Raw genomic sequence first — 115,343 nt, 5'->3', positions numbered from 1 at the left:
ATGAAGATGAAATCACTATTCCAGCGCGCATGAAAGAACTGAGGTATATGCGCAAGGTGAATGCCCTACCACGCCATATGATCATCAGTCGCTATGCAAATGAGCGTAAAGAAAAGTTCCTCGGTTTACTTCCTAAGTTCATTAATCGAGGTGATCAGGGTTTAGATAATGGATTAGGTTGGTTCGTCCAAGGCTTCATAGAGGACTATGACGGTGAACTGCGACCACAATCCTACGAAGAGACCATGTTTTGCATGGGTTGCCACGCAGCCATCGGCACCACAATTGATAGTACGTTTAGTTATGCTCGTAAAGTTACAGGTAAGGCTGGATGGAAATACATTAACTTGAAAGACATGAACGATGCACCTTCCATCGCTGAGAATGGCGGTGAAATCTATAATTATTTGCAACGTGCGGGCGGCGGAAGTGAATTTCGAGAAAACCCTGAAATGAAAGCGAAATGGTTTAACGAGGATGGTTCTGTTAAGGATTCTGTAAAATCTAAGGATGTGTATACCTTAATTGCGCCTTCTCGCGAACGCACAATGAAACTTAACAAAGCCTATAGTCATATTGTACGTCACCAAAGCTTCAAAGATGGTCGTGACGCAACATGGAAACCAGTAAAGAATGTATTTAAATCAATTGATGACTCCGTCGCTCCTCTGAAATCTAAGTATCGGTATTATGATTGGGATATACGCTTAGACTGGAACTAGTTTAATCCTCAGGCATCCCTAAAATTCAAGTACTAACTTCATCCGACTGTCACCGAACAGTCGGATTTCTGAAATATAATCGTCAGACAACCGTCATCTAACTTCCGCTAAATCGCAATATTTAATCCTTACTGTAAACCCGTCTATCGACATCTCTATAAAATAACATTCCTTAAGGATGACATAATGAATAAAAAAGTATTGTCTGTTGCCATCGCCTCCGCGGTTATGCTGACAGCTTGTGGAAGCGATGATGATGCGAGCAACAATCCAAAACGCTTAGCAACACTGCCTCTAGGTTCAGAACTCACTGGCATGTTCGTTAGCGATTCCGGTGATTTTTTCTTTAATGTTCAGCACCCAAGCAATTCATTACCCGGGGATGAAAGTAAAGCTGCTGTTGGTGTTTGGGTTGGTGTTGATATGAACAACCTAGACAAAGACTTGGAATTGAAAAACGTACCGGAATTAGATAGCGCTGAGGCTAAAACGACTGTCGTTGCCAAAGGTGAATATCAAGTTCTTGGACGTGAAGGTGATAACTTCTCTGGCGATCTGCCTTTTGGCCTTGGCAATATCACCAATGCCGCAGAAGATGCTGACATCAAACAATCAAACGACCCTGATTTTAACGCATTTATCGCTACAAAAGGTGATGGATCAGAAGGTTATTTGTTCACGGCTTGGGAAGACCGCCCTGGTGGTATGAGCCGTATTAAGCTGAGTAAAAATGAAGATGGTAGCTGGAACACAGATGCCGCTATGAATATTGACTTTAGCAACGTCAACGGCACTATGATCAACTGTTTCGGTACCCTCTCGCCATGGAATACACCGCTAACATCTGAAGAAAATTACGAAGCTGAGAACACAGCAAATTGGAATAATGCCAATTACGAGAATGGCTATCCAAGTTATTCCGACGTACAAAATATTCAAACCTATTTAGGTGGCACATATCCAAACCCATATGATTATGGATACATTGTAGAAGTGACTGAAGCCACAACAGCGTCACCGGTTCCGGTCAAGCACTTTACAACTGGCCGTTCTGCTCACGAGAACCCAGTTATCATGCCTGACAATATGACTGTTTACTTAACTGATGACGGATCAGATAAAGCCTTTTACAAGTTAGTCACTGATAATCCAAACGACTTAAGCTCGGGTACACTTTATGCGGCTAAATTGACTCAGGATGAAAACGAAACTGACAGTGCCAAGGCAGGTTTTGATATTGAATGGATCGAACTGGCCAGTGCAAATAATGCTGAGATAGAGCAATGGATCCGTGAATATGATGGCATTGATGAAGCTGACTATGTAGAGGGTGAAAACGACTACATTAGCGAAGCAGACATCACAGCATGGGCCAATGGAGAAGCAGCTGATGATCGCGTGGCATTCCTAGAAACATTGAAAGCCGCAAAAGCAAAAGGCGCTACGGTTGAGTTCACTAAAATGGAAGGTATCAACATTAACTACAATGGACTTAAAGACGGTTCTGTACCTTACATGTATGTAGCCATGTCTGACGTAAAATCCACTATGGCTGATACTGAAGGCGACATTCAAGTTACTGAAAATCGCTGCGGTATTGTTTATCGCTTTGTATTGGACGAAAACTACAACGCTACGCGTATGGAGCCTGTAGTTTCTGGTGGTCCATATGATTCCGAAGCTGCTGCCAATGCTTGCTCTGTGAATGGAATCGCCAATCCTGACAATATTGTTGTATTAAATGATGGTCGTGTATTAATTGGTGAAGATACCAGTAAACATGAAAACAATATGCTTTGGGTTTATACCCCAGAAGCGAATAACTAATTGATATGAGCTTGTCGTAAACCACAAGGCCCAGCTTGCTGATGCAAGCTGGGCCTTTTTTTATTTATATCTTTAATCAACAAGTTGTGTTGAAAGTTATGACCTCATCCAGTTGTGATATTTCTCAACCCACTTTAATACTTTTTCAGGTTTGTTAGATTGTTTCCATTGGCCAGCAGCAAACTTATTAGCCTCGGACCAAACTGGATAAGCATGAATGGTTCCTAAAATCTTATTCAAGCCGATACCGTACTTCATAGCCAATACAAATTCTGTTAGCAACTCACCTGCATGGGAACCCACTATGGTCACGCCTAAGATTTTATCCTTGCCCGGTGGCGTCAATACCTTAACGAAACCAGTTGCCTCAGACTCGGCCAAGGCGCGGTCTAAATCATCGATACCATAACGAGTTACTTCAAAGTCAATTCCTTGTTCTATCGCTTCTGATTCACTGAGGCCTACTCGCGCTATTTCCGGGTCAAGATAGGTCACCCATGGAATCACACGATAATCGACTTTGAACTTTTTCAGTTGCCCAAATAGACCATTTACCGCCGCATACCAAGCTTGGTGCGACGCTGTATGGGTGAATTGATAGGGTCCTGCCACATCACCTGCCGCATAGATATTTGGGTAAAGTGTTTGTAAATATTCATTGGTTATGACCGTACGATCAGTTTCAATACCTAGCTCTTCTAACCCATAACCTTTTAGCCTTGCAGTACGCCCCACCGCACAAATAAGCTCATCAAAATAGACTCTCTTTTCTTCACCATCATGTTCTAGCACAATGTACTTGTCGCCATGCTCAATACCACAGTGAATTGCCTTATGTTTGATTAATACTGTTACACCATCGGACTCCAATTTTTCTTTAGCATACTCTGAAACGTCTAGGTCTTCTTTGGCAATGATACGCTCCCCCATTTCCACTTGGGACACATCAGATCCTAATCGCGCAAACGCTTGACTTAACTCCGAACCAATTGGTCCTCCACCAAGTACCACGATACGTTTTGGAAGCTCATCGTATTCGGCAAATCTATCCCACAAGGTATCACTGGTGACATAATTAACGTCGTCTATCCCATCTAACGGTGGAACAAAAGGTTCTGCACCTGCTGCAATCACAATGCTACGACTGGTTAGTGTTTGAACGGAACCGTCGTGAAGCTTGACCTCCACCGTCCAAGGATCAATTAAACGACCATAGCCTTGCAGTACTTCCACCCCTAAGCCCTCATAGCGCTCAACACTATCATGTGGCTCGATACTCTTTATGACGTTATGGATACGCTCCATCACCTTCTTAAAACTAAATTGAGGTTCCTGATCATTCAAACCATATTGGCTGGCGTGACGCATTTGCTTCGCCACTTTCGCGGTTTTAATCAGCGCTTTACTGGGGACACAACCATAATTCAAACAATCACCGCCCATTTTGTTTGCTTCTATCAGTGTTACTTTGGCTTTTACTGCAGCCGCTATGTAGGCACTGACTAAACCACCAGCACCAGCACCAATAACAATTAAATTTCGGTCAAAGGATTTAGGCTTTTTCCAATTCTTATAGACTCGACGCGCTTTGATAATCGAAATAAGTTTTTTGGCTAACAGAGGGAATATCCCCAACAATGCAAACGAAAGAATTAGATCAGGGGATAAGATGCCGGATAGTGAATCAATTTGTGCCAACTGTGTACCCGCATTCACATATACGATTGTTCCTGCAAACATACCCACTTGCGATACCCAATAAAACGTCCATGCCTTAATTGGGGTCAAGCCCATAACCAGGTTGATTAAGAAGAACGGGAAAATAGGAACCAGTCGAAGCGTAAAGAGATAAAACGCACCTTCTTTTTTAATACCTTCATTGATGGCCTTTAAGCGATCACCAAAGCGCTGCTGAACCGTATCATGCAGCAAGTAACGAGAAACAAGAAACGCCAATGTTGCGCCAATACTGCTCGCAAAGGAAACCAATAGTAGACCCCAAGCCAGACCGAAAATGGCGCCAGCAGCAAGTGTCATAACGGCTGCTCCGGGTAAAGATAATGCGGTCACAGCAACATAAATGACAAAGAAAGCGGCCCCGACTATTACAGGGGATTGCTCAAGCCATTGGTTAAATTGTCCCAAACCTCCTTTGAGAGCCTCTAGTGTAAGCCATTGATGAAGATCAAGCGCGAAAAAGGCTATCACTGTTGTGAAAATGGCACATAGTAGAATCAGTCTTTTCATGGAAAACCCATTATTTGAAGTATTTATATCAGTCGCGGATCTGCTGCAAATCTTACAGTATTAGTAATAAATTGCCTGTTAATACGTCATTCATCGAGCGCTAGATTGCAATCAATAGATTGATTATTAATTGGACTTAATCATTTTAAGCTAATGCTTTGGTACCAAGTTATAATCTCGGAATCTAGCCACTCTTATAAAAAGCGAATAAACTTTTGGTCCCGAACAACCCACGGAAGGTTTTAATGCATGAAACAATTGCTTTTATTAACGCTTTTTAGCGTCTTAATTTCTGGCTGCGGAAGCAGTGAAGATAAAACACCTGAGCCAATATTAGATCCGCCCATACCCGATTACCAACCTAGTCCGAATAACATCTCCTCGATATCTCTACTGGATGCTACCGGTCAACCGCTTGAACAAGCAATGGTTGAAATCAGTGAGTACTCTGAATCTGCATCGGAAGTCTCTGGTAAATCTCTTGCCCGAAATATAAACCAAACAAGCTATACCGACGCGAATGGCAAGCTCCAAGTTAATGAGTTAGAGCCTGGTCGTTACATCCTTTCCATCTCTATAGCTGGCGCAACAGTCGAAAGCATTCTTGAGATAAGGCAGGAAAACACAGCTTCAAACGCAGCTGTAACGGCACCAGTGAGCATTACAAAAGATAGCGAAGGCACAATAACAAACGCCGTTAGCCTTTTGGGAGAAGGCATTTTCGCGTCCTTTAGCGGTATCATTTATGGACCTGACGGAGTGCTTGCGGATGCTCAAATAGAGGTATCCGGTGGAGAGGAGACCAATGGTGCTATCTCTATAAGCAAGACGAATTCTGATGGCGAATTTACACTGGTCATCAATGTATCCATCAATAAACTAAATGCGCTCAAAAACGCTCGCATTCGAGTTGTAAAAGAAGGCTACACCACAAAGTGGGTTGATCATGATATTTCTGAATTCGCAAATGCTTCCATTGCGTCATCCATTAGTGGTATGAATTACAAATTGGATCTTAGCGATAAAACCGATCTCGTCGTTTACTCAGAGGACTTTGAGCAACAGGGATCGGATGCAGAATGTGGTTTTTGGAACGTCATCGAGTTTCAACCGCTAGACTACGAATTTGATGACTTACCTCCAATTGATGGCATTGAAACTCAAGAAACCTATCAAGCAATGGCCATTGAAAGCGAAATAACACCAATCCCCGAAGAGCTTACCAACCTCTGGCACCTGCATGAACAAGGGTTGGACATCCAAAATCAAGCTTGGATCGATAATCTTGTTCAACTAGCACCAGACGATACTTCTAATGGTGTAGTGCCAAACCCTAAAGACAACTATGCCTGCTGGTATGGTCAAGGATCAGGGAACAACTTGGGAGCAGGTAATTTTCTTGGAGATTTTGGAAGTGGCAATGGAGGTGCTGAACTCGATGGGGGAGAATCGGACATGCCCAATGCAGGCGCTCTTATATCGCCTGTCATTGACTTAGGCACAGAGACCTCCCCTCTTGCATTAAGCTTTGATACTTGGTGGGAAATTGAGTCCGTCAATCCAAATGATCAAGGTTTTGATTTGATGATTGTTTCGGTGTCTTCCGATAACGGAAATACATGGCAAAATATTGCTCGATTAAACCCACTTACCGATCCAATTACTTCAGATGGAGTCAATCGCGCACCGATACCATACTCAAACCGGGGCTACAACAAAGCGCCAACTTGGACTTCACAAGAGCCAATTAGTCTTTCCGAGTTTGCAGGAGAGCAAATCAAAATTCGTCTTGCATTTTCTACACAAGATGGACTCTATAATGGTTTTAGAGGCTGGCTAGTAGACAACATCCGAATCACGAAAGAGGAAGGAACCTTCCCCAGATACAATGGCTCGGTTGACTTTAACGACCTAGTATCAGACAGTACAGCCAGCATCAATATAGAAACGTTGGATGTTTTCTTCTCTGGAAACGTGACTAGTAATGATCCCGTTGAAGTAGGAATACAATCTGTAGATAGCAATGGTAATACCAACCTTCTTGTCTCTGAAATCGTATCTCAGGGTGGATCATTTGAACTTTCAGCCGATATATTCCCTGATAGCACGGATGATCTAGAACTGCATGCGATTGTCATGATAAACGGTAAAATCATCGCAACTGAATTTATCGCTACCGTCCCGCAAAGTGAGATACCCCAATAAACTCAGTTAATAAAACGCCGCGCTTAGGAGCGCGGTGTTTTATTATTCTGGCTTAACGAACTTAAGTGTCATACGATCGCTTTCACCAATGGATTGATACTTCTCTTTATCTTCCTCACCTAATCGCAAATTGGGTGGTAATGTCCAAACACCCTTAGGGTGATCCGCGGTATCAGCAGGATTGGCATTCAATTCAGATGCTTCAAGCAATTTAAAACCCGCTCTTTCTGCCATAGCAATCACATAGCTTTGATGCATATAGCCTGAAGCATTCATGGCTTCAGCTGGCATGTCTTCTGGTAACCGGTGATCGACCACGCCTAACAATCCGCCGGGCTTAAGGGTTTTATAAAACGCCTTGAACGCTGCAAGCACTTTCTCATCACCACCGCCTCGCATATACCAGTTATGCACATTACGAAAAGTGAGAACCCGATCGGCACTGCCTGCCGGAGCGATATCAACCTGCTCAGGTGGATGAAAAGTTGTTACCGTCACATTGCCATAGACATCAGCCAGTTCTTGCAGGTCTTGCTCAAATGATCGGCGTGAGCGCTTAAAAAACTCCACGGACGAGTCCTTATCAAAATGAGCTGCGTAAAGCTGACCTTTGTCTTTAAGGTAAGGCGCTAAAATTCGCGTGTACCAACCACCACCGGGCCAAATTTCAACAACGGTGTGATTCGGCTGAACATCAAAAAACTCTAATGTCACGTTTGGCTTGCGATACTGATCCCGGACTTGATCACTAGTGCGATGGTCTGAACTCATTATCGTTTCAAAACTCACATCCGATTCTGAACACGCAATCAAAGTTATACTCAAGAGTGCGATGGCGATTTTTCTGGCATTCATTGTTTTGGCCTCGTTTTAAATCGTGTTTACCGTACTGCTTTTGTTTCCATACTAGCTGATATATTTTCTACGATCTAATCCTGAGTATATTTGATCAAGGGAAAAGCCTCGGCGCTGCATATAACCCATTAGCTTGTTTTTGTCTTTGGGGTCCGCTAAGTCGAGGTTGCGAGATTTTTTTTCAATTTGCTGGTCAACGGTGGCTATCCAATCCAGTTCATTGGCAAGCTCATCAAAGGCTAATTCCATGAGGGATTCGCTGACCCCTTTTTGTTTGAGTTCCATACGAATGCGGATGGGGCCATAGCCACTTAAGGCTTTACTACGAACATACATGGTGGCAAAACGCTGATCGCTTTGCAGGCCATTTTCCACCATCCAATCTAACGCGTTATAAACTAATGTTTCATCGCTGCTCAATGGCAGTAGTTTCTTTTCTAGCTCAGCAAAACTGTATTCACGACGGGCCAACAACTCTACTGCTTTGCGTCTAAGTTCTGATTCATTCAGCTCTTTTGGAGCAGCCATAGATTTCTTGGACTTTCTGTGGCGCTCGTCTAGCCAATCATCATCCATCATTAATAATTAGATCCATGTATTTACTTAATTATGAACATATGCGCTCTTTGCCATCCATGATAACCGCTATACGATGCACAAGGATGTGCAAGTGTCGAAAAGAGGCAGGAGCCGGTTTGACCCGTTCTTCCTGAACATATGCGCTCTTTGCCATCCATGGCATCGCGCTATACCGTTCATCCTGAACATAAAAAAAGCCAACTTAGAATCTCCAAGTTGGCTTTTTTCTACTGAAAAAGACTATGCTTCTTCTTTCGCTTTAGTCTTTTTTGCGGGTTTCGCCTCTGCAGCAGGCGCTTCCGCTTGTGCTTCCGCTTCCGCTTTTTCTTCTGCTGGCTTAGCAACCACTAACAGTTGATCACGGATTTGCTTTTCAAGTTCTTTACTAACTTCTGGGTTCTCCTGAAGATAGACACAAGCATTGGCTTTACCCTGACCAATCTTATCGCCCTTGTAAGCGTACCAAGCACCAGACTTATCCACTAAACCAAGCTTCACACCCAAATCAATGATTTCCGCCTGACGGTTGATACCTTGGTTATACATGATTTGGAATTCCGCTTGTTTAAACGGTGGAGCAACCTTGTTTTTCACTACTTTAACGCGAGTTTCGTTACCTACCACTTCGTCACCGTTCTTAACAGCACCTGTGCGACGAATATCCAAGCGGACAGAAGAGTAGAACTTAAGTGCGTTACCACCGGTTGTGGTTTCAGGGTTACCAAACATCACACCAATCTTCATACGAATCTGGTTAATGAAGATCACCATACAGTTAGCATTTTTTACATTCGCCGTTAGTTTACGTAACGCTTGTGACATAAGACGAGCCTGCAAGCCTACGTGGGAGTCACCCATGTCACCTTCAATTTCTGCTTTTGGTGTTAACGCTGCCACAGAGTCAACAACAATCAGATCCACCGCATTGGAGCGCACTAGGCTATCAACAATCTCTAGAGCTTGTTCACCAGTATCCGGTTGAGATACCAACAGGCTATCAAGATCCACACCCAGCTTTTCCGCATAAGAAGGATCTAAGGCATGCTCCGCATCAACGATCGCAACCGTTTTACCATCCTTTTGCGCTTCTGCCATGGCGGACAAACACATGGTGGTTTTACCAGAAGACTCAGGACCATAAATCTCAACGATACGACCAAATGGCAAGCCGCCTATACCTAGAGCAATGTCCAATGATAGTGAACCGGTTGATACAGAAGGAATCGCCTCACGGGGTTGCTCGCCCATTTTCATGATGGCGCCTTTACCGAATTGACGTTCAATCTGACTAAGAGCCGCGTCTAGGGCTTTTTGGCGATTCTGGTCCATTAACGTTCACCTTTTTATACTGTTCAACTTGTGTGGGAGTTGTGCGCTGTATGCTATGAATCGGACTGGCTCATACAGCAAACACTGTAAATTTAACCAGTATTAAAACACAGTTCTTTTTTAACGCAAAGGACTAATTTATAACCTTTTCTTTTAAGGCTTCATCAATCATCATTTGCAGCGCATGGGCACAGGCTGCTTGGCGAACTTGATGACGATCGCCATCAAAGTATTGAGTCTCAGCCCTGCTACCATGGGGGCTCGAGACGGAAAAGCACACCATGCCAACGGGTTTTTCTGCACTGCCACCACCTGGGCCAGCGACGCCAGAAATACTCACCGCAAGGTTTGCATTGCTATTTTTTACCGCTCCTTCGGCCATTTCTAGAGCAGTTTCCTCGCTTACAGCTCCATATGTATCCAGTGTTTTGGCGAGAACATTTAACTCTGTCATTTTGGCTTCATTACTATAGGTCACGAACCCTCGGTCAAACCATTGAGAGCTACCCGCCATTTCAGTAATGCATGCACTGACTAAACCGCCGGTACAAGACTCAGCGGTTGCGATCATGAGCTGCTTGCTTAGGCACAACTGAGCAAGTTGCGCCACATGGTTTTGTTGCCAATCCACTAGGTTTGATGCTCCAAGTTACTTCGAAAGCGCTTCAAAGAAGTTTTTGATTCGATCCGCATTAGCGCCTAAATCGCTTTTACCTACACGGCTTTTACTGCGCATATCAATGCGAGTACCGCTTTCGGTTCTGCTAATACGAATCGCAATATCATCCTTAAATCCAAACAATAAGCTGGTGGCAACGGCTTCTACTGTATAAGGAAGGGTCTCTTTGTGTTTCGCAACCAGCTCCCATCCTTCTACTTGCACTTGCTTTTCAACCATTGCAAAGGCTTCATCTGGATTCACATTCAAAAGTAGCGGTTTCAAATCTGGATAGCCTTGCATTTGCAGCTCCATAACCTCGCCACCAATGTACGTCACTGGATTCTCATCTGGCGTTCGTAGATCTGCCGCCGCAACTAATTCTGGCGGAGTGTCAAAATCAGTGGTGATGTCATGGATAAACGGACGAGATTGCCCCAAAGCAATGAAATTACCCAAAATCACCAATGGAGTAGCAGTGCATAACATTGTCAGAATCAATGACTTTGATTCCCCCTCTTTGGCACGAGACATTTTGAATACCGCCAGCACCAAAACAATAAAAGCCACAATGGCTGCGATGATCATAATGAGAAAGCTATTACGGAAATGCATCGCACCGGTACGTGCCAATAAAATCACGGCAGGAAAAATCGCCAGTGTAATCAAACTGGCTAGTAGTAACTTTTGTGCATTAATCTTGTTCAGCATCTGTGACTCCTTAAATTAAAAGTTGATACATCTACGGGCTTCTTCTGAATCTTGATCATAGTACCCGAAACACGCTTTTAAGGGAGGGCGACTTTGATTTGATTCATTGCGTCCCCAACAGGCGATACCTTGAGTTGTCTGTGCATCCATGCTCCCAGACTCGGCCTGAAAATAACCAGTATAATCCGCAATCATACACGTATGACCCACTCCTGCGTCGACGGTTTTAGGATTAAAGCCAGGTACATCGGTAAAAATGGAAGGAACACTCAGTAGATTTTCCTGCGCGTTATCCCTACCAAAGCAATCTAACTCAAATTGTTCACCACCTATATCATCAATGATACAAGCATGATTGGCACCGACACTGATGTGCACCGGATTAGTATAGGAATCCTGTAACTCTTTATCCCAATTGCCCGTGGCGCCCCAACAAACGACATCGTCCTGTAGTGTAATGGCACAGGCAAATTCTGATCCGACATCCAAATGTTTCACCATACCCAAATTAGCTGGAACCTCTGTCTGACCAAGACCATTGTCGCCCCAACAAGACACATAGCCGTCTCCATCAATGGCACAGCTGGTATCCCCACCCGCTGCAATCCATTTAGGCGCTGTTAAACTAGGAACATCTGTCTGTCCTTGTTCATTCTTACCCCAGCAATAAACTCCGTAATAATCCAAAGCACAGTTGTGATGATCGCCTGATGCAATCAAATAGGGTTTATCCACCCAGTGGCCTTGATACCCGTTCGTAAATGCAGGTTCCGGATCGGTATTTTCACCAAATTGATTACTACCATCACAGCGCACTGTGCGAGCATCCGTTGTTTCTATCGTACAGACATGGTCTGCACCGATGCTCAGTACATGATTTTGACCAGAAACATTGGTATTAACTTGAGCCCTCTGGTTGGCAGGAATAGAGCGCCCCCAACAATTTAAAAAGCTACTGGTATTGAATGCGTTGGCGGAAGCAAATCCACAGGTTCTTCCATCACCAGAGACTAAGCGGTAATCCTCAAAAATTCTTGAATTAAATTCTTCTAGTTTAGATGCTGTTCCATTAGGATTTTCCATGGTTGCATCACGAGAAAAGCTAAATCCGCTTTCCTCTTCCTCACATCCGATCAAAAGAAAAAAAGCACAGAAAAGCGACGGTAAACTAATTACGCGCATAAATGACCCTTGTATTATTATTTTTGTAAGGGCCGTATCTTATCCACGCTCATGAGAAGCGGCAATGCGAAATGGCAGGCTGAAACTGACTTTTACTGCGCTTTGTGTCCTAGTTCCAAGTCCGCCTCATAAAGATTCGTTAACGCTTGGTCGCCTCTAGGTCTTTTTGCGCCTCTTTCAGTTGATACTCTAAATCTGCAACCTTTTGTTTTAGCGCTTCTCTTTCTTGTTGAGCTTCGTCTAACAGGTTTTTTGCTGCTTTAAGATCTTCTGTATGGCTCTCGGCTTGGCGTTTCGCCGGCAAAGCAAAGAAGAAGTAAGCAAACACCAACCCGACAACAAAGGTGCCGACTGCAATCCACATCATTTTTTGTACCTCCTAATTCGTCAAAAAAACATCAGTAATGATTATCCCCAGTTTCTGTGGATAACTTTGTGAATAATGATTTGAAAAGTTCATCTAAGTGGCTCAATTCCTATAGGGTTTACAGATTGTACACTTTTTAACCTAAACAAATATTTCCTTTAAAAACAATAACTTACGTTATTTTTATAGTGATTTTTTGGGATTTATATCGTTTTGATTATTATATCAACAACCAAACTGTAAAATGTGTATAAACATTGACCCAAAAGGTCCATGTCAAGACTTTTATTAAAGTTCTCAACAATTTTTTAACCACCTTCTATGAAATGACGTTTTGGTGACTCCACAACGTTCGCTTCTGATATAGTGCCCATTCAGTCATATATCTAACTTTCGCATCAATATGCTATTTACCCTACTTGAGCGGGCCTTTAATGGTCTTGCATTTTATACTCGACTGCCCTGCCCGTCTTGGGTCCAATACGGAAATGAGCAACTTAATCGCGCCAGTGCCTTTTTTCCACTAATTGGTACGCTTTTAGGATGCCTAGTATTTGGCAGTTTTTACTTAAGCCATCAAATCTTCAACGTTCATATCAGTCTGCTGGTCGCAATCATCGCCAGTATTTTACTCACTGGAGCATTTCATGAAGATGGTTTCGCAGACCTCTGCGATGGATTTGGTGGAGGCTGGCATAAAGACGATGTTTTACGCATTATGAAGGATAGCCGTCTCGGTACCTATGGTGTAATCGGTTTAATCAGCATCCTATCCCTAAAATGGCTTGCTTTAACGTCCTTACCTATTTCGCAGCTGTTTGTTGCGCTTGTTATTGGGTATACCTTGAGTCGTGCTTTCGCAATTAGCCTCATTATGATTCTGCCATATGTACAAGATGACCAAGCCAGCAAAGCCAAGCCCATTGCCCAGCAATGGCATATCAGAGATATGTTATTCGCTTGGGGATCAACACTACTCGTTTGTAGTTTGCTTAACTGGCAACTGACATTAATCATGGTGACATTAGGCGGTGTACATTTATTATGGATTCGGCAATGGTTCAAGCACCGACTAGGCGGTTATACAGGCGACGCCTTGGGTGCCGCTCAGCAAATATTTGAGGTAAGTTTTTACCTAGCCATGTCTGCCTTTTTTGCAGCCTAATCAGGTACAATACGCCACTATTTTTTAAGACAGTCTGATTATGGAATTAACTCAATACCTTTCTCAGCTTGAAGGCCAATACCGCTTATTTGATGTGGGTCGCCGAATCAAAAAACTGGACAAGCACGAGTTTCAACAATTTGAACAGGGGCAGATCCCTTACCCTGCGCCTTATTTGCAGCATGCTTGGCTAGCCCTATTCATCAGCCACCCCAAACAAATTGAAAATGAAACCCTTATGTTTCTCAAATGGCCTTTGGATGAACAAGGTAAACTTATCCCCTACGTACGTGATGACTTGGTCAATCGCCTCATCACACTGAGTGAAAAACCTCTGCAAGCGGACTCAGAGATCGAAGATCCACTGAAAGACAATCCATTTGCCTTCAATCCGGACGAAATTCGATTAGCAAATCTCCATGCTTTAATACAGGCCAGCGCTCATCGCAAACCGTCCTCCCATTACGACGGAGTAAAACGCTATCTTCAAGCTGGCGCTATGAACTCAGAAAACTTAAAAGAATGGCAAAACTTAGGCGTGCAAGGAATTGCTGATGTAAGTGCTCGCTTGGATGATAATCAGGTTAGTTTAAAGGCTTGCCTGCCAAACTTGCCAGCTGAAGTATTACTGGCCTTTGCGCAGTGCTTGGAGCACCAAAAACCAAGCGTTGAAATTGCCGAGGCAGCGAAAGTACGCTTAGAAAAAGCACTTCGCGAAGATACTCAAAGCACCATAGTAGAAGCCTGCTTACGCATCATTGGCGCTACCCATAGTGACACCTTACGCATCGAGACCTGGCAGAGCTGGATGGACAGTGCCTATGCCACCGATGTGGCTTGTGTCTTAGCGTTTGCCACGCGTAATTACCAAGACCTTGCGTTCATGCCTCATCAGATCCGTCCATTTTTATTGAATTTAGCAGCGCTCAATGCAGGCGAAGATGGACGCGCCAACTTCACTAGTTTCATAAAAATAGTCGGGGATTTATTGTACTTGCCAGGTACTCGTAATCTTTTACTGAATGAACTGCGCAGTGAAGACCGCCCTGAAATACTCGGGCATGCCATGCAAGCACTTTTACAAAGCAAGCAACAGTCGTAACGAAGTTCTTATGTCTATTTGTCCTTGCCAAATGCAGAAGAGCAATCCTAAAAGCTATGCAGAGTGCTGCGAGCCTCTGCATAAAGGTAAAGCCGTTGCTCGTTCACCGGAACAACTGATGCGCTCGCGTTTTAGCGCATTTGTTTTGGGTCTAGGCAACTACTTGCGAGAGACATGGCACGAAACCACATGCCCTCCAGATTTGAGCATTGATCCCGATCCACAATGGCGTCGTCTCGACATCATCGATCATGGAAAAGACTGGGTGCACTTCATTGCTTATTTCGAAACAGCACCAAAGCAATATGGCTTTCTTAGAGAACGCAGTCGCTTTCTTCAGAAAAACGGACACTGGTTATATGTGGACGGCGATGTAGAACAAGGCAGCGTTCAACAGGAACGCAATGCCTTGTGTTTGTGTGGCAGTGGTAAAAAATTCAAAAAGTGCTGTGGCAATAGCTAAGTCATCGCCAACCAATCCCAAACGGTTTGCCCCGTGGCACTGTCCCAGCCTTTCAGCTTGTCTTTACTAATTATTTTATAGTCATCCAATTCTTCGTTTAACTTGATGTTACCCTTCGCCTTTACCGCATAACCAATAATCAACTGATTTTTCATCTCGAACATATAGTGTCCCACGAACACAGGATCATATGCATCGAGATTTAACTCCTCTTTCGTTTCACGTATAGCTGTTTCTTGTGGCGTTTCATAAGGGTCTACATAACCGGTGATGATGCTGTACTTGCCTTCAGGCCACGCAACATTATGCGCGAGCACAATCCCTTCATCGGTTTCTACAATGATAGCGGTTACTGGTGTTGGATTATTGAAATGTGCAAAACCACACTCGTCGGCACACGCTTTGATTAATAGTCCATCCACTTCTTTGATTTCTGTATTGCAACCGCAATTGGGGCAAAAATCGTAACTTGCAGCACTGTAAACCGACATTTAACGTTAACTCTTGTCTTGAATGATCAATTTCACTAATGTCTCATGACTGATATCGACACACAATAATAACGATATGAATCGAGCTTTAATCACAACGATTGCAGTGAGTTTTGCTATACACGTATTGCTTTATTGGTTGTTTATGGCCGATCTATCAGTATTCTTTAATACGCCTGCGCAGACGGAACAAGACCGTCGAATAGAAATCGCTCTGCAGCCGAGAATGGTACAAGAAAAAGACCAACCGCCCCCACCCCAGCATTTAGAAGACGATTTAAACAAAGCCAATAATCAAGATGGCACATTAGAAACAGCAACAAAAGCAGCATCCAGCGCGGCCAGTAGCAATTTAACTCAGGAAGAGCCGGAGCCTAAATCCACTCGATCCATTGAACAAGTGATTGCCGCAGCAAAACGAGGGCAAAAAATAGAATCCCTAGATTCGTCACAGGAACAGTCAAGATCAGAACAAGTGGACCTTCAATCGCAAGGCTTAGAATCACTCAGTGATCAGGATCTCGCCGACAACCGTGTGGACAGCCCGTTGAACTCAAATGAAGAAGAAAAAGCACGATGGTTTAATGAAGTCCTAAAGCGCATCACCGAGCAAGTCAATTACGTATGGGTCAAACCCAACAATATCGATCCTAGTGCGTGGGGTATTATTCGTATGGATATCAATAGCGAAGGTTACTTACGCAGTGCTTGGGTGCATCTACCCAGTGGCGATGCCCATTTGGATCAGAGTGCTCTACGTGCTATTCGCAGTGTCATGCGCTATCACATTCCGCAAAACCCAAGGTTAAGCCGCTATTACCGACACCTTGAGTTCCGCTACTCGGGTAAAGGTGGATAAAAACTCTGAAGGTTAATCGAGATCTTTGGCCTTACCCATGCCTCTTAAAATCATCCCCCAAGTCGTCATCGCCAGACCCAATATAGATAGTAGCATGGCCGAATTTACCCAAAATCCATGTCGTGACATAAAGGTCACCACGTCATGATTGTTCTTAAAGTCACACAACCCTTTTACATAATCCCAGCTACCCCCATCTTGGGCGCAACGAGCGGCATCTTGAGCCTCAATCATATACAAAGTAATCAGAACGATACTGGGTAACAGCAGTAAAATCATGCCCCAACGTAACATCAGCAGCTCCTTTTTAATGACATTTCAATATAACTAGCAAAAATAGACGAATCAGACCGTCTATACCATTGCATTATCCCACAGTACTGGGCAATAATGGCCACATAATACCGCTATAAAAACAAAAATTGAGTATTGCCTATGAAAGCCTTATTGAATGCGGCCTTAATAGTGGTGAGCTTGCTTGCTACCACCGTCTACGCCGAAAACCTCGACGAGCTACTGGCGAAGATTGATTCCGATATCGCCGCCAAACGATTGAGTTCTCCTGCCAGCAACAACGCCATTGATAAAATTTGGCAATTTAAAGCTCTAGCCCCCTATGATCAGCGCATTAATAGTCGTGTTTATCAAGTGGGCGAAGTCTATGTAGCATTGGCGAATTCCGCGATTAGTAAGAACGACCCAGACAAAGCTCAAGACTATCTCGATAAAGTTTGGTCTCTTGCTTACCTCACTCCTGGCTTGGAATCTGCGCAAGATAAAATCGATGCTATGGATAAGCGTTCCGCTAAAAAAGCCGTAGCCCAAAAAACAGCTCCTAAAAAAGACGACTCAAAAGCTCGCGAAGCAGCAGACCGCAAGGCACGTCAGCTAGCACAAGAAAAGGCCGCTCGCGAAAAAGCCGAACGAGAAGCTGCTGAGCGTCGCCGCAAGCAAGCAGAAGCCCGCGAACGAGCCCTAGCGCAAAAACGTCGTGAAGAAGAAGCCAAGCGTAAAGCGGCTGAAAAGTTAGCTATGCTAAAGCAGCAGCGAGAGCGTGCTACTGAGATTCGTGCTGGTGAAATTGATGTTGAAACCAAACCCATTGCCGAGTTTGCATTAAACCAAGCGCTTATTGATGGCCGCGAACGTGGTGAAATCCGCGATGAACTTGAGCCTATCTGCCAAGAAATTCTAGATAACCAAGCTTCTGTGGTGCTCAATACACGCTCATTACAAGATTATCGCTGGTTAACCGTACGTTTAACCTTGTGTGTGCGCCGCTTGGACAAGTCCTTCCGTCTACGTCATAGCTTCAACCAAGTGCCAGATACAGAACCTTATATTAGCTTACACCCAGGACGCAGCATGTCTCTATATAAAAAGACTCGCAGCTAATTTTAGAGTTTAATTCATAAAAAAGGCGCTGTTGTAAATCAGCGCCTTTTTTATGGCCAAATCACATTCACTGATTATTTGATTAGAAAACGATCGTCTTATTACCGTGACGCAATACACGATCCTCGAGATGCAATCTTACTCCTCGACTTAGAACCATTTTTTCCACATCCTTACCCAAGCGCACCATATCCTCCACCGTGTCTTTGTGACTAATGCGTACGACGTCTTGATCGATAATAGGACCAGCATCTAAGTCTTGAGTAACATAATGACATGTAGCCCCGATTAATTTCACGCCACGCTCAGCGGCTTGATGGTAGGGCTTGGCGCCGACAAAGGATGGTAAAAAGCTATGGTGAATATTAATGATTTGTCCTTCATATTTAGCACACACATCGGCAGGCAAAATTTGCATGTAGCGAGCTAATACAATAACGTCCGCCTGGTGCTCTTCAATGATAGCGCTAACCCGATCAAAATGTTCTTGCTTGTTTTCTTTATCAACAGGTACGTGGAAAAATGGTATGCCGTGCCACTCAACCAATGAGCGGAGATCATCGTGATTACTAATTACACACGGAATATCACAGTGTAATTCACCACTATGCCAACGATGCAATACATCTACTAGGCAATGACTTTCTTTACTCGCAAGCAACACCATTTTTTTAGGTGCCTCACTGGCCGCAATTGCCCAATCCATTTCAAATTCTTCAGCTATTGGAGCGAACTTTTCACGAAACTCATCTAGACCAAAGGGCAACGACTCAGCTTTAATGCAATGACGCATAAAGAACCAACCAGAAGTCGGATCAGCATAATGATTGGCTTCAACAATCCAACCTCCATAGCTGGAAACAAACTGGCCAACCTTTGCAACAATGCCCACACGATCGGGACATGAAATTATTAAACGATAACTGGGTTCCATAGCAATCCTAAAAACTGATTATCCAATTCCACTAAACCTTGAGGCGGGTGGATATTAAGCGCACAATATAGTGAATTTACTGTTAAAACAACAAACCCATGCGCATCATTATTCTATTTGCTTTGTCATTTATCTTTGGCTGCAGTCACACAGGGCCGATTCGACTTTATCCAGGAGAAACGCTCGATTCAAAGCAAGAAGCCATCCTAGTGTTACCAGAGGCTCTGGATCTCCTGAAAATAAACAACGAAAACATACCTGCCTCTACTTTTGCGTTTCGAACAAGCCAGTCTGAGTTGCGATTAGCCCCTGGTCCTAATCGTCTGACCATTCAGTATAGAACGCTGTGGGATGTGAGTTCTGACCAACATCAAATCGTAGAGTCGGGTCCCATCGAATTCGATGTAAACTTGAAAGGTAATCACACTTATCAGTTTAATTGGCAGACTCCCGCGTCATTGGAAAATGCAATTGAGTTTTCTAACAACCCTAAAATTCACATTGTAGGCGATCAACAGTCTTGGCTGGGCAACCACCAAGCAAAGCAGTCTGATCTGATATTGATCGCTGATCCTAGTACACACTCCAATAAGTCAGAGAACAACATTGCCTTAGACAAGTTGCAATATTGGTGGCAACGTGCAAGTCTGGATGAACGAGAAGCATTTCTAAAATCCATAAAAGCGGCTGATTAAGGCTATACTTAGTTTACGCTTCTCACAGGACTTAAGCCTATGCCGTTTATATTTATCGATAATGGCAGCCCAAGTATTCGCCAATATGACACCCCTAAAAACAAGGGCGTTAACCCTGTGGAAGCGAGCCAACGTACGCAAGCCGTTGGTCAAGAATCGCAAAACCCACAAAGACAGAAAGACGTAGCTCAATATAAACAAGCTGAGTCTCAACATCGCGAAGAACAACACCCAAAACCAGTCGAGCTTGCACGCGAAATCATGAGTCAACCCGTGGTGTATTTAAACCAAGAGACCTTAGATCTCGACGATGCCGAACAAACCTTACGTGAGAGAAAAATTAGTCACTTGCCCATTTGTCAAAATGGTAAATTGGTAGGTATTACCACAAACATTCAAATCTTACGCTACCGATTAAAATATGAAACGAACTGGTACCATACGAAAGTGTTTGCTGCCAAGCCGGACACAGACATTCATCAATGTGCTCATGTAATGTTCGACGAGCACATTGGTTGCCTTCCAATTGTCGACAATCAGCAAAATTTGGTAGGTCTTATTACACGCTCTGATCTTTTACGAGTCGCAAGTCAGTATGGCCCCCTTGAATTCTGGGCTTAAGACTCAACAATGATCAGTACACAGTTTACTCTTCAGTGCTAAACTAAAAATAAAACTCAGAGCAACTCTTATAAAAGGAAGTATTACTCTATGACAGTAAAGCATGCTCGCATTAGCCCCAAAAAAGCTCTACGCGTTTTATCCCGTCACGAAGTTAATCGATTAAAAGATGCGACTCAAAGTGGACTACATGAAGTATTTAAACGTTGTGCCTACGCCGTTTTAAATTGTGGCAGTCAAAGCGATGATTATGTTGCGGATCGTGATGATTATAATGAGTTCGACATTCAAATCATTCAGTTAGACCGAGGTATCGTTTTAGATCTGTTTAATGCACCTGACGATGCCTTTGTTGACGGTGAACTAATTTATGGTATTCGCGAACACTTATTTGCCGTGTTAAGAGACATTGTTTATACCCATGATGAGATAATCAACAATACAAAATTTATCACCAGTAACGAATCATCAGATCAAGAAGAAAGTGAACAGCTCACTAACATTGTCTTTCACATACTGCGAAACGCCAATGTCTTGCGCTATGGCGAAAGCAGCGGGTTAGTTATTTGCTGGGGCGGACATAGTATCAGTCGTGAAGAGTATGACTACAGCAAGCGTGTTGGCTATCAATTAGGGTTGCGCGGTATGGATGTGGGTACTGGTTGCGGACCGGGCGCAATGAAGGGACCAATGAAAGGCGCAACCATTGGTCATGCCAAACAACACAATAAAACTGGGCGTTACGTAGGTATTACTGAACCCGGAATCATTGCTGCCGAGTCCCCGAACCCGATAGTGAACGAACTTGTAATCCTACCAGATATTGAAAAACGCTTAGAAGCATTCGTTCGTTGCTGTCATGGTATTATTGTATTCCCGGGCGGAGCAGGAACTGCAGAAGAGATACAATACTTGTTAGGAATTTTGCTACACCCAAAAAATAAAGACATCCCCTTCCCTGTTATTTTCTCTGGCCCAGAATCTGCCCGCGAATACTTCACTCAGATTGATGCCTTTATTGGTACAACACTGGGTAAAGAAGCACAGGAAAAATATCAGATTATTATTGATGACCCTGCTCAAGTCTCGATTGAGATGAACAAAGGCATTCAAAAAGTCACTCAATTTCGTCGCGAGAACAGCGATGCTTTTTACTTTAATTGGATGTTAAATATCGATAAAGAGTTTCAAACGCCGTTTATTCCGACTCATGAAAATATGGGTAAGCTAAATTTAAATGAGCATCAGGAGCCCCATATTCTTGCGGCGAACTTGCGTCGCGCTTTTAGTGGCATTGTGGCAGGTAATGTAAAAGAAGAGGGTATTCTTGAGGTGCGAGCAAAAGGACCGTTTAAACTTCATGGTGATGCCAGCATTATCGAACCCATGGGCAAGCTACTGGAAAGCATGGTAAAACAACAACGCATGAAATTACCTGGTAGCCATTACGTGCCGTGTTATGAGATCGTTAGTTGAATTGTGAGTTGTGAGTTGTGAGTTGTGAGTTGTGAGTTGTGAATGAATGGCACCTGAGCGTTTAAGTCAAGAAAAATCATCACTTTTAGCTAACTGAGAATCAATCGCTCATAACTCATAACTCATAACTCATAACTCAACATTCACAACTAACTCTTAGATTTCTTTGAGCCGAAGCTCTTTAGGTAAACTAAAAGTAATATTCTCTTCACGCCCTTTTAATTCAACCGGCGCGGCCCCACCCAACTCCTGTACACGGGATACAACCTGCTGCACTAAAATCTCTGGAGCAGACGCACCTGCAGTAATGCCTACTTTGGTTTCATCATTGAACCAAGCAGCATCAATTTGCTCTGCGTTATCAATAAGGTAGGCCTGAGCGTTCATGCGCTCACCGAGTTCACGTAAGCGGTTTGAATTAGAACTGTTTGGGCTCCCTACGACCAAGATCAAATCACACTGACTGGCTAAATCTTTCACTGCATCCTGACGATTTTGCGTGGCATAGCAAATATCGTCGGTTTTAGGGCCATGGATGTTAGGAAATTTTTTGCGCAATGCCTTAATAACAATGGCGGTATCATCCATGGACAAAGTGGTTTGACTGACGTACGCAAGCGCATTAGGGTTATTAGGCTCTAATGCCTGAACGTCTGCTTCATCTTCAACCAAATATATTTCACCACCCGCCGAGTGATCATATTGGCCCATGGTCCCTTCTACTTCAGGATGGCCTTTGTGACCGATCAGAATGACTTCGCTACCTTTTTTCGCATAGCGAGTTACTTCCATGTGAACCTTTGTGACCAAAGGACAAGTTGCATCAAATACTTTCAGCCCACGATCAGCCGCTTCTTTCTGTACTGCCTTAGATACACCATGGGCAGAAAAGATAACAATACTGTCATCGGGCACTTCATGAAGTTCATCAACAAAAACCGCACCTCGATCACGCAAGTTATCAACGACAAACTTGTTATGCACAACCTCATGGCGTACGTAAATAGGAGGCTCAAAGATATCTAATGCACGATTCACGATATCGATTGCGCGGTCAACGCCAGCGCAAAAACCACGAGGATTGGCGAGGGTAATTTCCACCACTAACTCCTAATCGGCGTCTTTTACGTCGATGATTTCTACTTCAAATTTCAATGTACGACCAGCCAAAGGATGGTTGAAGTCAACGATGACAAGATTATCGTGCACTTCTTTAATCATTCCTGGTAATTCTGCTTGGTTGGCGTCAGCAAATGAGATCATCATGCCTGGCTCCAATTTCATGTCTGCAGGGAAATCACTGCGTTTCATGTGCTGTACATTGTTAGGGTTTGGCTGAGCAAACGCTTTCTCTGGCGGCACAGTAAACAATTCTTTATCACCGGCGCTTAAGCCGATCAACAAGGCTTCAAAGCTCTCAGGTAGATTTCCATCGCCCACGACCAAGGTCGCTGGGTCTTTATCAAAGGTAGAGTCAACAACTTGGTCATCTTCAAGTTTTAAGGAAAAGTGAAGCGTAACCTGCTTACCTTCTGTAATTTGCATATTCTGTCTCACTTACGTTTGTCTTGCTGAAAAAACAAGCTATCAATAATCAACATAATGGCACCAATAGTGATGGCGCTATCTGCGATATTGAAGGCTGGGAAGTAATGTTTATCCCAGTGTACGTGTATAAAGTCGATTACATGTCCATAGACAAGTCGGTCGTATAAGTTGCCGATGGCCCCACCAATCACTAAACATAGTGCGGCGCTGAGCCATTTCTCTTCTGGTTTTAATTTCATCAGCCAAATACATAAAACCGTACTCACACCGATAGCAATAATTGTGAAAAACCAACGCTGCCAACCACTGGCATCCGCTAGAAAACTGAACGCAGCCCCTTTGTTATACAGTAGCGTCAAATCGAACACCGGCAATACATAAACCGGTTGCGCGTAATCTAAAAAATGCAGCGCAGCTTGCTTACTTGCGAAGTCCAAAATCAGAGTCAGTGCAGCTAACCACAACCAAGTTAGCCGACTTACATCCAAGCCTGTGAATTGTTCACGAATCCAGTTTTTCATTAAGCGTAAGCCCTTTGCTCACCTTCACCTGCCACATTTTCAACACAGCGACCACACAAGCCTGGGTGTTCTGGGTTAGCACCTACATCTGGACGGTGATGCCAGCAGCGCTCACATTTTTCATCTTCTGAAGACACTACTTCAACACGAAGGCCTGTCACTTCTGTTTCTTGTCCTGCATTGGCATCAAAGTCTTTCACCTCAGCAGTTGAGGTAATCAAAACAAAGCGTAACTCGTCGCCTAAACGTTTTAAGTCCTCGGCCAATTCACCTTGAACATAAAGGTTCACTTTGGCGCTCAAGCTTGCCCCTACTTTTTTCTCGTTACGGGCTTGCTCTAACAACTTATTTACTTCGGTTTTCACTTCCATGATGCGACGCCAATAAGCATCGTCAAACTCTGTATTCGGTGCAGTGAATAGATCTTGATACCACTCGGTAAGTAGTACGCTCTTTTCACGCTCGCCGTTCACTGGCGCAGGCAACAATTCCCATGCTTCTTCTGCGGTGAAACTCAAGATTGGTGCCATCCAACGTGTCATCGCTTCTAACACATGATAAAGCGCTGTTTGTGCAGAACGTCGAGCCACTGAGTCAGCTTTCGTCGTGTATTGACGGTCTTTTATGACATCTAAGTAAAATGCACCTAACTCATTCACGCAGAAGTGATGAAGCTTCTGATAAATATTGATGAGCTGGTATTCGTTGTAATGGTGGATAATTTCTTCTTGCAATTGTTCCGCCTGATCCACAATCCACGCATCCAATGGCAACATTTTCTCAGGTGCCAATAGATCCGTTTTTGGATCAAAACCGCTGATGTTTGCTAACAAGAAACGCGTGGTATTACGAATACGACGATATGAATCTGCTGTACGCTTCAGGATCTCGTCACTCACGGTCATCTCACCGCTGTAATCCGTTGCTGCCACCCAAAGGCGAAGGATATCCGCACCCAATTTATTCACAACATCCTGCGGTGATACCACATTACCCAAAGATTTTGACATTTTCTTGCCTTCACCATCTACGGTAAAGCCATGGGTTAATACAGTTTTATACGGTGCTTTACCACGGGCGCCCACACTGGTCAGCATGGAGCTTTGGAACCAACCACGATGTTGATCCGAGCCTTCTAAATATAAATCTGCTGGCACTTGCAGCTCAGGATGTTCTTCCAATACCGCAGCATGAGTAACACCTGAATCGAACCATACGTCCAATGTATCGACGACTTTATCGTATTGGTCCGCTTCATCACCGAGTAATTCTTTGGCATCCAAATCAAACCAAGCGTCAATACCTTCTTGCTCAACTTTTTGTGCAACTTGTTCAATTAGGTTTTCACTATCAGGATGAACTTCGCCCGTCACCTTGTTTACAAATAATGCGATCGGTACACCCCAAGTACGTTGACGTGAAATACACCAATCTGGACGAGTACCCATCATGGCTTCAATACGAGCTTTACCCCAAGAAGGGCGCCAGTCGACTGTGTTTTCTACTTCGTGCATGGCCTGTTCGAGCAAACCATTTTGATCCATGCTGATAAACCATTGTGGAGTAGCACGGAAAATAATCGGAGTTTTATGACGCCAGCAATGAGGATAACTATGCGTAAAGTTTTGCTTCTTAAGTAACGCACCATGCTCATTTAAAATACCAAGCACACGGAAATTACCTTTATCCGAAACGCTTAAACCACTTAGTTCAAGCGCCTTTAATTCTGCTGAATCAATGAAGTTACCTTCGCTATCCACCAGCATAGAATCAGATTGAATGCCAAAAACATTGCAAACAACATAGTCGTCCGCACCGTGCATAGGTGCTGTGTGAACAGAACCGGTGCCGCTATCGGCGGTAACGTGTTCACCCGTGATAATGGGTACAAACTTGTCTTGGCCCTCAACCGTCATAAACGGATGCTTAACAGTAAACGGCGCACTCTCAGTTTGGCCTGCAACCCAACCAAAATCCGCGCCTTTGGCAAAACCAACTACCGCATAACCGTTCGCGTCGATTCCGTAGCGACCCATAGCATCTTTGACTAGATCACTGGCAAGAATCACAAGTTCATCCCTTTCTTTGAGATGCACAAGCGAATACTCTAATTCGGGATGAACGGATACCGCTTCGTTAGCCGGCAATGTCCATGGCGTTGTTGTCCAGATAACAATGCTTGCCGTCTTGCTGTCTATCTCAGACGCTTCACTTTCTAGTTTGAATTGTTTTAATAGCGATGATGTATCTTTAAAGCTAAACGTGACATCAATGGATACAGATTTTTTGTCTTGATACTCTACTTCTGCTTCGGCCAACGCAGAACCACAATCCATGCACCAATTAACCGGCTTGAAGCCATTCTTCATATGTCCGTTTTTTTGGATACGGCCCAATGTGCGAATGATGTCTGCCTCGAACTTGTAGTCCATGGTGAGATACGGTTTTTCCCAGTCACCTAGCACCAATAAGCGCTTAAAGTCGTTGCGCTGACCATCTACTTGAGTCATAGCATATTCACGACACTTTTGGCGGAACGTTTTCGCGTCAACGTCTTTACCCGCCTTACCGATTTGTTTTTCAACATTCAATTCGATAGGTAAACCATGACAATCCCAGCCAGGTACATAGGGTGCATCCTTCCCATTTAAGGTTTGCGCCTTGATGATGATGTCTTTCAATACTTTATTGACGCTATGACCGATGTGAATATCACCGTTAGCATATGGAGGGCCATCATGCAGAATGAATTTATCACGACCAGAACGGGCTTCACGAATGGCCTTATAAATATCCATTTCTTGCCATTTCTTTAAGGTCTCTGGCTCACGCTTAGCCAGATTGCCGCGCATTGGAAAATCGGTTTCCGGTAAATTCAGTGTATGTTTGTAGTCGGTCATGTTGGCTCTTACTGTTTGTTAAAATAGGCCTTGGCCAATTGTCTATCTTGTTCGATGGCCGCTTTTAAAGCATCAATGCCGTCAAAGCGTTTCTCATCACGAATTTTTTCACAAAAAATCACGTCTATCCTTTGACCATAAAGGTCGCCGGAAAAATCAAAAAGGTGTGCTTCTAAATTGGCTTTCACTCCGCCAACGGTTGGGCGTGTACCGATATTAGCTACACCCTTGAACTCACCTTGCTTGCAGATCACTTTCACTGCAAATACACCCCGTAACGGTGCTTTCTCTCGTTTGAGAATCACATTAGCCGTGGGCGTTCCTATAGTCCGTCCAAGCTTTTGCCCATGAGCTATACGCCCACTGATACTATAAGGACGCCCCAATAACTCGGCAGCGTCCAGCAAACGACCCTCTTCTAAAGCTTGGCGGACACGGGTACTGCTAACGCGATTACCCGATTGAGCAATGGTTTGAGTATCCTCAACGCTGAACCCATAACGTTCACCGGCCTCCTGCAAAAATGCGAAATCACCGGAACGGTCGCAACCAAAGCGGAAATCATCGCCTACGATTAATGCCTTCACATTGAGCGCATCAATCAGTACCTGTTGTACGAAGGCTTCCGCGGTGAGTTGTCGAAAACGTGGGTTGAACGCCATGCAGGCCAAGACATCGATATTTTGCCGCTGAAATAATTGTATCTTTTCTGCAAGATTGCAAAGCCGAGCCGGCGCACCATCGGGATCGAAAAATTCTTTCGGCTGCGGCTCGAATATCATGACCGCTGTCTGCAGGCTCAACTCTTCGCCTTTGGCTTTTACTTTATCCAGTAATGCTTGGTGGCCCAAGTGAACACCATCGAAATTACCAATGGTCAGCACACAGCCTTCTGAACCGGGTCTCGTATTGTGTAGTCCGCGATAAAACAGCATAACGTCTTCAGGATAAAAGGCCGCATTATAAGGGACTTTATCCACAGATGACAGAGGCCGAGCGCTAGCTCACGACATCCGTAAATGGCGTAAGCGCACACCACTGATAAGCAATGAGCCACCATAGACAGCTATTCCAGCCCCTACTAGCAACCCAGTCCACGCAATGCGCTGCCACTCTGTGAATTCCAGCCATTGTGCGGTATCTGGGTTTATCATCAGCAAGACCACCAACATGAGCGCATTGCCCAAGATTAGGCGAGCGATCCACAGCCACCAGCCCGGTTGCACCACATAATGACCGTCTTTGCGCAAGAACCAGAACAGCAGGCCCGCATTGAGGTAGGCCGACAACGTAGTTGCCATCGCCAAGCCAACATGGGCGAATGGAAAGATTAAAATGAGGTTAAGCACCATATTCACAATCATGGCGGCCATGGCGATTTTCACAGGCGTTTTAGTATTTTGACGGGCATAAAAACCAGGTGCCAAGACTTTGATCAACATAAATGCCAGCAAGCCAGCACCATAAGCCTGTAAGCTGAGCGCCATCTTTTCTACATCGAATGCGGTAATTTCACCTCGATAAAAGATCGTTGCCATTAATGGAACGGACAAGACCATTAAAGCCAAAGCAGCAGGGACACCGATCAACAACACCATTCTCACAGCCCAATCTAAGGTAGCCACAAAATGCTGTTTATCTTCGCTGGCATGACGCTGAGATAAGTTTGGCAAAATCACCACACCGATCGCAATGGCAAACACGCCGAGAGGCAATTGAGACAATCGATCTGAATAATATAGCCAACTCACGCTCCCCGGCTGTAAGAACGAAGCCAATAAAACATCTAGCAACAAATTTATCTGACTTACTGAAACCCCAAATAGCGCTGGTATCATGAGCTTCATAATGCGTTTGACACCGCTATCGGCAAAACCAGGTTTGGGCAACGCTAATAAACCTAACTTCATTACAAAGGGCAATTGAAAGGCTAGCTGAGTCACACCCGCGAGCAATACTCCCCATGCCAGCGCCATCAGTGGCTCATCAAACCACGGGGTGAAGTAATAGGTCGCCAATATCAAACAGATATTCAATAAAACGGGAGTAACGGCAGGAATAGCAAACTGCCCATACGTATTCAGCACACTGCCGTAAAACGCTGTCAGGCTAATCAGCAGCAAATAGGGAAAGGTGATTCTCAATAAATCGCTAGTGAGAGCGAACTTTTCCGCATCATTGGCAAAACCTGGTGCAAAAATCCATGTCAGTAATGGCGCTCCGGCCACAGCAACAACCGTCAAAGGCCCTAATATGGCAAGCAAAGTCCCCGAAACAGCAGAAACCAGAGACTTCACATCCTGATCTTTTACCTTGTACTCGCTGAGCACGGGGACAAACGCCACGCTGAATGCGCCCTCGGCGAATAGCCGACGAAAAAAATTGGGAATTTTAAACGCCACCAAAAAGGCATCCGCTCTGGCACCAAAATACGTGGCAATAAATACGTCCCTCACTAAGCCTAAAATGCGAGATAATAACGTCATGACACTCACGATGGAGCTAGAGCGCAGTAAACCACTAGCTTTCTTCGGGGACGACGGTTGGTTTTCTGATTTTTCAGGTGATGCAGGATCGGACATGAAGCTAATTACTTATGATTTTTCATTATGGGCGACATAGTAATGGGGATTCAGGCCTTAGGGAACCAATCAGCGCGCATAAATGCTATTTAACTGGGAAAAGGGTTTGACATATTGGCACTTACTCAGGATAATCTCGCACCCTGAAATTTAAGTTAATTTGATATTCGAAGGAGCCTGATAGTGGCAAATTCAGCTGGTTCACGCAAACGCGCTCGTCAGGCGGTTGGCCGTCGCGCTCATAACGCAAGCTTACGTTCTATGGTTCGTACTTACATCAAGAAAGTACGTGCAGCCATCGACACTAAGAACTACGACGACGCACAAGCTGCTCTAACCGTAGCGATTCCTTATGTTGACAAGATGGTTACAAAAGGCATCTTGCACAAAAACAAAGCGGCACGCATCAAGAGCCGTCTAAACGCATCTGTTGTAGCTCTTAAAGGCTAATTTCAGATTTGCGATCAAAAAAGCCAGCTTATGCTGGCTTTTTTTATGCCCAATCATCACCCCTCACTCTGCCCTAACCATTCAATCTACGCTGATATCCGCCTTATCTTCATGTCGGCGAAGCAAAATCCTGGTCTGTCTGGCACCAAGATCGTCAATTTTTCCACGCAAAAATCCGTCAAAACATTCACATTTATGGCGTGATTGAGCCAATTGTTATGGAATGTAATCACTTTATATTGTTTTGTATCCAGACACCGTTTGGACAAGGCAAGCCGTCTTTATTGGTCTAATGTAAAAGTTAGACCTGCTTAATGCAGCTCACCCTAGGCAAGGATGCAGGTCGATTCTCTGATGAAATAGAGGCAGTAATCGATCATGAAAATGTTCATAACTTGCATAGCATTCTGCGTTGCCAGCATCAGTCATGCTAGTGACTTCAGCATGAATCTTGATGAACAAATCTCACGTCTGTTCTTAAAAAACACCATCGGCTTGCGCTACGGCACCCCTGCAGAAGAGCAAATTGTTCCTATTAACACAAAAGAACTCTATTACCAGCGACGCCTGACACCCTTTAAAGGTAGCCTTGCTATACCGTTAGTAGAAGTCAGCGTTAGTCAATTGAATGTGGGAGAAGAAAAAGGCTATGTATATGGCTTTGGACCCGCGATGCACATCCCTATAGAAGGCAGTCAGGGCAAGCTCAATTTTACAGCTCATGCCAAAGTGCACTATCTGACACGTGATGACTACGGAAGAAAACGCTACGGCGGCCCAGTCCATTGGACTTACGCCTTTGGCATACAAACCAAAATCACTGGCAATACATTTGCCAGTTACTTATGGCAACACATGAGTAATGGCGATGTTTATGCGTACAACCCTGCGTTAGAAACCCACACTTTGTCTTTGGGTATCCATTTCTGAGCCTGAACCAGACTTCAGCAAACCCAATCGATACAACTCAGCGACCACTCGCTGAGTTGTCTTTTCAAACTCACAATAAAAACTACCGTTAATCTGACCATGATCCAGTAGATACGCTCGAAAGCGGTCGGCAAAGACCGGATCAGGGGCCTCTGGATAGCTCCAGAATTCGCGCAAAGTTTTTTGATCAGTTAGCCCTGGCATATCAAAAAAGGCACGTCCCATGACCTTTACCGGCGCGCCATGATAAAACGCTTGAAGCGCAGTGGTACTGTTGATAGTGATAACACCTAAAGTAGATTTTAATAGGGTCGGCAAATGCTGATCATGGATATAACGAACGTGTTTCGATATACCTAGACGCTTCGCCATATCTCGAATCAAACGACGGTAATTTACATATCCGCGATCCATCGGATGATGCTTGATAATCAAGTCTGCGTCAGGCTTGGCTTTAGCGTAGCTTTCCATTACCTCAACGATAAAGCCTTCCATTGAATCGTAATGACTGTGATAGCGTATTTGAGCGTCATTATGAACCTGAAGCGGAACAAGAAAACATGGGCGTTCATGGGTTAATTGCTGTGCTGATTTTTCGAACGCCTTATACATTAGTTTACGTACACCTGCCCGCACCCAACAAAAACCCTCATAAATAGGGCTAGTGCCACGGTGGTGTTTATAGCCAGCATATTTAAAATGTAAAAACCGACACGCCAAATAATATAAAATGGCGAACTCCAAACGCTTTAGGAAATTGGCAGGCACCACCTCTTCATCTTTAACTGTATGCACTGGCCGATATGCATCAACAGCACTATGACTAATAGGACTATGGGCGTTTACCCCACCTTTTTCTAGAGTAATGTAATTTGGTCTCAAATAGCCTTCTTCAAACGCCACATAAGCAAGGTTATTTTTAAGACAAATATGCTTTGCATCAATATGATATAAACGGCAGTCACCGTAAGCGATCACCAAACGAATACCATAGCGAGTTACAACTTCAGTCAAAAATTGAGGCCATTGTTCGGGGGATTGATTAAAATCGATGCAAGTAACCTTCCCCTTACATCTTTGATAGAATCGATCACCACCATTGAAACTGATGCGGTAAACACGATCGCCTTGCGCCGCAATTTCATGACTTAAATGACTAAAAAAGGGCCCTAGCGGACCTTGAAGCATTAATACTGCCACTAACTACCTGCTTCCATTTAAGGATTCTAATAAATACTTCGACTTACGAATTTGCCGCTTCCACCAACCGCTACTCAATGCTTGTCTGCTTCGTGCTTTTTGAGCATAGAGATCATTAATCACATTCTCTACAGTGGTGATAGTTCTGCTATTCCAATCCACATATCGCGGATACAAAACCAGTGCAATATAGACAAGTTCAAAAATCGTTCTGTGACGATTCCGACGCGGAAACTGGCAATAATCAGATGTTAATCCCCATCCGGCATAAAATGGCAAACCATAAGTCGTGACTTTTAGACCACTAATCAATGCCTCAAATCCAGCCAAAGAACAAATCGTACAAACACGATCAACTTGGGTAAACAAGGCTTGTATTGAGTAATCAGCAATATAGGCATCTGCTATTTTATTGATTTGTTCAACTGGTAACCCGCCCTCTCGAACGCCACTGTATATATCGGGGTGCTCCTTATAAACGAGAAAGGCATCGGGATAATCGTTACGTACACGCTGCAATAGTTGCAAGTTTGTATTGATTTCTTCAGCACCATACTTCATCGAAGCATCGAACTGATACTGCGCAGTTACCAAAATAATCTCTTTTGATCCGGCCTGTTCTCGCCATCCCTTAATACCATCTGAGGCACCTACGTTATACTTTGATACTTTAAGTGAACGCAACACTTCTATAATTTTTGTACCACGTACTTGCTCATAGTCGGTCAAATCATAGTTATTAAGTAATTCTTCCAATCTGCTTTGCTGTTTTCCATTGAAATAAATACCAAGATCATCAATGACAAGAGAGCTGGGTCTACGTAAATCTGCCCCCAATCCTACTGAACGAATAAAACCATCTTCAATGCGCCATGTGTTATTGAGCATGATATTGGAATGCTGCATCCCCCATGACACCGCTACATCATTTGAGTAATCGACTTTCCCGTTATCAGAGAAAATAACCGACTTAGCAGAATAAGAAACGAAGTCTTTCAAAAAACTTTTTTTCCACAAGCTCACTGGCTGAAACCAAGCATTAGCGGCTCGTAATTGCTGGACTTGTTTATGGGCTTGTATTAAGTCGAGAATATCTTCAAGTTCGCACTTTTCATTAGTATGGGGATTAATATATGTGGGGTACTCCACTAATGCTGCGTGAAACAGAGTATAGCGATCGACTCGTTTACGAACTGCCGGAATCGGCAAAGTCGCCATATCCATCGTTAGCCCTCGACCCGAATAGAAAGGCCAGCCAAATACAAAAACAGGAACATCATATAGCAAGGCTTCAAACCCTAGCTGAGAGCTCACCGTATAAACGCTATTCGCACCTAACAATAATTTATCTATCCGGATATCATCCGACAAAAAGTAAATATCCACATCATTGCTAACTTGATTGACCCACTCGGGCCGAATACATCCTTTTTTATTACCTAAAAGAACATCAGGATGCACCTTCACAAGAACACTACTTGACTCCGACTTTGCTCGCTCTACTGCTTGCTGAAGCATTCGATGAAAATCCTCGACGCATGCACCAGAAAACTCAATAGAGGCATCACCAAAGGTTTGGTCTACAACTAAGCAATAGTCACCGACCCTTAACACTTTTTTTAGGCTCTCATCTGCGACATCATCAATCTGCAACCGAGTATGGTTGTATTTACTGATACCCAGCTTTTTAATTTGCTCGACAGCGCGGGCAATACGAGGGACGTCCACTTTATGGGAAGACTGCAACAATGCATCCAAGCCTGAAGGCTGATTGGCATCATAATATATTCCCTGCTCATCTAAGATATAAGACGCTCTAACGTCTGAACGGGAATCAGCTGGATGATCCAACCAGGAAATAAAGCCATCCTCAATGGCTACATAAGCACAACCAGCCTCTTTAGCCCAGCTTCTGGCCTGCAATGCTGTATGCTTGTAGCCCCAACCAACTACCCTATCTGTAGACTTCAATTGATGTTTTGAACGAAGAACACGGACTGAGTCCGTGTTTAAAAGAGTTTTAACTTGCGGATTATTAGCAAGCGTCCTTGTGCTAGCGTAGGTTTTCATACCACCTAAACAACTTCCTTATTACGTAATGATGACTGGCTCAAAGGATTTAACCAAATCATCAACGGCTTTCATCTGTTCAAGATACGGCTCTAACTTATCTAATGGCAGTGCACACGGTCCGTCACACTTAGCTTCGTCCGGATTTGGATGTGCTTCCAGGAATAAACCAGCGATGCCTAATGCCATGCCAGAACGGGCAAGTTCAAACGCTTGAGCGCGACGACCATCCGCTGAATCAGAACGACCACCTGGACGCTGTAGCGCATGGGTGGCATCAAAAATGACGGGCGCCATGGTTTTCATTTCATCCATACCCAACATATCCACAACAAGGTTGTTATAACCAAAGCTAGACCCACGCTCACATAGCATGACGCGCTGATTACCAGCTTCTTCAAACTTTTTGATAATATGTCGCATCTCGTGAGGGGCAAGAAATTGGGGTTTCTTAACGTTGATGGCAGCTCCAGTTTTTGCCATAGCCACGACCAAGTCTGTTTGGCGCGCCAAAAAAGCAGGCAATTGGATCACATCCACTACCTCAGCGACCGGTGCCGCCTGATATGGCTCGTGAACATCTGTAATAATAGGTACACCAAAGGTATCTTTAATCTCTTGGAAGATCTTAAGGCCTTCATCCATGCCTGGGCCGCGATACGAATTGATAGACGAACGGTTCGCTTTATCGAAAGATGCCTTAAATACGTATGGAATACCAAGCTTTTCAGTGACCTTGACATATTCCTCACAAATAGACATGGCCAGATCACGGCTTTCCAAAACGTTCATGCCGCCAAAGAGCGTAAATGGAATGTTATTAGCGACATCTAAGCTCGCAACAGAAACCTTTTCAATCATCATCCTGCCTCATAATTTAGTGCCGCAAATATACCTGAAATTGGGAAAAACCACCATGAAGTGGATCAACCATTTTGTTATAGTGTGAACACTCTACTATAGGCAATCGAACATGGATTTAAGCGTCATATATCCGGTCCACATTAGCTTTCAAACACGATACATATTAAAGCGCTTGCAAGCATGCCTTACCAATACCAATGAAGGTTTGCCGGACGCCGAACATGTCATTATCTTATCAGGGAGAAATCGTTACGTTCGGAAAGCCCAAAAACTAGCCGAACAACTACCTTTTGCAATAAACATCATCATAGATAATGATCCAACACGTCCATATTCCCCGGGAATAGCCAGAAATAGAGCCGTACAGCACACCACAAAGAATAACCTTATATTTTGGGATATCGACTTACTGGGCAGCCCCCAACTGTTCCGTGCGATACCGAACCACCTTCAAGAAATCGAGAAAAACCCAAAGGCTTTTCACATGTACCCATGCATGTATCTTTGCAAAGAATACAGCAAACACTTCAAGGAAGACTTCGAGCGGCTTTGGGAGGATGCCACCAACCTAAGAGTGAATACCTTAGAACATTTTGCCATGGCTACCTCAACAATACTTTGCAACAAACAACACTTTCTCGACATAGGTGCATTTGATGAAGAGTTTATTGGGCACATGGGGGAAGACTTGGAGTTACTCAACCGCCTAAGTATTGCTTACGGAAAATACCCATTTGAGAAGGATCATACAGAGGACTGGCCATCTAAGGTACCTGCAGAGTTAAAGGGGTTTAGAAAACATTTTGCACTATGTGGATTAGATCATTTAAAAGAACAATTATTTACCTGTCATCTGAGTCACAGCACACGATTAGGCAGTCTTTATAAAAATTCCAATACCGAAAATAGAAACCTATTAATTGATAAAATTAAACAGAAAACAGAAGCTTCTTTTTTAGGATCAACCCCCTCATACTGGCCAAAATTTTTAACTGAAACACCAAATATAAAAAAAGGCTACCTTGAGGTAGCCTTTAGAAAGTGTAGGAAACTATTAAAAAAACCTAACCAGTTTTTTAAAGATATACATTAAGCTAGTTCGACTTCAGCAAGATCTTCAACCTCGTCTACTCGAATACCGTCATCACCTACCAAAGCAGGAAAGCCCGTCGATAACACCCGCCCATTACTGGGGTATTTTGAAAACAAATCCAACACATGTGACATAGGGTAATTTACCGAATGGCCAGAGGTAGGCAACAACTCATAATGTACATTAATACCCAACTCTAAACAGCGTGATACAAAATCAAAGCTATTTAACCTTACAAAATCTTTAAAGCCAAAACGCTGATCAACAATATGAAAGCGGGTTTTCATACCTTTAAATAAATAATCAACCCCGTGCTCATCCACCCCAGCCTCACCAAACACACTAAAATAACGAGCGATAGGGCTGTCAGCCAAAGGCTTAAGAGTATTGGAACTTAACACTGGCACATTCATATACACCGCTTGTGCATTCAATTTATTCGCCAAATACACACAAGCAATCCCTGACGAGCTAGAACCTGAGATATAAACCTCACCATTAAATAATCCTTTATTTTTATGGCTCTCAACTAATTCAACAATGGCATCTAATAAAGGCAGCTCTGGATAACCCGCTGCCCAAAATGAGCCTTCATTTTTATAACCGTAGCAGTCTATAGGGTGCAGCACATTCCACTCTTTATAGCGGGCTTTGGGCACAACCGTATTTGATCGCATGGCATGCAGGGTAAGAATAAGGGGAAAACTAGAAGCACTCTCTTCGGTAGCAGAAGCGGTTTGAAAATAATAAGGCAGGGTGAACCCCTGCTTCATTTTTATGGCAACATCTGGGTGCTCGAGCACACCAGAAAACTTGTCTAAGTTATGCATAATTAAATCCCTATAATTAAGCAATAATTGTGACGAACATCACATTTTTAATCAAGCACTTAATTTAAATCAACGCACTAAAAATAAAAGACTATTTATAAAAGGTTTAAGCTCAGTCTAATCATTTTAAGGAAACTTAAGTGAATCATTAATGATAAAGAAAATTAAAAGCAAACAACCTATCTTAACTAGATATAGCCTTCTCGAGCTTAATTGCTAATTCTGCATAATAACTTTCACCAAAATGGAAATAATCAACCCCCCATTTATGAGCAAAGTCAGACCAACGATAATTATAATCAACTTCAACTACTGTTAAATTATCATAGTTTGCTTCTACATAAGAGTAGAGTCGATTTAAGAAGTCATTATTTTTCTGCACTATCTTTTGCTTCGCAGCATCAAATAATTTAACTTCATTTTTATCATGGTCCATATATTTATCTGCCCAATATGCCTTGTGCAAAACAATTTTTTTACCTTTAATTATTTTTTTCAATTGATTAAAGCCTTCCTTCCAAAGCTCAAATGATACAGGATCATCTCTAGAGATCTCTTTAACACGACCTTCATCTAACTTGCTAAAATATTTTGCACCAGACAAATAGTTTGATTTTGTAACAACCGAATCACTAATTTTCAAAAGTGGAAATCTTTCATCAATAAAGTCCAAAATCAAACAATCAACATCTAAGCTAGAAATTTTCCCTTTAGATTGTTTAAGCACATCATATGCAAGCATTCTATTTTCAAATATACCTTTTCCTTCAACAATCAATTCATCTTCTTGCACAGAAATTGCATTAGAAAAAATACTTGCTAGCGAACTTCTTGCTATATAGTAACTTAGATCAATGCTCATTAAAGGAAAAGCATCTCTAGTTACACAACTACCCAATAAACCAACACAATACATAAATACCTCAATATTAATTATGTCGACAGCGGAATCCGTCTAATACATATGACTTCCAGCGTTCATAAAACTTAAAATAGAATTCATCATTAGTAATGCGATAAACTGCCATCAACAAATTCAAATGTGTATCGTGATAACCCCATCTTGCGATGTTCGGAAACTCACCACAAGTATAATGAGTTAAATCATAAGCTGAGCGATCTCCTAAATCATATAAAGGAAGCATTCTTTTTAACGTAACTAGACCAGACTCAAATAATTGTTTTGCCTTTAAGCTAGAACCAATAACGGAATAATCATAAAGCCCCAGCAAAGAAAAAATAAATCCATTTAAGACATAACTAGCTGGTTCTGTTGGGTACTCTTCATAAAATGAATACTTAGTATCCCACAGTCTAAGTATTCCACCATCCTCTACATTAACACTATAAATTGAAAGCGCCTTCTCACATGCGTCAAGATAAGCTTTGTCCTTAGATTCATTATACATCCTAATTAGAAATGAAATTGCAAGACCCTGACCTAAACCTGATGCCCAACCGCTTTCCATGACTTCAGTACGCCCTTTGTAAAAAAGATGATCAAACTTAGAATCCCAGACACCATCCTCTCTTTGTTCATCAACAAACCAATTTGCGATATGAACGGCTTTCTCCCAATACTCTTTTGGTTTATCTGGAATATTATTCAAGGGAAGTGTTATATCTACAGCCCCCCTTAATTTTATACTTTTTATCTCAATAGATTCAGCTAAACATAAATAGTCATCTAAAGAGAGATACTGAACTTCATTAACAATTTTACTTTCACCATTATAAACACAATAACTTTTCTTGGTATCGATTTCATCTTCTTCAAAATACATCCGAAAGTCACCTTGCGGCATTACTTCCAAGTTTTTAATTGAAGCCCGGCCTTCTAAGATCAATGAATACCCAGTATCTAACGTACCTTTAACACAAATTTGAACCTTACCGTTATTTGAAGAAACATTAATATCAGAATCAGGCCCCATATACTTTTTTAACTCTATATCATCTGAATTTATATATTTCCCAAAAAGTTCTAAACCATAGTGAGCAATTGTTATTGGATAATAATACTCTCCCCATCGAAAAGTATTTTTAGGAATACCACAATCATCGAGTTTAACGATCTCCCAGCTTTCAACAGAAAGCTTGCTAAAATTTAAATAATCTCCATCAACAAAGTAATCATTAACATTTAAATTTGTTTTGCTATATGTCAAATCAGTTCCATTAAGAATTAAACCAAATTTTTCCTTGATTGCTTTAAGTTCAATATAAATATCACCATCACACTCTATACAATCAATTTTTTTATTAAATAATTTCATTTACAATTAATTACCAATATTGGGGTCAATTAGCCTCATTTCTAAAGCCAGTATTGGCTTAAGAGATCTAGCATTTCTGATCATAGATGACGCAGCTAATGATCTTTTCAAAAACTCGGTATCACTACTATTAACCTGCCGAATTAACTTAGCAATACCCAAATAATCTTCACCTTCAGCGAGCATTCCACTTGACTCATTTACAAACTCAGGAATTGCAGCTACAGCGTTAGTTATTGGAACCAAACCTGATGCCATTGCCTCGTCACGAGAAACTCCCTGAGTATCCATTCGCGATGGACATAAAAATATTCCATACTCCTTATGCAACTCTGAGATTTCAATCTGATTCAGAAAACGTCTTTCAATTATTACATTGTTAAATTTACGCAATGGCTCCAAAGTTTCATCAAACAATGGGCCATCCCCAATAAATCGAAACTCCAGCTCATCAAAAATTGACTCTTTACTAAGCTCTAACACAGCTTTGACAGCAAGATCATTGGCGTAAACCTTTGAGGCATAGGGTCTAATCGAAAGTATTTTTTTCCGTTGCTCTACAGGTTTTTCTTTATAGGAAAATAGATCAGTATCAATAGGGTTTGGAATAATAGAGTATTGACTTTTGTCTAAATCAACACCAAGGTCTTCCATCGCTGTAGATGCTAGGTAATTAGACACAAATACCATATGAAGGTTTTTATACTTTTGATTCAATACTGAACGCCAAAAATCTTGCTTCTTATCACTTATAGATTTAGCTTTTTGTAGTTGCTCTTCAGTTTCATATAAAAAAGCCCTGCGCTCATATGATTGAATATCAGCCCCATGTACCCAAACCGTTATTCTTGTATTGTGGACATGCTCCTTGAGCACATTCCATATGTTTTCATCTAGGAAGTGGACCAATATATGCTTGTAAGAGTTTATTGATAAGCTATGGGCTAGATAATCTGCACCACCCGTGGTGACATCAATGCCTTGAAACTCATGAAATGAAACCTCATGCTCCGGCTTAAAACGCCATACATCCACCGCGCATCCATGATCTCTATAGGCTTTTGCACGACTATGCACAAATCCATTTTTATATAAGTCTTCGTAACTTGGGTAATTGTTAGTTATCAGAAGTACATCTGAGTTTTGAATAACATCTACGGGAGTAGAAGGTTTATGCTCAAGATATAACTTTTTAATAGTAGCTTCACCACCAGCATAAATCCGCAATCCGAATTTTATATTTTTAGTCCCTACAGGAACATCTATAAGGTTATTTTTATTAGAGGCTTTCACGACGTGGGATAATCGCTGTCCATTTTCATCCAGAAAAAAGAGAACGAACTGAATATTTAAGCCCACCTCAGTTTCTAAGAAAAGATTTAGCTTTCCGTTATTAGCACCAAGGTCTTCTGGTTGAACTATTTTATTAGCATACCAGTATTCGTGCTTACCATCAGACAGTCCAGAAGTGAATTTAACCCCATTTGACATATTGCTAGCTTCTACATTTGTTTGAGCAGGCTTTGGAATCATTAGCATTAGTTCTTTAGCTTCAATTACTTGAAGTGAACTTACTTCAGATTTCACTAACTTTGTTCTTTCAGCTATTTTACTTAACTCTTTAAAACTAGAACCAAGATCAATATCCTTCTCTAATAATGTAATGCCTTTAGAAGCTGCATTTGACTCTCCGTTCATACAATAGCTAAATTCATCTATTGAAAAACCTTCACAGAGATAATGGCGCGTATAAAGAGTTTGCACTACTTCACTTAAAGAAACTGATGTGAACAAACTAGCTTTTGCAATACTACACCTAGCGGGAAGATCTTTAGATAATTTATAAGATTCCCCCTCTGATTTAAGGCTGATTTCACCATCTTGATTTTTGTAATATGATGCCTTACCAATTACTTCTTCGTTAGTATAACGAGTTGCTAAAATCAGATCAGTTAAATAATATTCATCGTAAAAGTCATTCAAAGCAAAGGTTGCAACCCAATCAGTTTCTGGAATTTCTGCTCTTGCTTGTGATTTACTTGAAACAGGTAGAAACTGCACATTAGTATCAGTAGATTTAAATTCTTCTTCCAGTCCAGCTGGAATTAATACTTGAAGCTTTTTATTACTATAATCTTGCCTATCGTATTGTTCATACAAGGATTCAAACTCCTCCATCGTTTTCACATAAGAAAACACATGAACAACCGGCAATAGGTTTTCTAGCTTAGTATTGGAAAGCTTAGAATAAATGTATGCCAACCTATCTTGATAGGTATGCTCCGAGAGTACTTTTCTGAGAGCTAACAACTTAAACTTCTTCAAATCTAAGCCTGATTGAACCAATCTATTTAAATCTGATACTATTTTCTCACCTGAGTCAGATGTAAATACCAGATCACCAAAAAGATTCCTTAGACCTTTCGAGAAGTTACTGACCGTAATTGTATTGCTTGCAAGTAATTCAAATACACGGCGAGCAAACATCGATTGAGACTGTTTGATAGAGTTAAGATTGATTGCAAAGTTATAACCCTTATATGCCTTATCAATTTCCTCAAACGGCAGAGTACCTACGATATATGGGCTGTATTCTGACGGAAACATATATTCAGGGTTCTCTTTACCATAGTTTCGATCATAAATTTCCAATGGTTTAAAACTTGGAAAAGAAACTAAGAAGTTTCCTAAGTCCTTTGTCCTTTCCGGGTACTTTTTGTAATATGCGCCAGCGAAACAAAATGCGTCCTTTCTTTGATACTTTTCTATAGGATTGTTATTTTTTGGTTGTGCAGCAAATGGTAGAAAATAAACATTTTCATGTTGAAGAGCTGATTTATAACGTGAAACGCAGTCAATATCGGTAGTGAAAATGTGGTCAAACAATCGAGCGCTATTCAAGAATGTTTCATAGTGAACTGGATCTTCTTTATTCCAAAACAAACTCGCAACTTTATTATCTCTGCACCACTGTGCAATTTGGATGATTTCTTGGCTCATATGGCCGACTTTTGCGCCCCATAAATCCAACTTACCCCTCCAAGCTGATTCTATAAATACCACATCTGGTTTAAACGATTCGAGCTCTGCTTTCCAATTTTGAGGTGTCAGACCAAAAAGATTGCACTCAGGCAGAAATGAGTTAAAAGTAAATTCATCCATAACAGACGCAACTTTTAGTCCTTTTAGCTTGTCTACAAGACTAATATTTTGATCATCTTTTAATACAGTTGTTTTTCCTTCAACACTATTTTCAATAGCGTTTTTTTGCTCAATCACCCTCTTAATCTTTACGCGTTTTTCAGTTCGTTTTGACTTTGACTCAGACATAAGGGCATATAAATCTTTAGGAAGTGAGAAAAAGTTTTTCCAGCTTTTAAAAGCAAAAATCAAAATATAACCCAATCTAAAAGAAAGGGTATTCTTAACCTTAACTATATTAATTCTTGCTTCAGACAAGTCGGATCTTATTTTTTCAATTTCAATGTCTTTTTCTATAATTCTTTTTTTCAACGAAAATATATCGCCAGCTAAATTACTAGCCTTAACCTGATTTGATTTAGATTCTAGTTCGATTAGGGAGTTTTGACTTATTTCCTTTATCAGTCTATCTTGAAGCTTAACGGCCTCTTCTAACTCTTTTTTTAACTTATCACGCTCTAACTTAAGATCAGAATTTTGACCTGTAACGCCTCTATACTTCAGCTGAGCACTCTTTAGAGATTCTTTAGTTTTTATCAAGTCTTGTGACAACAAATTATATTGATACTCTATATCTTCATTAGTTTTGCTCGCTTCAAGTAAGTCATCAATTTTCTTTTGTAATTGCTTTCTTGTTAGACCTTGATAAGAGTCAGAATTCCTAATTCTGGAGACCATTACAACGACTTCCCTCCTGAATTTACAAAATCTAGTGTAGGAACACTAAAATACTCACCGGTAAACTCTTTATGCTTAACCAAAATGCCAACAACATTTGTTTCTTGTATGGCTTCTTCTAAAGAAACCAAATGTACATTTTCTAAACCCACTAACGATTTGGGCAACGCATCTACATTCGGCTCGACTGCCAATATATTATAGCCTTTGGCCGCTAGCTTTTCGGTGATTTGTAACGCAGGACTTTCACGTAAATCATCAATATCGGGTTTGAACGCTAACCCCAAACACGCAATGGTGGGGTTCTCAATGTCCTTTACAGCTTCTTCTATTTTTTCCACTACCCAATTTGGCTTATAGTCATTTGTTTTGCGTGCTTGATGGATTATTTTTGCATCCTCAGGGTTTTGATTGACAATAAACCATGGGTCTACTGCGATACAGTGACCACCAACACCTGCTCCAGGTTGGAGGATATTGACGCGAGGGTGGCGATTCGCTAGCTCGATTAATTCCCATACATCAATGCCTTGCTTATCACAGATAAGCGATAATTCATTTGCAAATGCGATTTGAACATCACGGCTTGCATTTTCTGTCAGCTTTGCCATCTCAGCAGTGCGGGCATTTGTCGCTATACACTCGCCTTTCACAAATGTTTTATAGAGCGCTGTAGCTCGCTCTGTACTGGCTTCGTCTAACCCGCCAATTACACGGTCGTTTTCTTCTAGTTCACGAATAACATGGCCCGGCAATACTCGCTCTGGACAATGGGCTATAAATATATCAACTTCGTTGTCTGCATTAACACCGGATACTTTTAGATCTGGACGAACTTCGGCGATCCAAGCCGCCATTTTTTCTGTCGCACCTACTGGAGAAGTAGATTCTAAAATAACCAAGTCGCCAGTTTTTAGTACTTTAGCAACGGCTTTAGAAGCAGCCTCTATGTAATCTAAATTGGGGGTGTGATCTTCGCCTTTAAAAGGGGTTGGTACTGCGATCAAAAATGCATCGGCCTCTTGTGGCTCTAAGTAGGCTTTTAGCAACCCTTTTTCCACATCCTGCTTGACCATATCCTCAAGACCAGGCTCGACGATATGGATTTTTCCCTCATTAATTGTATTAACGGCGTGCTCATTTACGTCGACACCAATCACTTCAATACCTTTGGAAGCGATGACTGCTGCGGTCGGCAAACCGATATAACCTAAACCAATTACGGATATTTTTTTGAACATGTTAAGCACCTACTACTTCTTGAGCTATTTCTTCGACATGAGTTTTTTCAACAAACAATGCATCTATTATATGTTTGCACGCATGGCCATCACCATATGGATTATGGGCGTAGGACATCTCTAAATAATCATCTTGATTGTCTAGTAGACGCGTAATCTCATTAACAATGACATCTTGATTTGTACCGACTAACTTTACAGTACCAGCTGTTACGGCTTCTGGTCGCTCGGTGGTATCACGCATAACCAATACAGGTTTACCCAATGACGGTGCTTCTTCTTGTATACCGCCGGAATCAGTCAGGATAATTGCAGCTTTTTTCATCAATGCAACAAAAGGCAGGTAGTCTAGTGGCTCAATTAAATGGACATTTTTCACACCTTTTAAAATACGATCTACTGGCTCTCGTACATTCGGGTTAAGATGAACAGGATAGACCACCTCTACATCATCCCTTTGGGCTAGCTCACGAATAGAATGGCAGATATTGTCAAAGCTTTGACCAAAGTTTTCACGACGATGACCTGTTACTAAGATCATTCGCTTAGAATTGTCTAACTTGGGTAATAATGATTCTACATGCTCATGCAGAGATTCATCTTGATCGATTTTCTTAGCCACCCACAACAAAGCGTCAATAACCGTATTACCTGTTATATGAATGTTGCTCTCGGCAATACCTTCGTTTACCAAGTTCGCTTTAGATACTTCTGTTGGGGCGAAGTGATGTTGCGCCAATGCACCTGTAAGCTTGCGGTTACCTTCTTCAGGCCACGGGCTATAAATATTTTGAGTTCGCAGCCCTGCCTCTACATGACCAACAGGTATTTTTTGGTAATAAGCGGCGAGTGTCGCAGCAAGAGTTGTAGCCGTATCCCCATGGACAAATATTGAATCCGGCTTAACTTCTGCAATCACATCCTTAAGCTTCGATAATATTGAAACTGTGACGTCAGTCAGGTCTTGGCCTTTCTTCATTATGTTAAGATCAAAGTCTGGTTTAATATCAAAGATATTAAGAACTTGATCAAGCATTTCGCGATGTTGTGCGGTCACACACACCACAGGCTCTATTCTTGGGTCTTTTTGCATGGCCAATACAAGCGGACACATCTTAATGGCTTCTGGTCTTGTGCCGAATACTAGTAGTACTTTCATATATTTAACTCCGTTTAAATATTACTTTTTAGTTTTTTCATAAATGCGCTTACAGAATATTTTTCTATTAAATATTGATAATCAACATTGGGTTTATCTTTATTTAAAGCGTCTTTTGCTTCTTGCGCATTGCTAACCTGAATTACAAACTCACTTAGAGCGCTCTTCTTTTTATAATTCGTTATATCGATGACTTTTTGGTTACAAGCAATCAACTCCAGCATTCGACGGCTAAACATAGTTCCCAATCCATCGATTGAATTCACATTTAAGTGCGCGGCCCCCGCTTGGTAGAACGGTTTTGATCTTTCATAATCAAACGACGGTTCAATTTTCAAGCCCTTATGTTTTTGCCAACCTGACTTGGCACCATCAAATCGGTCAAATATAACTACGCTTTTTTTACCTATACCTTCAATAGCCCAGTCCAAGCGTTCGGCCCTATCTGGGTATTCTTGCTCATAATACCCACCACAAAATAGTGTTTTCCCGTCAAATTGATGAGATACATCAGTCGGCTCGGGATTATGTAGTTCAGGCTGAAAGAAAAAACTCTGTTGCAGTACCTTTTTCGCGTCTGTCTCTTTTTGATAGCGAGGAACCATATTGCTATCTGTGGTCAGTACGACATCGAACTTCGACACTTGATGTTTAAATCTTTCAAAACAGACCGGGTCTTCTTTATTCCAGAAGACTGTAGGAATCCTTTTAATTCGACACAAAGTAGTTAGCCAATGCATATGATCAAGCGAACTGGTTACATCACCATAAGAGGCTACTTTTCGCTTCCATGAATTCTTATAGCCCAGCCACGCTGATTCAACCAATACAAGGTCTAAACCTTTTAGTAAAACCTGTAGTGGATACACCCTTTTTTCTAGGTTAACAACTTCAACTCCCTGTTCTAGCTCCAAACAGTATCGAGTAAATTCATCCGCAATCAAACCTATTCGCATACTAAAGCGCGACCACCACAGCTGCTGATACCGCTACTTGATATAGAATCTGTGTAATGTCTTTCGTTAACTGTAATGATTTCACATCAGGCTTTGCCAGTACGAATATCTCATCACCGGGTGCGATAACATCTTCGTCGGATAGATCAGAGTTCACGTCCACAAAAGAGCCATTTGGTTTCATTATTAAAATGTTGGCATCATCTATATCGGCAGTAGTACCTCCGGCTTTTCCGATATACTCTTCGACGTCCAGGTCTGCGTTGTAAGTAATCGCTGTTGGGAACAATACTTCCCCGTGGATCATGACCAAGCTGGTTTTGCTCGGTATGACGACTTTATCCCCTTGTTGGAGAATGACTTCGTTAGGATTATATCCGTCGGCCAATAGAACTTGCCCTCTTGGTTCGACTTGTTTGGCTTTATCAATCCATTTTAGAATCGTCTCGGCTTCTGCAGCTCTCAGTTTTGCTGCTTCTGTGGTTTCTGATCGAGCGGTTAAGACGCTTTGCTCTAATGATTGTAACGATGCCATTAGCATGTCTTTTTGTCGCTTCGCGACAGACTCTCTATATAATTGAATTGCGTTTTTGTTGGATAACGCAGAGTATTCAACCTTGCCCAATAAATCGGCTAGAGTCGCCCCCCAAGGAACAACCATTTCGAATTCAGAGTCATGCTCACCAATCACTTCCACACTGATACTTTTTGCACGCAGTTGCGATGATACTTTCACACTTGAACCAGCCCGTAGCGTAACACCTGCAGTATCACCAATACGATATTGCTTTGCCTTTACCTCTTTCATTCCTTCGCTATTGTGAGGTTCCACTATGGTAATGTGTGTTGCTGAGTCTTTGATCGCAACCGCTGACAACACACTCTTTAAAGATGTTTGATTACCAATAACTTCGTATCGACCTTCAAAACCTACTTCACCCGTAATGGTAATATCACCAACCTTGGGTGAAACAAAGATAACATCACCATCTTGCAGCTGAATATTGGGTAATCGGCCTTGCTCAATAAACTGATATAAATCGATTTTGGTTTGTGTTTTCCCATTTCGCTTTACTTCAATATCGCGATAACTGCCCATCTGCTCTCGGATACCCCCTGCTTTATCAATAAAGGCGAGTATGGAATCAGCACTTTGTCCTTCATATAAACCAGGGTTATTCACCATACCACTAAGGAATACTTTAACGGTCTGGCTAGACATCAAGGTCACATAGGCTTCTACATTCGATTTATAAACACGTTTAATGGACTTTAAAACAACCTTGTTCAGATCCGCATTATTAACGCCTTGTACTTTCACCGGCCCTACTTTGGGAATGAATATATTGCCTTGTGCATCAACCTTGGTTTCATTCTGATAGTCAATTCCGCCCCATAGCTGCACTAGCAAGCTATCTCCTTGACTGATGCGATAAGCAGGGTTAATACCACTAAACGCTGTGCGAGCAAAAGCGCCGGTAAACAACCAGTTAGCAAAAACATCCCCTTTCGCCTGGCTTTGTATTGCGTTAGATTGATGAGATTCTTGATCTTTCTGGATATCAATTGCATGGGTTTGCGTAAAAACAAATAACCCTATAATTAACAAAATGTTACTTATGTATTTATTCATTAAACTGTTAATCCTTGTGTTCTTTAATAATCGTCCATACTAGGCGACCCAAAAAATAGATAAGCAATAGTGAAACAAACCAAGTGACGATGCTGTATATACGTCTTGGATATTTATCTTCTTGCGGTTGACGTGGGTGCTGTATGACCAGTAAGTGCTTTAACTTGCGATAAGCATCGGAACGAACTGTTTCCATACCGGAAAGTGCAGATTGATACATGGCGGCTGCAAGTTCAGTATTTAATTTAATTTCTTGATACTGTGCATTCACCTTATTCAATGAGACTTGATCTTCCGAAGTAAGCTTTGCTTTCTCTTCCGATAGCTGTTGCTTTAGTGAAGAGATTAAGTTCTTTTGACTTCTCACTTCTGCTGCGTCGTCATGCATGACACTCTGCATTTCCTTTAACTTTGCTTCCGCTTGTATTACTTCACTCTGCAGTGTGCCAATGGCAGTCAGAAGTGCGCTACCTTGTTGCTCTGGGCTATACAATTGATTACTGTTCTGGAAGGTAAGCAGGCGTTGCTGCTGAACTTTCATATTATTATGTAATCGCTCAACCTCTTTTTTTGCATAAATTAGCTGTTCTTGGGCCATTTTATCGCCAAGCGTATTAATAAAAGCTTCGCTTTGCTGTAGTACTTCCTGACCAAGCAGAAGGGCAAAATCATTGGTATAGGCTTGCACTTCGATATATAAAATATCGGATAGCTCGTCATGACGGACAGTTATTCGGTTTTTATAAAACTCTACGTATTCTTCGATGGTGGCGTCTTTAGATAGGCGACTGAAGAAATCCCATTCTGAGTTTGCATAGTGTTCCTTTAATGCGATTTTCTCATCAAGCTTGATCGCCATCTCTCTCGATAAAACATACTCTTTTATTATCAGTGCATCACGAGAAGAGGAAGACGTGGTAGCAATAGCAGCGATTCCCATTAATGCCGCTTCGTTACTGCCAGCTTGCTTTACAACAAACTGAGTCTCACTGACATATCTTGGGCTGGCTACTATGCCGTAATACGTAACAACTAAGAGTGATGCTAGTAATACAATGGCAAATGAACCTAGTTTCGCCCAAGCAATATATGCGGCCTTACGTGTACTGACATAGGCTTTACTATCCACAAAAAATTGTTTTGGATCGCGTTGTAGCTTACGCGCTTTGCGCTGAAAACTACTAAGCTGCTTAGCTGGCTCTGACATAGGTTTCCTCGTAGGAATGTATGGCTTCTTCTAGGTCGGAGAAAAAGACGAGTGTCTGGTCTTTGATAAGGATGCCTGATTGACAGTGTTTCCTTAATTCGCCCATTGAATGGCTCACCATAATGAGTTTGGTACTTTCAAACTTTTCTTTTAATACTGCTTGGCTTTTTTTACGGAAATTGGCATCCCCTACAGCACCAAGTTCGTCGATAAGTAATACATCGAAATCAAAATCAAACCCCATGGTTAAACCAAAGGTGACGCGAGATTTCATACCGCTTGAATAGGTCTTTACAGGCTCATCAAAATAAGCACCTATTTCAGCGAATTCAGCTACTTTCTCTTCTATTTCCTTTGTATCTTTAATACCGTGTATACGCGCGACAAAGCGTGCATTTTCTCGCCCTGTCATACTGCCTTGCAGTCCACCTTGTAAACCTAATGGCCAAGATATTTTTTTGTCGCTCAATATGGCCCCTTGGCTTGGATAATCGGCACCACCTAACATGCGAATTAAAGTTGATTTGCCAACGCCGTTTGGGCCAAGCACGGCAATATTCACATCGGTGGGAATGGCCAAATTAACGTTTTTAAGTACATAGCGACGGCCTTGCTTGGTTGGGTAGTATTTGCTCAGGTTGTCGAATTTAATCATGAGGTAATAAACCTCACTCTATTAACTCGATACAACATGACACCCAGAACATTAAACGCAAGTGCTACCAATGCCAGATAGCCCAAATCCCCTACCGGTGTTTCATAGCTTGCAAAAAAGGCAGTTCGACTTAATTCCATAGCATGGAATACAGGGTTCCAAGAAAATAGATACCAAAATTTGGCAGGAATCATAGTTGCCGTATATAAAATGCCTGAAATAAAAAACATTGGCATCATAACCATGCTCAGTAATTTGGTGGCGTCTTGCCAGTAACTAACAGCGCTATTCATACATAGCGCTATTCCAAATCCCATTGCCAAAAGTAAAAGTGATACCGTAATCAGCATTAGCAAGTCTTGCGGTACAACCTCAAACCCTAACCAAAACATAACCGCTAAGATAATCAGGTACACAATGAAAAATGTGGCCAACTCAATAATGAAACGGGTAATAATAGGATCGATCGGGCTGACTTGGCGGTAAGCGAACAAGGCTTTGTTTGCGTTAATGCCTGACGACAACTGGTTAACTACCTTGCTAAAGCTTTTAAATGGCATCACTCCTGAAATCAAGAATAACGCGACAGGAACGCCAGCAAGACTGTTTCGCCCAATGAGCGTAAACAAAATAGCAATAATGGATGCTTGCGCTGCAGGCTCAGCAATCGCCCAAAAATAACCAAGCTTGGAGTTACCAAAACGCGTCTTCAGTTCACGCATCAGTAACGCGTGGACCGTATCTCTCATAATGTGTAAAGAGGAGCGCTTCATACAATTCCATTTGTTTACGAGTGACTTCCTTTAGATCTTTGTTACTTTGAATAGTTTGCAACCAAGTAAAGGTTTTGTGATCGGATTGGCATTATAGTTTCATTTTGTTACAGATCAATTGATCAGTGACGAAAATGAACACAATTTTGTGACAGAAAGAGAAATGACATTTTACTTGTAAGATATGTCTTACACTGCTGATTAACAATCAATCAAATGAGTATAAAAAATACTCTTACCAATACTTTCATACTAGAAAATTACTATCGCATAGATTGCTTTACGTACAATTTAAATTGATATTTTTGAAGTCTTTGTTTCTTCAAGACGCACCGGAATTGTTCAGACGCAATAATTATTGCACCATTTCTTTCGGTGCTGTCATTATCACAGCCGGTTGTTTTTTAATCGACTCACCTCTTCCAACTCCATAATAAATAAAACCAAGCTGTTTCATTTTTTGTGGTGAGTATAAGTTTCTGCCATCGACAATGATCGGGTAATTTAAGCTTTGCTGAATCAATTCGAAGTTGGGACTTCGGAACTCCTTCCACTCGGTGACAATTACGAGTGCATCTGCAGCGATCAGTGCATCTTCTTTTTTGTCAGTGAGAGTAAGCTCTTCTTGATCTCCATATATATTGCCAACCTCAGCTCTAGCCTGAGGATCATATGCTTGGACAGCAACCCCCGCTTCCAATAACGCGTTAATAAGCACCAAGCTCGTTGCTTCACGAGTGTCATCGGTCTCTGGCTTAAAGCTTAAACCCCACAACGCAATAGTCCGACCGACTAAGTCACCATTGAATACCTGATGTAATTTATTGAATAGCACTTGCTTTTGTTTTTGGTTAACGCGATCTACTGCTTTCAAAATCTTCGCATCGTAACTGACCTGTCGCGACGTATTTAACAAAGCATTGATGTCTTTAGGGAAGCAAGACCCCCCGTAGCCACAACCAGGATATATAAAGTGATAGCCAATGCGTGGATCACTACCGATCCCTTGGCGGACACTTTCGATATCGGCACCAAGTTTTTCTGCTAAGTTAGCCATCTCATTCATAAAGCTGATTTTTGTTGCCAGCATGCAATTCGCTGCATACTTGGTCAGCTCCGCGCTTCGTATATCCATTTGAATTATCTTTTCATGATTACGATTAAAGTGTTCGTAAATCTCACGCATGATGTTAGCGGCTTTGTCCGATTCAACTCCAATCACGATACGATCAGGACGCTGACAATCTGCAACCGCTGCACCTTCCTTCAAAAACTCAGGGTTCGAAACCACATCAAATTCGCAAATTACATTTCGAGACTTCAATTGTTCGCGGACTACTGACTTTACTCTTGCACCAGTGCCTACGGGTACAGTGCTTTTATTAATAATGACTTTATACTCATTCATGTACTGAGCGATGGTTTCTGCAACCTTGAGCACATGCTGCAAATCTGCCGAACCATCTTCGTCCGGTGGAGTACCTACCGCTATAAAAATGGCAGTGGCATGCTGAATGGCTTCTTCTGCATCAATGGTAAATGTCAGCAATCCTTTAGAGAGTCCCTGCTTCACCAAAACATCAAGACCTGGCTCGTATATTGGGATCAAACCGCGATTTAAAGCATCTACCTTTCGTGGATTTATATCGACGCACGTTACGTCATGACCTACTTCGGATAGTACAGCTGCTTGCACAAGTCCGACGTAACCACCACCAAAAATAGATATCTTCATATCATGCCCTCACAAATCATTGAATCGCTGACTAATGTTGAGAGTCAATCTAGGGGAGACCTATTACAGTTCTATGCAGTGCATCTGACAATTTGATTACGGAGAGTAATCCTTGAAACGAAAAAGCCCGCTATATGAGCGGGCTTTAAGGGAATAGGAAGACTACTTAGTATATTTAAACGTTTACTTAGTCTTCTTTGCAGTCGACTTTTTAGCAGTTGTCTTTTTCGCTGTGGTTTTCTTAGCGGTAGACTTTTTAGCAGTCGTCTTCTTAGCTGTTGTTTTCTTTGCAGTAGACTTTTTCGCAGTTGTCTTTTTAGCCGTGGTTTTCTTAGCGGTAGACTTTTTAGCGGTTGTCTTTTTAGCAGTCGTTTTCTTAGCTGTAGACTTTTTCGCAGTTGTCTTTTTAGCCGTGGTTTTCTTGGCTGTCGACTTTTTAGCGGTTGTCTTCTTCGCAGTAGACTTTTTAGCCGTCGCTTCTTCATCCGTGGACTTTTTAGCCGCAGACTTCTTCGCTGCCGTTTTCTTAGCAGTAGACTTTTTAGCTGTGGTTTTCTTAGCTGGCGCTTCTTTCTTCGCCGCTTTTTTCACTACAGGCTCAGCTTTTTTGTCTAGCGCATCCACAGGACGCACGCCGCTTTTCACAAATTCTTCAAGCTCTTTCATACGCTTGATTTGAGCGTTGTCTAAACGGCCGATTTTGTGAAGATTTTGCAGACGCTTTAGTTCTTTGCGTGACTCAGCAATTTGCTTCTTAAGCTCTTTCTTCTGCTCTAGCTCTTGCTTGAGTTTTTCTTGCTCTTCCTTGTAGCGGGCTTCACGCTCTTCTTGCTGCTTGATTAATTCTTGCTGTAAACGCTTACGCTCTTCTTCACGTTTCGCGCGCTCTTTTGCACGTTCTTCTTCACGCTTCGCTAATTCAGCTTCGCGTTTCTTACGTGCTTCTTCTTTGCGCTTCTGCTCCTCAGGATCAATCTGAGAAGTTTCAGGCTGCTTGTCCTCAGCGGCTGCGGCTTCCGTTGGCTCTTCAGCAGGTGCTGAACCCAATAGGGCTTCTAATGCTGCAATCTGATCAACAATATTTTCTTCGTTCTGTTCTTGCTGTTCTTGCTGCTTTATGAGCTTTTTGTAGGAAGGGCGTTTTTTAGACGCTTTGGAACGCTTACCAGGTTTAGCCATGAATCAGTTGCTCTCTCCCGAAGGTAGAAATAAAAAATAAAAGGTATGTGTACAAATCGCGCGCCATTATACTCATCTTCGAGCAATAGGCCAAAACTAATACAGTTAAAAAGGCTTTTCAGGGCATTTTTTCTATAAAATCCGCTTTATTGTTGAACAATTAATCGGTTTTTGGGGCGTGTTGGCGATTTTACTCACTATTTATCTGATTGAGTGTAGTGAGATATCGGCTAAAAACGATCAAATATTAGTCAAAAATTTCGATAGAATCATAGCCTAATCGAGATCGGAGCTCGTCACTCAATGCATCCATGACCTGTTTTATACGGACTGTCGCATTAAAATGAGTCATCTGGCTCATGGCCATACCGGCATAGCCGCATGGATTGATACGCTGAAAAGGTTCAAGGTCCATATCCACATTAAGTGCTAGCCCATGATAGCTGAAGCCTTTGCGAATACGCAGACCTAAGGAAGCGATTTTGCTTTCCATACCTCTTTCAACAACATATACACCAGGCGCATCAGATTTTGGATAAGCCTCAATATCATATCTTTTTAAGAGAGATACCAAGCTCTGCTCAATGGCATCCACTAACTGTCGAGGACCCAAACCCAAACGCTTAATATCCAAAAGAAAATAGGCCGTTATCTGGCCCGGACCATGGTAAGTCACTTGCCCGCCACGGTCGGTCTGAACAACAGGGATGTCACCGGGGAATAATACATGCTCTGGTTTGCCAGCTTGTCCCTGTGTGTAAACAGGCTGGTGTTCAAGCAACCAGATTTCATCAGAGGTATGCTCTGTACGCTGCTCTACGAAGTCTTTCATAGCCTGCCAAGTGGGCTCATAAAGGACTTTGTCGCCTAGCAATCGTACTTTGAGCTTCATGACTACAATACCATTTTGATTCGCTCATGCTTCATTAAGTCTTCGTGAAGCTGCTTAAGCTGTTCTGGACTTTGCGCTGTAATAAACAGCGTCAATGAGGTAAAACGCCCTTTGCTGGAGTGATTGATTTTGATGCGCTCTGCATCAAATCCTGGCGCATGAATCTCGACAATTTCAGTCACTATTTGTTGGTAATCATCGCCGCCTTCACCCAGTATTTTTACTGGATAATCTGGACACGGAAATTCAATCTTCGCAGGATCTGCTTTTTTAGCCATAGTGCTTTATCGGTTTTGATAGAATGAGTCGCCATAATGGCGACCCATTTGTGTTTTTCAATGGTTTAGCTTGCGTTAGCTAAATAAAGAATAGAAGAAAAGCTTGATATAGTCCCAGATTCTCGCAAAGAAACCGGCTTCCTCGATGTTCTCCAATGCGATCAATGGCTTATCCATCAACACCTTATCATCAAGGCTGACTTTGATGCGGCCAAATTCCATACCCTCCAATACGGGTGCTTTGATCACCTCATCTATTGTGAATTCAACATCAAGATTGCCTTTCTGGCCACGAGGGATGGTGATATAGGCCCCTTCTTTTACGCCTAAATTCAACGTCTCTTGCTGGCCTAGCCATACATCTGTAGTTTGCAAAGACTCTTTGGACTCATATAAACGATGGCTTTCAAAATAACGGAAGCCGTAGGTCAGTAATTTATTCGACTCGCGAGCCCGCGCGCGCTCTGAATTTGCTCCCATCACCACGGCGATCAGGCGCATGTCTTCATCTTGAGCACTAGAAACCAAACAATAGCCGGCTTCTTCTGTGTGACCAGTTTTTAAACCGTCGACCTTGTCATTCCAGAACAATAGTCGGTTGCGATTAGTTTGCTCAATGTTGTTGTATTTAAACTTTTTCTCACTGTAAATCGGATAATGCTGTTTGTGATTAAAAATTATGGCACGAGCCAGTGTCGCCATATCTCGTGCAGAACTGTGGTGCCCTTCCGATGGTAAGCCAGTGGCATTCTTGAATTGGGAATTAGTCATACCAAGCGACACGGCATATTGATTCATAATATCCGCAAATGATGACTCTGTACCGCTTATATGTTCTGCCATAGCAATACTGGCGTCGTTACCACTCTGAATTATGATACCACGTAGCAGATCCTCTACCGGAACCGTAGTCCCTTCGCGAATAAACATACGCGAGCCTTCAGCCTTCCAAGCTTTTACACTGACGCGTACCTTTTCATCAAGCGCAATATTCCCATACGATAACTCTTCAAAGGCAATAAAAGCTGTCATTAATTTGGTTAGGCTCGCTGGGGGCAATACCTTATCAGCATTATGCTCGACCAAAACTTCTCCACTATTGGCATCCATTAAAATGTAAGAAGATGCGGCTAATGAAGGTGGTTTGGGAATAATACTGGGAGCAGAAAACGTAACAGTAGAAAATAAAAACAAGAAACTGGCTATTAGAACACGCATGGCATCAACACAATGATTAAATGAAAGATTTTATTGTATCCATGTAAGACGAGATTGTTAAGGAAAGGTTCCGACTTAGTCCAAGATGATGCCATTAAATAGGGCGTTCTTGTGCAACACTTCTTGCACGCTGGCTAAACGATGAGGAGCAATTGGACCAATTCGGACTTTATGCAGCCCCTTTTGTTCATCAGCATCTATGTATACAGGTTCTTTTAGCAACGCTGATAGATGCGACTGTAGATCTAGTGCTCGGTCTTTTTTAGATAAAGCCGCCACCTGTAAGTGCTGATAGTCTTCTGGTAGTAGTGGCGGTGCCACCAAGTCAACTTTGACCTTTGCAGTACCTCTTTTATCAAAACCCAGTCGAACAGCTGCCGCGTAAGATAAATCAATTAAACGATCATCATGAAACGGGCCGCGATCGTTCACGCGCACGATTAACGATTTTCCATTTTCTAGATTGGTGACTTGAACAAAACTGGGTAAAGGCAAGGATTTGTGAGCCGCACTGAACTGATAAACATCAAACACTTCGCCATTGCTGGTTTCATAGCCATGAAACTTTTGTCCATACCAGGATGCAATGCCCTCAGCTGAATAATCCTTTATATATTTATCCACATAATAGGTTTTACCCCAAACTTCGTACTGGTCGGCGTTACCTCTTGGGCTGAGTGGCTCAGACACCGCTTGAACCGGCGGCAAACTTTGAATCTTACTACGGTATAGTGCGGCTTTTTCAGGAAGAGTATCACGAGCCATATGATAGCGAGACGTGCTACAAGCAGAAAGCAGCATTGGAATTAGGATAAAACACACTAATGTGCGCATGTACATGTCTCGCTTGTGAGCTATCTTAGTTTTAATTAGCTTTTTCCGTAGGCGTTTTTAATTTCTTGGCTTAATTCATAAACCGCACGCGCATACAAACGCGAGCGATTGTAGCGAGTGATCACATAAAAGTTTTTATACGCCAACCAATATTGCTGACCATTCTCTGTCTCATATCGAAACAATGCCGCTTCTCGACTAGAAACATCCTTAGGCACGTTAACGCCGCGTTGTTTCCAGACGTCAAAGTCGCCACCTAAACTCAAGGTCTCATTTGCGTACTTGTCGGCTTCTGAATTATTGAGCGTCACTTCAGAGGCAATAGGCTCACCCGTTTGCCAATGATAACGCTTGAAGTAGTAGGCTACGCTAGCAATGGCATCGTCTACATTATTCCAAATATCTTTTTTACCATCACCATCATAGTCTCTTGCGTAACTAATATAGCTTGACGGAATGAACTGACCCAAGCCCATGGCACCCGCGTATGATCCCATTAATTCAGTCGCCTCTAAATCATTCTCACGAACCATAAGTAAAAAGTTTTTCAACTCTCTATAAAAAAGCGAACGTTTGGGATAATCAAACGCCAATGTGGATAACGCATCAATCACTCGGTAACTACCCGTAATTCTGCCGTAATATGTTTCTACACCAATGATGGCAGCAATTAGCTCACGAGGAACACCATATTGCACTTCTACTTTATCAAAAGTTTCCTTGTGATCCTGAAGGAACTTTACACCTAAATTGATACGATTAGGTTTTAGAAAAATCTCACGATATTCATACCATGCTTTGGTTCGTTCAGCAGGGCGAGAAATAGCATCCAAAATGCCTTGTTTTTTTTCGGCTTGCGACAAGATAGCTCGCAGATCTTGCTCGTTATAGTCGTGCTCACTCACCATTTCTTGAATGAATGGCTCGTACTTTGGGTGCTCGGTATAACGCTCTGCATCGGCACTAAAGCTACTAAAGAGAAGAATGAAACTGGCGGATAACACTGGAAACCTCATTTAAACCTATACTCATTATAAAGTGACAAGAGAGCAGTCATTTACACTCGCCGATGCATATACACCGACATAATGACGCCGAAAGCCGCCATCAAGGTAACAATGGACGTGCCACCATAACTAATTAATGGCAATGGCACACCCACCACAGGCAGAATACCACTAACCATACCAATATTTACAAACACGTAAATGAAAAAGGTCACAATAAGAGCACCGGCAAATAACCGATCAAACGTGTCGCGACCCCTTGAAGCCATATATAAGCCTCGCATGACGATGGCACCGTATAGCAACAATAGTAAGACGACGCCAATCAGTCCTTGTTCCTCAGCAAATACAGCAATGATGAAATCCGTATGACGCTCGGGTAAAAACTCTAGCTGAGATTGCGTGCCTTCTAAGTAACCCTTTCCTTCAATTCCGCCTGAGCCAATAGCGGTTTTGCTTTGAATGATATTCCATCCTGCGCCTAACGGATCACTTTCTGGATCTAAAAAGGTTAAAACCCGCTGCTTTTGATAGTCGTGCATGACGAACAACCACATCATAGGAAAGATCACTAGTGCTGCACCGGCCGCTCCAAGAATGTAGCGCCAACTCAAACCAGCGAAGAGAAGAACCAACAAACCAGCAGCCGCAATTAATAACGATGTCCCCAAGTCAGGCTGTCGCATAACAAGAAATGTTGGAATAAAGACTATCAATAAAGTGACCACGATATGTTTGAAGCTGGGTGGCAATAATTTACTGGCTAGGTACCAAGCCACCATCATGGGCATGACCAATTTCATAAGCTCAGAGGGCTGAAAGCGAAATAATCCAAATACACTTAACCATCGTTGAGCACCTTTAGCCCCAACCCCAACCAAAAGAACCAGCAGCAAGGCGATAACCACAGCAGTAAATGCCCATGGTGCAAACATTTGAAACCAAAGCGGATGAAACTGAGCAACGACAAACATGATGAATAAGCCTAAGCCGAAATACACCATTTGCCGGTAAACCATGGATAGATTTTCGCCACTGGCGCTATATAGCACAAACAGACTTGTGCTCATCAGCATGAGCAGCAATACCAATAGCGGTAAATCGATATGTAAGCTTTGCCAGATAGAGCGTTTTTGAGCCCCCATATCTAGCGTTCTAGTAAAATCACCGGCCATCACTGGCTCCTACAATTCCCAAGGACTCGGGGCGTTTAGGCTGATTCAATAAGTATTCGTCCATCACTTTAATCGCAATAGGCGCTGCGGTACGGCCAGCACTCTCACCATTTTCTACAATCACCGCGACGGCAATCTTGGGGTCTTCCACAGGAGCAAATGCCATATATAACGCATGGTCCCTTTGTCTTTCTTCCAATGCCTCAGAATCATACTCTGCATCTTGATCAATCCCTACTACTTGAGCGGTACCCGTTTTAGAGGCGACGCGATAAGATAAACGAGATTCTAAATTTCGTGCCGTGCCGAGATAGTGAGTAATAACCCCCTCCATAGCTCGATTCATGCGATCCCAATTTGCGGGATCAGTTATGATAACGTCTTCGGGTTTTTCAGTTTCTTCTAACACATTACCATCGACGCTATAAACCAATTTTGATCGATGCCATTTCCCCTTGGCTGCATAGACGCTGGTTGCTTGCGCTAGCTGCAAAGGCGTCGTCAGCATAAATCCCTGGCCCAAGGCAAGGTTTAACGTATCACCCGCATACCAAGAACGTCCACGATGATGACGCTTCCAATCACGAGTTGGGAGTAATGCCGACAATTCATTTTGCACATCCACTGACGTGCGCTGACCAAAACCAAACTTTTCTAAAAAAGGCTGGAGACGATCAATACCCGTGCGAAAAGCCATTTCGTAATAATACGTATCGCAACTTTGGATAATCGCATCGCGTAAATCAATGGCTTCACCATGACCGCTACGCTTCCAATCACGATAAACTCGAGGGTCGTTTTCCAACATGTACCAGCCCGGATCAGCAATGGTCTCTTGCCAATCCGTCACACCAGCCTCTAAAAACGCCAGACCAAGAAAGGGTTTCATTGTAGAGCCAGGTGGATACTGACCGCGAGTTGCTCGATCAAAGAGTGGCGTATCTAGATCATCTCGCAATGCATTATATTTTTTATAGCTGATGCCATTGACGAACAAATTTGGATCAAAACTAGGCGTTGAAACCATAGCCAAAACGCCTCCAGTTTTTGGATCCATTGCCACCAATGAACCTCTGCGCCCTTCAAAGGCATCCATGGCAACTTTCTGTAAATTGACATCTAGGTTTAAGATTAAATTTTTGCCCGGAACGGGATCTTCGCGCTCAAGTACATTCAAAATTCGTCCTTGTGCATTGGTTTCGACTTTTTGTAAACCGACTTGACCATGTAATTGATCCTCATAATATCGCTCGATACCAATCTTACCCACTCGTTTGGTCGCCTTATACTGGGCCGAATCCAAACGTTGCTTGTCCCGCTCATTCATATGCCCGACATAGCCAAGAACATGTGCAAAATATTTACCCTGGGGATAATGACGCACCAATTCCGCCTCTACTTGGATGCCCGGCAAGAAATTGGAATTCACCATCAAGCGGGCGATTTCCTCTTCACTTAGCTGATGCTTTAACGTGATCGCCTCATAAGGTCGGCGCCATTGATCAATACGTTTTTCAAAGTTCTCAAGCTCACGTTCACTCAAACCAACCAACTGATCGACAAGCTTTAAGCTGTAATCGAGATTTTCCACGCGTTCGGGAACCACAGTGAGGCTGTGACTTGGTAGATTTTCGGCCAGTAGCACGCCATTTCGGTCAAATATTAACCCGCGGATAGGCGGAACGGGTTCAATTTGCACTCGATTTTTTTCAGATTTGCCTGCGTAAAGTTCGTATTCACTTACTTGCAGGAACAGCATGCGTCCAGCGAGCACCAACAGCATAACGAATACGAAAAAAGAGACTAAGGCCGCCCTTTTAACGAAAATTTCTTTTTCGATATTTGCGTCTTTTAAGGAAAAACTCATTAACGAGCCAATATGTTGTAGGGAGTCGCTCGGTATCGTTTAATTAGCAACCAAGTTTCCCCCGTTGGAAATTTGTGTTTATCCCTTCAGTATATGAGTTTTTTTATTAAAAAACAGGGCTTTAGAAGCTCTTTGCTCTGAGAGAGAAAATCCGATGTCGCTACTTATGATATGGGTGGTTATTCATCACCGTCCAAGCACGATAGATTTGTTCTGCTAATAATATTCGAACCAAAGGGTGAGGCAATGTGAGAGGACTTAGCGACCACTTTTGTTTGGCTTGTGCAACGCATTCTGGCGACAACCCATCAGGACCGCCAACAATAAGATCCACGTCTTGTCCCTGCATACGCCAGTTTTCTAATTGTTCTGCCAGTTGCTCAGTACTCCAAGGCTTGCCCTTTACTTCCAAGGCGACGCAGTGATTGCGACTATCCATGGCTGCCAACATCGACTGCCCTTCTTTTTCGATAGCTTTAGCAACGCCTTGATTTTTACCCCTAGGACCGAGCGGCAGCTCAACCAGTTCTAAACGACAATCATTTGGCAAGCGCTTGGCGTATTCTTGGTAGCCCTCTTGAACCCAAGCGGGCATTTTTCCACCAACGGCAATTAATCGAATTTTCATAGATTCAATGATTTGCCTGATTATTGTACTTGTCGATCTGACTCGGGATCACCCCAAAGATGCTCAAGATCATAATATTCACGGGCCTGCGTTGTCATAACATGAACCACCACATCACCCAAATCAATGAGCACCCAATCTGAGTTACCACGTCCCTCGCTACCAATTGGATTAATGCCATGATCTTTGATCTTATCGGCTACGTGATCCGCCACTGCTTGGACGTGGCGGTTAGATGTACCACTAGCGATAATCATGCTGTCAGTAACACTGGTACGCCCAGTAACATCAATGACATTAATGTCTTGGGCTTTCATATCTTCAAGTAAATCAATTACGACGTTATTCAATGCTGATGCATCCATTAGATTAAGATTCTCGGTATAGACCTAGTGTATTGATGTATTTTAAAACAGATGGCGGCACCAGGTCAGCCACTGATTGATGATTTTTTAGTCGACAACGCACATCTGTCGATGAAATGTCCACAGGAGTCAACTCCAACTCCAAAGCCGCACCAAACGCACAGGCTTTAAAATCCTTCGTATCCTGCATCCACCGGCAAGGCCAAGATGATAGATTAGGGCGAGATTCGTGAGCACGACGTACAACAATCACGTTTGCTAATTCAAACAGCGAGCGCCAGTTATGCCATGAGGTGAGTTGATCTGCTGTATCACTGCCCATAACCCATGCGATATGCGCATCTGGACCTAACTCGGAACGCAAATCTTTGAGCGTATCAATAGTATAAGTGGCGCCTTCTCTCCGGGTTTCACGTCCATCCGCCAGCAACCATGGTTCTTCAGCGAGGGCTTGCTCTAACATGGCCAAGCGATGTGTCGAGTGGGTTAACGCCCCGCCTTTGTGATAAGCATCGCCACATGGTACAAGATGAACCTGTTGATATCCCATTTGCTGCGCAACATCCCGCGCACTAATAATATGACCAAAGTGAACCGGATCAAATGTGCCACCAAACGCTACAAATTCGCTCATAGCGTTACTGACGGATGTGCCCGTCACCCAATACGATCCATTTTTGTGAGGTTAATCCCTCTAAACCTACCGGGCCGCGAGCATGTATTTTATCCGTACTGATACCGATCTCAGCGCCCAAGCCATATTCAAAGCCATCGGCGAAACGGGTAGACGCATTAACCATCACTGAACTTGAATCCACTTGTCGCAAGAAATCACGAGCCTTACTGTAATTTTCAGTAATGATGCTATCGGTATGGTGAGAACCATATCGGTTAATGTGGGCAATGGCTTCATCCATATCGGCAACCACTTTAATTGATAGTACGGGTGCTAAGTACTCAGTGGCCCAATCTTCTTCAGTAGCGGCATTAATATCACCCAAGATTGCCATGGTTTTTTCGCAACCGCGAAGTTCAACACCAATATCACTGTAAGCTGCATCAAGTTGCGGCAGGATTTTTTCCGCGATGGCTTCATTGACAAGCAGAGTTTCCATAGTGTTGCAGGTACCGTAGCGATGGGTTTTTGCATTAATCGCAATATTAACCCCCTTTGAAACATCAGCGTCACTATCAATATAAACATGACAAATACCGTCAAGATGCTTGATAACCGTCACTTTCGCATCTGCACTGATGCGTTCGATGAGGCTTTTGCCACCGCGAGGCACAACCACATCGACAGTCTCTGTCATGGTTATTAGCTCGCCGACAGCGGCACGGTCTGTGGTTTCGATAACCTGTACCACGGTTTCTGGCAAATCGGCTTTGGCAAGGCCTTGTTTAATACAGGCTGCCAAGGCTTGATTCGATTCGATCGCCTCACTACCACCGCGCAGAATGGCGGCATTGCCAGACTTCAGACAAAGACTTGCAGCTTCAATGGTTACATTAGGGCGCGACTCGTAAATAATGCCAATTACTCCGAGCGGAACACGCATCTTTCCCACTTGGATGCCGCTCGGGCGATAATCTAAATCCGTCATGCCGCCTACGGGATCTGGTAATGCTGCAACCTGTTTTAGACCTTCAATCATGCCATCAATGCGCGCAGGCGTAAGCTCCAAACGATCCAACAAAGCTGCATCTAAACCATTGTCTTTTCCTTTGGCCATGTCTTTTGCGTTTGCGCTGGCCAGAGCCTCACGGTGTTCATGAATGGCTTCAGCGATCGCTAGCAAGGCTGTATTCTTAGTGCCAGAGTTCGCTTTCGCGATGTGTGAGGATGCCTGCTTTGCTGCATCCCCGACTGATTGCATATACGCAATGACGTCCATTGAGTTACCTTTTTACGGCCAAACCTTGAGAAAAACCCATTAGCGGTCTTGCCTTAGAATATAGATTACGGAAAAGTAGGATTATACCTAACCGTAGAATGAGACCCAAGGAATAAGCTTACTCGGTATGCGAGATCATCATTTAAAACTGGCTAATCAAGCAAAAAGACTCTTCGCTATCATGGCCGGAAGCCTATTATTGGTTCACTGCTATCTTGCATATCTACAGCAAGGTCATGTTCTTGTCCCTTGGCTATTGGCATTAGCGATGATCCTCTATGCCAGTGCGGCCCTAACTCTTACTTCCTCATGGTCGAATATCACCGTCTTTGCAGAATGGACGTTTATTATTCTATTAATTGTTTTCTCGATTATCGCTGTCGTCAATTACCAGCAATTCTACTGGTTGTTCTTTGTCCCTATCGCGAGCTTTTTCCTATTACCCCTTCGCATTGCCGTTTACATGACTTTACTGCTAATACCATTGGTGATTTATTTGTTACTCGAATACAGCCCGACATTCATGCAGGCACAATACTTTTATAGCTTTGCGGCAATCGCTACGGTGTCGCTATTTTTAGCCAGCGTGAAACATCGCACGCAGAGCCTTCTCGCCCCGCTGATCTCAAAAGATGAAGAAACCGGGGCTTTGCTCTCGAGTCGTTTATACGGAGATTTACAAAAAGAAATTGTTCGAGCAGAAAGAGAAGGCACAGGGCTATTGTTGATGATGATGGACTTAGATCAAGCGTTGCGGCAAGGTAGTAAAGACAAACATTTTGACCTCTATATTAAATGTGCCGAAGCCATTAGCAGTCAATTGCGACCATTTGATTTGTATTTTCGATTACAAGACCACCGCTTTGCCATAATCCTGCCCCACACCACCACGCAAGATGCCCTAATCACCGCTAAAAAAATTGTAGATGAGATGCCGGAAGTCATGCGCAAAGATATCATGGTGGGATACGCGAGCTTGAATGTTGATGATGATGCGAATTCGCTCATTGAGCACTCGTATCAGGAGTTGCGTCATGTTTAACCTTGGCCTCTCACGCACGCCTGCACTTAGCTTACTTTACGCTTTATTAGCCATAGCGAATGCATTGCTAACCATGAACCATTACTGGTCAGGGATGTACCACATCGTACTAATACATCTATCGGCAGCAACGGCTTATGGATTTGCTGCGGTTTTCATCTACCTCAGCACAAATTCTAAGATTAGCGATATGATTAATCTGATGGCTCTCGCATGTATCGCCATTGTCACTCAATATCAACTTCACTATGAAGCCGAACTCACACTTTATTGGCTATTTACTTTTCCAATCATTAGCTACTTTGTATTACCCATGCCAAGAGCATTCGCTTTGAACAGCGCAGTATTGATCAGCAGTGTGAGCCAACTTTACGGTCAATTTACACTGCAACAGCTGTTAAGCTTGATCTCTGTCTACTTACTCATAGGCTTATGCTCTTTGTGTTATGCCTACCTTAATACCAATCGACAAAAAAAACTCTTGGAGCTTGCAGTAACGGACCATCTATCAGGTGCATTTAATATACGTCAGCTTAGAAAGAAATTAGATATTGAAATAGCCCGTAGCCACTTCACTCATCGGACCCTTTCACTGATTGCACTAACCATTGATGATTATCATCAGATTTTAGAAATACACGGGCGCCATCAAAGCGAACAACTCTTAAAGCAATTCAATCATGTTCTTATGGAGTTGCTTAGAACAGGAGATGAAATTTTTCATGACGGCAAGGGTAGCTTTTATTTATTATTGCCCAACTGCCCTAATGAGGGCGCTGTGGTACTGCGTGAACGCTTAAACCACACATTAAAAACAAAACAGTGGGGTGAAATTGGGGAATTGCAAATTAATACCGGTATGGCCACCCTCGGCGCTAACGAAACTTCCGAGAATTTCTTAGAACGCACACTGAAACAAATCAAACAACAACAGCAAACCGCTTTGCGTTTACTTTCGTTTAAAGGCTAAATCCTAAACAATAATTTTATGATGGAAGCAGTTATCACCTTTGTTGAAAACCAACCAGAATATCTACTTTGGGCAATTGGCATTATTGCAATGTTAGAGTCCCTGGCTGTAGTGGGTATTGTCGTACCCGGAGTTGGTTTACTTGCTAGCTTAAGTATTCTAGCTGCTAATGCAGGCACCAATGTCTATGCCATGCTCAGCGTCGCTATCATTGGAGCGATTGTTGGTGATGGTTTGAGTTTTTTGTTTGGTCGTCTCTTTCAAGATCGTTTGAGCCAAATATGGCCTTTTACTCGTCATCCAGAATGGATTAGCACTGGACATAATTTTTTTGAAAGGCATGGTGGTAAAAGCATTTTTATAGGACGCTTCATAGGCCCAGTAAGGCCTTTTATTCCCATGGTAGCTGGCATGCTCAGAATGGATGGTAAGCACTTTCTTACCCTAAATGTCGCATCTGCAATATGCTGGGCGCCTGCTTATCTATTACCAGGTTATCTTTTTGGACAGTACGTTTCTATTACCGAACTGCTATCGTGGAAAGGTCTGTTAGCACTCACCATGGCTACCATGATTGCCTTCGTCGCCACATGGTGGTGGAAACGCTAAGTTGTGAGTTGTGAGTTGTGAGTTGTGAGTTGTGAGTTGTGACATTCATAACTCAACATTAAAACAAGCTCAACACTCACAATTAAACATTTAAAACTAAAACTTAGGCTTTGTGTTCTCGAGCGAGATATTCATGGCTCTGCATCTCAAGCATACGTGAAGTTGTGCGTTGAAATTCAAACTCAAGATTACCCTTACCATAGATATCTGCGATAGACGCATCGGCTGACATAATGACTTTCACACCACGATCGTAAAACTCATCAATTAGGTTAATAAAGCGACGTGCCAAGTCATCGTTCTTAGCGCCCATTACAGGAACATTTGAAATTAATATGGCATGGTACAGCTTGCCTAGCTCGATGTAATCGTTTTGCGATCGCGGACCATCGCACAGTGCTTCAAATTCAAACCAAGCAATATCGTCACACACGGCTTTTGCTGGAATATTGCGGCCTAAGATCTCGACCTGCACGTTATTTTCAACGTGGGCTGCATCGGGCACTAGGCTATCAAAACTTTTTTGCAAGCTACTATTAGCGGTATTATCAAGCGGAAAATGATAAAGCTCGGCTTGCTCTAGCGTTCGCAATCGATAATCCACACCACTATCCACGTTAATCACATCGGTATATTTGTTAAGCAGTTTAATAGCAGGAATAAAGCGATCGCGTTGCAAGCCATTTTCATAAAGACCATCCGGTACAATATTAGACGTTGCCACTAGGGTTACACCGCGTGCAAATAGCTCCTGCATAAGGCCACCTAAAATCATTGCGTCACCGATGTCACTGACAAAAAATTCATCAAAACAAATCACCATAGCTTCATCAGCAATTTGATCCGCAACAATCAACAGTGGATTTTTTTCCCCTGCTAACTGGGTTAACTCATTGTGAACACGCTGCATAAAGCGATGGAAGTGTGTGCGCATTTTACGCTCGAATGGCAGCGCATCGTAAAAAGTATCGACTAAATAGGTTTTACCCCGGCCAACACCACCCCAGAAATACAAGCCTTGCACAGGTTCCTTGGGTTTATTGCCAAACAGTGACAAAGCCTTCTTGAGTACAGACTGATTTTGTTCTTGCTCATGTCGAACCAGTAAATCATCGTACAAGCGCTGTAAATGCTTCACCGCCATCTCTTGCGCGGCATCATAAGAGAAGTCTTCTCTTTCGAGATCTTTTTTGTAAAGTTCTAAGGGTGTCATAATGGCGACTGCATTCTTGAGCAAAAATCGTGCTGCATTCTAACAAAAACTAGGCAAAATGTGCTAATTCTATAAAATCGGATCGAGTAATTCTTTGAGCTCATCTCGTAATGTCACTAGTTGCCCGTGGAAAAAGTGAGTCGCTTCTCTGAGGGTAATAAACTGAACTGGGGGATATAAACCCTCCACCCACTCTTCAACCGATGCAAATGACACAACTTCATCTTGTTCGCCCATAATGACGCTCGATGGAACGGTAAAAGGCGTCACCGTGTCAAAGGGGAAATTGTCCACACTAGGAGCAATTAATAATAAATGCGGGATAGTAACTCCACTCTGTAGTTCTTGAACGATAGCGGCGGCGATGTAGGCTCCAAAACTAAAGCCCGCCAAAAACAATCGCTTGGGCTGCTTATGTTCAATTAACCAACGAGCGACAGCGACACCGTCTTGAACCTCGCCGCTGACCTCACCGTATTCACCTTCGCTTTTACCTACACCACGATAATTAAAGCGCATGACATTGACACCTAAATCCATATAGGTTTTGCCAGTATAGGTCACTACCTTGTTATTCATTGTGCCTTGATACAGTGGGTGTGGATGACAAATAAGCAATACATCATCAGAACCAACATCATGATACGCTGCTTCGAGCTGACCTACTGGGCCCTCGATCATTAGGCTTTCCATCGTGCTAATTCACTATTTTGAGAGATAAATGGTTGAGCAATCATAATGCTTATGGCTACACTAGCCAAACAAGACACCTAGAAAAGGATGTTCCATGACTTTACCCGTACTGACCTCTGTACTTAGTTTTGCCATCGGCATTGGTATTGGTATTCTGCTGCAGCGCTATGTGCTCAGTCGAGGTACTCAAGTTGCACAATTAGAAAAAGAGCTTGATCAGGTTAAAGGGGAATTACTTAAACAAAAAGAAGCTCTTCAACAGCACTTCCAGCAAAGCGCTCATCTTGCGCAAAATCTCACGCAAAGCTATAAAGAGCTTTATGAACACCTCGCCAAAGGCTCTCATACATTCACCGAGCAACCGCTTGCCGACTTGCGGAAAGCCCTCGAGTTTTCCCCAGAAACTGAAGAGCGAAAGAACGTCACTGAGGCTATGGAAGAGCGTAAAGAAACGTCTATCTAACCTCTTTCACAACCGCAACCCCTTCGAAAGTGGATACAATCACTTTCAAACGGGGATTCTCATATCCCCCAATTAATGTGATTCGCTATATCTCTATTATTTTTTGATATAAGCAAATCACTTCTTATACCTAGCTGCCACTGGTATAGTAGCGCCCATTATTACACCTGTCGCTTTTTTGATCTGTAGAGTAAAGTCATGTCAGAGCATAAGCTTACGCATTTAAAACAGCTTGAAGCTGAAAGTATCCACATCATCCGCGAGGTCGCGGCTGAATTCGATAATCCGGTCATGTTATACAGCGTGGGCAAAGACAGCGCTGTTATGCTGCACCTTGCCCGCAAAGCATTTGCACCGGGCACTCCACCGTTCCCACTATTGCACGTAGACACAACGTGGAAATTTAAAGAAATGATTCAGTTCCGTGATCATATGGCCAAAACATCAGGCATGGAACTATTAGTGCACATCAACCAAGAAGGGGTTGAGCAAGGCGTTGGACCATTCACCCATGGTTCGTCAAAGCATACCGACATCATGAAAACCCAAGCTTTGAAGCAAGCATTAAACAAATATCAGTTTGATGCCGCTTTTGGTGGTGCCCGTCGTGATGAAGAAAAATCACGCGCTAAAGAACGTGTATATTCTTTCCGTGATAAAAACCACCGTTGGGACCCTAAAAACCAGCGTCCTGAGCTTTGGAACATCTACAACGGCAAAGTAAACAAAGGTGAAAGCATCCGCGTATTCCCACTTTCTAACTGGACTGAGTTAGATATTTGGCAATACATCTATCTAGAAAACATCGAAATCCCGGGTCTTTACCTAGCAGCAAAACGTCCGGTGGTTGAGCGTGATGGTATGCTCATCATGGTGGACGATGAACGCATGCCTTTAAAAGAAGGTGAAGTGCCAGAAGAAAAAATGGTGCGTTTCCGTACCCTCGGCTGCTATCCATTAACCGGTGCCGTTGAATCGGAGGCCGCTACGCTTCCCGATATTATCCAAGAAATGCTATTAACCACCACTTCAGAACGCCAAGGTCGAGCCATTGACCATGATTCATCCGGCTCTATGGAGAAGAAAAAGCAAGAGGGTTATTTCTAATGTCACATAAATCCGATTTAATCAGTGAAGATATTCTTGCCTATCTAAAACAGCACGAAAATAAAGAGCTACTACGCTTTTTAACCTGCGGTAATGTTGATGATGGTAAGTCTACCCTTATCGGTCGCTTATTGTTCGATTCAAAGATGATTTTTGAAGACCAATTAGCGGCTATCGAAAACGATAGCACCAAGCATGGTACCACTGGCGAAAAGGTTGACTTAGCGCTATTGGTTGATGGCTTAGCAGCCGAGCGTGAGCAAGGTATTACCATTGACGTTGCATACCGTTATTTCTCAACAGATAAACGCAAGTTCATCATTGCCGATACTCCTGGGCACGAACAATATACACGTAACATGGCAACCGGCGCCTCTACTTGTGACCTAGCGATCATTCTTGTAGATGCACGCTATGGCGTTCAGACTCAGACTAAGCGTCACAGTTTCATTGCATCTCTGTTGGGCATTAAACACGTTGTGGTTGCCGTGAACAAAATGGACTTAATGGACTTTGACGAAAAAGTCTTTAACGACATTAAAGCTGACTACGAAGCGTTTTCTCAGCAACTTGATATAAGCGACATTCACTTTGTTCCGCTTTCTGCCCTTGATGGTGACAACGTTGTAACACGTAGCGAGCGCTCTCCTTGGTACAAAGGCAAAACGCTGATGGAGATTCTAGAGAAAGCTGAGATCAATGCTGATAAGAATCTAGAGAACTTCCGTTTCCCTGTTCAGTATGTAAACCGTCCAAACCTAGATTTCCGTGGTTTCTGCGGTACGGTTGCATCCGGTATTGTCCGCCCAGGCGATGAAGTTACTGCGCTACCCTCTGGTAAGCAATCAAAAGTGAAATCCATTGTGACCTTTGAAGGCAATCAGCAAGAAGCCTTTATTGATCAAGCTGTAACAATCACACTAGAAGACGAAATTGATGTCAGCCGTGGCGACATGTTGGTGAAAACCAGCGATCTTCCACAAACCGCTAGCACGCTGAATGCAGAAGTGGTGTGGATGAGCGAAGAAGCCATGAAGCCAGGTAAGCAATACGATATTAAGTTTAGTGCTACACCAACAACAGGTTCGATCTCTCGCGTACATCACCGCGTTGATGTAAACACTTTAGAGAAAATTGAAGACTCCGAATTAAAACTTAATGAAATCGGTTTATGTGAATTAACGCTGAACAAATCAGTAGCATTTGATCCGTATAAGCGCAACCGTGCTACTGGCGCCTTTATCATTATTGATCGTTTGAGTAATGTCACGGTTGGTGCAGGTATGATTGTTGGTGCTGCTGATGCCAATAATGATCAAGACTTAAGTGCGGTTACTGCTATTGAGAAAGCCAATCGCTTCGATCAAAAAGCTGCAAGCATCAGCTTTACGGGTGAGAACAAACACGTACTTGCCGCAGCGGTTGATCGCAAGTTATTTGCTCTAGGTCGCGCGGCAGCACTGATCAGCAAAGATGATATTGGTAAAAACAAGCCCGAAGACATGGCTCGAATTATCAATCAAGCTGGTCTAATCGCACTTTGCACGTTTGATCACGATAACGCGGACTTGGTTATCGATAGTAGCTCTACCGATGTCAATAGTGCTATTGCAGACATTCAAGAGAAAGGCATTATTTAAGTCTTTCTCAAATACAAATAGATAAACCCGCCAACCCACTGGTTAGCGGGTTTTTTTATTTCATTAAAATCGAGACCGGAAATACAGACGAATTTCGTTGTCTGTTTCTTCTACTTTTAATATGACCTGAGGCTTCTTCAAATTTAGTAGTGTTCGTGTATTGCTTTCATTAAGATACACTTTAAGAAATCCATTTTTATCGACAAAAAAGCTTTCAGAGCCCACCCCCTTTGGCAAACGCTGTAACCATTTCTCCAATGACATGTCAGAAAAAGTCAGTGTGACAAAATCTCCTTGCTCAGGCGCAAAATCAGAAATCGTATCTATCTCTATATTGTCTATACTAATTCTAAACTCATCTGCCCCTAGGCCACCAACAAACACATCTTGACCTGCTGATTCCACCAAAACATCATCTTCAGGCGTTCCGAGAATAGTATCTGCAACTAGAGCCGATGAATAAATATTGAAAATTAAGACTATAATCAATCTCACCATAAGAACTCATCCCTTTTTAATCGCTATAAGAAAAAACCCAGCACCTTTAAGGTACTGGGTTTTATTTAGGTTATCGAGTTATATTCGATAGTTTAATTGACATCAAAGCGATCGGCATTCATTACTTTGCTCCATGCATCTACGAACTCTTTAGCGAAACGGCTTGCTTCGTCATCACTAGCATAAAGTTCGGCCAATGCACGAAGTTGCGAATTTGAGCCGAAGATGAGATCCATGCGTGTGCCTTTCCATTTTACCTTACCAGTTTTGCGATCAAGGCCTTCGAATAGTTCCGCATCTTTAGATGTCGGTTTCCATTCAGTGGCCATATCTGTCAAATTAACGAAGAAGTCATTGGTTAATTGACCAGGGCGATCGGTAAACACGCCGTAATCGGTATCATCGAAGTTAGCACCTAAAGCTCGCATACCGCCTACAAGCACAGTCATTTCCGGAGCCGTCAAACCCATTAATTGGGCTTTATCGACCATAAGTGCTTCCGCCGACACAGTGTACTTAGTCTTCTGATAATTGCGGAATGGATCAACCATCGGCTCTAACCATTCAAAGGACTCTGCATCTGTTTGCTCATCCGTCGCATCAGTACGGCCTGGCGTGAAAGGCACTGTAATTTTGTGACCTGCATCGTGCGCTGCTTTTTCTACCGCTGCACAACCTGCCAAGACAATGGTATCCGCCAAGGAGATTTTTTTATTGCCTGATTGAGCTGAATTAAAATCCGCTTGTACTTTTTCCAATGCGCCCAAAGCCTTGCTAAGTTTTGCGGGCTCATTCACTTTCCAGTCTTTTTGAGGTGCTAAGCGTACACGAGCACCATTGGCGCCGCCACGCATATCCGACTGACGGAACGTAGACGCCGATGCCCAAGCGGTTTTAACAAGCTCAGACACACTCAAGCCAGAAGCCAGTAATTTTGCTTTCAAATCAGCAATATCTTTATCATCTACTAGTTCGTGATCCACCGGAGGTACGGGGTCCTGCCAAATCAAATCCTCTTTAGGTACATCAGGACCTAAATAGCGATCTTTTGGCCCCATGTCGCGGTGGGTCAACTTGAACCAAGCTCGTGCAAACGCATCCGCAAATTCTTCTGGATTCTTATGGAAGTGTTCCGAGATCTTGCGATACTCCGGATCTTCTTTCATAGCCATATCGGCTGTGGACATCATGAGATTCACTTTCTTCGATGCATCTTCGGCATCAGGCGCATGGTCGTTATCAGCAAGACCTTTTGGCTGCCATTGATTAGCACCAGCTGGGCTTTTGGTGAGTTCCCACTCATAGCCAAACAACACGTCAAAATAGCTCATATCCCATGTGGTAGGTGTTGGTGTCCAGGCTCCCTCTAAACCACTGGTGGTGGTATCACGGCCCATGCCCTTGCCATGGCTGTTCTTCCAGCCGAACCCCATTTCTTCCATTGGCGCCGCTTCAGGCTCAGGCCCCACTTTGTCAGGATCGCCAGCACCATGTGCTTTACCAAACGTATGACCACCTGCAGTTAACGCCACAGTTTCGTAATCATTCATGGCCATACGAGCAAAGGTCTCGCGGATGTCTTTAGCCGATGCTAAGGGATCTGGATTGCCATCAGGGCCTTCAGGGTTCACATAGATTAAACCCATTTGTACGGCGGCTAGCGGGTTTTCCAGATCACGGTCGCCCGTATAACGACTATTGGACTTATCGCTGGTAGCTAGCCATTCGCCTTCTGCTCCCCAATAAATGTCCTCTTCTGGCTCCCACACATCCTCACGACCTCCAGCGAAGCCAAACGGCTTTAAGCCCATAGATTCAATCGCACAGTTACCGGCTAGTATGTATAAGTCGGCCCATGATAGTTTACGTCCATATTTCTTTTTAATCGGCCACAATAGTCGGCGCGCTTTATCTAGGTTACCGTTATCTGGCCAGCTGTTAAGTGGAGCAAAGCGCTGAGTACCAGCGCCTGCTCCGCCGCGACCGTCTGCTACGCGGTAAGTGCCAGCACTGTGCCACGCCATACGAATCATAAAGGGGCCATAGTGGCCATAATCTGCGGGCCACCAATCTTGGGAATCTGTCATTAAGGCAATAAGGTCTTTTTTTACAGCTTCTAAATCCAGACTTTTAAACTCCGCAGCATAATCAAAGTCTTCATCCATAGGATTGGATTTATCAGTATGCTGATTGAGAATTTTCAAATTAAGGCTGTTTGGCCACCAATCGTCGTTTTGCATACCGCCGCCAGCGGCGTGATTAAATGGGCATTTACCTTGGTCTGCCATGGGATAACTCCTGCTTTGTTTTGTGTTTTTAACTCCTATTTAGTTATAGTTGATAGTGATCACACTCACTAATTAATTATGACTAAGAGCACGATAGTTTTTAACTTTTTCGTTTATAAAGCCTATTTGCATAAAGATCTTTTTCGTCACAAGCACTAGGTCTAAATGAATCGCTTAGTCGTACTAGGAAAACACATCTATCTCTTAACAAGGTAACGTGTCAATGCTGCTTCAACTGGAAGACATCGTTAAGTCTCATCGGCAACCCAACGGGGAAACTCTAAGGGTTTTAAGTAACGTAAACATGTCGCTAGAGCGCGGAGAGTCACAAGCGTTACTAGGCGAAAGCGGCAGTGGTAAAAGCACGTTGTTACATCTAATCGCAGGGTTAGATCATGCCGATACTGGACACATCTTTTTTAATCAAAAGAGGTATTCAGATTTATCTGACCAGCAAAAAAATCTGATACGACGTCAAGAACTCAGCCTAATCTTTCAGCAATATCATCTGATTGCCTCTCTGGATGTAGCCGATAACATTCGAATCCAAGCTAATCTATGCAATAAAATTGACGAAGATTACTTCACTCATCTTACTAAGCGTTTAAATTTAACCAAGCATTTAAATCACTATCCACATCAGCTCTCAGGTGGCCAGCAGCAAAGAGTCGCCATCGCTCGAGCACTATTACACCGCCCCAAATTAATTCTTGCAGACGAACCCACTGGAAATTTGGACGAAACTACAAGCAAATTGGTTATGGACACATTCTTTGAACTCATCCAAGAAAACAATACCGCGTTACTCATGGTTACTCATAGTCCAGCCATGGCAGGCTATTGTGATACGCAATGGCAACTACACAATGGTCATTTGGTGCGCTCATGAGCAACATTACTTGGATAACTTGTAAAACCTTGCTCAGCCACTACCGCTACAAGAAAAGCCAGACCGTTTTTTTATTACTGGGATTGATCCTAGGTGTCGCGTTATGGTCCGCTGTAGAAATTATCAACGGACACGCCAAAGCCAGTTATGCCGAAGCCAATCAGCTGCTAGGTGCGCAAGCCAATGACTGGATCTACTCAAACCTTGATTCGGTTCCATTAGATGACTACATCAAACTTAGACGCTCTGGTTGGCGACAAGTTTACCCTGTCATTGAGAAACGCCTGAGTACAAAAGACGGCATGCCATTAACCCTGATAGCTACCGATCTAATGGCGCTGCCGAAAACGGATGATACGCAGCCAAACGCTTTAGATTTTTCATTGTGGCAATCACTTTTTCAAGCACCTTACGCCGTCATGGTTCCCGAAAATATAGCGAAAAAATTATCTATAACGGAAGGTAGCTCAATAAAATTGAGCAGTGGTCGCGCATTACCACCAGCCATTATTGGCCACTATACACAGCAAGGGCAGCGTCTTTTTATGGACATAGGCGCCGCTGCGATTGTCTTAGATCAAGCAAACCCTAGCTATTTAGTAGTCAGTTCTTTAAGTCAGGATGAGCGTCAAGCACTCGATGCTTGGTTAAAGCGCAACACGCCGTCGCTTTATCGTATCGAAAACCAACAACCCTTGGACTTAACACAATTAACACAAAGCCTACATACACATCTAAGCGCAATGAGCTTGCTTGCCTTTGCTGTTGGCTTGTTTATTGTGTTCAATGCTGTGCGCTTTTCCCTACACACGCGCCGACATACCTTTGCAATTTTACGTGAACTCGGTGTGGATGATATTTACATTTTCATCGCCATTTTTATAGAAGCCAGTTTACTCAGTTTGATCGCCAGCATTCTCGGCCTATTGATGGGCTATGGCCTCAGTCAGTTGTTATTACCGTCCATTGCATCCACATTACAAAATCTTTATGGCGCTGTTTTAAGTCAATCTATTATCTTATCTTGGCATACGCTGTTGGGTGCCTGGCTACTCACCCTGCTTGGATTAGCTCTAGCCCTAGTGGCACCTCTGATTCAACAAGCAAAGCAAACTAGAAAAAATGCTTTGAACATACAAAGTAACTGGTCATTCGAAGCGACTCAGCAAAAACGACTGACTATTTATGCGCTCATTGTCCTATCGATTGCGGCAATCAGCTACCAGTGGCTCGACAGCTTGCTGCATGGATTTGTTCTCTTAGCTGTTTTACTATTTTGTGGAGCCGCTATTTTGCCGTTCATTATTCAATTTACATTAAGTCAATTACGTCGGGCTTCAATAAAACAGGCCAATAGTTTTAGCAAATGGCAATGGTCCGAAGGTATCACTCAGATGATTCCTATGAGAACCGCTTTTATGGCAATGCTATTGGCTCTCACCGCCAACTTTGGTGTAGATTCACTGGTAAGTTCCTTTAAATCAGCTCTTGACCAGTGGTTACAGCAACGTATTGCCGCTGATGTCTACATACAAAATAATTCTCCGAAGATCGAGCAAGCGATAGCGATCCTTCCATGGGTGCAAGATACGCACATTCGCAATGGCTTAAGCCTGCGTTGGCCAGAGCATCAAACGCGCCCAACCCTCATTCGCGGGCTCGATCCAAGGGCACCTGATGTAACGTCATTGCCTATGGCGGAAACACTATACGTTTCCCATGAAAACAAAGCAGCACAATGGCCTACGCTCTATGAGCATCCAAGTATTCTGGCCAATGAACAAGTAAAGTATCTGGCTGGAATTGAGTTGGGTGATACTATTTTTTTAAATACACTCGATGGCGAACAAAAGGCTTTTACCGTCGCTGGTTTTTATTACGATTATGGCAATCCCTATTATCAATTTTATTTACCTTTTAATACGGTAAAAAATATCTGGCCACAAGCGAAACCAAAAGGCATAGCATTATGGCTAAATAGAAAAGCAAAAAACAATGAAATCGATTGGGAAAAAGACATACTCGAACTGGGTTTAAAGCCTGGCGATTGGATTGATAGACGAAGCATTCTCAATGTCTCGATGACGATTTTTGATCGCACATTTTCAATGACGGCAGCAATTAATAGCCTAACCTTCTTGGTCGCCGGTATCGCGCTGTTATTATCGCTCCTAGCTCAACACGAAAAACAGTTAGCAAGCTACGCTCATTGGCGCAGTATGGGGTTAACCTGGTTTGAATGGGTGACTCTCACAGGGAAACCCATCTTTATTGCACTCACAATGACATGGTTACTCTCTATCCCGCTAGGCTCACTTTTAGCCTTGCTTCTAATACACGATATTAATGTATTATCTTTTGGCTGGACTATGGATCTTAAGTGGCAATGGCAATCGGCTTTAAAGCTTGGTGTGCTCTGTATTATTGTCTCAATGGCGGCTTTCTTTATTGCAGCATTACAAGTGAAATATAAGCTACCAACCGCTTTGAAAAAGTTAGGGCAAGACCAATGAAATATCGATTACTGTGCATCTATTTAATTGTACTTTCGACATCAACTATTACTCAAACTAGCTCAGTACTGAAGCAAGACGCTGAAACACGAAACTTTGCCAATGTCGTTCCAGGGGTATCTATTGACATACCCAAGGATCATCTACCACATCCAGACTTTCGCATTGAATGGTGGTACTTCACCGCCAACGTATGGGACAAGAATGGTAAGCATTATGGCCTACAATTTACTTTATTCAGACAAGCATTAGCTCCGGCGAAAAGAATAGAAAAAGAAAACTATAGACGCGACTTTCCTTGGCGTAGCCGACAGAGCTGGATGGCCCATAGTGCTATTAATAGTAGCGATGGTCATTTTTATGAAGAGCGTTTCGCCCGGGGAGGTATAGGACAAGCGGGGGTTATATTTAACCAGAAACAACACTTTGAAGCTTGGATCGATGATTGGCAATGGCAAGGAAAAAATCATAATCCCGTAAATTCATCACTATCATTCTCAGTGAAAGATCACTTCATAACATTGACCTTGAATGGCGATGATAAGTGGATAAAACATGGTGACAACGGCTTTAGTCAGAAATCAACAACCGAAGCGAGTTACTATTATTCACATCCTGAGATTACTGTTGCCGGAGCTATCCAAATGCCGAACGGTGAACGCGTAAATATTAATGGTCAAGGTTGGCTAGATCGTGAGTGGAGTTCTCAGTTTTTAACACAGCAGCAGAAAGGATGGGACTGGCTCTCTATACAGCTCAATAACGGTGCCCGGTTGATGCTGTTTCAATTGCGTGATAGCGAAAATAAAACTGATTTTCAAAGCGGAACTTGGATAAATAAGCTCGGAGATAAAATCGTACTGACGCAAAAGGATATTGCACTTACCCCTACAAATTACAGCTCTATTAATACTCGCAATGTACCTACTGAGTGGAAACTGGACATAAAAAAAATAAATAAGAATCTACTTGTTAAAGCATATTATGAAAACAGTTGGTTAGATACGCTGTACCCTTATTGGGAAGGGCCTATCAAAGTAATCAATAGAAAAACCGAAAAAGATGTCGGAGTAGGATTTATGGAAATGACTGGTTACTAGTTTTATTTAGAGGATTCTTTATCACGATACATATGCTGATCGGCCTCTGCAAACCAATCCTCTACGGTACGATGATTCTTTTTTAATTGAGACATACCAAAAGAAAACGACATACTTTTGGTTTTTCCGTTACCGGTCTCAAACTCAATTTCGGAGCCTAGCCGCTTACAAAAATCCAACGCCTCTTGCTCCGTAGTATCATCTAATAGCATCGCAAACTCGTCACCACCATAGCGAGCTACAGCGTCGCAACGACGGGATTGATTCAATAACGTTTTCGCAAAAGTCGTGAGCACCTCATCTCCGACAATGTGACCATATTGATCATTAACCTGTTTAAAATCGTCTAGATCAATAAATACCAAGGTTACATTTTGACCGGAACGATGATAGCGCTCCATGGCATCCAACAATTCCTCTTTAAATGCACGAATATTTAACGCCCCTGTTAGGCCATCTTTTCGTGACATTTGCTCCAACTCGGCGTAAGCCTCGTTAAGTTGCTGCAAAGAAAAATCTAACGCTGTCTCTGCATTTTTAAGATCAGAAACGTCCTGTATAGAAGAAACAAAATACGAGGGCACGCCATGCTCATCTCGAATTAAGGTCGTTGAAAGCTTTGCCCACACCCAATGACCGTCTTTGTGGAGATATTGTTTAACCTTCGAGAAATTACTTTGAGTTTCACCGGATAGGGATTTTTTAATCCACGCTAAACTTTCTGGGATGTCTTCTTCACGAGATATTTGCGAGAACGTTATGGAGAGGAGTTCATCCTCTTCATAACCGAGGAAATCTAGGAGAAAATCGTTAACGTGTATAAAACGACCGTTTAAATCCACATGACACAACCCCACCGCCACTTTATCAAATGACTCTTTGTATTTGGGATCGACACCCGATACCCCTTGGGTTATCGGGCTGATTTTCTTGGCTGTCATATGGCTAAGGCGATGCCTGACCTCGAGAGCGACCATTGTTAGTCCATACTTAAGATTAATTCAAGTATGAGAAATAACAAGCAGTCACATGACCAAATGCGCCTTTAGTCCTAGTTTGAGGCACTTTTTAGAGCGGTTTCAAAAATCTCAGTGTGGCAATACGATTACAACAATGTCCAAATTTATGAAACGTCGCGCCTGATTTTGTGGTTTGAAGCCAGTTTATAAATCATCATGTTCCACAAAAATTAGCTCGTTGGTATCAAAGCCCTTAGCTTTAGCTACGGTTTTAAAGCGATTAATCACGGCCTCTCCAGGATTAGGAGTTCGCGCCAGTAACCATAGATAATCCGTATCTGGACCTGAAATAAAGGCATACTCATAACCCTCTTTATCCAAATCGAATACGACGTAAGATCCATAGAAAGGTCCAAAAAAAGAGACTTTTAGATATCCTGTACGTTCGTCTTCAACGAAGTAAGCCTTACCTTGTGCTTGATTCCATTCCTGATCTTCAATGGAATAACCTCGGTTAAGCACATTAATTCCACCATCGTCCCGTTTACTGTAGGTCGCAGAGATATTTTTAAGTCCGCGTTCAAAAGAATGATCGAGTCTTGCTACTTCATACCAGGTGCCAAGATATCGGTCAGCTTCAAATCCTGTAACAGGTGAAACTCTTTCAGGCATACCCAAGCAACCTGTAAGTACAACCAGAAAAAACAGCATAACGATGGCTTTCATTCTTTTAAATCCTGTCCCTCTTAATTTGATGGTTATACTCATACTTAACCAAAATCGATCATAGTCTTTTAATTTACGAACTGACAACTATCAGATAACCATCTACTTTTTAGTTCACGACAGGATATTAATTCTCTATTACTTCCTGTCTTTGTCTCTGATATTCATCATACGAAGTATTGATATTGTCGAGGCATTCTTCCCTTTGGGGCTCTGGTAAACGTCTACACTCATTTTCTTGTCCAACTTTAATACCATCATACACAGCACGGTTACTGCAAGCGGCTAAAAACACAAACGCCCCGAATACAAAAATACCCTTCCAACTCATTGCTCTTCCTTCTATCTACGCCTTTTTAACAAATGCTGCCGTCACCATCATTTCGCCGGCTCCATCCACTTTACAATCAAGCTGATGATCCTTTCCTTCCACAATGCGTCGAATCAACGCCTTTGTGCCGATCTTTAGTACCTGAGAGCTGCCTTTTACCTTTAAATCTTTTACCAAGGTGACTTTATCGCCTTCGTTCAAAACGGAACCATTTGCATCCTTCTCTGTTAGCGGCGCATCTTCTTTCTCTTTTTCAACAGGATCCCACTCATAACCACATTCAGGGCAAATCAGCAGGTTTTGATCTGGATAGACATATTCAGATTGACATTTAGGGCAAGATGGTTGACTCATAAATCATGTACTTCTTGTCATTAAAATTAGGGTTCATCATACAAGGATTTTGTACCGAAACCTAACCCACTGAACCTTTACATAGATCCATGTCAAGCCTACCTTGATCTCGCAATTTCTCGTACAATCTGGCGCTTATTGATTTTCCATCCACTCAGCCCATAAGAGCAGTGCTATGGCCGTTGAAACTGCCCCGAAAAAAGCCACAAAAGACGCATCTGAACACACACCTATGATGCAGCAATATTTGCGCATTAAAGCGGAGCACCCGCAGCAGCTGGTGTTTTATCGCATGGGTGATTTCTATGAGCTGTTTTATGACGATGCCAAGAAAAGCGCGCGCTTATTGGACATTACGCTAACCGCGAGAGGCAAAAGCGGTGGCGCGCCGATCCCCATGGCAGGTATCCCTTACCATGCAGCGGAAGGCTATATCGCCAAACTGGTGAAAATGGGTGAATCTGTGGCCATTGCCGAGCAAATTGGCGACCCAGCCACCAGCAAGGGGCCAGTTGAACGCAAAGTCGTGAGGGTGATTACACCGGGTACCCTGACAGATGAAAGCTTTTTGGATGAGCGTCGAGACAATTTATTGGTAGCGGTGAATAGCCACATTGATGGCCGAACACAAAAACAGACCCATGGCATTGCAACACTGGATATCAGCAGCGGCCGCTTCAGTGTGATGGAAGTTCATTCAGAAGAAGCATTGCATGGTGAACTAGAGCGTCTGCGCCCGGCTGAGCTGCTCTACAGTGAAGATCAACAACACAGTAACGAAATAGTCGAGCGTAAAGGGGCTCAGAGTTTGCCGCCTTGGGAATTTGAATACGAGACTGGCTTTCGCCTGCTGACCGAACAATTCCAAACCAAAGACTTGCATGGCTTTGGTTGTCAGCATTTGAAGCAAGCCATTGGCGCTGCAGGTAGTTTGATTCATTACGCTAAAGAAACTCAGCGCACCAACTTGCCCCACATTCGCACTCTCCTTCTAGAGCAAGCGGACGATGCCATCGTCATGGATGCGGCTACCCGCAAAAATCTCGAAATTGATATCAATTTAAACGGTGATACTGATTTCACCTTGGCCTGGGTATTAGATCGTACCGCGACGGCCATGGGCAGTCGACTATTGCGTCGCTGGCTGAATCGACCCTTACGTCAACAATCCGTGTTGAAAGAGCGACAACATGCTATTGGCGCCATGATCGAAACCCATGGTTATGAAGATATCCACAATGTGCTCAAACAAATCGGTGATATCGAGCGGATTCTCAGCCGAGTGGCATTGCGCAGCGCCCGCCCTCGAGATCTGGCGCGCTTACGAGATGCTTTAGCCGTTTTACCACAATTGCAAAACGCCATATCAGATGTCGATGCAGCGCCCATTGCGGCTCTGGGTCAACGCATTAGTACCTACCCAGAGACAGTTGAAACCCTAACCAATGCGGTTGTAGAAAACCCACCTGTGGTGATTCGTGACGGTGGTGTGATTGCCGAGGGGTTTGACGAAGAATTAGATGAGCTGCGCGGCATCAGTGAGAACGCCGGCCAGTTCCTAATCGACATTGAAACCCGTGAACGTGAAAAGACCGGTATTAGCACCTTAAAAGTAGGCTACAACCGAGTGCACGGTTATTACATTGAAATCAGCAAAGCTCAAGCGGGTGAGGCGCCAACCGAGTATATTCGTCGACAGACATTGAAAAATGCGGAGCGTTTTATCACACCTGAACTTAAAGAGTTTGAAGACAAAGCGCTTTCCAGCAAAAGCCGCGCGCTTTCTCGAGAAAAAGCCCTTTATGAAGAACTCATTGAATCCTTAGCGGATCAATTAGCGGCTCTGCAAGATACAGCGGCCGCCATCAGCGAACTGGATGTATTGTCGAATTTAGCAGAACGAGCCGTCACCCAGCGCTATGTTCGCCCTGAGCTCACCGAAAATGCTGGCATTGATATTCAACAGGGCCGCCACCCCGTGGTAGAAGCCGTCATCGAAGACCCATTTGTGGCAAACGATGTGCGCTTTGATCAAAACCGTAAAATGCTCGTGATTACCGGCCCAAACATGGGTGGTAAGTCGACCTATATGCGTCAAGCAGCACACATTGCGTTGCTCGCCCACATTGGTAGTTATGTTCCGGCAGATAGCGCGACGATTGGTCTTCTAGATCGCATTTTTACCCGTATGGGCTCAAGCGATGACGTCGCCGGTGGCCGTTCAACCTTTATGGTAGAAATGACAGAAACCGCTAACATTCTCCATCACGCTACTGCGCAAAGCTTGGTCTTGATGGATGAAGTGGGTCGCGGTACCAGTACGTTTGATGGTTTATCTTTAGCTTGGGCCAGCGCTGAATATCTCTCAAAACACACTCAAGCCTATACCCTATTCGCGACCCACTATTTTGAAATGACGCAGTTGGTGGAGAGCAGTGACAATGTTGCCAACGTGCATTTAACCGCTACCGAACATAATGACCATATTGTATTTCTCCACCATGTGGAAGAAGGCCCCGCCAGCCAAAGCTATGGCTTGCAAGTAGCCAAGCTAGCGGGCGTGCCTTTAGAAGTCGTGGAACAGGCCAAACAAAAGCTTGCTTTGTTAGAAGAAACCAACATTGAACCCAGCCCGATTGAGCAATCCATTTCTGAGACACCTCAAGTGGCTAAAGTCACGGAACCTCAACCTTCAGCGTCTCAGCCAAACGACAGTGCAGAAGCCATCTGGCAGGGAGACATGTTCGCAGCACCGCCTGAACCCAGTGAAGTGGAATTAGCGCTTAAAGATATCAGCCCAGATGATCTGACACCAAGGCAAGCGCTTGAACTACTTTATGAACTCAAGGGCAAACTAAAATAATTATCGAGTTTACTGATAAGCACTATAGTTTTAATCGACTTTAAAACTATAGTGCTTTTGTGTATAAAGCCACCTGTTTATAGATAACCTTGCTCACAGGCTATGGCCTGACTAAAATGAGCGCTTTAGTGATTTGATTAGCGAATAAAAACGCCCATAGGGCCAGAGAGAGAAGCCAATGACTTTTGTCGTAACGGAAAACTGCATCAAGTGTAAATACACAGACTGTGTTGAAGTCTGCCCAGTAGACTGTTTTTATGAAGGCCCTAACTTCCTAGTAATTCATCCTGATGAGTGTATCGACTGTGCCCTTTGTGAGCCAGAATGCCCAGCAGAAGCGATCTTTAGTGAAGATGAACTACCCGCAGGACAAGAGAAGTTTATTGAATTAAATGCTGAACTCGCTGAAGAATGGCCAAACATTACAGAGATGAAAGACAAGCTTCCAGATGCTGAAGAATGGGACGGTGTCGAAGGTAAAATTGAGCATCTTGAGCGTTAAGCACAATACAACTCAGCAAAAAAAGCAGCTTCGGCTGCTTTTTTTGTATCTGTAACATTCTATAAACGGAGTTATATCCATCATTGTGAAAAATGGCCAACTTGACCCGTTTCATTTCATGTTCATTCAGGACACACTGAAACCGCTCGTATAATAATTAAAAAGGAGCTGAGATGAACCGCATCCAACTTTTCGCGGTATTCATTGTATGTCTGGGCACTGCAGCTTTGTATTTTAGTCATGACAACAACGCCCTCGAGGGCAATCAGCATGCTAACAGCCAACAAGGCGATAATACCTCTTTAAAAACAGCTCGGATCGAAGCAGACGTGTACGCGGAAGAATAAGCACACATTAAAAAAGGGCAGAGACTATAAGCCTCTACCCTTTTTGCTTTTCACCCTAGGTGTCATCCTAACTTGGTGCCATCCTGGCCTGTCCGATGCTTTCCGTACCCGTCCACTGGTTCAGCGTCCTGCTGAAAAGTCCTAAGATCGTCCTAACCTTTGAATTTAAAGATAGTCGCTCTTATTACCTCTGCAAGTCATTTTGCGCCAACTTGCATAGATAGGATGTTTTTAATGCATTTTCGCTTCATCAAACCCATCAGTAGCCTCTGAACGCTGTGGTAACCACCACCAAGGATCAAACATCTTATCCTTATGAGCATGAACAGGCTGCCCCATCATTGGGTATAAGACTGACACTTGTTCGCGTTTGGCAATATCACTGACTTGCTGCATCGGTTCGAACCAAGGATGAAACGCCAATTTAAAAGTGCCGTTGTGTACCGGTAATAAACGCTTGCCTTGCAAATCTTGATGGCCCTTCACCGTGCCGTCAGGAAACATATGGTTATGAGCCCAGTCTGGGTTATAGGCTCCATTCTCCATGATCGTCACATCGAAAGGTCCGTAACGCTCACCAATCTCTTTAAACCCAGAAAAATATCCACTATCACCACTAAAATAGATGCGCGTCGCCTCGTCGATGATAACCCACGAAACCCATAGTGTTTCATCACGATTAAATAATCCACGTCCAGAAAAATGATTACTTGGTGTGGCAGCGATTCTAAAAGGACCAACTGTTGCTTCCTGCCACCAATCAAACTCTTGCACTTTTTCCTTGGGTACACCGAAATCCAGTAAGTAACGCCCTACTTTTAATGGCACAAAAAATTGACCAACTTTTTCATGAAGCTGCTCAATAGTAGATTCGTCCAGGTGGTCGTAGTGATCGTGACTAATCAATACAAAATCAATAGGCGGTAATTCTTCAATGGATATCGGTGGGGCATGGAACCGCTTTGGACCTATCCATTGGAAAGGACTCGCACGCTCACTGAACATTGGATCGGTCAGAATCAACTTTCCAGACAACTTCATCAATACTGTACTATGACCTAAACGGTATAAAGTTCCATTTGGTGCCTGCTCTATTTGCTCAGGCGTCAGCGTTTGCGTGGGTATAGGACGGTCAGGCTCGGTAAAAGGGAACTCGGTAAACCAAAACTTGTTGATGATATCGATGGTTCGAGCAAAGCCATAATCCTTTTCAAAGGGTTCTAAATTAATAAACTTACCATCTTTGTAGTGATCGCTTTGATATTGCTTTTGTTCTTTACCTGCACAGGCAAGTAACGATAAAAGCATCGATGCTAGAACTATAGCCAATACAAACTTCACCATACTCTCCTGTTTCTTGCTGTTACAGCCAAGCACCGTACCAAAGCAGGCATAAGCATCTCTCTACACTCATGCCGTAACTGACTGCCAGCTAATGATCAGCCAGCAACAAACGCCATGACATCTTTCATTGGCATATGATCACTGGTATCTCGACCATACCAAGTATCGACGATTTTGCCGTGTTCATTGATCAAAAAATCCGCCGGAACCAATCGAACGTGTGGATTTGGCTTGGGTCTACCACCTTTGATCATACCGCGTACGATGCGTGGTAGCTTAAAAAATAATGCTTTAAACAATGCAGAAGACGAATGCTGCACCTGATATTTGTTATACAGACTTAAATCGGGATCACTAATGAGTCGAAATGGCCGAGGATGCTTTGCAACAAAGTGACGAACCACATCCGCCGGTGAACTGAAGACAGCAATGATTTCAACATTATTGTCTTTGAACTGTCGATATTGGTTGGTTAGCTCGTATAACCTTAAATTACAAAATGGACACGCGGCATCTCTAAAGAAGGCGAGCAGTATTTTTTTACCTTGGTAGTCTTTGAGACGGATGGATTGACCATAAATATCGTTGGCGAGGAAATCGATGCTTTCGCAAGGGGCTTCTAACTTCATATTTTACCTATATTTTGGTTCATTGGATGTACGCAGATAATCATGATTTAGATTCATATTGCTGGGACAACGTGCCGAATATAGGACTATCCGTTTTTTGTCCTTTTAGCTTGTTTTTTTTCTGCCCGACGCCTTCTAAAGAATGCCTGCACAATATCAGTACACTGATCAAGCAAAATACCAGATACTACTTCCACTCGATGGTTAAAATAAGACTGCGTTAAAATCGTCTGCTGGCTTTCTATCACACCGGCTTTGGGTTCAGTTGCTCCATAAACCAAGCGACGGATTCGGCTATGAACGATGGCACCTGCACACATGGTGCAGGGCTCAATGGTGACATAAAGATCGGCATTTACCAGGCGATAATTGCTTACGTTTTTTGCGGCTTGGCGCAATGCCATAACTTCAGCATGAGCGGTTGGATCACATCCAGAAATGGGTTGATTATAGCCTTCGCCTATAACTTCACCATCTAACACCACGACCGCACCCACAGGTACCTCATTTAAAGCATCTGCTTTTTTCGCCTGCTGTATGGCGAGCGCCATAAAGTGTTCATCTTGCAATTCTTGAGACAAGTATCACCTATTCATTTGTATTGCTTGCAAGTTTTGCTTTGCTGTCAGTGTGACGCTGCCAAAAGTCTTGCAAAATAAGTGCGGTTTGCTGGGGTACTTCCAACATAGGCGCATGGCCGATATCCAATAAAACATTCACTTCTACATTAGGCGTATGCTGAAAGAATTTATCGACACTAGAAACATCCAATACTCGATCCTTTTCTCCCCAAAGCACAAGGGTTGGCATGTCCAGTTGCTCAAACACATGCACAAATCCTCCCGCAAATTTTGCCGCTTCCGCTTCTTTATGAATGTGTTCAAAGATGTGTTTATTGGCCTCCGTGCGATTCATAGCTTTGCGCGTTAACACGGATTTTGCCGGCCAAGGCATAAATGGCGGCTGATGCATGGCGTATTCAATCAAGCGATCAAAATCATCTTTTGATTCTACTATAAGCGGGTTATCAAGATTCTTTTCTAATACAATTTCCAAGTCACTGGGTTCATTGCCATAAAAACCCACCGCATCGATTAGGCCCAAGCTTAAAATTCTGTGTGGATGACGATAAGCATATAAGGCCGCTATACCACCGCCCATGCTATTGCCAACGATATGGAACTGTTTTAAACCCAATGCATCGACAAATCGAGCAAGGCGCAAACTCTGCACATCAAAGCCATAAAATAAATCCGAGTCAAAGCTAGATTCACCATGACCTGGTAGATCAGGGGCTATAACATGATAGTCTTCGAGGGAATCCGCCATACGCGTCCAATTATCTTTTTCCGCGGCAAAACCATGTAACAGCAATACGGTTTCTTTACCCTCATCGGCGTTGGCTTCTAGATACACCCACTCATGCTCTTCAAGCTTGATGCGTTTTTCTTGTAAATTAGCAAAGGATCGCTCAACACTAATCGCCAAATCAAAAATACTGTTTTCGATGCTGGCACAGGCAGTGAGTAATGAAAGTGAAATAATAGCGGCAGTTTTTATTAGTATTTTCATAGCGCTTACAGGTTGAGATTGGGTAGCGCTAGGTTAGAACGGAATCATCAGGGGATCAAGACGAAAAGCGATCGTTGGATCCCCAAAAAGTCTGAGATAACTGAATTAGATGGGATCCCGGTCAACCCGGGATCCGCTTCACCAATATGAATTACAATTATTCCCACTCAATCGTAGCAGGTGGCTTAGAGCTCACATCGTAAGTCACACGAGAAACATGTTCGATTTCGTTGATGATTCGATTTGAAACCTTTTCCAGTAGTTCATACGGCAAGTGTGCCCAACGAGCTGTCATGAAATCAATGGTTTCCACCGCGCGCAAGGCAATGACCCATTCATAGCGACGCTGATCACCCACAACACCCACAGACTTAACTGGCAAGAAAACAGCAAAGGCTTGCGAGGTTTTATGATACCAATCAAAGTTGTGAAGCTCTTCAATGAAAATGGCGTCCGCTTCGCGCAGTACATCTGCATATTCTTTTTTCACTTCACCCAAAATTCGAACACCAAGTCCTGGACCTGGGAACGGATGACGGTAAACCATATCGTATGGTAGACCCAGTTCTAAACCGATTTTACGCACTTCGTCTTTGAACAATTCACGCAATGGCTCGACTAATTCCATTTTCATGTCATCTGGTAATCCACCCACATTATGGTGAGATTTGATAACGTGAGCTTTACCTGTCTTCGAGGCCGCCGACTCAATTACATCAGGATAAATAGTACCCTGCGCTAAGAAATCTACTTCTTTAATCTTGCCAGCTTCTTCGTCAAATACATCGATAAATGTATTACCAATGACCTTGCGCTTTTTCTCAGGATCATCAATGCCATTCAGCTTACCCAAGAATAAGTCTTCCGCATCGGCGCGAATTACTTTTACGCCCATGTTTTTGGCAAACATATCCATAACCATGTCGCCTTCGTTTTTACGCAACAATCCGTTATCCACGAATACACAGGTAAGCTGATCACCAATGGCTTTGTGCAACAGCGCTGCAACCACTGAAGAGTCCACACCACCTGACAGGCCAAGTAGAACTTTTCGCTCACCCACTTGTTCACGAACACGAGCAATTTGATCTTCAATAATATTGGCTGGCGTCCACAGAGCTTCGCAACCAGCAATATCACGCACAAAATGCTCAAGCATGCGGCCGCCCTGTAAGGTATGTGTTACCTCGGGATGGAACTGAACACCAAAGAATTGTTTTTCTTCATGATACATAGCTGCGATTGGGCAGCTAGGAGTAGAGGCCATCAGTTCGAAACCTGCTGGCATTTCTGAGACTTTATCGCCGTGACTCATCCAGACATCAAGATAAGTACTACCTTTATTATCAATATGATCAGAAATATCTTTAAAGAAAGGTCCTGCGCTTTCCACTTTAATTTGCGCATAACCAAATTCACGAATATCCGAACCCTGTACTTTACCACCAAGCTGTTCCGCCATGGTTTGCATGCCGTAACAGATGCCTAAAATGGGAAGCCCCATATCAAACACTTCCTCAGTAGCACGAGGACTATTGGCTTCATGCACAGATTCAGGGCCACCCGCTAAAATAATGGCTTTCGGATCAAATTCTTTAATTTCATCAAAGCTCATATCCCAAGGACGGATTTCAGAAAACACACCCAATTCACGAACACGACGTGCGATCAATTGAGTATATTGACTACCGAAATCTAAAATAAGAATTTTCTGTGAATGTATATCTGTCATTTGCGTTCCTAACTGAAAATGATCGGCTAGTTAAAACTAGGGTTCTCATTTTCCGAGACTGAATATTGATAATAGCTATAAAGTAAAAAAACCTGTTGCCTTAGCAACAGGTTGAAATTCATTTCACCCAGTCATTTTACATTTGACTTGAGGTGACGCTGGCGATGATCTAGGTAGGCAAAAATTTTCGAAAGACCGCAGTTTGCTTTTGCAAATGAGGATCTTGAGAAAATTTTTAACACCCCTAGATCGAGCTCAGCAAGCCGATTAGCCTAAGCGATAGTTCGGGGCTTCCTTGGTAATCTGCACATCATGCACATGGCTTTCTTTCATGCCGGCATTACTAATTTTGACAAACTCCGGCTTAGTGCGCATTTCATCAACCGTCGCGCAACCTGTGTAACCCATTGCGCTACGCAAACCGCCCATCATTTGATGCACAACATTACCCATCGGACCCTTAACAGCGATACGACCTTCAATACCTTCAGGTACTAGCTTGTCGTTACCCGCTTTAGAATCTTGGAAATAGCGATCAGCACTACCCTGGCTTTGACCCATGGCACCAATAGATCCCATGCCACGATATGACTTATAAGCACGGCCTTGGAACAACTCAACTTCACCCGGTGCTTCATCCGTGCCCGCCAGCAATGAACCGGCCATAATGACATAGGCACCAGCAACAATCGCTTTCGCCATATCACCACTAAAGCGAATACCACCATCTGCGATAAGTGGTATACCAGTACCCTCTAGTTCTGCCGCAACATCGGCGACTGCGCTAATTTGTGGTACACCCACACCGGCAACGATACGCGTTGTACAGATAGAACCTGGACCAATACCAACTTTTACCGCATCGGCACCCGCATCGGCTAACGCGCGAGCAGCTGCCGCTGTTGCAATATTACCGCCGATCACTTGTACCTCAGGGAAGTTTTGCTTAACCCAGCGCACACGATCGATAACACCTTTCGAATGTCCGTGGGCAGTATCAACCACAACCACATCAACACCGGCCTTGGCTAATGCAGCAACTCGGTCCTCGGTTTCTGGACCCGTACCAACTGCCGCACCCACTCGTAAACGACCTTGATCATCTTTACACGCATTTGGGTGGCTTTGTGCCTTGTTAATATCTTTAACTGTAATCAAACCTGCAAGCTTACCGGTCTCGTTAACCACTAGTAGTTTTTCGATGCGGTTCATTTGCAGTTTCTTTTCAATCTCTTCACGGCTAGCGCCTTCTTTAACCGTTATTAGACGGTCTTTGGACGTCATCACTTCCGAGACCTTCATATTAAGGTCATCCGCGAAGCGAACATCACGTCCGGTGACAATACCTACAAGCTCATCGCCATCCACAACTGGCACACCAGAAATACTGTTTTGAGTCGTGATGGCTCTTAATTCACGAATGGTAGTATTGCTAGGGACCGTAATAGGATCTTTCACCACGCCGCTTTCGTGTTTTTTTACTTTACGAACTTCCGCTGCTTGCTCTTCAATGGTCATGTTTTTGTGAATAATACCCAGACCACCTTCTTGGGCCATAGCAATAGCCAAACGAGCTTCAGTAACGGTATCCATAGCCGAAGAAATCAGAGGAATGTTCAGTTCGATTTCACGGGTTAATTTTGTCTTGAGACTCACTTGGTTAGGCAGTACTTCACTGTAACCTGGAACAAGGAGTAAATCGTCGAATGTGAGTGCGTCTTGTGCAATTCGCAACATAGATGGGACCGCCATACCTGAATAAGAATGGCGCGTAATTGTACATTGTTTCCCCTGCTTGGGTAAATGAAAATCTGCTTATAGAGACGATAAATAATGCAGTTATAAAAGCGTCGTTTTCTAGAGCCTTGATTCATTAGAGGTTTTATCAAAAAACGCTATTTAGAAAGGCTTTCTAGATAATCAAGTAAAGCTTTCCGCACGTGTTTGAAATTAAAAGAAGCGATGTGCTTTTCTTGACTGTTTAGCCAGGTTTTTGGCTCGTCCGCCGCCTCGAATAACCGACGCCCAAATTCGTAAGGCACGATTTGATCATCAGGGCTATGCAACATCATCAATGGAATATCATTTCGCTGGTTGATCCATTGATCAGGGTCATATTGATCAGTAATAGAGTAGGCTGGAAGTTGAAGCAACCAAGTGAGCCAGTTGCTCGCCATGGCGTGAGCGGCCATTTCTGGATAACTATGAAATGCGGCATCCAAGACCAAGGCATCCACCTCTTGCTTATGCTCATAGCTGGCCAAACCGTAAACCGCTAATGTCGCCCCCATACTCTGACCCAGGATAAAAATTCGATCAGAATCACCATGCTCAATCACCCAAGACAATCCACTATGAACATCTTGATAAACATTGGGTAAGTTAGCCAAGCCTTCACTTTTTCCAAATTGTCGATAGCCCAATAAAAAAACGTTATAACCTTGTTCAGGCAACCAATTGACCGAAAGCTGATGATAACTAATGTTTTGTGCATTACCGTGCAGAAAAACAATACTGCCTTTTGCTTCTTCATTTTCTTTCAAATGTGCGGGTAACCACCAACTATATAGCTTTGTACCGTCGGCGGCTTGATGCCAAACTTCTTGATATTCATTGCCCAAACGATCAGGCATAACGGGTAATTTTTTGCTTGGATAGAACATCAAGCTGGTTAAATTGCCACAACCAGCCAATAGCAATAACAAGCAGACAACGAGTGGTCGTTGCATTATCAGTCCTTAACTATTGATACAAAACATAGCGTATTTGCAAACTGTCGTGATCTTCTTGCAAATTATCCATTGCATATTGCTGGTATTGATAAAGCAGTCTTATTTGCTGATCTCGACTAACAGAGATAGACATGCCAATTTCCGCTTGCAAGTTTTCTTCTTCGTCATCGACACCGTATAACCACCGAGCTTTAATGAATGAATTAAACAAATCATTTTGCTTTAGCCAACCTATTTCAGGACCCGCACTCATACGAAACCAATTTTTATCTCGTTCAATAGCTGAGAGTTCTACAACACCCATACTGTATATCAAACCTGAAAGAAACTCATAACTAGCTCCGCCACCTACGCGAACATACCAATGATCGTCCATTAAAGGCTGGCGCTCATAACCGCCTTGAACCTGCCAACTAATAGGATGACTAAATAAATTACGTGGCCCCAATGAACGGATATGTAATACGTCAAATTGCTTTAGTTTCAATTCATCTTCACGACCGTGAAAGATCACATTCCCCATTTCGATTTGCGCACCTTCCCGATAACCAGGTAAATTGTCCAACCAGTCATGGTAATTAATACGAAAACCCGCTTCCAAATAGTCTTTATCTTGAAAGCGCGATAAACCGAAAAGATAACGATAGGTTCCATGACCTTGATCATCACGATATACAGGTTCAATGACTTTTGTAAAAGCTTCTTGGTTAAAATCGACCTTTGATCGCAAGGACAACAATTTCAAACTGCGCTTAGGGATATCTGGGTCACTCTCTTTTTTCTTCGTGACCAAATAGCGAGTGTAGTGATAGCCTAACTCAAGCATCTGAGCTTGCTGTTTCTCATTATAGATGCTTAGTCGTGTTTGTAATTCCTGATCGTATGGATTGTCCGAGAGCGCACGAGAAAGCTCTCTCATATCATGCGTTAACTGAAGACGCTGATGCTCGATATTGGTTGTCTTTGAAGGCCTAAACTCTATATTGGCAATCAAATTTCGAGCCCTAAGGGCGCGTATCGTATCTGTCGGAACTGTTCGAGAATCAAATGTTTCACTCAACCGCCACTGAGGGTTTACTGCATCCAAAATAGTCAGTAGTCGATAGGAGCAATTTTCATCAATAAAAAAATAGTCAAACCGAATTTGATCAAGCTCCCAGATGTGACGAATAAAACTATCTACCTCTTCTTGGGATAGTTTTAATTCGTACTCCCAAATGTCACGGCTCTCCATATGACTATATTCATTTACTTTCTCATAGTATGGGACAAGCGATACATACCCCGGATAGCCGCCTGTTAAACCTTTATAAGTAAAAGTAATTTCATCATCAGTTGGATCTGTGAAGGCAGCAAAATTAATAGCAGACGATAATAATTTATGACCTTGTTTTCCGTCTAAACGGAATAATGTATGACCAAACATGGAAGAAGGACTGTTAATATACGATGACGGAAATATCAGATGTAATACATCACCATGAATGTCTTTTCGCCACTCATCATATTTTGGACACTTAACAGGCTGTAAATTCAATTGCGGCAATTGTGAAGCAATAAAGTAGCGACGTTCAGGAAATCGACAACTGGCGCTAGAGTCACTCAAGACTTGATTATTTTCATTTGAGAATTGATCGATATTCGCGGCTAGTTCTTTAGCTGCATTGTATTTACCGTCTTGGTGAAGAAAAAACGCATCATCATCTACTTCACTATATGATGTTTCCATAAATCCATGGGGGCGATAATGTAATAATGAAAGCCACTTCGGATTTTGCGAGAGTTGTTCAATCTGTGCAGGGCTTATCTGAGCAAACGCCGGACGAAGTAAAACTAGTACAATGAAAAAAATGATAAAACGCATGCAGGGGTATTAACTCAATCTATCCATGTTCTTGCTGTTATACTGCCACAAATTCGACTAAGGCAGATACTAAAAAGGCGCATGGTGACATGCGCCTTTCATTATTAATGTTTTTGTAACATTAATGTAAATTAGCCAAGGTACTTAGCCAATTTTTCGTTTGCAGCCATAGCTTCAACCATTGCAGAGTAAGCTTGCTCAGAAGAAGCGTCAGTGCTTACAAAGATTGAATCGAAGTTAGATTGAAGAGTTTTAGAAAACTCAACTTTATCAGCTTGCTCAACACCGATAAGAGTAGTAAGTGCTTCTAGAGACTCACCTTGACCACGTGCAGAATCAACAGCTAACTGTTCCATGTTTTGATCCATGAATACGCGAGCTAGTTTTAGAGGGCCGTTTGCTTCTTCACAACCAAGAGTACCAGAGGTCATACCAAAAGTTTGGTTACCAGAAGTACCGTTAGTAGTTGCAGCCATTACGTGCTCATACCATTCGTTAGCTTCTGGGAAAACAACAGCCGTACCTAGACCACAACCTGCAGGGCTAGCGAAAGAAGATGAAGCAGCTACAGCGAATGCAGCACCAGCGATTAGTTTTTTCATGTATGATTCCTTATCCGTTGGAACTTTAAGAAAAAGTAGTTTTAGATAACTACCAGCGTTTGATTATAGATGCCCTACCACGGGTTTTGTCCAGTGCTTTTTGATAAAAATATGAAGAATGCCTCTAAACTGAGTTATAGTGCCCACCATGAAAGCAACTCAAACACAGCCTATTACCGTCAGTCAGCTTAACCGACAAAGCAAGGAGCTGCTGGAAACCTATTTGCACAATGTCGTTGTGACGGGGGAAATTAGTAACCTCGCCCGCCCTCGCAGTGGCCACTGGTACTTCAGTTTAAAAGACGAACGCGCCCAGGTTCGCTGCGCTATGTTTAAAAATCGAACGCAATTTGTGAACTTTGCTCCCAAAGAAGGAGATCAGGTTATTATTTATGCCTCCGTCAGTCTTTATGAGGCGCGCGGTGACTACCAACTCATTGTGAATAAAATGGAAAGCGCCGGTGAAGGTGCTTTACGAGCCGCATTTGATGCATTAAAAAAACATTTGTTTACACAGGGCCTGTTTAATCAAGAATACAAGCAGGCCTTACCCAAACATCCACAACACTTGGGTGTGATTACCAGTCCTACGGGGGCTGCTATTCGTGACGTACTATCGGTTTTAAAACGTCGAATGCCTAGCCTACCCGTCTCAATTTATCCAACTCAAGTGCAAGGCCAGCAAGCGGCAGCGCAAATTGTTGCGGCCATCGAACGGGCCAATCGCGACCAACAATGCGATGTCATCATTCTCACACGTGGTGGTGGCAGTCTCGAAGATCTTTGGCCATTCAACGAAGAGGCCGTGGCCTGGGCTATTTTCCATAGTCGCATTCCCATTATCAGTGCGGTCGGCCATGAAGTGGATGTCTCTATTAGTGACTTTGTCGCGGATGTTCGCGCTGCAACCCCCTCTGCCGCGGCAGAAATGGTCAGCATGGATCGCTTTGAATGGCTAGGTCGGTTTGAAAATGCTGAACGAGCTTTGCTGCGTGCTTGGTCCAATCGAATTCAGCATTGGCAGTTTCGAGTAGAGCAATTAAGCAAGCGCATCCGCCACCCGAGAGAGAAACTGCAAGAAAACATGCAGCGCTTGGATATGGCAAGCATGCGCCTGAATACGATTATGGAAAAGCAACTGCAGCGCGAGCAAACACGGGTTGCCCATCTCGTCCATCGCTTTTACCAAGTTCAACCTCAGCGGCAACTGGAGCGACAAAAACTGCAACTACAGCAGTTGAACAAACGTTTACAACTGGCCATGAAACAAGAACTGAACCAGTTCAAACATCGCCTGCAAAACCAAGCGGAAGTGTTGAATGCCGTAAGTCCATTGAGTACATTAGGACGCGGATACGCGATCCTCACCACCGAGAGCGGTGAAGCCATTCGCTCTAGCAAGCAAGTAACTGCAGGAGATACCATTCATGGGCGTCTACACCAAGGCTCAATTACCGCAACCATCCTTAACTCTGATGATGCAAATTAAGAATGGGTTGCTATGCCTTTGCTTATGCTTTCTTGCGATCACACCACTGCACGCAATTGAAACGCTAGCCGTCCCAGGTGGCATCGTCACGTTCGATGTTGAGTCGAGTGAATACCCAGAGGTGGCTTTCCAAGACAAGCCCGTTGCCGTCATACCCAACGGTCAAAACTGGCGCGCCGTACTAGGCTTACCCTTGTCGATTAAGCCCGGTGAGCACAGCATTACCATTAATGGTAAAAGCCGAACGTTTGATGTCCAAGATAAGCAATACAAAGAACAACACATCACGCTTAAAACACGTAAACACATTGACCTTAGCCAAGAAGACTTAGCCCGCCACCGCAAAGAGAAAGCTAAAGCCATGGCCGCCTATGCACACTTTGAACGTCAGCGTATGCCTGACTTTGCCTTTCTCAAGCCAGTGGACGGCCCCTACTCTAGCCCTTTTGGCTTGCGCCGTTTTTTTAATGGTGAACCTCGCCGCCCACATAGCGGTCTTGATATAGCAGCTCCAACCGGCACGGATATCAAAGCTCCTGCTGACGGCAAAGTCGTTCTGACTGGGAATTTCTTCTTTAATGGGAATGTTGTGTATGTGGATCATGGCCAAGGACTCATCAGTATGTTTTGTCACCTTGACGAGATTCTTGTGGAGCAAGGATCGATTCTAGAGAAGGGGGAGATACTGGGTAAAGTGGGCGCAACAGGACGAGTCACAGGACCACATCTACATTGGTCAGTGAGCCTTAATAATAGCCGTATCGATCCCATGCTATTGCTGCCTGAGAGCGCCCAAGTCTCAGCACAAGACTAAAATGCCGATTTTGGCGTATAATGACGCACTATGAGCACGTAAATACGAGGAGGCGACAATGGAAGACTTTTCCGAATTCCAAGAAGCAATGGGTGACGATGTTACGCCTCTTAAAACCGAAAAGCGGGTCCTCTTAAGGAAGCAAACACAAGCAGGCGCCTCACTTGCCGCTCGCCGCAAAGCTGCAGAAACCCAAGTTCAGCAGGATCCCAACCATCTAAGCGATAGCTATGTGGATATGGTAAAGCCTTATGACCTGATCAGCTTTAAGCGCGACGGTGTGCAAGAGGGTGTCTATCGCAAATTCCGCTTAGGTAAATATGAAATCGATGCGCGGCTAGACCTACACAGGCGAACCGTCGAGCAGGCACGCCAAGAAGTCTATCGCTTTATTGCCGACGCCATGCGCTATGATCTGCGCACCGTCACTATTTTGCATGGTAAGGGCGAAAAAGAAGCAACGCCGGCTTTACTCAAAAGCTGGGTCAACAAGTGGCTTAGAGAGCTCGATGATGTACTGGCTTTTCATAGCTGCCAACCCCACCATGGCGGCTATGGCGCGGTATACGTCATGCTACGTAAGAGCGAGCGTAAGAAACAAGAAACCCGCGACAAACTGCGTATAAAATAGTCAGGAACAATGAGAAAAGAAACTAATGACTCGCTAGACCAAGACTCTGTCTCCGTTGGAGGCGCCTCCACCATGCCAGTCACTGGTGCTTGTTGCGGCATACGCCCTAGCAAAGAGGCTATGGAAACTGACTTTGCCATCGATTTTTCTGAGGCCAAACAGTTTCTCCTTCCCACAGCCATGCAGAATACAAGCAAATCTGAATAAAATATGGGGTTTTGCAAGACCGTGCATATGACCTAGAGTTAATAGAACAGGACTCATGGAACTCTTGGCATGCCGGCATTCCCTTTCGTTAATATAAAAAAATACGCATCATTGGCTAGTCGTATTGCCGAGCTAGAAAGCGATCTTGTAAATGCGAAACAGAAACTGGGGAATGTTGAGCTAGCTCGCATCGCAGCGGATGAATTGAGACACCATATTAATGATATTGCGCAAGAACACTCTCAACTTAATTCGATCCTATTCAAGAACATTAACCGCATCAATGATGTACATGATCTCGTTCTCGGTAACGCAAAGCATCTTGCCGATGAAAAGAATAATTTAAAAGACAATGCAGCCACGTTTGATCAGATTTCTGTCATCCTTCAGCGTATTAGTGGCAATCTGAAAAATATAAACCAACAGTCTAATCAAACATTTGAACATATGGAGACTTTGCGTAAAGACGCTGATTCTATTCATACTTTTATCGATGAAATAAAAGCCATCAGTGAAAAAACCAATCTACTTGCGTTAAATGCTGCCATCGAAGCAGCAAGAGCTGGTGAGCAGGGTCGCGGATTTGCAGTTGTAGCCGATGAAGTGCGCAATCTTGCTGAACAAACGAGTCAAACGACGGATAAAATAGGCAATATTATTGATCAAACCAATCATCATATTGGCCAAGTGGGTGGAGGTATCGACTTAATCAAAGAAAACGCTAACACCCTAACTGAAACCACACAAACCATTAATCAATCTGTTTCACATATAACCCAAGTTAGCCAAGAGATGAACTTAATAATCAGTCGGGCTACTAATGAGTAGTTTCATTCAGGTCGCATTATTAATGCTTGCTCGCATTTAAATCAAAAATCCTAGAGTCCATTGATGAAAACGTAACTGATGAGTCCTATATTGACAACATTAGAGATCACACCGCCGGCCGAATGGGCAAGTGGTATTATGAAGGACTAGGCAAATCGACTTTTAGTCACTTAAATAGCTATAAGAAAATGGAACATTCATTAATAGCCATTCACGAATCGGCTTATCAAGCATTAGTAGCCAATACACAGAATCGAAATAGCGATAAATTCGAACATTTATCGAGTATGGAAAATCACAGCATCAACATCATTCAAACTATGCTTAGGTTTAATGATGAATTGCAAAACATGGCAGAAGTTTCAGCTAGTGATAGTAATGAAGATGTGCTTTTTTAGGCCGATTCGGGTGGCGACTTATGCAATGCAATATTATTCTTGCCTGATTTCTTAACTTGGTACATTGCTTGATCTGCACAGTGTAGCAATTTATCTGGCGTAGATATCGTGCCTCCACTGATGCAAATACCGATACTCATACCCAGTTGAATATCGTGAACCTGACCGTCCATATAAATTAAAAATGGCTCCGCCACCGCTTGCATTTTTTCTTTAGCTGCTTGCATTGACGATTCTTCATCTCCAACACCTAGCATTAGAATAACGAATTCATCTCCGCCTAGACGTGCGAGTACATCGGACTTTCTAAGGCGTTGCTTAAGCCGGGTAGAAAATTGCTGTAAAACCTGATCACCCGCGCGATGACCAAGTGTATCATTGACTTGCTTGAATCCGTCTAGATCGACCATACACAATGCCAGTTTTGTTTGATAACGCAGGCTATATTCTAAGTGGTGCTCTAGCTTTTGCATAAAGTCAGCACGATTGCTTAATAAGGTTAAAGGATCGATAAGTGCCATATTCTGTAACTTATTGATCAAGTTGTGACGCTCGATCGAGAATCGAATACAGCGGGATAGTAAGCCTGGTGTCATGTCTGATTTCGATAAATAATCAGCCACTCCTAATTGAATTGCACTTTGACCAAGTTCATCATTGCCCATACCCGTCAACACAATAATAGGAGTGTTAGGGAATGCATTTTGAATCTCTAAAATCGAATTAACACCTTCAGAGTCGGGTAACACTACATCTAACAGAATCGTATCATATCGATTAGAAACATAATCCGATGCAGCTCTAATTGATTTAGCCCGATCAATATCATAGCGACGATGGTGATCCTTGGCTAAAGCCTGTTTGGTGAGATAATAGTCGTCGCTATCATCTTCAACCATTAATATACGATATTCATCACTCATATCACTTAACCTGTTTTCAACCTTGATATAATGTTTTGATTGAACCAATACTCATAAATAACAGAAACTAACTCTTTTGTTTCCTGCAAAGACATGGGTTTAACAAAATACGAATGAACTCCCAAATTATAACAATCTTCAATATCCAAGGGACTTGAAGACGTTGTCAAAACTAAAACTGGGATAAGCTTTAACGTTGCATTATTCTTCAAGCGCATAAGAATATCGATGCCATCATCTTTAGGAATGTTTAGATCAAGAAGAATCAAATTCGGTAATTGATCCTCTTCTAATTCTTGGTTATCAAAGAAATCAAAGAACGCTTCTCCACCAATGAAGCCTTCAAAACAAAGATGATCATCGCAACTTTTAAAATGCTCCCTGAAAAAATATTGATCATCTTCGTCATCATCAATCATGACTATATGTGGAAATCTGTTAGCCATTCTGCTCCCCAAAATTAATTTCTAAAACGTTAATGGGCAACTGGATAAAGAAAACAGACCCCTGTCCCTCCATACCCTCAGCACGCATCTGACCTCCATGAATATGAACCAATTGATTGCAAATCGCCAACCCCATACCAGTACCTTCAATCTCAGAGTGGTTGACTAAACGCTTAAATGGTTCAAAGATTTTATTCTTATACTTATTATCAAAACCAATCCCATTATCAGAAAATTCGATAATGCTATAACCACCTTCCTGCTCACAATTAATCTCAATTTCTAATGGCCGGCTCTCATGCTGGTATTTAACAGAATTTTTAATTAAATTTTGAAGCACAGTACTCATGACCTGCTTATCACAATATAATGCACCATCAGAGTTAACAATAAACGAGACTGGGTGATCTTTAAATAACATTGAAAGCTGTTCTTTAGCATCTTGAAGGACTTCAGATAGCAATACATCCTCTAGTTTCAAAGCGATATTACTGCTACGAGATAGCTCTAATAATCTCGAAATCATATCGCGCATTCTCATTGATGCACTGATCAAGCGATCTAACTCGAATCGGGACGTATCATCTAACTGCTCTGCAGATAGTCTTTCATAGAGGCTAGATGAAAATGAAGTAATTTTACGTAACGGCTCTTGCATATCATGAGACGCAGAGTAAGCAAAACGAGTAAGCTGATCATTTGAGCGCTTAAGATCTTTATTTAATCGAATTAGACTCTCTTCTAACTGCTTCCTATGACTAATATCCTCAATTACCGAAATAAAGTACTCTGGTTCATTATGTCCATCTCGCACTAAAGACACTGTAAGCCTCGCCCATACATATCTCTGGTTTGAATGGATATAGCGTTTCTCAATCGCATAAAAGTCTATTTCTCCACTTAACAACTGATTGAGATGTTGCAAGTCATCGTTTAAATCAAGAGGGTGGGTAATATCTTGAAATCTCATTGCGTGTAGCTGTTCACTTGGGTACCCAAGTATTTCAGATATCTTTTCATTTGCTTTAATAAATCTTCCATCTAAAGAAATATGGCAAATGCCAACAGCTGCTTGATCAAACGTATTTTCAAAATCTTTGCGCAAGCGTCTCTGAGTCTCTTCTGACTCTTTCAACTCCGTTACATCGATGAAAGTACCCATCAACTCTTTTGGTTTTCCGCTGCTGTATCGACTTAATATCGAATCTTTTGATAAGCACCAAATCCAGTTCCCATTAGCATGCTTGAAGCGATACAATAAAACCTTGCTATAGTCAGGGTTGGAAACAATATCTTTAAAATGTGTCGTGAATCGTTCTAAATCGTCTGGATGAATCAAGCCATTACCGTTATCTTCTAAGTCCATCAATTGAAGATGACTTAATTGATAGCCAGTTAAATAGCTATATTCATGATTTATATAGGTTGTTTTATGTTCTTTCAGGTTAAAGATGTAGACACCACAAATCGTCTTATCGAGTACTTTTTCCAGAGTTTTAGAACGTTTCACTGCGTTAAGCTCAAAACGCTTAATCGTATCGATATTGGTTAGCGCTCCACTCATCAAAATAGCTTTACCGTCACTATTAAATAGCGAATCACCTCTAGCTCTAAACCATTGGTAGCCACCTATTTGCGTTCTACCCAAATAATCGACTTGGAATTCTTTTCCTTCATCTTGATTGGCGCGTATATGTGATAAAACGATATCTCGATAATCTGGGTGCACATGCTCGAACCAATCTTCAAATCTGGCTCCTTGATCCGCATTCAACCCGATCATTTCTTTCTGGCGATCTGACATCCAAACTTCATCGGTAACAAGATTCCATTCCCACAGACCATCGTGGGTTGCTTCCGCGATCCTTTGAGTTCGAGCCATCGCTTGATAAGCGAGTTCTTTGTTCTTCGTTTTCTCTTTGACATCAAATACACTCACAAAAATGTGAGACTCGTTATTGTATTTTTGAGGTGTTAAGCTGATCTCAATAGGAATGTGACGCTTATCCTTGGAATAGCCATAGATCGTCCTACCATATGCCATACTGTGAGAGCTTTCAGGCTTTTTCGAATAATTTTGCATCAACGCTGTATGAGTTTCGGCAAAGGCATTATCCACTAGAAGATTCACAGGTTTCCCTTCTAACTCTTCCACTCGATATCCGAACAAACTCGCTAAGTGGTGATTCACCACCGTCATTTTAAATTGCTTATCTACCAACATTAGACCAATGGGAGATTGCTCAATCACATCCTTGAATAACTTATTCTGAGCAGCCTGCACCATCGCACTATCCAACTCATCTTTGCTGGGAATCGTCAAAGCAATCGGTAAATAGCGGTAGACCATAACCGCTGTTGCTAGACTCACAATCGCAGTTAATGCCTTGAGCAAGCTTTGCGGGCCATAACTGCCCTCCCAAACCACATAAATGCCATAGAGATGCGTCAGGCCGCAGAGAAAAATGAAAGCGGCAAACAGCCAGTATAAATGAAGGTGTTTGTTAATTTTACGCTTCTGAACAAGGAACAGGATGGCAAAAGGGATGGAGAAATAGGCCGTCGCAATCACTAAGTCTGAGATAACCGACGTCCACAATATACCAGGCTCCCACGCATAGCACATGCCATGGGGCATATAATTACTGTTAAACAGTGCATTAGATGCATCTTCAAACATGGGAGGTCCTTTCCTGTTTCAAAGAGTAAGGAAAGTAAAACTAACGTAAAAGTTGACTGAACCGCTAGCTAACAGATTAAATATGGCACAAATTTTCCAGTGTGCAATCATTAAACAGGCGATTTATGGGTCAATTTATCTGTTCTTTAGAGGATTTAAAGGAAGGAGAGAGCAAAGGGTTTACGATAGACAGCAATCCGTATTTCATTGTTCGCAAGTATGGCGAACTATATGCCTACCACAACAGCTGCCCTCACTTGGGAATCCAGCTTGAAATGATCCCTGACCAATTTTTAGATACGAGCAATAGCCTTATCAACTGCAGCATGCATGGAGCATTGTTTAGGATAGAAGACGGACTCTGTGTCAGTGGGCCATGCGCAGAGCAATTCCTGACGAGTATTCCTATTATGATTGAAGACGGAAATATCTATATGATTGTAGAATAACTAGTCTAGGTTACGGCAACGCTCGGCGGGCACTGCCAGTTGTTTGAGCAAGTAGCCTTGCAGGTCTGTTGAGTAATCTTGGTCCGCTAATGCCTTTTCCATACACATTAACCAAGCATCACGTTCTGCTGAGCCGATATTGAGATGACTATGAGCACTAGGGATGGCAATAACGCCGTATTTCTCTCGGTACAAGCGAGGACCGCCCATCCAGCCGCTTAAAAAGCAGGCCAGTTTATCTATACTCAACTCCAAATCCTTAGGATGCATAGCGCGGATGTGTTGAGCTTCTGGCAGGGTATCCATGTAGCCATAAAATGCGACGACCAGTTTAAGAATACCCTCGAACTTACCCGCAGCTTGATAGGTTGCATCTCCTTGGCCATATTGTGCTTTTGGCAATGTCATTAACGTTTTTTCGACTTTTTGCGGAGCTTGTCTTTCTTCGCTTGGCGAATACTTGCAGTTTGCTCGGCGGTTTCTTTGCGTTTAGATCGATTGAATAGTTTATCTTCCTTTTGATCCGCATAAGGGTTTTCACCGGACCTAAACTCAAAACGAATCGGAGTGCCGCTAATATTTAGTACTTTACGGAAAGTGTTCGCCAGATATCGCTTATAGCTATCAGGCAACGAAGCGGTTTTATTACCATGCACGACAATAACTGGAGGATTCATTCCACCCTGGTGAGCATAGCGCAGCTTGATACGACGTCCTCCCACCAAAGGCGGCTGATGATCCATCACCGCATCTTCTAATATACGTGTCAATTGAGAAGTAGAGAGGTTCATGTAGGCGCTCTTGTATGCTTCATCAACACTTTCGTACAAGTGACCAACTCCGGTACCATGTTTGGCACTGATGAAATGCATATCGGCCCAATCAACAAAGCTTAAGCGACGCTCAAGTTCTTTTTTAACAAAGTCTTTTTGCTCAATGTCCATGCCATCCCATTTATTTAGGGCGATTACTAGGCCTTTACCAGAATTCAAAACAAAGCTCAGCATGGTGAGGTCTTGCTCAACAATCCCCTCTCGCGCATCAATAACAACAATACAAACGTTCGCGTCTTGAATCGCTTGCAATGCTTTAACGATAGAGAACTTTTCTGCAGCCTCTTTAATATTCTTGCGACGGCGCACACCCGCAGTATCAATGAGCGTATAGGGTTTTTCATTGCGTTCATAGGGGATCTCGATACTATCCATAGTAGTACCAGGATGGTCGTAAACCACTACACGATCTTCACCTAACATTCGGTTTACTAGAGTTGACTTGCCGACATTCGGGCGCCCCACTACAGAGATGCGAACACCTTTCTCGCTTTCATCTTCCTCGTCAGCATCTTCGTCTATTTGGAACTCTGGGGGCAGCTCATTCAGCACATGATCCATAAGAACATTAATGCCGCGGTTATGAGTAGCGGCAATCGTCTGCAGTTCGCCCAAACCCAACTCATAAAACTCACTGGTAGCTACATCTGGGTTCAAACCGTCAATCTTATTGACCACCACATAAGTCTTCTTTTCAGTCGCACGCAGATGTTGTGCAATCATTTTATCTGCGCTGGTTAACCCCGCACGGGCATCTACCAAGAATAAAACGATATCGGCCTCATCCATGGCTTGAAAGCTTTGTTCCGCCATTTTCGCGTCCAAGCCCTGTTCCATGCCACTAATACCGCCTGTGTCTACGACGATATAGTCTCGCTCCCCCACCTTTCCCGCACCGAACTTACGGTCACGGGTAAGACCCGCTAAATCAGCCACAAGCGCATCCCGTGTGCGAGTCAAACGGTTAAATAATGTGGATTTCCCAACATTGGGACGACCAACTAATGCGATTACAGGATTCATTAATGCGGTTTCTCTAGGATTTGATGTTTTTTCGGGGCATTGCAAGCATGATAGCACAGAAGCCTCTTATGCTTCTGTGCTTTGTCGAGATGACTAGTTATTTTCCACCGTAATTGCGCTTAACAAGCCAGACTGGCTATAAGCAATCAAGGTATCACCAGCTACGGTTAAGCGAGCTGGAATGTTTTTCTCTTTTGAAAAATGCCGTGATGGGTGCTTCATATTGTAACTGCCTGTGCGCACCCAGTCCGTCGGTACTCGCACAACGTGGGTGCGACCAACGATGGTGCCATCAAGCTGTTTTACCAGATGCACATAGCCCTCGTAGTCGGCGATCGCTATTTGATCCTTAACCATCACTGGTTGTGTTAATTGACGACCTATTAAATCTGGCTGAATCCAGACATCGTTAGTGGTTCGTTCATCAATCGCGATGATTCGATCATCTTCGGCAATGATATAGAGATTTCCTAAACCGGTTAGTGCGCCATGGTATGAGGAAGCTTCACGTTTCCACATGGCTTTACCACTATTTAAGTCTAGTGCTACCGCATGCCCCTGATAACCAACAGCGTAGACAATATCGTCCTCAATCAAAATACGTCCATCTACATCGACAAGTCGCTCGAGCTCACTACGACCGGCTGGAATACCAACGCGCTCTTGCCATAATACACGGCCCTCGCTGCGACTGACGGCAACTACTTTACCACTAGCAAAGCCAGCGATAACTTTGTCGCCTGTAATAACAGGACTGCTGGTTCCACGTAGCGATAAATTAGGAAGGTTACTGTTGTAGCTCCACAGACGCTTACCCGACTGGGCATTTAATAAATGTAAATTACCGTCCACTGATTGCAACGCGATATGCTGATCATTGGCTGCTGGTAAAGCAACAATTTCACTACTCAAATCTTTGCGCCAATTTTCACTACCATCTTCTATGCTCAGAGAAATCAGTTCTCCGTTCGCTGTCGCTAGCAGCAGAGATTGATCGTGAAGATAAACGCCCATGGTTAAGCTTTCTTCTAAGTTAACCCGCCAGAGTCTGGCTCCCGACTCGATAGCTATTGATTCAATTACACCTTCTGAATCAGCAATCCATAAGCGGTCATTTTGAATAGCGGGCACGAATTGTCCTTGGCTACCGCCTTGACCAACACCCACCTGACGTCTCCACTCAACGCTAACATCAAATTCTTCGTCAAAGCCAGAAAGCCCCACAGGGCCTTTGCTTTCTTCTTCTGGTTGAGTGTCGTTACTAGAGCAAGCCACCAAGCCCGACAGTAATAACAAAAACAATATTCGCATTAGTTAACCGCCAAATCGTCTAACTTCATTTCTACAATTGGATTATTGGCACCATCTCGTTGATTAGCCGCAACCGCTTGACTATAAGCATCTCGGGCTGCATCAACTTCGCCTTTTGCTTTCAAAGCGTCGCCCTTTACTTCCAAGTATTGACCTTCAAATGCACCCATGGTTTCAACAGCAAGCAAAGACAGTGCTTCATCATAGGCTTGCTGGGCTATTTTTACACGCGCCAAACGAATGGTGGCGAGATGACTTAATTCTTCTGTCGTCGCGTTTTGTTTTGCAAACTCCAGTTCAGTCACGGCTTCTTCTAAGTTGCCAGCATTCACAGCATCTTTGGCTTTGAACAATGCTGCATAGCTAGCATAAACCGTACTGCTAAAATCCGTTTTTAGTTGATCCAACAATAAACCACGTTGTGCAAGATCTTGTTCTTGTTCACTACCACTCAATTCCAGCACTTGTTGATAGACAGCTGATGCCCCTTCGCCTGCATCTTGCTTTTGACTTTGCCAACCTTGATAACCAAACCAACCACCAGCAACAATCACAACAGCTGCAATCGTTTGCATGCCGTTTTCTTTCCACCAATTCTTGATGGCTTCAATCTGTTCTTCTTCAGTACGCATCTCAGTCATAATAGAATCCCCACTTGTTATTCTTATTGCTGTTAATTAAAGCTGTTGCTGTAACCAATTCGCTAATTCATCGTTATTAAGTGTCATTTGCTCAGCACTATCTCTTAAAGACTTGATACTGGCCTGACCTGCTTTCACTTCGTCTTCACCTAAAATCAGAGCAAAACGAGCGCCGCTTTCATCGGCTTTTTTCATTTGTTTCTTGAAATTGCCACCGCCAATGTGCATTTGTAAACGCAATTTAGGAACAGCTTCGCGCAACTGAGCTGCCAAGGCCATCGCCGCAGTGGTAACATTGCCCATAGAAACTAGATAAACATCGATGTTGCTTTTAACCTGATCTGGAATCACATTCAGAGACTCCAGTAACAGAATCAAACGCTCCATACCCATGGCAAATCCTACAGCCGGCGTTGCTTTACCACCTAGCTGCTCTACCAGTCCATCATAGCGACCACCTGCGCATACTGTGCCTTGCGCACCAAGCTCAGAGGTGATCCATTCGAATACTGTCTTACTGTAATAGTCCAAACCGCGAACTAGTCTAGGGTTCACTTTGTATTCGATACCCACTTCATCCAAAAGTGCCTTTAGCTCAGCAAAATGCGCTTCAGATTCTTCATCAAGGTAATCATGGAAGTTTGGAGCATCATTTAAAAGCGACTGCGTATTCTGATCTTTACTATCAAGAATACGCAAAGGGTTAGTGTCCAATCGACGCTGAGAATCCTCATCCAACTGATCTTTCACGCCGCTCAAATAATCAACCAATGCCGCTTTGTAATTAGCTCGAGCTTCATTACTACCAATGGTATTCAGCTCAAGCTCTACTTTGTCGCGAATGCCCAATTTTTTCCAGAGCTGATGCGTCATCACAATTAATTCAGCATCAATCGCCGGGTCAGCCATACCAAACGTTTCTACACCAATTTGATGGAACTGACGGTATCGACCTTTTTGTGGACGCTCGTAACGAAACATTGGGCCCATGTACCAAAGACGCTGACGTTGATTGTTGGCAATCAATTGATGCTGTTCGCAGGCACGTACACAGCTGGCTGTTCCTTCTGGACGCAAGGTTAAGCTTTCACCATTGCGGTCATCAAAGGTATACATTTCTTTTTCTACAATATCTGTAACTTCACCGATAGAGCGTTTAAACAAATGTGTCTGTTCTACCACAGGCGTACGTATTTCCTGATAACCAAAACCGTCAAGCACTGATTTAACTGTACTCTCAAAGTAACGCCATACTTGCGATTCACCTGGAAGAATATCGTTCATGCCACGGATGGCCTGAATACTCGCTTTTGCCAATGTATTATCCTTGCTTGTAATCGTAATTATTCGCTTTTCGCGATTAACTTCTCTTCTTCTGCTTGCTTTTCAGCCACTTTGCGTCGAATCATAGCTTCCAATTCGTCAACTAGGTTTTCATTGCCCAGTTTGCTTGACGGCTTTCCATTCTCATAAACCAAGTTATTAGGAGAACCGCCTGTCAAACCAAGATCGGTTTCTTTCGCTTCACCTGGGCCATTCACTACACAACCAATAACCGACACATCCAAAGGTGTGAGAATATCTTCGACGCGCGACTCTAATTCATTCATGGTTTTCACCACATCGAAGTTCTGGCGAGAACAACTTGGACACGCAATAAAGTTAATGCCTTTATTACGCAACTTGAGACTTTTCAAAATATCAAAGCCTACTTTAATCTCTTCTACTGGATCGGCTGCAAGCGATACACGTAAAGTATCACCAATACCATCCATCAATAACATACCAAGACCTACAGAGCTTTTCACAGTACCACTACGTAAACCACCGGCCTCGGTAATACCCAAATGCAATGGCTGTTCGATTTGTGAAGCGATCTGTCGATAAGCCGCAACGGTCATAAAGACATCGCTTGCCTTGAGGCTTAATTTGAAATCTGGGAAGTTTAGCTTATCGAGAATGTCAATATGGCGCATAGCACTTTCCACCAATGCCTCGGGTGTAGGTTCGCCATATTTCTTTTGCAAGTCTTTTTCTAAAGAACCTGCATTCACACCAATGCGAATAGGAATGCCTTTATCTTTTGCGGCATCAACTACTGCTCTTACACGATCTTCGCGTCCAATGTTACCTGGATTGATGCGCAAGCAATCAACACCCAATTCAGCCACGCGCAAGGCTATTTTATAATCAAAATGGATGTCGCTCACCAAAGGCACATTCACTTGCTTACGAATTTGCCCGAACGCTTCGGCTGCATCCATAGTTGGTACGCTGACCCGAACGATATCGGCACCCACGTCTTCTAATGCCTTAATTTGCGCTACGGTTGCGGCCACATCACAGGTATCGGTGTTGGTCATGCTTTGCACGGCTATCGGTGCATCACCGCCAACAGGAACATTACCCACCATAATTTGACGGGATTTACGACGCTTAATCGGAGAGATACCTTGCTTGTTCATAATCTGCTTTACTTCCCAGAGCGATAGCTCTGATATTCTTCTGAATTGGGGAAACGCTTACGTAACTTAAAGGCATAGCTGGCTTGGGCGTTTTTATCACCACTTGCTTTACCAATGCGTGCCCCTAGATAAAGACTTTCTGCGTTATGCTGTACGCCATTGTCTTGGATGATTCGCTCGAAACGCTGAAACCAACGAGTCGCTAAATCTAAACGATTCCGCTCCATATAGATGCCGGCCAAGTTAAGACAGGCGACTGTACTATCACTATTTATCGTCCAAGCGCGCTCAAACGCATCAATTGCAAGTCTTTGCTGATCAAAGCGATAATGACAAACACCCAAGTCCTCATACGCAATGATGCGCGCTTCATAGTCTACATCCTTGGCTGCTTTAGCCAAATATTCACACGCAGCAGGATCATTTTTCTGCAATAACAAAAAACGACCATAATGGTAATTGCTTGGGCTATGATCATCATCAATATCCAACGCAGTCTGGAATTTCTGTTGTGCAAGCTCTGGCTCACCACGATTCATCCAGTACAACCCCATAGCACTATGAGCAGCAGCGTAATCATCGTTAATCTCAAGTGCTCGTTCGATTTTTGTTCGAGCCATAGGTAAGTTGCCAGATTGAATATAACCCACGCCCAATGCTACATAGGTTTCCGCCGCTTTATCGGGATCCGCTTTTTTAGTAAAACGACTATCAGTGACGGTGACACAACCGCTCAATAATAAAACCCCAGTAAGACCAAGTATTTGAATTATTTTCATTCTGTTATGCTGTTCTCTATGATTGCGGATGCTGACTTACAGCATCGTCAATTTGACGCATTTTTATATAGCGCTCGCTACGACGGGTGCGATCTTCCACTTTACCCACCAACTGGCCGCACGCCGCATCAATATCGTCCCCACGAGTAGTACGAATAGTGACGATAAAGCCTTGCGAGTGCAAATAGTCTCGGAATTTATAGACCCTATTATTGCTTGGGCGTTCATAACCTGAGTTAGGAAACGGATTGAATGGAATCAAATTGATCTTACAAGGTGTATCTTTTAACAACTTGGCTAATTGCTGCGCATGCTCTAGTTCGTCATTCACCTTGTTGATCAACGTATATTCGACCGTTAGCTTACGGCGATCAGACAGGGATCCCATATAGTGATTGCATGCAGCCATTAGGTCTTTGATTGGATATTTCTTATTAATCGGAACAAGCTCGTTGCGTAATTCATCGTTTGGCGCATGTAATGAAACTGCCAAGGAGACGTCAGAGACGTCAGCTAGATCGTATAACTTAGGCACAACTCCCGATGTACTCAATGTCACTCGACGTTTAGACAAGCCATAGCAAAAGTCGTCCATCATCAAATCCATGGCATCAACTACATTATCAAAATTCATGAGCGGCTCGCCCATGCCCATCATCACAACGTTAGTGATTTTGCGCTCACGCTTTTCGCCGGGCTTGTCAAAACTCTTAGCTGCCACATAAACCTGGCCAATAATTTCTGCCACGGATAAATCACGGTTAAAACCCTGTTTGCCGGTTGAGCAAAAACTGCAGTCTAAGGAGCAGCCAATTTGCGAGGATACACAAAGGGTACCGCGGTCGCCTTCTGGAATATAAACGGTTTCTACGCTGGAGCCTCCCGGCATGCGCATAACCCATTTTTTAGTGCCATCTTTAGAAATATCGTGAAACACCACTTCTGGGTACTGAACGGTAGCAACGTCTTTTAATTTTTCACGCATGACTTTACTAACATTGGTCATGTCGTCAAAGTTATCGATTCCTACTTGGTGAATCCACTTTAGGATCTGTTGAGCTCGGAAGGGTTTTTCACCCAATTCCACAAAAAAGTCTTTCATCTTTTTTGGGCTCAACCCCAATAGATTGACCTTTTCTTGCTGTTCACTCATACATCACCTGTTACAAAACCTGTTCTTTAATACGTAAAAAGGGCGGAAGCAATGGATAAATGCTCTATCCTTGCGTGCCGCCCCTTTTTAACCCATACCGCATTTTGTCGCGGCACCGGTTAGGAATCTACCAAGCTGTATTAGCGTGGGCAGATTTCTTCTTCGTTGAAGAAGTAGCTAACTTCACGAGCAGCAGATTCAGTTGAATCAGAACCGTGAACCGCGTTAGCGTCAATGCTTTCTGCGAAGTCTGCGCGGATAGTGCCAGCGTCAGCTTCTTGAGGGTTAGTTGCACCCATCAATTCACGGTTTTTAAGAACCGCACCTTCGCCTTCAAGAACCTGAACCATAACTGGGCCAGATGTCATGAAACCTACTAGATCTTTAAAGAAAGGACGCTCTTTGTGCTCAGCGTAGAAACCGCCAGCCATTTCTTCGTCCATTTTGATCATTTTAGCCGCAACAATTTGCAAACCAGCTTTCTCGAAACGGCTGTAGATTTCACCGATAACGTTTTTGCCAACAGCATCTGGTTTAACAATAGATAGTGTGCGCTCAACGGCCATGCTTTATCTCCAAAAATTGGGGTTGTGTGTAGAAATGCCGCGGATTATACGGCATTTACTGGAAAATGCTACTGGTTATTGTTTAGTCAATATGGCGCATTTAAGCCCGCGCATTTGCCTCTGCTTTGATGCGCGCCACCATGCTGCGAAGGCCATTACCACGGGTAGGACTTAGGTGCTTCACAAGGTCGATCTCGGCGAAAAAGCCATCCATATCAAAGCCCTGAATCTCTGCAGGTGTCTTACCATTGTATGCAGCCATCACCACCGCCAAAAGACCCGATACGATGAAGGCATCACTGGCCACATCGAAATAGAGCTTTCCATCCTCAAAATGGGGCTCTATCCAAACTTGGCTCTGGCACCCCGGAATCAAACGATCATCCGTTTTAAGAGCGTCATCCATATCTGGGAGCTGCTTCCCTAGATCAATGATGTACTTGTAGCGCTCTTCCCAACTCTCAAAAAAGCCGAGGGTATCAATGATCTCTTCTGGGGTGATTTCGGTGCCGAAAGGGCTATTTTTTAGATCGGACATATACGCGCTCATACTATGTAATATGAGCGCATTTTAAGAGTTCACTGGGATGGATGCAAAACCCGCCACAATGAACCATTAATTCAATGCTAGGATAATGGGCAAATTAACCTTCAATTCCGTATTGCTGCCCGTAATGCTCAACAACAAAATCAATGTCTTTATCACCACGACCAGATAAGTTGACAAGAATCGATCCTTTTTGCTGCTCTGCCAATTTTAGCGCATAGGCTACGGCATGTGCTGACTCGATTGCAGGAATAATGCCTTCACGACGTGACAATTCAAAAAACGCACTGATCGCCTCTTCATCGCTGATACTCTCATAGTTGACTCGTCCGATGTCCTTCAAATAGCTATGCTGAGGACCCACAGAGGGGTAATCGAGTCCGCTGGCCACGGAATATACCTCCATGGGTTCACCTTGATCGTCTTTTAACATGTAGGAATTAAATCCGTGCATAACACCAGGCTGGCCTTTCGTCATTGTCGCTGCGTGTTCACCATCTTGCGTTAAATCGCGACCTGCGGGCTCAACACCCCACATTGCAACTGTCTCTTCCGCTAAAAAAGCATCAAACAAGCCCATGGCATTGGAACCACCACCAACACAAGCGACTAGATTGTCTGGTAATCTACCCGTCATTTCTTGAAACTGCTGCTTGGCCTCATTGCCAATAATGGACTGAAAATCTCGCACCATCATTGGAAATGGATGAGGGCCGACTACTGACCCTATGGCATAAATCTGTGTCACCGGATCTTTTAAATATGCTTCAAAAGCCGCATCCACGGCTTCTTTCAATGTTTTTCGACCATGAGTTGCAGCGATGACATTGGCACCGAGTATCTTCATGCGCACAACATTGGGGTGCTCTTTGGCAATATCGACCTCCCCCATATAAATGTCGCACTCCATACCGACCAATGCAGCTGCAGTTGCAAGTGCAACGCCGTGCTGTCCCGCACCAGTTTCCGCGATTAGTTTCTTTTTGCCCATTTTTTTTGCAAGAAGCGCTTCACCTAGGCAGTGATTGATTTTGTGAGCACCTGTATGATTCAAATCTTCGCGCTTCAAATATATATCAGCACCATAAACTTCACTTAAACGTTTGGCATGAAATAAAGGGCTAGGCCTCCCCACATAGTGTTTGTATAAGCTTGCTAGCTCAGAACGAAAATCTGGATCTTCACGAATATCTAGATAGGCTTGCGTGATCTCATCCATTACCGCCTGTAATTCGGGCGGGATAAAGCTACCGCCGTATTCACCAAAAAAACCTTCTTTATTTGGCAAGTCATGTTCAAATGTGTTTTCCATAATAACCTCTTACAAACCCTTCATGTCACTTTGCTTTACTAATCACAGCTTAATCTTCGCTGTCTCAAGATACCTTAACTTAAATCAAATATTCGCAACGAAGCTGATTAAAAAAACAAAACCCCCGTTGGCAATACCAAAGGGGGCTTAGCATTCTTACTCAAGTTACTTAGTTACTAAGCAACCTTTTCAGACTCAGGCTTTTTTGCGCGTTTCGCCTCTTCCTCATCTTTTAGCTCGCGACGTAGAATTTTACCCACTGGTGTCATAGGCAGTTCATCACGGAACTCAATATGACGCGGCATTTTATAGCCTGTGAGTTTATCTTTTAGCCACGCTTTCATATCGTCGCCGGTTAGATTGCTGTTTTCAGTCATGATGTATAGTTTAACTGCTTCTCCTGACTTATCATCGGGCACACCAATCACTGCGCAGTTGTCTACATCTGGGTGTTCAGAAACTACCGCTTCGATTTCATTAGGGAATACATTGAAGCCACTCACAAGAATCATATCTTTAATGCGGTCTACGATTTTAACGAAA

At 43.2% G+C, this 115,343-nt stretch carries 109 protein-coding genes (2 of these 109 only partly in view); 33 read left to right on the top strand and 76 right to left on the bottom strand.

Annotation, left to right across the window (positions count from 1 at the left end; genetic code table 11):
- Together HF888_RS03610 and HF888_RS03605 are read left to right on the top strand one after the other, a co-directional pair.
- Positions 1–722 carry the final stretch of a hypothetical protein gene (locus tag HF888_RS03610; protein WP_243469394.1) on the top strand. It extends 892 nt beyond the left edge of the window, so 722 of the gene's 1,614 nt are visible here — the last part of the coding sequence; its start codon lies beyond the left edge, outside the window; the stop codon is at positions 720–722.
- Positions 723–908: 186 nt separating this feature from the next.
- Complete coding sequence (locus HF888_RS03605; protein ID WP_007018921.1) at positions 909–2,549, top strand: PhoX family protein; 1,641 nt, start codon at positions 909–911, stop codon at positions 2,547–2,549.
- 96 nt (positions 2,550–2,645) lie between these two features.
- Here the strand turns inward: HF888_RS03605 and HF888_RS03600 are convergent, their stop codons facing one another.
- Positions 2,646–4,796: an FAD-dependent oxidoreductase gene (locus tag HF888_RS03600; protein ID WP_007018922.1), complete on the bottom strand. Its 2,151-nt coding sequence runs from the start codon at positions 4,794–4,796 to the stop codon at positions 2,646–2,648.
- Between the two features lie 249 nt (positions 4,797–5,045).
- Between HF888_RS03600 and HF888_RS03595 the strand changes: the two genes are divergently transcribed.
- A complete protein-coding gene (locus HF888_RS03595) occupies positions 5,046–7,001 on the top strand; it encodes a carboxypeptidase-like regulatory domain-containing protein (protein WP_007018923.1) in 1,956 nt (651 codons plus the stop codon).
- A gap of 42 nt (positions 7,002–7,043) precedes the next feature.
- On the opposite strand, the gene HF888_RS03590 is transcribed toward HF888_RS03595, so the two are convergent.
- The 7 genes from HF888_RS03590 to HF888_RS03560 all read right to left on the bottom strand — a co-directional run bounded on the left by HF888_RS03590 (position 7,044) and on the right by HF888_RS03560 (position 12,682).
- Positions 7,044–7,856, bottom strand: a complete 813-nt coding sequence (locus HF888_RS03590) for a class I SAM-dependent methyltransferase (protein WP_007018924.1) — start codon at positions 7,854–7,856, stop codon at positions 7,044–7,046.
- A 51-nt stretch (positions 7,857–7,907) separates the two neighbouring features.
- Positions 7,908–8,435, bottom strand: coding sequence for a regulatory protein RecX (locus tag HF888_RS03585; RefSeq protein ID WP_007018925.1), 528 nt, complete (start codon positions 8,433–8,435; stop codon positions 7,908–7,910).
- 240 nt (positions 8,436–8,675) lie between these two features.
- Positions 8,676–9,764 carry a recombinase RecA gene (gene recA, locus HF888_RS03580; RefSeq protein ID WP_007018926.1) on the bottom strand — a complete coding sequence of 363 codons (1,089 nt, stop codon included), beginning with the start codon at positions 9,762–9,764 and terminating at the stop codon, positions 8,676–8,678.
- A 133-nt stretch (positions 9,765–9,897) separates the two neighbouring features.
- Positions 9,898–10,395, bottom strand: a complete 498-nt coding sequence (locus tag HF888_RS03575) for a CinA family protein (RefSeq protein ID WP_007018927.1) — start codon at positions 10,393–10,395, stop codon at positions 9,898–9,900.
- A gap of 18 nt (positions 10,396–10,413) precedes the next feature.
- Positions 10,414–11,133: a DUF1499 domain-containing protein gene (locus HF888_RS03570; RefSeq protein ID WP_007018928.1), complete on the bottom strand. Its 720-nt coding sequence runs from the start codon at positions 11,131–11,133 to the stop codon at positions 10,414–10,416.
- A 15-nt stretch (positions 11,134–11,148) separates the two neighbouring features.
- A complete protein-coding gene (locus HF888_RS03565; protein ID WP_007018929.1) occupies positions 11,149–12,315 on the bottom strand; it encodes an RCC1 domain-containing protein in 1,167 nt (388 codons plus the stop codon).
- Between the two features lie 139 nt (positions 12,316–12,454).
- Positions 12,455–12,682 carry a hypothetical protein gene (locus tag HF888_RS03560; protein WP_007018930.1) on the bottom strand — a complete coding sequence of 76 codons (228 nt, stop codon included), beginning with the start codon at positions 12,680–12,682 and terminating at the stop codon, positions 12,455–12,457.
- A gap of 403 nt (positions 12,683–13,085) precedes the next feature.
- Between HF888_RS03560 and HF888_RS03555 the strand changes: the two genes are divergently transcribed.
- The 3 genes from HF888_RS03555 to HF888_RS03545 are packed head-to-tail and all read left to right on the top strand — an operon-like array spanning position 13,086 to position 15,412.
- Positions 13,086–13,847, top strand: coding sequence for an adenosylcobinamide-GDP ribazoletransferase (locus HF888_RS03555; protein ID WP_007018975.1), 762 nt, complete (start codon positions 13,086–13,088; stop codon positions 13,845–13,847).
- 40 nt (positions 13,848–13,887) lie between these two features.
- Positions 13,888–14,949, top strand: a complete 1,062-nt coding sequence (locus HF888_RS03550; protein ID WP_168367035.1) for a DUF3549 family protein — start codon at positions 13,888–13,890, stop codon at positions 14,947–14,949.
- A gap of 10 nt (positions 14,950–14,959) precedes the next feature.
- Positions 14,960–15,412, top strand: coding sequence for a YchJ family protein (locus tag HF888_RS03545; RefSeq protein ID WP_168367034.1), 453 nt, complete (start codon positions 14,960–14,962; stop codon positions 15,410–15,412).
- Here HF888_RS03545 and HF888_RS03540 read toward each other — a convergent pair.
- Positions 15,409–15,903, bottom strand: coding sequence for an NUDIX domain-containing protein (locus HF888_RS03540; RefSeq protein ID WP_007018818.1), 495 nt, complete (start codon positions 15,901–15,903; stop codon positions 15,409–15,411). The two genes, HF888_RS03545 and HF888_RS03540, sit on opposite strands and share 4 nt — an antisense overlap.
- 76 nt (positions 15,904–15,979) lie before the next feature.
- Between HF888_RS03540 and HF888_RS03535 the strand changes: the two genes are divergently transcribed.
- Positions 15,980–16,762 (top strand): energy transducer TonB, encoded by a 783-nt coding sequence (locus HF888_RS03535; RefSeq protein ID WP_007018819.1) that lies wholly within the window; start codon positions 15,980–15,982, stop codon positions 16,760–16,762.
- Positions 16,763–16,774: 12 nt separating this feature from the next.
- On the opposite strand, the gene HF888_RS03530 is transcribed toward HF888_RS03535, so the two are convergent.
- A complete protein-coding gene (locus tag HF888_RS03530; RefSeq protein WP_007018820.1) occupies positions 16,775–17,056 on the bottom strand; it encodes a hypothetical protein in 282 nt (93 codons plus the stop codon).
- A gap of 141 nt (positions 17,057–17,197) precedes the next feature.
- On the opposite strand from HF888_RS03530, the gene HF888_RS03525 reads away from it, so the two are divergent.
- On the top strand, positions 17,198–18,157 hold the full coding sequence (locus tag HF888_RS03525; RefSeq protein ID WP_007018821.1) for a hypothetical protein: 960 nt from the start codon (positions 17,198–17,200) through the stop codon (positions 18,155–18,157).
- Between the two features lie 82 nt (positions 18,158–18,239).
- Here HF888_RS03525 and purU read toward each other — a convergent pair whose 3' ends face one another.
- Positions 18,240–19,091, bottom strand: a complete 852-nt coding sequence (gene purU / locus HF888_RS03520; RefSeq protein ID WP_007018822.1) for a formyltetrahydrofolate deformylase — start codon at positions 19,089–19,091, stop codon at positions 18,240–18,242.
- A gap of 98 nt (positions 19,092–19,189) precedes the next feature.
- Between purU and HF888_RS03515 the strand changes: the two genes are divergently transcribed.
- The 3 genes from HF888_RS03515 (at position 19,190) to ppnN (ending at position 21,883) form a co-directional block, all read left to right on the top strand.
- The gene (locus tag HF888_RS03515; protein WP_007018823.1) at positions 19,190–19,786 is read left to right on the top strand and encodes a DUF2057 family protein; all 597 of its coding nucleotides are present in this window, start codon (positions 19,190–19,192) and stop codon (positions 19,784–19,786) included.
- Between the two features lie 39 nt (positions 19,787–19,825).
- Complete coding sequence (locus tag HF888_RS03510; RefSeq protein ID WP_007018824.1) at positions 19,826–20,407, top strand: CBS domain-containing protein; 582 nt, start codon at positions 19,826–19,828, stop codon at positions 20,405–20,407.
- A 90-nt stretch (positions 20,408–20,497) separates the two neighbouring features.
- Positions 20,498–21,883: a nucleotide 5'-monophosphate nucleosidase PpnN gene (gene ppnN / locus HF888_RS03505; RefSeq protein WP_007018825.1), complete on the top strand. Its 1,386-nt coding sequence runs from the start codon at positions 20,498–20,500 to the stop codon at positions 21,881–21,883.
- Positions 21,884–22,039: 156 nt separating this feature from the next.
- On the opposite strand, the gene ispH is transcribed toward ppnN, so the two are convergent.
- From ispH to murJ, 6 genes are read right to left on the bottom strand one after another with little or no spacing between them, the layout of a single operon-like run.
- Positions 22,040–22,984 (bottom strand): 4-hydroxy-3-methylbut-2-enyl diphosphate reductase, encoded by a 945-nt coding sequence (gene ispH / locus HF888_RS03500; RefSeq protein WP_007018826.1) that lies wholly within the window; start codon positions 22,982–22,984, stop codon positions 22,040–22,042.
- A 9-nt stretch (positions 22,985–22,993) separates the two neighbouring features.
- The gene (fkpB, locus tag HF888_RS03495; protein ID WP_007018827.1) at positions 22,994–23,428 is read right to left on the bottom strand and encodes an FKBP-type peptidyl-prolyl cis-trans isomerase; all 435 of its coding nucleotides are present in this window, start codon (positions 23,426–23,428) and stop codon (positions 22,994–22,996) included.
- 8 nt (positions 23,429–23,436) lie between these two features.
- Positions 23,437–23,952: a signal peptidase II gene (gene lspA / locus HF888_RS03490; RefSeq protein WP_007018828.1), complete on the bottom strand. Its 516-nt coding sequence runs from the start codon at positions 23,950–23,952 to the stop codon at positions 23,437–23,439.
- Positions 23,952–26,852 (bottom strand): isoleucine--tRNA ligase, encoded by a 2,901-nt coding sequence (ileS, locus tag HF888_RS03485; protein WP_007018829.1) that lies wholly within the window; start codon positions 26,850–26,852, stop codon positions 23,952–23,954. The genes lspA and ileS overlap by 1 nt, the downstream gene beginning before the upstream one ends.
- 8 nt (positions 26,853–26,860) lie before the next feature.
- Positions 26,861–27,832 carry a bifunctional riboflavin kinase/FAD synthetase gene (ribF, locus tag HF888_RS03480; RefSeq protein WP_007018830.1) on the bottom strand — a complete coding sequence of 324 codons (972 nt, stop codon included), beginning with the start codon at positions 27,830–27,832 and terminating at the stop codon, positions 26,861–26,863.
- A gap of 24 nt (positions 27,833–27,856) precedes the next feature.
- The gene (gene murJ, locus HF888_RS03475) at positions 27,857–29,434 is read right to left on the bottom strand and encodes a murein biosynthesis integral membrane protein MurJ (protein ID WP_007018831.1); all 1,578 of its coding nucleotides are present in this window, start codon (positions 29,432–29,434) and stop codon (positions 27,857–27,859) included.
- 183 nt (positions 29,435–29,617) lie between these two features.
- Here murJ and rpsT point away from each other — a divergent pair, with 183 nt between their 5' ends.
- Both rpsT and HF888_RS03465 read left to right on the top strand, forming a co-directional pair.
- On the top strand, positions 29,618–29,884 hold the full coding sequence (gene rpsT / locus HF888_RS03470; protein WP_007018833.1) for a 30S ribosomal protein S20: 267 nt from the start codon (positions 29,618–29,620) through the stop codon (positions 29,882–29,884).
- Between the two features lie 378 nt (positions 29,885–30,262).
- Positions 30,263–30,814, top strand: coding sequence for an acyloxyacyl hydrolase (locus HF888_RS03465; protein ID WP_040298189.1), 552 nt, complete (start codon positions 30,263–30,265; stop codon positions 30,812–30,814).
- On the opposite strand, the gene HF888_RS03460 is transcribed toward HF888_RS03465, so the two are convergent.
- The 3 genes from HF888_RS03460 to kdsA are packed head-to-tail and all read right to left on the bottom strand — an operon-like array spanning position 30,776 to position 34,945.
- Positions 30,776–32,014: a capsule biosynthesis protein gene (locus HF888_RS03460; RefSeq protein WP_133308520.1), complete on the bottom strand. Its 1,239-nt coding sequence runs from the start codon at positions 32,012–32,014 to the stop codon at positions 30,776–30,778. The genes HF888_RS03465 and HF888_RS03460 overlap by 39 nt on opposite strands.
- A gap of 3 nt (positions 32,015–32,017) precedes the next feature.
- The gene (locus HF888_RS03455; protein WP_007018836.1) at positions 32,018–34,084 is read right to left on the bottom strand and encodes a capsular polysaccharide biosynthesis protein; all 2,067 of its coding nucleotides are present in this window, start codon (positions 34,082–34,084) and stop codon (positions 32,018–32,020) included.
- 21 nt (positions 34,085–34,105) lie between these two features.
- Complete coding sequence (gene kdsA, locus HF888_RS03450) at positions 34,106–34,945, bottom strand: 3-deoxy-8-phosphooctulonate synthase (protein WP_007018837.1); 840 nt, start codon at positions 34,943–34,945, stop codon at positions 34,106–34,108.
- A gap of 112 nt (positions 34,946–35,057) precedes the next feature.
- On the opposite strand from kdsA, the gene HF888_RS03445 reads away from it, so the two are divergent.
- Positions 35,058–36,041, top strand: coding sequence for a hypothetical protein (locus HF888_RS03445; RefSeq protein WP_007018838.1), 984 nt, complete (start codon positions 35,058–35,060; stop codon positions 36,039–36,041).
- On the opposite strand, the gene HF888_RS03440 is transcribed toward HF888_RS03445, so the two are convergent.
- The 24 genes from HF888_RS03440 to HF888_RS03325 form a co-directional block, all read right to left on the bottom strand.
- Positions 36,038–36,871, bottom strand: coding sequence for a hypothetical protein (locus tag HF888_RS03440; protein WP_007018839.1), 834 nt, complete (start codon positions 36,869–36,871; stop codon positions 36,038–36,040). The two genes, HF888_RS03445 and HF888_RS03440, sit on opposite strands and share 4 nt — an antisense overlap.
- 184 nt (positions 36,872–37,055) lie before the next feature.
- A complete protein-coding gene (locus HF888_RS03435; RefSeq protein WP_007018840.1) occupies positions 37,056–37,787 on the bottom strand; it encodes a DUF6270 domain-containing protein in 732 nt (243 codons plus the stop codon).
- 13 nt (positions 37,788–37,800) lie between these two features.
- A complete protein-coding gene (locus HF888_RS03430) occupies positions 37,801–39,147 on the bottom strand; it encodes a D-glucuronyl C5-epimerase family protein (RefSeq protein WP_007018841.1) in 1,347 nt (448 codons plus the stop codon).
- Between the two features lie 6 nt (positions 39,148–39,153).
- Positions 39,154–43,026, bottom strand: coding sequence for a glycosyltransferase (locus HF888_RS03425; protein WP_007018842.1), 3,873 nt, complete (start codon positions 43,024–43,026; stop codon positions 39,154–39,156).
- Positions 43,026–44,267, bottom strand: a complete 1,242-nt coding sequence (gene wecC / locus HF888_RS03420) for a UDP-N-acetyl-D-mannosamine dehydrogenase (protein WP_007018843.1) — start codon at positions 44,265–44,267, stop codon at positions 43,026–43,028. Before wecC ends, HF888_RS03425 begins: the two co-directional genes overlap by 1 nt.
- A gap of 1 nt (position 44,268) precedes the next feature.
- The gene (gene wecB / locus HF888_RS03415; RefSeq protein WP_007018844.1) at positions 44,269–45,426 is read right to left on the bottom strand and encodes a non-hydrolyzing UDP-N-acetylglucosamine 2-epimerase; all 1,158 of its coding nucleotides are present in this window, start codon (positions 45,424–45,426) and stop codon (positions 44,269–44,271) included.
- Between the two features lie 14 nt (positions 45,427–45,440).
- On the bottom strand, positions 45,441–46,370 hold the full coding sequence (locus tag HF888_RS03410; protein WP_133308522.1) for a CgeB family protein: 930 nt from the start codon (positions 46,368–46,370) through the stop codon (positions 45,441–45,443).
- Positions 46,371–46,383: 13 nt separating this feature from the next.
- A complete protein-coding gene (locus HF888_RS03405; RefSeq protein WP_007018846.1) occupies positions 46,384–48,015 on the bottom strand; it encodes a polysaccharide biosynthesis/export family protein in 1,632 nt (543 codons plus the stop codon).
- A 7-nt stretch (positions 48,016–48,022) separates the two neighbouring features.
- A complete protein-coding gene (locus HF888_RS03400) occupies positions 48,023–49,222 on the bottom strand; it encodes a KpsE/RkpR family capsule polysaccharide export protein (protein WP_007018847.1) in 1,200 nt (399 codons plus the stop codon).
- The gene (locus tag HF888_RS03395) at positions 49,206–49,877 is read right to left on the bottom strand and encodes an ABC transporter ATP-binding protein (protein WP_007018848.1); all 672 of its coding nucleotides are present in this window, start codon (positions 49,875–49,877) and stop codon (positions 49,206–49,208) included. The genes HF888_RS03400 and HF888_RS03395 overlap by 17 nt, the downstream gene beginning before the upstream one ends.
- Entirely contained in the window at positions 49,874–50,650 is a 777-nt protein-coding gene (locus tag HF888_RS03390; RefSeq protein WP_007018849.1) for an ABC transporter permease, read from the bottom strand. Before HF888_RS03390 ends, HF888_RS03395 begins: the two co-directional genes overlap by 4 nt.
- Positions 50,651–51,005: 355 nt before the next feature.
- Positions 51,006–52,385, bottom strand: a complete 1,380-nt coding sequence (locus tag HF888_RS03385) for a UDP-glucose dehydrogenase family protein (RefSeq protein ID WP_007018850.1) — start codon at positions 52,383–52,385, stop codon at positions 51,006–51,008.
- Between the two features lie 183 nt (positions 52,386–52,568).
- Positions 52,569–53,564, bottom strand: coding sequence for a histone H1-like repetitive region-containing protein (locus HF888_RS16530; RefSeq protein ID WP_007018851.1), 996 nt, complete (start codon positions 53,562–53,564; stop codon positions 52,569–52,571).
- Between the two features lie 247 nt (positions 53,565–53,811).
- Complete coding sequence (gene lipB / locus HF888_RS03375) at positions 53,812–54,456, bottom strand: lipoyl(octanoyl) transferase LipB (RefSeq protein WP_007018852.1); 645 nt, start codon at positions 54,454–54,456, stop codon at positions 53,812–53,814.
- A gap of 2 nt (positions 54,457–54,458) precedes the next feature.
- Complete coding sequence (locus HF888_RS03370; protein WP_007018853.1) at positions 54,459–54,734, bottom strand: HP0495 family protein; 276 nt, start codon at positions 54,732–54,734, stop codon at positions 54,459–54,461.
- Between the two features lie 75 nt (positions 54,735–54,809).
- Positions 54,810–55,952 (bottom strand): D-alanyl-D-alanine carboxypeptidase family protein, encoded by a 1,143-nt coding sequence (locus HF888_RS03365; RefSeq protein WP_007018854.1) that lies wholly within the window; start codon positions 55,950–55,952, stop codon positions 54,810–54,812.
- Positions 55,953–56,027: 75 nt separating this feature from the next.
- Positions 56,028–56,786: a septal ring lytic transglycosylase RlpA family protein gene (locus HF888_RS03360; protein ID WP_007018855.1), complete on the bottom strand. Its 759-nt coding sequence runs from the start codon at positions 56,784–56,786 to the stop codon at positions 56,028–56,030.
- Between the two features lie 35 nt (positions 56,787–56,821).
- Positions 56,822–57,790 carry a lytic murein transglycosylase B gene (gene mltB / locus HF888_RS03355; RefSeq protein ID WP_007018856.1) on the bottom strand — a complete coding sequence of 323 codons (969 nt, stop codon included), beginning with the start codon at positions 57,788–57,790 and terminating at the stop codon, positions 56,822–56,824.
- Between the two features lie 53 nt (positions 57,791–57,843).
- A complete protein-coding gene (rodA, locus tag HF888_RS03350; RefSeq protein WP_007018857.1) occupies positions 57,844–58,968 on the bottom strand; it encodes a rod shape-determining protein RodA in 1,125 nt (374 codons plus the stop codon).
- Complete coding sequence (mrdA, locus tag HF888_RS03345) at positions 58,958–60,835, bottom strand: penicillin-binding protein 2 (RefSeq protein ID WP_007018858.1); 1,878 nt, start codon at positions 60,833–60,835, stop codon at positions 58,958–58,960. Before mrdA ends, rodA begins: the two co-directional genes overlap by 11 nt.
- A gap of 160 nt (positions 60,836–60,995) precedes the next feature.
- Positions 60,996–61,463, bottom strand: a complete 468-nt coding sequence (rlmH, locus tag HF888_RS03340; protein ID WP_007018859.1) for a 23S rRNA (pseudouridine(1915)-N(3))-methyltransferase RlmH — start codon at positions 61,461–61,463, stop codon at positions 60,996–60,998.
- 20 nt (positions 61,464–61,483) lie between these two features.
- The gene (gene rsfS / locus HF888_RS03335) at positions 61,484–61,828 is read right to left on the bottom strand and encodes a ribosome silencing factor (RefSeq protein ID WP_007018860.1); all 345 of its coding nucleotides are present in this window, start codon (positions 61,826–61,828) and stop codon (positions 61,484–61,486) included.
- 4 nt (positions 61,829–61,832) lie between these two features.
- Entirely contained in the window at positions 61,833–62,462 is a 630-nt protein-coding gene (gene nadD / locus HF888_RS03330) for a nicotinate-nucleotide adenylyltransferase (protein ID WP_007018861.1), read from the bottom strand.
- Positions 62,463–62,466: 4 nt separating this feature from the next.
- The gene (locus HF888_RS03325) at positions 62,467–63,723 is read right to left on the bottom strand and encodes a glutamate-5-semialdehyde dehydrogenase (RefSeq protein WP_007018862.1); all 1,257 of its coding nucleotides are present in this window, start codon (positions 63,721–63,723) and stop codon (positions 62,467–62,469) included.
- A gap of 127 nt (positions 63,724–63,850) precedes the next feature.
- Between HF888_RS03325 and HF888_RS03320 the strand changes: the two genes are divergently transcribed.
- Genes HF888_RS03320 through HF888_RS03310 form a run of 3 tightly spaced genes read left to right on the top strand, consistent with a single transcriptional unit; the run spans position 63,851 to position 66,344 of the window.
- Entirely contained in the window at positions 63,851–64,765 is a 915-nt protein-coding gene (locus HF888_RS03320; RefSeq protein WP_007018863.1) for a GGDEF domain-containing protein, read from the top strand.
- On the top strand, positions 64,758–65,735 hold the full coding sequence (locus tag HF888_RS03315; protein ID WP_007018864.1) for a GGDEF domain-containing protein: 978 nt from the start codon (positions 64,758–64,760) through the stop codon (positions 65,733–65,735). Before HF888_RS03320 ends, HF888_RS03315 begins: the two co-directional genes overlap by 8 nt.
- 18 nt (positions 65,736–65,753) lie before the next feature.
- Positions 65,754–66,344, top strand: coding sequence for a DedA family protein (locus HF888_RS03310; protein ID WP_007018865.1), 591 nt, complete (start codon positions 65,754–65,756; stop codon positions 66,342–66,344).
- Between the two features lie 103 nt (positions 66,345–66,447).
- Here HF888_RS03310 and zapE read toward each other — a convergent pair whose 3' ends face one another.
- Complete coding sequence (gene zapE, locus HF888_RS03305) at positions 66,448–67,557, bottom strand: cell division protein ZapE (RefSeq protein WP_007018866.1); 1,110 nt, start codon at positions 67,555–67,557, stop codon at positions 66,448–66,450.
- A gap of 69 nt (positions 67,558–67,626) precedes the next feature.
- The gene (locus HF888_RS03300; RefSeq protein ID WP_165837046.1) at positions 67,627–68,238 is read right to left on the bottom strand and encodes an alpha/beta hydrolase; all 612 of its coding nucleotides are present in this window, start codon (positions 68,236–68,238) and stop codon (positions 67,627–67,629) included.
- 106 nt (positions 68,239–68,344) lie between these two features.
- On the opposite strand from HF888_RS03300, the gene HF888_RS03295 reads away from it, so the two are divergent.
- From HF888_RS03295 to cysN, 3 genes are all read left to right on the top strand, one after another.
- The gene (locus HF888_RS03295; RefSeq protein WP_007018868.1) at positions 68,345–68,713 is read left to right on the top strand and encodes a Z-ring associated ZapG family protein; all 369 of its coding nucleotides are present in this window, start codon (positions 68,345–68,347) and stop codon (positions 68,711–68,713) included.
- 198 nt (positions 68,714–68,911) lie between these two features.
- Positions 68,912–69,820 carry a sulfate adenylyltransferase subunit CysD gene (gene cysD / locus HF888_RS03290; protein ID WP_007018869.1) on the top strand — a complete coding sequence of 303 codons (909 nt, stop codon included), beginning with the start codon at positions 68,912–68,914 and terminating at the stop codon, positions 69,818–69,820.
- The gene (gene cysN, locus HF888_RS03285; RefSeq protein ID WP_007018870.1) at positions 69,820–71,460 is read left to right on the top strand and encodes a sulfate adenylyltransferase subunit CysN; all 1,641 of its coding nucleotides are present in this window, start codon (positions 69,820–69,822) and stop codon (positions 71,458–71,460) included. Before cysD ends, cysN begins: the two co-directional genes overlap by 1 nt.
- Positions 71,461–71,523: 63 nt before the next feature.
- Here the strand turns inward: cysN and HF888_RS03280 are convergent, their stop codons facing one another.
- Complete coding sequence (locus HF888_RS03280; protein WP_007018871.1) at positions 71,524–71,958, bottom strand: calcium-binding protein; 435 nt, start codon at positions 71,956–71,958, stop codon at positions 71,524–71,526.
- A gap of 92 nt (positions 71,959–72,050) precedes the next feature.
- On the bottom strand, positions 72,051–74,246 hold the full coding sequence (gene katG / locus HF888_RS03275; protein WP_007018872.1) for a catalase/peroxidase HPI: 2,196 nt from the start codon (positions 74,244–74,246) through the stop codon (positions 72,051–72,053).
- Between the two features lie 223 nt (positions 74,247–74,469).
- Here katG and HF888_RS03270 point away from each other — a divergent pair, with 223 nt between their 5' ends.
- The 3 genes from HF888_RS03270 to HF888_RS03260 are packed head-to-tail and all read left to right on the top strand — an operon-like array spanning position 74,470 to position 78,748.
- Complete coding sequence (locus tag HF888_RS03270; protein WP_007018873.1) at positions 74,470–75,135, top strand: ABC transporter ATP-binding protein; 666 nt, start codon at positions 74,470–74,472, stop codon at positions 75,133–75,135.
- A complete protein-coding gene (locus HF888_RS03265; protein ID WP_007018874.1) occupies positions 75,132–77,648 on the top strand; it encodes an ABC transporter permease in 2,517 nt (838 codons plus the stop codon). The genes HF888_RS03270 and HF888_RS03265 overlap by 4 nt, the downstream gene beginning before the upstream one ends.
- On the top strand, positions 77,645–78,748 hold the full coding sequence (locus tag HF888_RS03260; RefSeq protein ID WP_007018875.1) for a lipocalin-like domain-containing protein: 1,104 nt from the start codon (positions 77,645–77,647) through the stop codon (positions 78,746–78,748). The genes HF888_RS03265 and HF888_RS03260 overlap by 4 nt, the downstream gene beginning before the upstream one ends.
- A gap of 2 nt (positions 78,749–78,750) precedes the next feature.
- Here the strand turns inward: HF888_RS03260 and HF888_RS03255 are convergent, their stop codons facing one another.
- The 4 genes from HF888_RS03255 to HF888_RS03240 all read right to left on the bottom strand — a co-directional run bounded on the left by HF888_RS03255 (position 78,751) and on the right by HF888_RS03240 (position 81,118).
- A complete protein-coding gene (locus tag HF888_RS03255; RefSeq protein ID WP_007018876.1) occupies positions 78,751–79,689 on the bottom strand; it encodes a sensor domain-containing diguanylate cyclase in 939 nt (312 codons plus the stop codon).
- Between the two features lie 222 nt (positions 79,690–79,911).
- Positions 79,912–80,475 carry a lipocalin family protein gene (locus HF888_RS03250; RefSeq protein WP_243469396.1) on the bottom strand — a complete coding sequence of 188 codons (564 nt, stop codon included), beginning with the start codon at positions 80,473–80,475 and terminating at the stop codon, positions 79,912–79,914.
- Positions 80,476–80,560: 85 nt separating this feature from the next.
- Positions 80,561–80,764 carry a hypothetical protein gene (locus HF888_RS03245; RefSeq protein ID WP_007018878.1) on the bottom strand — a complete coding sequence of 68 codons (204 nt, stop codon included), beginning with the start codon at positions 80,762–80,764 and terminating at the stop codon, positions 80,561–80,563.
- Between the two features lie 15 nt (positions 80,765–80,779).
- On the bottom strand, positions 80,780–81,118 hold the full coding sequence (locus HF888_RS03240) for a zinc ribbon domain-containing protein YjdM (protein ID WP_007018879.1): 339 nt from the start codon (positions 81,116–81,118) through the stop codon (positions 80,780–80,782).
- A gap of 175 nt (positions 81,119–81,293) precedes the next feature.
- Between HF888_RS03240 and mutS the strand changes: the two genes are divergently transcribed.
- From mutS to HF888_RS03225, 3 genes are all read left to right on the top strand, one after another.
- Positions 81,294–83,981 carry a DNA mismatch repair protein MutS gene (mutS, locus tag HF888_RS03235; protein WP_007018880.1) on the top strand — a complete coding sequence of 896 codons (2,688 nt, stop codon included), beginning with the start codon at positions 81,294–81,296 and terminating at the stop codon, positions 83,979–83,981.
- Between the two features lie 178 nt (positions 83,982–84,159).
- Positions 84,160–84,483, top strand: a complete 324-nt coding sequence (fdxA, locus tag HF888_RS03230) for a ferredoxin FdxA (protein ID WP_007018881.1) — start codon at positions 84,160–84,162, stop codon at positions 84,481–84,483.
- 173 nt (positions 84,484–84,656) lie between these two features.
- Positions 84,657–84,830, top strand: a complete 174-nt coding sequence (locus HF888_RS03225) for a hypothetical protein (RefSeq protein WP_007018882.1) — start codon at positions 84,657–84,659, stop codon at positions 84,828–84,830.
- Between the two features lie 231 nt (positions 84,831–85,061).
- Here the strand turns inward: HF888_RS03225 and HF888_RS03220 are convergent, their stop codons facing one another.
- The 9 genes from HF888_RS03220 to HF888_RS03180 all read right to left on the bottom strand — a co-directional run bounded on the left by HF888_RS03220 (position 85,062) and on the right by HF888_RS03180 (position 95,305).
- Positions 85,062–86,174, bottom strand: coding sequence for an MBL fold metallo-hydrolase (locus tag HF888_RS03220; protein WP_007018883.1), 1,113 nt, complete (start codon positions 86,172–86,174; stop codon positions 85,062–85,064).
- A gap of 95 nt (positions 86,175–86,269) precedes the next feature.
- On the bottom strand, positions 86,270–86,803 hold the full coding sequence (locus HF888_RS03215; protein WP_007018884.1) for a peroxiredoxin family protein: 534 nt from the start codon (positions 86,801–86,803) through the stop codon (positions 86,270–86,272).
- An 86-nt stretch (positions 86,804–86,889) separates the two neighbouring features.
- A complete protein-coding gene (gene tadA, locus HF888_RS03210) occupies positions 86,890–87,384 on the bottom strand; it encodes a tRNA adenosine(34) deaminase TadA (protein WP_007018885.1) in 495 nt (164 codons plus the stop codon).
- Between the two features lie 7 nt (positions 87,385–87,391).
- Positions 87,392–88,375 carry an alpha/beta fold hydrolase gene (locus tag HF888_RS03205; protein WP_007018886.1) on the bottom strand — a complete coding sequence of 328 codons (984 nt, stop codon included), beginning with the start codon at positions 88,373–88,375 and terminating at the stop codon, positions 87,392–87,394.
- A gap of 157 nt (positions 88,376–88,532) precedes the next feature.
- Complete coding sequence (gene guaA / locus HF888_RS03200) at positions 88,533–90,107, bottom strand: glutamine-hydrolyzing GMP synthase (RefSeq protein WP_007018887.1); 1,575 nt, start codon at positions 90,105–90,107, stop codon at positions 88,533–88,535.
- Between the two features lie 267 nt (positions 90,108–90,374).
- Complete coding sequence (gene guaB / locus HF888_RS03195) at positions 90,375–91,844, bottom strand: IMP dehydrogenase (protein ID WP_007018888.1); 1,470 nt, start codon at positions 91,842–91,844, stop codon at positions 90,375–90,377.
- A gap of 158 nt (positions 91,845–92,002) precedes the next feature.
- On the bottom strand, positions 92,003–92,836 hold the full coding sequence (locus HF888_RS03190; RefSeq protein ID WP_007018889.1) for an alpha/beta hydrolase: 834 nt from the start codon (positions 92,834–92,836) through the stop codon (positions 92,003–92,005).
- A 13-nt stretch (positions 92,837–92,849) separates the two neighbouring features.
- Positions 92,850–94,703, bottom strand: coding sequence for an Lnb N-terminal periplasmic domain-containing protein (locus tag HF888_RS03185; RefSeq protein WP_007018890.1), 1,854 nt, complete (start codon positions 94,701–94,703; stop codon positions 92,850–92,852).
- A 131-nt stretch (positions 94,704–94,834) separates the two neighbouring features.
- Positions 94,835–95,305, bottom strand: coding sequence for a DUF3015 family protein (locus tag HF888_RS03180; RefSeq protein ID WP_168367033.1), 471 nt, complete (start codon positions 95,303–95,305; stop codon positions 94,835–94,837).
- 148 nt (positions 95,306–95,453) lie between these two features.
- Here HF888_RS03180 and xseA point away from each other — a divergent pair, with 148 nt between their 5' ends.
- The 6 genes from xseA to HF888_RS03150 all read left to right on the top strand — a co-directional run bounded on the left by xseA (position 95,454) and on the right by HF888_RS03150 (position 99,672).
- The gene (gene xseA / locus HF888_RS03175) at positions 95,454–96,794 is read left to right on the top strand and encodes an exodeoxyribonuclease VII large subunit (RefSeq protein WP_007016441.1); all 1,341 of its coding nucleotides are present in this window, start codon (positions 95,454–95,456) and stop codon (positions 96,792–96,794) included.
- Positions 96,733–97,608 carry a M23 family metallopeptidase gene (locus HF888_RS03170; protein WP_207798108.1) on the top strand — a complete coding sequence of 292 codons (876 nt, stop codon included), beginning with the start codon at positions 96,733–96,735 and terminating at the stop codon, positions 97,606–97,608. The genes xseA and HF888_RS03170 overlap by 62 nt, the downstream gene beginning before the upstream one ends.
- A gap of 58 nt (positions 97,609–97,666) precedes the next feature.
- Positions 97,667–98,239, top strand: coding sequence for a DNA endonuclease SmrA (gene smrA / locus HF888_RS03165; protein WP_007016443.1), 573 nt, complete (start codon positions 97,667–97,669; stop codon positions 98,237–98,239).
- A gap of 9 nt (positions 98,240–98,248) precedes the next feature.
- Positions 98,249–98,446 carry a hypothetical protein gene (locus HF888_RS03160; protein WP_007016444.1) on the top strand — a complete coding sequence of 66 codons (198 nt, stop codon included), beginning with the start codon at positions 98,249–98,251 and terminating at the stop codon, positions 98,444–98,446.
- Positions 98,447–98,893: 447 nt separating this feature from the next.
- Positions 98,894–99,274, top strand: coding sequence for a methyl-accepting chemotaxis protein (locus HF888_RS16800; RefSeq protein WP_424175479.1), 381 nt, complete (start codon positions 98,894–98,896; stop codon positions 99,272–99,274).
- Positions 99,275–99,300: 26 nt separating this feature from the next.
- Positions 99,301–99,672, top strand: a complete 372-nt coding sequence (locus tag HF888_RS03150) for a CZB domain-containing protein (RefSeq protein ID WP_007016446.1) — start codon at positions 99,301–99,303, stop codon at positions 99,670–99,672.
- Here the strand turns inward: HF888_RS03150 and HF888_RS03145 are convergent.
- Genes HF888_RS03145 through HF888_RS03135 form a run of 3 tightly spaced genes read right to left on the bottom strand, consistent with a single transcriptional unit; the run spans position 99,669 to position 103,721 of the window.
- On the bottom strand, positions 99,669–100,595 hold the full coding sequence (locus tag HF888_RS03145; RefSeq protein ID WP_007016447.1) for a two-component system response regulator: 927 nt from the start codon (positions 100,593–100,595) through the stop codon (positions 99,669–99,671). The genes HF888_RS03150 and HF888_RS03145 overlap by 4 nt on opposite strands.
- Before the next feature lie 5 nt (positions 100,596–100,600).
- Positions 100,601–101,041, bottom strand: coding sequence for a response regulator (locus HF888_RS03140; RefSeq protein WP_007016448.1), 441 nt, complete (start codon positions 101,039–101,041; stop codon positions 100,601–100,603).
- Entirely contained in the window at positions 101,034–103,721 is a 2,688-nt protein-coding gene (locus tag HF888_RS03135; RefSeq protein WP_007016449.1) for a PAS domain S-box protein, read from the bottom strand. The genes HF888_RS03140 and HF888_RS03135 overlap by 8 nt, the downstream gene beginning before the upstream one ends.
- A 125-nt stretch (positions 103,722–103,846) precedes the next feature.
- On the opposite strand from HF888_RS03135, the gene HF888_RS03130 reads away from it, so the two are divergent.
- Positions 103,847–104,170, top strand: coding sequence for a Rieske (2Fe-2S) protein (locus tag HF888_RS03130; RefSeq protein WP_007016450.1), 324 nt, complete (start codon positions 103,847–103,849; stop codon positions 104,168–104,170).
- Here the strand turns inward: HF888_RS03130 and HF888_RS03125 are convergent, their stop codons facing one another.
- From HF888_RS03125 to HF888_RS03070, 12 genes are all read right to left on the bottom strand, one after another.
- Positions 104,171–104,578 (bottom strand): group II truncated hemoglobin, encoded by a 408-nt coding sequence (locus tag HF888_RS03125; protein ID WP_007016451.1) that lies wholly within the window; start codon positions 104,576–104,578, stop codon positions 104,171–104,173.
- On the bottom strand, positions 104,578–106,026 hold the full coding sequence (gene der, locus HF888_RS03120; protein WP_007016452.1) for a ribosome biogenesis GTPase Der: 1,449 nt from the start codon (positions 106,024–106,026) through the stop codon (positions 104,578–104,580). The genes HF888_RS03125 and der overlap by 1 nt, the downstream gene beginning before the upstream one ends.
- Before the next feature lie 93 nt (positions 106,027–106,119).
- Positions 106,120–107,337 carry an outer membrane protein assembly factor BamB gene (bamB, locus tag HF888_RS03115; protein WP_007016453.1) on the bottom strand — a complete coding sequence of 406 codons (1,218 nt, stop codon included), beginning with the start codon at positions 107,335–107,337 and terminating at the stop codon, positions 106,120–106,122.
- The gene (locus HF888_RS03110; RefSeq protein WP_007016454.1) at positions 107,337–107,978 is read right to left on the bottom strand and encodes a YfgM family protein; all 642 of its coding nucleotides are present in this window, start codon (positions 107,976–107,978) and stop codon (positions 107,337–107,339) included. The genes bamB and HF888_RS03110 overlap by 1 nt, the downstream gene beginning before the upstream one ends.
- A 36-nt stretch (positions 107,979–108,014) precedes the next feature.
- Positions 108,015–109,295 carry a histidine--tRNA ligase gene (hisS, locus tag HF888_RS03105; protein WP_007016455.1) on the bottom strand — a complete coding sequence of 427 codons (1,281 nt, stop codon included), beginning with the start codon at positions 109,293–109,295 and terminating at the stop codon, positions 108,015–108,017.
- Positions 109,296–109,321: 26 nt separating this feature from the next.
- Positions 109,322–110,443, bottom strand: a complete 1,122-nt coding sequence (ispG, locus tag HF888_RS03100) for a flavodoxin-dependent (E)-4-hydroxy-3-methylbut-2-enyl-diphosphate synthase (RefSeq protein ID WP_007016456.1) — start codon at positions 110,441–110,443, stop codon at positions 109,322–109,324.
- Positions 110,444–110,451: 8 nt separating this feature from the next.
- On the bottom strand, positions 110,452–111,222 hold the full coding sequence (gene pilW / locus HF888_RS03095; protein ID WP_007016457.1) for a type IV pilus biogenesis/stability protein PilW: 771 nt from the start codon (positions 111,220–111,222) through the stop codon (positions 110,452–110,454).
- A gap of 16 nt (positions 111,223–111,238) precedes the next feature.
- Complete coding sequence (gene rlmN, locus HF888_RS03090; protein ID WP_007016458.1) at positions 111,239–112,375, bottom strand: dual-specificity RNA methyltransferase RlmN; 1,137 nt, start codon at positions 112,373–112,375, stop codon at positions 111,239–111,241.
- 140 nt (positions 112,376–112,515) lie between these two features.
- Entirely contained in the window at positions 112,516–112,941 is a 426-nt protein-coding gene (gene ndk, locus HF888_RS03085) for a nucleoside-diphosphate kinase (protein ID WP_007016459.1), read from the bottom strand.
- A gap of 100 nt (positions 112,942–113,041) precedes the next feature.
- A complete protein-coding gene (locus tag HF888_RS03080; protein ID WP_007016460.1) occupies positions 113,042–113,479 on the bottom strand; it encodes a SufE family protein in 438 nt (145 codons plus the stop codon).
- Positions 113,480–113,585: 106 nt separating this feature from the next.
- Positions 113,586–114,800, bottom strand: coding sequence for a tryptophan synthase subunit beta (gene trpB, locus HF888_RS03075; RefSeq protein WP_007016461.1), 1,215 nt, complete (start codon positions 114,798–114,800; stop codon positions 113,586–113,588).
- Between the two features lie 176 nt (positions 114,801–114,976).
- On the bottom strand, positions 114,977–115,343 hold the 3' end of the coding sequence (locus HF888_RS03070; protein ID WP_007016462.1) for an AMP-binding protein. Its footprint extends 1,370 nt past the window's final position; only the last 367 of its 1,737 coding nucleotides appear in the window; its start codon lies beyond the right edge, outside the window; it ends in the stop codon at positions 114,977–114,979.

Origin of the sequence: Bermanella marisrubri, assembly GCF_012295615.1 — a bacterium.
Classification (GTDB): domain Bacteria; phylum Pseudomonadota; class Gammaproteobacteria; order Pseudomonadales; family Oceanobacteraceae; genus Bermanella; species Bermanella marisrubri.
Note: the sequence above shows the minus strand (reverse complement) of the source record. Positions and strands in the feature narration are given on the sequence as shown.

Coding starts and splice junctions, on each gene's coding strand:
- HF888_RS03605 (WP_007018921.1), top strand. CDS start 909: ATGAATAAAAAAGTATTGTCTGTTGCCATCGCCTCCGCGGTTATGCTG.
- HF888_RS03600 (WP_007018922.1), bottom strand. CDS start 4,796: ATGAAAAGACTGATTCTACTATGTGCCATTTTCACAACAGTGATAGCC.
- HF888_RS03595 (WP_007018923.1), top strand. CDS start 5,046: ATGAAACAATTGCTTTTATTAACGCTTTTTAGCGTCTTAATTTCTGGC.
- HF888_RS03590 (WP_007018924.1), bottom strand. CDS start 7,856: ATGAATGCCAGAAAAATCGCCATCGCACTCTTGAGTATAACTTTGATT.
- HF888_RS03585 (WP_007018925.1), bottom strand. CDS start 8,435: ATGATGGATGATGATTGGCTAGACGAGCGCCACAGAAAGTCCAAGAAA.
- recA (WP_007018926.1), bottom strand. CDS start 9,764: ATGGACCAGAATCGCCAAAAAGCCCTAGACGCGGCTCTTAGTCAGATT.
- HF888_RS03570 (WP_007018928.1), bottom strand. CDS start 11,133: ATGCTGAACAAGATTAATGCACAAAAGTTACTACTAGCCAGTTTGATT.
- HF888_RS03565 (WP_007018929.1), bottom strand. CDS start 12,315: ATGCGCGTAATTAGTTTACCGTCGCTTTTCTGTGCTTTTTTTCTTTTG.
- HF888_RS03560 (WP_007018930.1), bottom strand. CDS start 12,682: ATGATGTGGATTGCAGTCGGCACCTTTGTTGTCGGGTTGGTGTTTGCT.
- HF888_RS03555 (WP_007018975.1), top strand. CDS start 13,086: ATGCTATTTACCCTACTTGAGCGGGCCTTTAATGGTCTTGCATTTTAT.
- HF888_RS03550 (WP_168367035.1), top strand. CDS start 13,888: ATGGAATTAACTCAATACCTTTCTCAGCTTGAAGGCCAATACCGCTTA.
- HF888_RS03545 (WP_168367034.1), top strand. CDS start 14,960: ATGTCTATTTGTCCTTGCCAAATGCAGAAGAGCAATCCTAAAAGCTAT.
- HF888_RS03540 (WP_007018818.1), bottom strand. CDS start 15,903: ATGTCGGTTTACAGTGCTGCAAGTTACGATTTTTGCCCCAATTGCGGT.
- HF888_RS03535 (WP_007018819.1), top strand. CDS start 15,980: ATGAATCGAGCTTTAATCACAACGATTGCAGTGAGTTTTGCTATACAC.
- HF888_RS03530 (WP_007018820.1), bottom strand. CDS start 17,056: ATGTTACGTTGGGGCATGATTTTACTGCTGTTACCCAGTATCGTTCTG.
- HF888_RS03525 (WP_007018821.1), top strand. CDS start 17,198: ATGAAAGCCTTATTGAATGCGGCCTTAATAGTGGTGAGCTTGCTTGCT.
- purU (WP_007018822.1), bottom strand. CDS start 19,091: ATGGAACCCAGTTATCGTTTAATAATTTCATGTCCCGATCGTGTGGGC.
- HF888_RS03515 (WP_007018823.1), top strand. CDS start 19,190: ATGCGCATCATTATTCTATTTGCTTTGTCATTTATCTTTGGCTGCAGT.
- HF888_RS03510 (WP_007018824.1), top strand. CDS start 19,826: ATGCCGTTTATATTTATCGATAATGGCAGCCCAAGTATTCGCCAATAT.
- ppnN (WP_007018825.1), top strand. CDS start 20,498: ATGACAGTAAAGCATGCTCGCATTAGCCCCAAAAAAGCTCTACGCGTT.
- fkpB (WP_007018827.1), bottom strand. CDS start 23,428: ATGCAAATTACAGAAGGTAAGCAGGTTACGCTTCACTTTTCCTTAAAA.
- lspA (WP_007018828.1), bottom strand. CDS start 23,952: ATGAAAAACTGGATTCGTGAACAATTCACAGGCTTGGATGTAAGTCGG.
- ileS (WP_007018829.1), bottom strand. CDS start 26,852: ATGACCGACTACAAACATACACTGAATTTACCGGAAACCGATTTTCCA.
- murJ (WP_007018831.1), bottom strand. CDS start 29,434: ATGTCCGATCCTGCATCACCTGAAAAATCAGAAAACCAACCGTCGTCC.
- HF888_RS03465 (WP_040298189.1), top strand. CDS start 30,263: ATGAAAATGTTCATAACTTGCATAGCATTCTGCGTTGCCAGCATCAGT.
- HF888_RS03455 (WP_007018836.1), bottom strand. CDS start 34,084: ATGAAAACCTACGCTAGCACAAGGACGCTTGCTAATAATCCGCAAGTT.
- kdsA (WP_007018837.1), bottom strand. CDS start 34,945: ATGATTGAAAAGGTTTCTGTTGCGAGCTTAGATGTCGCTAATAACATT.
- HF888_RS03445 (WP_007018838.1), top strand. CDS start 35,058: ATGGATTTAAGCGTCATATATCCGGTCCACATTAGCTTTCAAACACGA.
- HF888_RS03440 (WP_007018839.1), bottom strand. CDS start 36,871: ATGCATAACTTAGACAAGTTTTCTGGTGTGCTCGAGCACCCAGATGTT.
- HF888_RS03435 (WP_007018840.1), bottom strand. CDS start 37,787: ATGTATTGTGTTGGTTTATTGGGTAGTTGTGTAACTAGAGATGCTTTT.
- HF888_RS03430 (WP_007018841.1), bottom strand. CDS start 39,147: ATGAAATTATTTAATAAAAAAATTGATTGTATAGAGTGTGATGGTGAT.
- HF888_RS03425 (WP_007018842.1), bottom strand. CDS start 43,026: ATGGTCTCCAGAATTAGGAATTCTGACTCTTATCAAGGTCTAACAAGA.
- wecC (WP_007018843.1), bottom strand. CDS start 44,267: ATGTTCAAAAAAATATCCGTAATTGGTTTAGGTTATATCGGTTTGCCG.
- wecB (WP_007018844.1), bottom strand. CDS start 45,426: ATGAAAGTACTACTAGTATTCGGCACAAGACCAGAAGCCATTAAGATG.
- HF888_RS03405 (WP_007018846.1), bottom strand. CDS start 48,015: ATGAATAAATACATAAGTAACATTTTGTTAATTATAGGGTTATTTGTT.
- HF888_RS03400 (WP_007018847.1), bottom strand. CDS start 49,222: ATGTCAGAGCCAGCTAAGCAGCTTAGTAGTTTTCAGCGCAAAGCGCGT.
- HF888_RS03395 (WP_007018848.1), bottom strand. CDS start 49,877: ATGATTAAATTCGACAACCTGAGCAAATACTACCCAACCAAGCAAGGC.
- HF888_RS03390 (WP_007018849.1), bottom strand. CDS start 50,650: ATGAAGCGCTCCTCTTTACACATTATGAGAGATACGGTCCACGCGTTA.
- HF888_RS03385 (WP_007018850.1), bottom strand. CDS start 52,385: ATGAAGATATCTATTTTTGGTGGTGGTTACGTCGGACTTGTGCAAGCA.
- HF888_RS16530 (WP_007018851.1), bottom strand. CDS start 53,564: ATGGCTAAACCTGGTAAGCGTTCCAAAGCGTCTAAAAAACGCCCTTCC.
- lipB (WP_007018852.1), bottom strand. CDS start 54,456: ATGAAGCTCAAAGTACGATTGCTAGGCGACAAAGTCCTTTATGAGCCC.
- HF888_RS03370 (WP_007018853.1), bottom strand. CDS start 54,734: ATGGCTAAAAAAGCAGATCCTGCGAAGATTGAATTTCCGTGTCCAGAT.
- HF888_RS03365 (WP_007018854.1), bottom strand. CDS start 55,952: ATGCGTGTTCTAATAGCCAGTTTCTTGTTTTTATTTTCTACTGTTACG.
- HF888_RS03360 (WP_007018855.1), bottom strand. CDS start 56,786: ATGCGCACATTAGTGTGTTTTATCCTAATTCCAATGCTGCTTTCTGCT.
- rodA (WP_007018857.1), bottom strand. CDS start 58,968: ATGGCCGGTGATTTTACTAGAACGCTAGATATGGGGGCTCAAAAACGC.
- mrdA (WP_007018858.1), bottom strand. CDS start 60,835: ATGAGTTTTTCCTTAAAAGACGCAAATATCGAAAAAGAAATTTTCGTT.
- rlmH (WP_007018859.1), bottom strand. CDS start 61,463: ATGAAAATTCGATTAATTGCCGTTGGTGGAAAAATGCCCGCTTGGGTT.
- rsfS (WP_007018860.1), bottom strand. CDS start 61,828: ATGGATGCATCAGCATTGAATAACGTCGTAATTGATTTACTTGAAGAT.
- nadD (WP_007018861.1), bottom strand. CDS start 62,462: ATGAGCGAATTTGTAGCGTTTGGTGGCACATTTGATCCGGTTCACTTT.
- HF888_RS03325 (WP_007018862.1), bottom strand. CDS start 63,723: ATGGACGTCATTGCGTATATGCAATCAGTCGGGGATGCAGCAAAGCAG.
- HF888_RS03320 (WP_007018863.1), top strand. CDS start 63,851: ATGCGAGATCATCATTTAAAACTGGCTAATCAAGCAAAAAGACTCTTC.
- HF888_RS03315 (WP_007018864.1), top strand. CDS start 64,758: ATGTTTAACCTTGGCCTCTCACGCACGCCTGCACTTAGCTTACTTTAC.
- HF888_RS03310 (WP_007018865.1), top strand. CDS start 65,754: ATGATGGAAGCAGTTATCACCTTTGTTGAAAACCAACCAGAATATCTA.
- zapE (WP_007018866.1), bottom strand. CDS start 67,557: ATGACACCCTTAGAACTTTACAAAAAAGATCTCGAAAGAGAAGACTTC.
- HF888_RS03300 (WP_165837046.1), bottom strand. CDS start 68,238: ATGATCGAGGGCCCAGTAGGTCAGCTCGAAGCAGCGTATCATGATGTT.
- HF888_RS03295 (WP_007018868.1), top strand. CDS start 68,345: ATGACTTTACCCGTACTGACCTCTGTACTTAGTTTTGCCATCGGCATT.
- cysD (WP_007018869.1), top strand. CDS start 68,912: ATGTCAGAGCATAAGCTTACGCATTTAAAACAGCTTGAAGCTGAAAGT.
- cysN (WP_007018870.1), top strand. CDS start 69,820: ATGTCACATAAATCCGATTTAATCAGTGAAGATATTCTTGCCTATCTA.
- HF888_RS03280 (WP_007018871.1), bottom strand. CDS start 71,958: ATGGTGAGATTGATTATAGTCTTAATTTTCAATATTTATTCATCGGCT.
- katG (WP_007018872.1), bottom strand. CDS start 74,246: ATGGCAGACCAAGGTAAATGCCCATTTAATCACGCCGCTGGCGGCGGT.
- HF888_RS03270 (WP_007018873.1), top strand. CDS start 74,470: ATGCTGCTTCAACTGGAAGACATCGTTAAGTCTCATCGGCAACCCAAC.
- HF888_RS03265 (WP_007018874.1), top strand. CDS start 75,132: ATGAGCAACATTACTTGGATAACTTGTAAAACCTTGCTCAGCCACTAC.
- HF888_RS03260 (WP_007018875.1), top strand. CDS start 77,645: ATGAAATATCGATTACTGTGCATCTATTTAATTGTACTTTCGACATCA.
- HF888_RS03255 (WP_007018876.1), bottom strand. CDS start 79,689: ATGACAGCCAAGAAAATCAGCCCGATAACCCAAGGGGTATCGGGTGTC.
- HF888_RS03250 (WP_243469396.1), bottom strand. CDS start 80,475: ATGAGTATAACCATCAAATTAAGAGGGACAGGATTTAAAAGAATGAAA.
- HF888_RS03245 (WP_007018878.1), bottom strand. CDS start 80,764: ATGAGTTGGAAGGGTATTTTTGTATTCGGGGCGTTTGTGTTTTTAGCC.
- HF888_RS03240 (WP_007018879.1), bottom strand. CDS start 81,118: ATGAGTCAACCATCTTGCCCTAAATGTCAATCTGAATATGTCTATCCA.
- mutS (WP_007018880.1), top strand. CDS start 81,294: ATGGCCGTTGAAACTGCCCCGAAAAAAGCCACAAAAGACGCATCTGAA.
- fdxA (WP_007018881.1), top strand. CDS start 84,160: ATGACTTTTGTCGTAACGGAAAACTGCATCAAGTGTAAATACACAGAC.
- HF888_RS03225 (WP_007018882.1), top strand. CDS start 84,657: ATGAACCGCATCCAACTTTTCGCGGTATTCATTGTATGTCTGGGCACT.
- HF888_RS03220 (WP_007018883.1), bottom strand. CDS start 86,174: ATGGTGAAGTTTGTATTGGCTATAGTTCTAGCATCGATGCTTTTATCG.
- HF888_RS03215 (WP_007018884.1), bottom strand. CDS start 86,803: ATGAAGTTAGAAGCCCCTTGCGAAAGCATCGATTTCCTCGCCAACGAT.
- HF888_RS03205 (WP_007018886.1), bottom strand. CDS start 88,375: ATGAAAATACTAATAAAAACTGCCGCTATTATTTCACTTTCATTACTC.
- guaA (WP_007018887.1), bottom strand. CDS start 90,107: ATGACAGATATACATTCACAGAAAATTCTTATTTTAGATTTCGGTAGT.
- guaB (WP_007018888.1), bottom strand. CDS start 91,844: ATGTTGCGAATTGCACAAGACGCACTCACATTCGACGATTTACTCCTT.
- HF888_RS03190 (WP_007018889.1), bottom strand. CDS start 92,836: ATGCAACGACCACTCGTTGTCTGCTTGTTATTGCTATTGGCTGGTTGT.
- HF888_RS03185 (WP_007018890.1), bottom strand. CDS start 94,703: ATGCGTTTTATCATTTTTTTCATTGTACTAGTTTTACTTCGTCCGGCG.
- HF888_RS03180 (WP_168367033.1), bottom strand. CDS start 95,305: ATGAAAAAACTAATCGCTGGTGCTGCATTCGCTGTAGCTGCTTCATCT.
- xseA (WP_007016441.1), top strand. CDS start 95,454: ATGAAAGCAACTCAAACACAGCCTATTACCGTCAGTCAGCTTAACCGA.
- HF888_RS03170 (WP_207798108.1), top strand. CDS start 96,733: ATGGGCGTCTACACCAAGGCTCAATTACCGCAACCATCCTTAACTCTG.
- smrA (WP_007016443.1), top strand. CDS start 97,667: ATGGAAGACTTTTCCGAATTCCAAGAAGCAATGGGTGACGATGTTACG.
- HF888_RS03160 (WP_007016444.1), top strand. CDS start 98,249: ATGAGAAAAGAAACTAATGACTCGCTAGACCAAGACTCTGTCTCCGTT.
- HF888_RS16800 (WP_424175479.1), top strand. CDS start 98,894: ATGGAGACTTTGCGTAAAGACGCTGATTCTATTCATACTTTTATCGAT.
- HF888_RS03145 (WP_007016447.1), bottom strand. CDS start 100,595: ATGAGTGATGAATATCGTATATTAATGGTTGAAGATGATAGCGACGAC.
- HF888_RS03140 (WP_007016448.1), bottom strand. CDS start 101,041: ATGGCTAACAGATTTCCACATATAGTCATGATTGATGATGACGAAGAT.
- HF888_RS03135 (WP_007016449.1), bottom strand. CDS start 103,721: ATGTTTGAAGATGCATCTAATGCACTGTTTAACAGTAATTATATGCCC.
- HF888_RS03130 (WP_007016450.1), top strand. CDS start 103,847: ATGGGTCAATTTATCTGTTCTTTAGAGGATTTAAAGGAAGGAGAGAGC.
- HF888_RS03125 (WP_007016451.1), bottom strand. CDS start 104,578: ATGACATTGCCAAAAGCACAATATGGCCAAGGAGATGCAACCTATCAA.
- der (WP_007016452.1), bottom strand. CDS start 106,026: ATGAATCCTGTAATCGCATTAGTTGGTCGTCCCAATGTTGGGAAATCC.
- bamB (WP_007016453.1), bottom strand. CDS start 107,337: ATGCGAATATTGTTTTTGTTATTACTGTCGGGCTTGGTGGCTTGCTCT.
- HF888_RS03110 (WP_007016454.1), bottom strand. CDS start 107,978: ATGACTGAGATGCGTACTGAAGAAGAACAGATTGAAGCCATCAAGAAT.
- ispG (WP_007016456.1), bottom strand. CDS start 110,443: ATGAACAAGCAAGGTATCTCTCCGATTAAGCGTCGTAAATCCCGTCAA.
- pilW (WP_007016457.1), bottom strand. CDS start 111,222: ATGAAAATAATTCAAATACTTGGTCTTACTGGGGTTTTATTATTGAGC.
- rlmN (WP_007016458.1), bottom strand. CDS start 112,375: ATGAGTGAACAGCAAGAAAAGGTCAATCTATTGGGGTTGAGCCCAAAA.
- ndk (WP_007016459.1), bottom strand. CDS start 112,941: ATGGCCGTTGAGCGCACACTATCTATTGTTAAACCAGATGCTGTTGGC.
- HF888_RS03080 (WP_007016460.1), bottom strand. CDS start 113,479: ATGTCCGATCTAAAAAATAGCCCTTTCGGCACCGAAATCACCCCAGAA.
- trpB (WP_007016461.1), bottom strand. CDS start 114,800: ATGGAAAACACATTTGAACATGACTTGCCAAATAAAGAAGGTTTTTTT.